This window comes from Streptomyces sp. NPDC004542 (genome assembly GCF_040610035.1).
Taxonomy (GTDB): domain Bacteria; phylum Actinomycetota; class Actinomycetes; order Streptomycetales; family Streptomycetaceae; genus Streptomyces.
This window is the reverse complement of sequence record NZ_JBEXLP010000011.1, coordinates 1-113,643: the sequence shown is the minus strand read 5'-3', so window position 1 is coordinate 113,643 and position 113,643 is coordinate 1. Positions and strand designations below refer to the sequence as shown.

The window sequence follows — 113,643 nt, the reverse complement described above, 5'->3', positions numbered from 1 at the left end:
AGGTCGCGTACCTGGAGCTGGTAACGGGCGGTCGTGCGGTAGGTGCCGCCGTGGTCGTCGCCCGTGCGCTGGAGGAATCCGGAGTCGGTGAGGAATCCGACGGCCTTGGCCACGATGCCCGTGGTCGAGGCGGCGGGCCTGCGGGCGTCCTTGGTGGCGCCGGTCGCGCTGCGTCTGGCCCAGATCCGCCAGGCGGCCTCCAGTCCGGGCGCGTCGGTGGCCGGGTCGGTGTTCTCGCCCTGCTCCTCGGCGCGCTCCTCAAGGCGCCGGCACGCCTGCCGCACGAAGGCGTCGACGCCGTTGACGGTGACGCGTCCGATGTAGCCGTCGTCGGCCAGGTCCTCCGGGCGCGGGAAGGCCAGTGCCGCGACGGCGAGGTGGGCCAGCCCGTGCAGGAACCGGTCCCCGGAGTCGGCGGACGTGCGACGCGCGTAGTCGCCCATGCGGACGGCGAACACCGAGTCCTCGGCGGCCGTCACGGCCATCCCCGCACGCGGGGAGACCTCGAGCACCACGAGTCCGAGTCCGGCGGCGACGGCGTCCGCGAGCCGCGCGAACGCCGGGTCCTCGCGGTAGCGGCGCAGCAGTTCGGTGTACTCCTGGTCGCGGGCGGGCTGGAGCTTGGGCTGCAGCCCGAAGGCGACGAGCCGGGCCGCGTCGGCGGCGTCGGCGGGGGTGACGGCGGAGCCCGCCGGCACGGCGGCCGGCTCGGGTTCACTCCGGTCGACGTGCTCGGTCACGGCTTGGGCTCCTTGTCGCTCGCTCGGTCACTCATGCTGCTTCCGTCCGGTCCGCGGCCATCCCCGCCGCGTCCAGCAGGGCGGTGCCGACGATGAGATCGGCCCCGCCGAACTCGGGATCGTCCAGCTCGGTCCCGTCGTCCACGGCGAACAGCAGCTTCTCCTCGCCCTGCCGGTAGGCGGTCCCCACCGGCGGGCTGGCCGCGTGCACCGCCAGCAGCGCCACCAGATAGGGCAGGTCGGGGTCCTGCCGCCGGGCTTCGGCCAGCAGCCCGGACAGCCGTCGGGGGGCGTCCGCCGGAAGGTCCAGCAGCTCCGTCGCCGCGGCCAGCTGCTCCTCGCTGAACCGGCTGTCGTCCGGCGTGGCGATCAGGTCGGGTTCGGGCATCTCGGCGCCCAGGTGTTCGCGCTCCACCGGCGGGGTGAGCAGTATGCCGACGAGATCGGCGACCCGGACCGACACCGGTGTGCGCAGCCCCGTCCCGTGCGCGAAGAAGGCGTCCGTGACCCGGATCGCCTGTTCCACGGGAAGCGGGAGGACGGGCGCGAGGAGGTGCCCGTAGAGGTCGGTGCCCGAGGTGGTCAGGGGGGTGGCGAAGGCCTGCCGGTCCTGCTCGGCACGGAAGAGGGGGCCGGCCTCCAGCAGCCGCGACTGGAGTTGGGTGTGCCGCCGGATGCAGTCCTTGACGATGTCGACGAGTTCGGCGGCGCGCCGCTTGTGCTCGGGGTCCTCGGTCTCGTCACGTGCCTTGCGGATGTTGGTGAGGATCGCGTTCTCGTGGCGGTACCGGTCGGCCACGTGGTCCAGGGCCTCGGTGATCATGTCGGGCACGGTTTTGAGCCAGTCCACGGCGCGGACGTTGCGCCGGGTCGCCTCCAGGGCACGGCGCAGGGTCTCCGAGTACTGCACGGTACGGTACCGGGCCTGCTCGGCGGCGAGCTGGGCGTCGGCGAGGCGGCCGCGGTTGATGAGCACCTCGAGCTTGACCTCGGCGGCGATCTGGGCGCTGGTGACATCGGTGTCGAGGGCGCCGACGAGGACGTTGACGGCTTCGTCGGTCGTCCGGAGGTAGACCGTGCCGCCGGGGCCGGGGACCTCCTCGATCAGCTTGAAGTCGTAGTCACGGCGCACGTACGTGCCGTCCGGCGCGAACGTGCCGTACACCGCGCGGAAACCGCGGTCGACGCTGCCGACGTTGATGAGGTTCTCCAGGACCCAGCGGGCGACTCGCTCGTGCTCGGCGACGGGCCGCCGCGGGGCCTGGGCGGCGATGCGCGGGATGAGCCGGGCCACGACCTGCTCGTGGTCGGCGCCCGTGTCGAAGTCCATGTTCAGCGTGACGAGGTCGATGGCCGCGAGAGCCACCTCGGCCATGCCGTACACCGAGTACTCCCCCGCCAGGCTGGCCTTGCGCGCGTCGAGGTCGTGCAGCGGTGCGGTGCAGGCGAGCGCCCGCAGCCGCCGCGCCAGCCCCTCGTCCGCGGCCGGGCCCGGCGCCGGGCGCGGCCCCGCGTTGAACTGGGGCGGAGCGCTGTCCGTCGATGCAGGCGAAGTCACGGTGCACAGACTAGGTCCTCGGTCTGACAACGACCCAAACGACGCAGAAGCGACGGCCGTCACACAGGCGCGAGGCGGCGTCAGGAGGCGGAGCCGGTCGCTGTCCCGCCCGTCCCGCCGGCCCCCGCCGTCTGTCCGTCCCGCCCGTCCCGCCCGTCCTGGCCGACCCGGCGCCGGTAGACCTCCACGATCCGCTCCAGCGAGTCGGCGAAGTACGTGTGGAGCAGCTTCTCCGCCTCCCCGCGGTCCCCGGCCTGCAGCGCCTGGAGGATCTGGCGGTTACGGGCGAGGTAGGGCTCGTGCAGCGCCCGCGGATCGTCGACGACGTGGAAGGCCAGGCGCAGTTCGGCGAAGACGCTGCGCATCAGCTCGTCGGTGCGTTCGCTGCCGGCCAGGGCGACGAGTTCCCGGTGGAAGTGGAAGTTGGCCGTCCCCAGTCCTTTCCAGTCATCTGCGACGGCCGCCTGCTGTCCCTCGGTGATCGCCGCGGCCAGTGCGTCCAGCGCGTAGGGCGGCTCGCCCAGCCCCCGGACGACGGCGCACTCGACGAGGGCGCGGATGCGGTAGATGTCCTCGACGTCCTCGACCGTCAGGACCCGGACGAACACGCCCCGGTTGAGCTCGTGGACGAGTAGGCGCTCGTGGGTGAGCAGCCGGAACGCCTCGCGCAGCGTGTTGCGGGAGACGCCGAGCGCCCCGCCGATGCTGTCCTCCGACAGCCGGGTGCCGGGTGGGAAGTAGCCCTCGGCGATGCGGCCTCTGAGGATGTCCGAGACCCGCTCGGCGGTGCTGGTGCGCCCCAGGAGCGCGCGGTCGTCGGCCAGTCCCGTCAGCTGCTCTGCCATGCCCGGAATTCAACCGCAGACACAAGGACGAGACAACACGGGTATTGAAGGATCGTTGAACGATCCTCTACGGTGCTCGGCACGGCTCGCTTCTCCGCACTCTCCGTCCTCCCTCTGCGAGGTGCCCATGAGCACGACCCCTCCGCCACGGTCCGCGACTCCCGGCGTGCAGTCGGCGCAAGGTGAACACACCTCCGCCAACGGCCCGTTGGGCTGGCTGCACGCGCTCGGACCACGTGGTCGCCGCGCCTTCACCGGCGCTTTCGGCGGATACGCCCTGGATTCCTACGACTACTTCACACTGCCGCTGAGCATGGTGGCGCTGGCGGCGTACTTCGGCCTCGACAGCGGCCAGACCGGTCTGTTCACCACCGTCACGCTGGTGGTCTCCGCCATCGGCGGTGCCGTGGCGGGCGTGGTGGCGGACCGGGTCGGCCGGGTCCGGGCCCTGATGATCACGGTGATCACCTACGCGGTGTTCACCGTGGCCTGCGGGTTCGCGCCCACCTACGAGACGCTGCTGGTCTTCCGGGCTCTCCAGGGCCTCGGCTTCGGTGGTGAGTGGGCGGTCGGCGCGATCCTGGTCGCCGAGTACGCGAGCGCCCGGCACCGGGGGCGCACGCTGGGCGCGGTCCAGAGCTCGTGGGCCGTCGGCTGGGCGCTGGCGGCGATCGTCTACACGCTGGTGTTCTCCTTCGCGGACGACGACCTGGCCTGGCGCGTGATGTTCTGGACCGGCGCGCTGCCCGCGCTGCTCGTGGTGTGGCTGCGCCGCCGCGTGCACGACGCCCCGCGGGCGAGCGCCGCCCGCGAACAGAGCCCGCAGCGCGGTTCCTTCGCGGCCATCTTCCGGCCCGGCACCGCCGATGCTCCGGGACTGCTGCGCACGACGGTCTTCGCGGGCCTGCTGTCCACGGGCGTGCAGGGCGGCTACTACACGCTCGCGACCTGGGTGCCGACATACCTGAAGAGCGAGCGTGGCCTTTCGGTCGTGGGCACCGGCGGCTACCTGACGTTCCTGATCTCCGGAGCCTTCCTCGGCTACCTGACCGGCGGCTACCTCACCGACCGGCTCGGCCGGCGCCGCAACATCTGGCTCTTCGCCCTGCTGTCGGCCGTCTGCATCCTGGCGTACGCGAACATCCCCAGCGGCGCCAACACCCTGCTGCTGGTGCTCGGATTCCCGCTCGGCTTCTGCATGTCGGCCATCTTCAGCGGCTTCGGCTCCTACCTGAGCGAGCTGTACCCGACGGCGGTGCGCGGCACCGGACAGGGCTTCACCTACAACACCGGCCGCGCGGTGGGCGCGGTCTTCCCGACCCTGGTGGGCTTCCTGGCCGACAGTTGGGGCGTGGGCGGCGCACTGGTCTTCGGCGCGGTCGGGTACGGCATCGCGGCGCTGGCCCTGCTGGGACTGCCGGAGACGCTCGGATCGGAGCTGCAGTGACCACGGCGAACCGCACCGGGGACCGTCCCCTGACCCTCGTCCAGGAGCACGCGCACGCGTGGAGCCCGAAGTCCGCGCGGGAGCGCTTCCGGGAAGGCCTGGCGGGCCCCACGGCCGGGGTCGCGGCCGGGCACACCCAGGCCAACCTGATCTCGGTGCCCGCCGACTGGGCCTACGAGATGCTGCTGTTCTGCCAGCGCAACCCCAAGCCCTGCCCGGTGCTCGACGTCACGGACGCCGGTTCGTGCACCACCGTCCTCGCCGAGGGCGCGGACCTGCGCACCGACCTGCCGCGCTACCGGGTGTGGGTGGACGGCGAACTGGCGGACGAACCGACGGACGTGCGCGCCCACTGGCGGGACGACCTGGTCTCGTTCCTGATCGGGTGCAGCTTCACCTTCGAGTGGGCGCTGGCGGGGGCCGGCGTGCCGATCCGCCACGTCGAGCAGGGCCGCAACGTGCCGATGTACGTCACCGGCCGCCAGTGCCGTCCGGCGGGACGGCTGCGCGGTCCGATGGTGGTGTCCATGCGCCCAGTGCCGCCGGAGCACCTGACGGCCGCGATCCGGGAGAGCAGCCTGCTCCCGGCCGTGCACGGCAGCCCCGTGCACTGCGGCGACCCGGCGGCGCTCGGCATCGACGACCTCGGCCGGCCCGACTTCGGCGATCCGGTGACCGCCGAGCCCGACGACATCCCGGTGTTCTGGGCCTGCGGGGTGACCCCGCAGGCCGCCGTGATGGCCTCGCGCCCGCCGTTCGCCATCACGCACGCGCCGGGCCAGATGTTCCTCACCGACGCCCGGGACGAGCAGTACCGCGTGCTCTGACCGCAACGCACGCAGCCGCACGCAAGCATGCGAAGCATCAAAAACACCGAAGAACACCTCAGAACACCAAGCACACCAACACCAAGCACACCAAGCACACGGAAGAAGATCCATGACCTCGATCGATCTGAACGCCGACCTCGGCGAGGGCTTCGGCCGCTGGCGGCTCACCGACGACGAGCGGCTGCTGTCCGTCGTCACCAGCGCCAACGTGGCCTGCGGCTTCCACGCCGGGGACGCGGCCACCATGCGCCGGGTGTGCGAGCTGGCGGCCGAGCGCGGCGTGACGATCGGCGCGCAGGTCTCCTACCGGGACCTGGCGGGGTTCGGGCGGCGCGCGATGGACGTGCCGTCCGCCGAACTCGCGGCCGAGGTCGCCTACCAGATCGGCGCCCTGGAGGTGTTCGCGCGCGCAGCGGGCGCGCGCGTGGCGTACGTGAAGCCGCACGGTGCCCTCTACAACCGGGTGGTGCACGACGAGGAGCAGGCCGGGGCGGTGATCGAGGGGGTGCTCCTGGCGGACGGCTCGCTGCCGGTCCTCGGCCTGCCCGGCTCCCGCCTGCTGGAGCTGGCCGGCAAGGCGGGTCTGCCGGCCGTCGCGGAGGCGTTCGCGGACCGGGCGTACACGGAGGAGGGCACGCTCGTGCCGCGCGGCCGGGACGGAGCGGTGCTCAGCGATCCGGAGGCGGTCGTGGAGCGCTCGGTGGAACTCGCGCGCTCCGGCACGGTCACCGCGCAGTCCGGCGCGCGCATCGAGGTACGCGCCCGCTCGCTGTGCCTGCACGGGGACACACCCGGCGCGGTCGAGCTGGCCCGTCGGGTGCGCGAGCGGCTGGTGGCGGCGGACGTGAGCGTGGAGGCCTTCGCATGAGGGCGCTGCCCGTCGGCGACCGCGGACTGCTGGTCGAGCTGGGCTCGGGCGAGGAGGCCCAGGCGCTGCACGCGGAACTGCTGCGGCGCCGCGCGGAAGGGCTGCTGTCCGTCGGCGAGATCGTGCCCGCCGCCCGCACCGTCCTCCTCGACGACCTCGACGACCCGCACCGCCTGGCCGCCGAGCTGACCGCCGCCGAGGTGCCGCCCGTCGTCCCACGCGCGCGTGAGGTCGTCGAGCTACCGGTCCGCTACGACGGCCCGGACCTCGCCGACGTCGCCGCCCACTGGGGCGTTCCGGTACCGGAGGTGGGCCGTATCCACGCGGCCACCGAGTTCACCGTCGCCTTCTGCGGGTTCGCCCCCGGCTTCGGCTACCTCACCGGACTCCCGGCGGGCCACGACGTGCCGCGCCGGGCCACTCCGCGCACCTCCGTCCCGGCCGGCGCCGTCGCTCTGGCCGGTTCGTACACCGGCGTGTACCCGCGGTCGTCGCCGGGCGGCTGGCAGCTGATCGGCACGACCGGCGCCGTCCTGTGGGACCACACGCGCGTGCCGGCCGCGCTGCTGTCACCGGGCGCCCGCGTCCGCTTCGTACCGGTGGAGGACGCATGACCGACCGGGCGCTCGTGGTGGTCCGGGCCGGAGCGCTGACCACCGTGCAGGACCGCGGGCGGCCCGGGTACGCCCATCTCGGCGTCCCCCGGTCCGGGGCGCTCGACCCGCCCGCGGCGGCGCTCGCCAACCGGCTGGTCGGCAACGCCCCCGACGCGGCCGTCCTGGAGACGACGCTCACCGGCTGCGCCCTGCGGCCGCGCTCGGCGGTCACGGTGGCGGTCACGGGCGCGCCGTGCCCCGTGCGGGTGGGCGGGCGGCCGGCCGCCTGGGGCGCGCCGGTGGTGGTGCCCGCCGGGGAGGTGCTGGAGGTCGGGGCGGCCGAGCGGGGCGTACGGGCCTACGTGGGTGTCTGTGGCGGCGTCGCCGTCGAGCCGGTGCTCGGCAGCCGTTCCACGGACCTGCTGTCCGGTCTCGGACCGGCGCCGCTCGCGGACGGGGCGGTGCTGCCGCTGGCGAGTCCCTCCGCTCCGCACGCGCGTGTGGACGTCGCCCCGCAGCCCGGCCCGCCGGCCGAGCTCGTGCTGCGGGTGACGTTCGGGCCGCGCGACGACTGGTTCACGCCCGGTGCCCGCCGCGACCTCACCGCGCGGACGTTCCGGGTGTCGTCGGCGAGCAACCGCATCGGGCTGCGCACGGAGGGACCCGCGCTGGAGCGGGCGCGTCCCGGCGAACTGCCCAGCGAGGGCATGGTCCTCGGCGCGGTACAGGTCCCCCCGAACGGCCGGCCCGTGGTGTTCCTGGCCGACCACCCGACCACCGGGGGCTATCCGGTGATCGCGGTGGTCCGTGCCGCGGATCTGCCGGCGGCGGCGCAGGCGCTGCCCGGCACACCGGTCCGCTTCGTGGCCGTCCACCGCCGTTGAGCCCTGAGGCCGCTCGTCGCGCCCTGAATTCCGGTGCGCCCCTGGTGTGGCCCATGGACCTCTCAAGCGGCCTCCTGGCGGTCCGCGACCGACAGGGCGGCGAGTGCCGCGGACACGGCGTGCGCGGTGCGCAGGTCGAGGCGGGCGCTGGTGCCGCGGGCGCGGTGGCGCATCTCGTCCGCGGCCAGCCGCAGCAGTTGCGGCAGCAGGTCGGTGCACCGGCGGGCCACCCAGCCCGTCCCGGCCGTGGCGAGCCACCACAAACTCGCCGACCGGGTGGGCGCGGGGAACTCCGGCTCCGCCGAGGGCGCGGGTCCGCTCGCCGTGCCCGCCTCCGTGAGGAGGGCGTGGAAGCGCAGGGCGAACTGCCGGTGGCCGCGCTCGCCGGGGTGCAGCCGGTCCGCGCTCCACAGCGCGCGGTCGGTGAGCCAGGCGCCTTCCGAGGCGTGCAGGTGGACGGCGCCGTGCCGGTCGGAGAGCGCGTGCACCACCGCGTTGACCGCGCGTTGCCGCCGGGCGAGCGGGCGGGCCAGCGCGCTCGGCAGGCCCAGCGTCGCACCGGGGTCGGGCAGGCAGGCGGTGAGCAGGACGGCGCCGCGGCCGGTGAAGGCCGCGTAGATCTCGTCCAGCCGGGCGGCCACCGCGTGGATGTCGAAGGTGCACCGCAGCGTGTCGTTGACGCCGATGACAACCGACACCAGGTCCGGACGCAGCTCCAGTCCGGCCGGGGTCTGCCGCTCCAGTACGTCACGCGTCTGGGCCCCGCTGACCGCGAGGTTGGTGAACTCCACCTGTTCCTCGGCCAGCCCGCCGGCCAGCAGCGCGGCCCAGCCGCGCCATCCGTCGGCGACGGGATCGCCCACGCCCTCGGTGAGCGAGTCCCCCAGGGCCACGAAACGGACCGGTCTCATACGACGCCCTCCACGACGCCGCGACCGCACAGCACCGTGGTGTCGTGCGCCGACAGGAACGCCTCCACCGCCGCGCCCCATCCGAAGCACTCGGCACGCGCGCGTGCCGCCTCCCGCCGCTCCGGCTCGGAGCGCGCGAGGAGCATCTCCACCGCGTCCGCGAAGGCCTCCCCGCGGCCGGCAGCCGTGGCCCCCGCGGAGCCGATCACCTCGGGCAGCGCGGACGACGCGCTGGCCACCACGGGTGTACCGCACGCCATGGCCTCCAGGGCGGCGAGCCCGAAGGTCTCGGCCGGCCCGGGCGCCAGGCACACGTCGGCGCAGGCCTGGAGCGCCCCCAGCAGGCTCCGGTCCGAGACGTGCCCCAGGAAGGTCGCCGGCAGCCCGCGTTCCCGCGCCCGCTGCTCCAGCCGCCCCCGCAGCGGCCCGTCCCCGGCCACCACGAGCACCGCCCGCCGGCCACGGCGCAGCAGCGTCTCCAAGGCGTCGAGCGCCGTGCCGGGCCGCTTCTCCACCGACAGCCGGGAGCACATCACCAGCAGGGCCTCGTCCCCGCGCGCGTGCCGCGCACGCAGCCCCATGTCCCGCAGGGAGGGGTGACAGGCCATCAGGTCGACGCCGAGCGGGGCGCGTACGACGTTGCGCGCGCCGATCCGGACGAACTCCCGCTCGGCGAACTCGGTGGTGCACACGACGCGCGAGTACACGTGCGCGGTGCGCAGGTTGAGGGCGTCGGCGGCCCGCCGGGAGAGGTTCTCCGGCAGGCCCCAGGTGCGCAGCACGCCGTCGGCGGTCTCGTGGGAGACCATCACGGCGGGGACCCGGGCCCGCCGTGCCCACCTGCCGGTCCAGCGCAGTGTCGTACGGTCGGACACCTCCAGGCGGTCCGGGGCGAGGTGCTCCAGGAGGGCGGCCACGCGCCGTTTGTCGGTGAGCACCCGGTAGCCGCCGGTGCCGGGCAGCAGCGGGCCGGGCAGCGTGATCACGCGGCCCTGCTCGGTCTCGCGGTCGGTGTGGCGCTCGCCGGGGACGACGAGGACGGGTTCGTGGCCCGCCGCCCGGAAGCCCTTGCCGAGTTCGCGCAGGGCGGTGCGCAGACCGCCCGAGGCGGGGGCGACGAAGTTGGCGAGCCGCACGATCCGCAGCGGCCGGGTGCCGGCTTCGGTGGTCATGCCGCGACCACCGTCCTCCGGGCGCCGAGCACGTCCTCGTAGTGCGCGATCAGCTGGTCGCCGACGGCCGCCCAGGTCCGCCCCTCGACCATGACCCGCCCCGCCGCCCCGTGGGCGGCGCGCAGCGCCGGGTCGGCGGCCAGGGCCGCCACCGCGTCCCGTACGGCGTCGGCGTCGCAGGGAGGCACCAGCAGGCCGGTGCGGCCGTGCGCGACCAGGTCGAGCGGTCCGCCGACGGCGGGCGCCACGACCGGCACGCCGCTGGCCATGGCCTCCTGGACGGTCTGGCAGAAGGTCTCGAAGGGACCGGTGTGCGCGAACACGTCCAGCGAGGCGAAGATCCTGGCGAGTTCGTCGCCGGTCCGGCGGCCCAGGAAGACCGCGCCCGGCAGGCTCTCGGTCAGGGGCGGCCGGCTGGGCCCGTCGCCCACGACGACGACCCGTACGCCCGCCAGGCCGCAGACGCCGGCCAGGAGCTCGACCCGCTTCTCGGGGGCGAGCCGGCCGACGTAGCCGACGATCACCTCGCCGTTCGGGGCGAGTTCACGGCGCAGTGCCTCGTCGCGCCGGTCCGGGCGGAAGCGGACGGTGTCGACGCCGCGCGGCCAGAGCCGTACCCGGGGCACCCCGTGCGCCTCCAGATCGTGCAGGGCGGCGCTGGAGGGGGCCAGGGTGCGGTCGGCGGCGGAGTGCACGGAGCGGATGCGGCGCCAGGCGGCCGCCTCGCCCGCGCCCATGTAGGTGCGGGCGTAGCCGGCCAGGTCGGTCTGGTAGACGGCGACGGCCGGGACGCCCAGCCGGGCGGCGGCGGCCATGCCGCGGACGCCGAGGACGAAGGGGCTGGCGAGGTGGACCAGGTCGGCGCGGTGCTCGGTGACGGCAGCGGCGAGGCGCCGGCTGGGGAGGGCGACGCGTACCTGGGGGTAGCCGGGGAGCGGGAGGGAGGGGACATGGACGACGGGGCACGGCGCCGCGAGGGCGTCGGCCTTGACGCCGGGCGCGGGGGCCGGCGCGACGACGAGCGGGAGGTGACCGCGATCTACGAGGTGCCGGGCGGTCTGGAGCGCGCAGTGGGCCACGCCGTTCACATCGGGGGGAAAGGATTCGGTCACGATGACGACACGCATACCGGTGTTGTCGCCGCGCTGGACGTGGCCGCGTCAACGTGGATCTTTCCGGCCGAGGAACGTCGTGTGAGCGTTGCACCGCACACCCGAGCAGGCCGGGCCGTGTCCATGCCCTCCTGACCCGTGGGTCACCCGGTGTTCACGCGGTGAGCCCTTCCGGTCCGATCCGGCTGCGTACGGCGGTCTGGACCTCGGCCTCCTCGGCCGGATCGGCGGCGAGCCGGCGCAGTTGCTCGACCACGCGGGCATCGGCGGTCTCGGCGTGCCGGGCGGCGATTTCGCGGGTGGTCTCCTCGCAGTCCCAGAGGCATTCGACGGCGAACCCGGCGGGGAAGGAGGGATCGGTGGCGGCGAGCGCGCGGGCGGCGCGGCCGCGCAGATGGGAGGAAGCGGTCTCTCGGTAGATGTGGCGCAGGACCGGTGCGGCGCAGGCGATGCCGAGGCGTCCGGCGCCGTCGACGAGCGTCCACAGGGTCGGCGCGTCGGGGCCCTCGCCCCGCACGGCCTCACGGAGGGCCCCCAGGACGAGGTCGCTGTCCTGGGCACCGCCGCGGCAGGCGAGCATGCGTCCGGCGGCGGCGCCGAGGGCGTCGGGCCGGTGGGCCCACCCTCGCGCGCGGTCGACGGCGGCGATGCTGCGCATCCGTTCGAAGGCGGCCACGGCGGCCTCGACGACGGGGGTGGTGCCGTCGGCGACGGCGGCCTCGACGAGGTCGAGGGCGCCCGGGTCGTTGCTGTCGGCGAAGTAGCGCAGGGCGGTGCACCGGGCTCCCTCGGTGCCGTCCTTGGCGGCCCGCAGGATCTCCGGCCGGTCCTCGGGGCCGGCGACGGCGACCAGGCAGCGGGCGGCCGGGACGTGCAGGGCCGCGCCGCGCTCGACGCCCTGCTGGGCCCATTCGAGGACGGCCCGCACGCTCCAGTCCGGGCGGGGCCCGCCGGGCCGCATCTGCCGCTGCCAGCGGTCGAAGCAGCCGGCCTCCTGGGCGGCACGCACGCGCGTGGCGATCGATTCGCGCGGGTCCTCGGCCCACAACCGCCACGGCCGGGGCTCGAAGGCGTCGCGCACGGCGACGGCCAGCTCGGCCTCGCCCTCGGGGTCGGCGGGGAAACGCGCCAGGACGGGTGCGGCGAGGGCGCGCAGGGCGGCGTCGTCGTCGCGGAGCGCGAGCTCGTCGAGGGCCCAGGCCCAGTTGGAGCCGTGAGCGGCGTACCTGCGCAGCAGTTCGAGCGCGTCCCGCCTGCCGTACGAGGCGAGGTGGCCGAGTACGGCGAGCGCCAGTCCGGTACGGGACTCGTCGGTGTCGAAGGCGTCCTCGGGGTCGAACAGGTGCGCCTCGACGGCGTCGAGTTCGCCGTTCAGGTCGAGGTACAGGCGGGCGTAGTAGAGGGAGCGGTTCTCCACCTGCCAGTCGTGGCGGGGATCGCGCAGCACGCAGTGGTCCAGGGCCGCGAGCGCCTCGGCGCGCGGGGCGGTGAGCGCGTGCAGCGTGCCGTCGCCACGGCCCCGCTGGAGCAGGCCGAGCAGCGTACCGCTGGGCGCTATGACCGGATCGAACATGGGAAACAGCCTCACATCAAGCGTCGACGCAACCGGGGAACACGCATTACCTGGCCGCGTGACACAACGTCGGGGCGCCCGCCGTCTCTTGCTTGCTGTAGACCATCTCTCTCTGCCTCTCGTCTGTGGCCCATGCGGACCGCATCACGGCCCGCGCGGTGCGGCAACACCTGCCCAGCCATCGCGTCCGTGAATCACGACGTCATGATGACCCGCGGGTTTCTCCTGCCGCGACCGTATTTCCGGCGGCCCTTTACCGCCTCCCCCGTTTTCCGTGTCGTCGCTGGTAGGGACGTTCGGATCAATGTGCGCCGAACAATTCCAGGAGTTCTGCCCTGCCGAACATCCGGGCGGTGTCGACGGCCGACGGGGTTCCCGCACCGGGATCCGCGCCGCCTTCCACAAGTGCTTCGATCACGTCCGCCTCACCCTTGAAGACGGCTCCCGCGAGCGGAGTCTGGCCCCGGTCGTTCACCTGGTCGGGCGTGGCGCCCCGGGCGAGCAGCGCCCGCACCGCCTCCGCGTGGCCGTGGTACGCGGCGAGCATGACCAGCGAGTCACCGCGGTCGTTGGTGAGGTCGGCCGGAACCCCCGCGTCGACGTACGCCGCGAGCGCCTCGGTCCGCCCCTGCCGGGCCAGATCGAAGATCTTGGTCGCCAACTCCACGACCTCGGGGTCGGGGTCGGGGGCTTCACTCATCGGCCTGACCGCCTCTCTTGGAACGTGTGACTTCGGGGACTTCCGGGGACCGGAGGACGTACCGGCAGCGGTGCGACCCGCCGCCGTACGAGTGAATCGCCAGCGTACTGGCTCCGGGGGCACATGACCCGATCTGCCCGAGGTAAGGATCATCCCGGCGGCACCAGGCACCCCGCCGGGCACAGGAGTCCCGCTCGACCGGCCCCGTACCACTGGACCGACCGGGCGAAATACGCAGCAATTCACCCAGTTGCACCTTTTATCCTATGGATACATGCTGTGATCCTGGAAGAACTCAGGGTGACTGTCCCCCTCGACACCAGGAGACCTCAAATGATCCTCTCCATCTCAGGCGTCTTCCTGCTCGGCGTCATCGTCTTCCTCTTCTTCAGGAAGGACGGGCTCAAGGGCTCGCACGCCTGCACGTCGGCGCTGTTCGGCTTCTACCTGGCGAGCACGGGCATCGCCCCCAGTATCAAGGCCGGTGGCGAAAGCCTGGCGGGGCTACTGGGCGGCATCAAGTTCTGAGTGTCCCGACGCCGCCCCTCCCGCCCCTCCCGCCCGTACGCACCCTCAGGAGACAGCAGTGGCCCGGCGCCCCCTTCCCCGCATTCTGAGCACCGGCGGAGCGCAGCTCGCCAGGAGCCGGGAGCTGGCCCGGACGGCGGCCGACAGCGCCACCGACGTCCTCCACCCGCTGATCACCGTCACGCGTGGCCTGCGCCGGCTCGCCTCGGCCGGCCGGCGCAGGTGGGCGGACACGCCCAAGGACAGGCGCGGGCCACTGCTGTTCCTGGCGGCCTCGACGGTCATGGTCGTGGCCCTGATGCCGTACGGACCGCTGCTCGCCGCCGTCACGCTGATGGCGGCTGCGGCCTGGCACGGCCGGGACCGCACACCGGCCGCCCCGGCGGGGCCCGACGAGTCCCAGGCCCAGCGCCTGACGTCGCTCTACGAGGCCCTCGTCCCCCACTTCTCCGCCGCCGAGGATCCGGCTCCGCTGTACGCGCACGGCGGGGACTGGGAGAAGGCCTTCGCCGCGCACGAGTTCGACGACACGGGACGCGTCGGGCACCTGCTGATCCGGTACCCGGCGTACTTCCCGGACGGCGAGAGCGAGGCCCGTGCGCGGATCGAGACGCTGCTCGCCGCGAAGGCCGGGCGGGGCCGCGAGTACCGCTTCGTGTGGGACCAGGAGGGCAACGAACTCACCGTCACCGTCCTCGCCCCACTGCCCGCCGACATCGCCGCCCAGCGGTTCGTCACCGCGCCCGGCGAGACGGTCCTCGGCTTCACCGACCCCACCGAGGTGCAGCGCACCCTGCCCCTCTCCTTCGGCACCTTCGGCGAGGAACAGCGCGACGTTCCTCCCGTCGTGTGGCGCACCGGACCGCGCTCGACCGCGCCGCACCTGCTGGCCATGGGCCGGCCGGGCAGCGGCACCTCGACCCTGCTGCGGTCGGTCGCGCTCCAGGCCCTCCAGCACGGTGACGTACTCATCGTCGACGGGGGCGGCACCGGCGAGTACGCCTGCCTGACCGGGCGCGACGGGGTGCTCGCGGTGGAGTGCGGACCGGCCGGGGCGCTGGCCAGTCTGGAGTGGGCCGCGCACGAGACCGAGCGGCGGCTCATCGCCGTCAACCGGGCGCGCCAGGCGGGTCATCCGCCCCCGGACGACACCAAGCGGCCGCTGTGGATCCTGCTCGACCGGCCGAGCGCCCTCTCCCATGTGGCCGCGGCGGAGGGCCGCAACGACCCGCAGGCGCTGCTCCAGGTGCCGCTGCGGCACGGCCGGGCGGCCCAGGTGACCGTGGCCGTGGCCGAGCAGTTCGACAGCGCCGACACGCTGAACGAGGGGGTGCGGCAGCACACGCGCGCGCGTGTCGTGCTGGGGCCCGCGACGAGGGAGCAGCTGGTCGACGTGCTGGGTGTGCCGCCGCACACCACTTCGCCGGCCGAGGTGCCGCCGGGGCGGGGGTACGCCCGGCTGGGCCATGGGCCGGTGCATCGGCTGCAGGTGCCCTCGACGCCCGATCCGTACGACGACGACACCAGTGAGGCCGATCGGCAGACGGTGCTGGCGTTGCTGCCGCCGCGGACCACACCGGCGGACGCGGGGGCGACGGATCCGGCGCCGGAGCCGGTGGAGGCCGCGCCGGTGCCCGCCGAGGCCGCGGTGGCCGAGAGTTCGTCGTGAGTGTGAGTTCGTCGTGCGGAGGAAGGCTCCCTAGGCCACGAAGGTGCGCGGTGACTCCGTTCCGCTGCCCGCGCCCGTCTCCACCAGGCGTGCGGCCGCCGCCAGCCGGGCCGCCGCCTCCTCCGCCACCGCTCCGCCGACCGTGAAGGGGAGCCGTACATAGCCCTCGAAGGCGCCGTCGACCCCGAAACGGGGGCCCGACGGCACGCGTACGCCGACCCGCTCCCCCGCCTCCGCGAGCCGTGAGCCCGACAGGCCGCCCGCGCGGACCCACAGGGTCAGGCCGCCCTTGGGGACCTGGAACTCCCAGGTGGGCAGTTCACGGCGGACCGCGCTGACGAGGGCGTCACGGTTCTCGCGGGCCTGGTCGCGCCGGAGGTCGACCGCCTGCTCCCACCCGCCGGTGGTGAACAGCCAGTTGACGGCGAGCTGCTCCAGGACGGGTGTGCCCAGGTCGGCGTAGGCGCGCGCGGCGACCAGGCTGCGGATCACGTCGGGGGCCGCCCGCACCCAGCCGATGCGCATCCCGGCCCAGAAGGCCTTGCTCGCCGAGCCGACCGTGATCACCGTGGAGCCGGCCGGGTCGAAACCGCACACCGGGCGCGGCATCGCGGAGCCGTCGAGGTCCTCGTCGAGCCGCAGGTCGGTCATCGTCTCGTCCGCGACGAGCACCGTGCCCGCCGAGCGGGCCGCGTCCACCAGCCGGCGCCGCTGGTCCTCGTCGGCGAGCGCGCCGGTGGGGTTGTGGAAGTCGGCGACGACGTAGGCCAGGCGGGGCGCGGCGTCCCGCAGGACCTGGCGCCAGCGGTCCATGTCCCATCCGCTGAGCCCCTCGCCCATCGCCACCGGTACGAGCCGGGCGCCCGCCTCCCGCATCAGCTGGAGGATGTTGGCGTACGAGGGCGACTCCACGGCGATGCGCTCGCCGCGTCCCGCGAAGAGGTGGCAGATCGCGTCGATGGCGCCCATCGCGCCGGTCGTCACCATGATCTGCTCGGGCATGGTCGGGATCCCGCGCGCGGTGTACCGCTCGGCGAGCACCGAGCGCAGCGCGGGCAGGCCCGCCGGATAGTCGCCGTGCGTGTGGGCGTACGGCGGCAGTTCCTCCAGGGCGCCCTGGACCGCCCGGGTGAGCCACGGCTCGGGGGCCGGCAGGGCCGCGCAGCCCAGGTCGATGATCGAGCCGAGCGCCTCGGGCGGCAGGGGCTCGAGACCGCGGGCGGGCAGCGGGTTGCCCGCCGGGACCGCCGTCCAGCTGCCCGCGCCGCGCCGGGACTCCAGGAAGCCCTCGGTGCGCAGTGCCTCGTAGGCGGCGGCGACCGTGGTGCGGCTGACGGAGAGGGCGAGCGCCAGTTCGCGCTCGGCGGGCAGGCGGGCGGCCACCGGCACCCTGCCTTCCAGGACCAGCAACCGGATGCCGTCGGCGAGCGCCCGGTAGGCGGGCGGACGGCGGGTGCCGGGGCCGGCCGGGCGGTCCTGCTGGGAGGTGAGCAGCCGCGCGAGCTGCGCGGCGCCCACCGCCGAGGTCCACTGCGCCATGAAGATCAGTCCACCTTCCCCAGATTGGCCATGGATGGCTTGTCTTTCCACGCCACAGAGTGTCACGCGTCAGGCCACTACCACCATCCGGGGGACCCTTTGTCCACGAAGCACACCGCGCGGCGGTCGGTCCAGCTGTACGCGGGGCTCGGGCTGTACGGCGCGAGTTCCGCGCTCCTGGTGGAGGCCGGTCTCGGTCTCGAGCCGTGGAACGTCCTGCACCAGGGTCTGGCGGAACTCACGGGCCTGGGCATGGGTGTCGTGCTCACGATCGTGGGTGCGGCGGTGCTGCTGCTGTGGGTCCCGCTGCGCCAGCGCCCCGGTCTCGGCACCGTCTCCAATGTCCTGGTGATCGGCGCCGCGATGGACGCCACGCTCTCCGCGCTGCCCGCCGCGCACGCCCTGGCCGTGCGGATCCCCCTCCTGGTGGCCGGCATCGTGCTCAACGGCGCGGCGACCGGCCTCTACATCGCCGCGGACTTCGGCCCGGGTCCGCGCGACGGTCTGATGACCGGGCTGCACCGGCGCACGGGCCGCTCGATCCGGCTGATCCGCACCGCTGTGGAGATCACCGTCGTGGCCACCGGGTTCGCCCTGGGCGGCACCGTCGGGGTGGGCACCCTCCTGTACGCGCTGTCGATCGGTCCGCTGGCCCAGCTGTTCCTGCGTCTCTTCGCCGTCCCCTCGGCATCCGGCGGCAGCACGGTGGTTGCCACCGGGTCACCCGAGAGGGTGATACTGCGCGGGTGACGACGCTCATCCGCCACCCCTACCTGGACCATCCCGGCCCGATTGCCTTCGCCCACCGGGGCGGGGCCGCCGACGGCCTGGAGAACACCGTGGCGCAGTTCCGCCGCGCGGTCGGCCTCGGCTACCGGTACATCGAGACCGACGTGCACGCCACGGCGGACGGGAAGCTGGTCGCCTTCCACGACGCCTCGCTGGACCGGGTCACGGACGGCTCGGGACGGATCGGCGACCTGCCCTGGGAGGACGTCCGGCACGCGCGCGTGGCGGGCCGCGAGCCGGTGCCGCTCTTCGAGGAACTGCTGGAGACCTTCCCGGACGTCCGCTGGAACGTCGACTGCAAGGCGGAGGCCGCCCTGCGGCCCCTGCTGGCGCTGGTCGAGCGGACAGACGCCTGGGACCGCGTCTGCGTCGGCTCCTTCTCGGAGGCGCGGGTGCTGCGCGCCCAGCGGCTGGCCGGGGCACGCCTGGCCACGTCGTTCGGTACGCGCGGGGTGCTCAGCCTCCGGCTGCGCTCCTGGGGGCTGCCCGCGGCGGTGCGCCGGTCCGCGGTCGCCGCGCAGGTGCCGGAGTCCCAGTCGGGTGTCCCGGTGGTCGACCACCGCTTCGTGCGTCTCGCCCACGCGCGCGGGCTGCAGGTGCACGTGTGGACGGTCAACGAACCGGAGCGGATGCACCGGCTCCTCGACCTCGGGGTCGATGGCATCATGACCGATCACATCGACACGTTGCGCGAGGTCATGCAGGACCGGGGCGTCTGGGTCTGAGCGGTCCGGGGCCCCGGCGCGTGAATCCCGGAGCCGGGACCCCGGCACGGCACTTCGGCGGGGAAGCGAGGGCACGGGTGGGCACCGGCACCGTGCAGGCCCAGGGGTCCGGCGAGGCTGCCGGACGGCGCCGCGAGCAGCGCGGCTGGTACTTCTACGACTGGGCGTGCTCGGTCTACTCGACGAGCGTGCTGACCGTGTTCCTGGGCCCCTACCTGACGTCGGTCGCCGAGTCGGCGGCGGACGCCGACGGCTTCGTCCACCCGTTGGGCCTGCCCGTGCGGGCCGGGTCCTTCTTCGCCTACTCGGTGTCCCTGTCGGTGATCCTGGCGGTGGTGGTGATGCCCCTCGTGGGCGGCACGGCCGACCGCACCGGCCGCAAGAAGCCGCTTCTGGGAGCGGCCGCCTACGTGGGCGCGGCGGCGACCACCGCCATGTTCTTCCTGGACGGCCGCCGTTACCTGCTGGGCGGCGTCCTGCTGATCGTCGCGAACGCGGCGCAGTCCGTCGCGATGATGCTCTACAACTCCTACCTGCCGCAGATCGCGCCGCCCGAGGAACGCGACGCCGTCTCCTCCCGCGGCTGGGCCTTCGGGTACGCGGCGGGCTCCCTGGTGCTGATCGGCGACCTGGTGCTGTACTCCGCGCACGACGCCTTCGGCCTCTCCGAGACGGCGGCGGTCCGCGTCTGTCTGGCGGCGGCCGGTCTGTGGTGGGGCGCCTTCACGCTCGTACCGCTGCGGCGGCTGCGCGACCGAGGCGCCGCGGCGGTGCGGGAGGCCACCGCCCCGGGGCTGCGGCAGCTGGCGGCCACCGTCCGGGACATGCGCCGCCACCCGCTGACGCTCGCCTTCCTGCTGGCCTATCTCGTCTACAACGACGGCATCCAGACGGTGATCTCCCAGGCCTCGGTCTACGGATCACAGGAGCTGGGGCTCGGACAGTCGACGCTCATCGGGGCCGTGCTCCTGGTGCAGGTGCTGGCCGTCGCGGGGGCTCTGGCGATGGGCCGGCTGGCCCGGACGTACGGGGCGAGGCGGACGATCCTCGGATCACTCGTCGCCTGGACGCTCACCCTGGCGGCCGGGTACTTCCTGCCCGCGGGGGCGCCGGGGTGGTTCTTCGTGCTCGCCGCCGGCATCGGGCTGGTCCTCGGCGGCAGCCAGGCGCTCTCCCGGTCGCTGTTCTCCCATCTGGTCCCGCCCGGCAAGGAGGCCGAGTACTTCTCCGCGTACGAGATGAGCGACCGCGGGATGAGCTGGCTCGGCCCGCTGCTGTTCGGGGTCACGTACCAGCTGACCGGCAGCTACCGCTCGGCGATCGTCTCGCTCGTGGCCTTCTTCGTCATCGGGTTCGCGCTGCTCGCGCGGGTCCCGGTGCGGCGGGCGATCGGCGAGGCGGGGAATCCGGTTCCGGAGAAGATTTAGCGCTCAACACGAAAGGGAGGTAGTGTACGCGTTTGGCCTGCCAGGCGTACCGTTACTGCGCGTCAAAGAAGCCGAAACGCTGGGTGACATCTGCCTGCAGATGTGACAAACCGGGCGCTGGTGGGTACAACAAGGGGCGGCTACGACGGCGATGCATGACCCGGAACGGGACACGGAACGGGAATCTTTACCGCCGACCGGACGTTGACCGGATGACGACGACAGCGACACCTGTCCTGTGGGCGACAAGCCCGGGAGGCACGATTCATGAGTGAGCGAGCTCTTCGCGGTACGCGCCTCGTGGTGACCAGCTACGAGACGGACCGCGGCATCGACCTGGCGCCGCGCCAGGCCGTGGAGTACGCATGCGAGAAGGGGCACCGCTTCGAGATGCCCTTCTCGGTGGAGGCGGAGATCCCGCCGGAGTGGGAGTGCAAGGTCTGCGGAGCCCAGGCACTCCTGGTGGACGGCGACGGCCCTGAGGAGAAGAAGGCCAAGCCCGCGCGTACGCACTGGGACATGCTGATGGAGCGGCGCACCCGCGAGGAGCTCGAAGAGGTCCTCGAGGAGCGTCTGGCGGTACTGCGCTCCGGGGCGATGAACATCGCGGTTCACCCCAGGGACAGCCGTAAGTCGGCGTAGCCCCGAAAGGGACGCGGCGAACTATCAGCGCACGTGACACAACCGCGGGCGCCGTACGTGAGGTGTACGTACGGCGCCCGCGGTTTTCGTGCCGCCCGCCCGGGAGCGTTCAGCGGGTCAGCGGAGGGCGCTGCTCACGGGAGGCGTCCGCGGGCTCGTCCCTGATCACCTCGCCCTGCACGACCTTCCCGTCGGGCCGGTGGATCCGCGCCTGCTGGAAGGCGTCGCCCAGACTGCCGGGCACGGCCAAACGGAGCCTGCGGTCGAAGGTGCGCTCGGCGTAGCCGCTCAGGGCCCTCTGGACCGGCGGGATCAGCAGCAGCAGGCCCACGGCGTCCGAGATCAGGCCGGGGATGATCAGCAGCAGGCCGCCGAGCATCATCAGGCCGTTGCCGGAGTTCTTCGAGGGGGAGCCGCCCCGCTGCAACGCCTCGCCCAGGTTCTGGAAGGCACGGCGGCCGGCCCGCTTGATGACCACCGAACCGGCGACGAAGCCCGCCGCCAGCAACAGCAGCACCGCGAAGCCGCTCGCCGCGCCCGCGACCACGCTCAGCAGCCAGATCTCCAGCACCAGCCAGAGGGCGATCCCCAGCGGCAGGAACGTACGCAGGCGGGAGCGGCGGGGCCGGATGGCGGGTTGCTGGGAGGTCGGAACGCCAGTCGTCATGCCACCAGTGTGCCCGGACCCGGCTCAGTTCGGGATAAGGGGGTGATCAGCGGTGATCAACGGGCCTGGCCGCCCTTGCCCGTGACCTTGCCCAGCCTGTCCCCCACGCCCCACGCCGTGACCCGCCACAGCGCCTCGACCACGATGTCACGGCTCATCTTGGAGTCGCCGTGCTCCCGCTCCACGAAGGTGATGGGCACCTCGACCACGTGGTAGCCGGCCTTGACCGCGCGCCGGGCCAGGTCGACCTGGAAGCAGTAGCCCTGCGAGGCCACCTCCTCCAGACCCAGGCCCTCCAGGGTCTCGCGGCGGAAGGCGCGGAAGCCGCCGGTCACGTCGCGGATCGGCACGTCGAGCATGATCCGCGAGTAGGTGGAGCCGCCGCGGGAGAGGAACTCCCGGGACTTCGGCCAGTTCACCACCCGGCCGCCGGGCACCCAGCGGGAGCCGAGCACGAGATCCGCGCCCTTGAGGGCGGTGAGCAGACGGGGAAGTTCCTCGGGCTGGTGGGAGCCGTCGGCGTCCATCTCGATCAGAACGCCGTAGCCGTTGTCCAGGCCCCAGCGGAAGCCGGCGAGGTAGGCGGCCCCGAGGCCTTCCTTGCCCTTGCGGTGCAGCACCTGGACGTGGTCGTCCGCGGCGGCGAGTTCGTCGGCGAGCTTGCCCGTGCCGTCGGGGCTGTTGTCGTCCGCCACGAGCACGTGCGCCTCGGGGACGGCCTTGCGCACCCGGCCGACGATGGACTTGACGTTCTCCGCCTCGTTGTAGGTCGGGATGATCACCAAGGCCGTGCCGAGCGGGCCGAACCGCCTCCCCCGCTCTTGTGCCGCGAGGGTCCCGTCGCCGTCGTTCACTGCTGCCCCTTCACATGTCGTACGCAGGGTCCACCATAGTGGCCGCGGCCTGCGCCGACGCGGCGGCTCGTGCGTAAGGCGGTGTCGATTCCCCAAGAACGGGGTAAGAATGTGCTTTTCATTCCGCGTGCGGCAGCGGATGGGGGCCCGGCGCCCTTCGGGCCGACCTGGGACCCGCTGGCTGCGGATCGACCGAAAGCCGTTGTCTACTGAGCGGCCGGGCCCCACCCGGGTCACACCTTCCCGACCCGGTCGGAAGCGTTCCCGTGTCGGCGCGGGCGCTGAGCCTGGCTCCCAGCGACGGTGCCCCGGTGCGGCACACCGTCCCTGACCCAGCGGCGCTGCGACGCGTGCGCGAAATGCTCCCCGGTCGGGCGTCCGGTGGTGGACTCGGCCGAACCTACCGGCCCGCCGCAGCCGACTGTCAACAGCCGTCCGACCTGCGGGAACAGGAACAATCCGCTGGTCAGAGGCGAGGATGCGCAGGTCGCGCGACGGGGCCGCGGCGGCCGATCGCCGCCCCGCCACCCCGGTAGATCACTCGCCCGGCCGTACGAACACCGTCCGTCCGCCCACGACGGTCCTCAGGCAGACGGGCAGGTCGTGGCCGGGGGTCAGGTCCGGCAGCCCCGGGGTGCCGGAGCGGGGGTCGGTCGACCAGCGCGCCACCCGGTCGTCGGGGGCCTGGACGACGAGCGCGTCGGTACGCCAGACGGCGTAGTCGGCGGGCGCGCCGGGCACCAGGACGCCCGCGTCGTCCCGGCCGACGGCCCGCCAGCCGCCCCGCGTGTGCGCGGTGAACGCGGCGCGCACGGAGATCCGGTGTTCGGGCGTGCGGTGGAAGGCGGCGGCGCGGACGGTGCCCCAGGGGTCGAGAGGGGTGACCGGGCTGTCGGAGCCGAAGGCGAGCGGTACGCCGGCCCGCAGCAGGGCGGCGAACGGGTTCAGGGTCCGGGCCCGCCGCGCGCCGAGCCGCCGGGCGTACATGCCGTCCTCGCCGCCCCACAACGCGTCGAACGCGGGCTGGACGGACGCGGTCAGCCCCAGTTCGGCGAAGGCGGCGACGGTCTCGGGGGTGAGCATCTCGGCGTGCTCGACGCGGTGCCGGCCGGCCCGGACGCGGGCGAGGCCCATCTTCTCGGCGGCGGCCCGGACACCCTCGACCACGGTGGTGACGGCGGCGTCCCCGATGGCGTGGAAGCCCGCCTGGAGTCCGGCGTCGGTGCAGGCGGCGACGTGCTCGGCGACGGCGGCCGCGTCGAAGTAGGCGGTGCCGGCGTGGTCGGCGTCGGCGTACGGATGGTGCAGGCACGCGGTGTGCGAGCCGAGCGCGCCGTCGACGAACAGGTCGCCCGCGGCGCCGAGCGCGCCCAGCTCGCGCGCCTTGGTGACGCCCTCGGCCTCGCGCTCGGCCCAGTAGCCGGTGACCCGTGGGCCCGGCTGCTCGGCGGCGAGCCGCAGCAGGCCGGTGAAGTCCTCCTCGGAGGAGATCTGCGGCCCGCCGCACTCGTGCACGGAGCCGATGCCGAGGGAGGCGGCGTGCGCGAGGGCGGCCCGCTGGGCCTCGGCGCGCTGGGCGGGGGTGACGGCGGCGAACGCGGCGGAGCGGACGGCGTGGTGGTCGTCGCGGGTGAGCGGGGCGTCGGCGCGGGACACCTCGCCCGGGACCAGGTCGAGCAGCGCGCTGGTGACGACCGCCGAGTGGACGTCGATGCGGGAGAGGTACAGCGGGCGTCCCCCGGCGGCCGCGTCGAGCTCCGCGCGGGTCGGCGGGCGGCCGCCGGGCCAGCGGGCCGCGTCCCAGCCGTGGCCGAGCAGCACGCGGTCCTCCGGGCGGGCGGCGGCGAAGTCCCGCAGCCGCTCCAGGGCCGCCTCCAGAGAGGTCACGCCGGACAGGTCGAGGCCGGTCAGCGCGAGTCCGGTGGCGGTGGTGTGCACATGCGCGTCGGTGAACGCCGGGGTGACCAGGGCGCCGTCGAGGTCGATCACTTCGTCGACCCCGTCCGCGAAGGCGTCGGCGGCGCCCTCCGAGCCGACCCACGCGACCTGGCCGCGCTCGACGACCATCGCGGTGGCGAAGGGGTCGGCGGGGCTGTGCACCTCTCCGCGGCGCAGGAGGACGGTCGTGGGGCCGGCGGCGGGGCGTTCGCTCATGACCGACAGTCTCTCGCGCGGGATCCGGTGCGGCGCGGGCGGGGCCGCCGACGCCGCACCGGCGTCTCAGATCTTCGGCGGCCGGGCCTCGTACGGCGTCGACAGCACCACCGTCGTGCGGGTGGACACCCCGGCCAGGGTCCGCAGTCGGGCGAGCAGTTCCTCCAGCTCGTGCGGGGTGGCCACCCGGACCTTGAGGATGTAGTTCTCGTCGCCCGCGACGCTGTGGCAGGCCTCGATCTCCGGGACGCCGGCGAGCCGGTCCGCGATGTCGTCGGGGGCGCTGGGATCGAACGGTTTGACCGAGATGAAGGCGGTCATGGGCAGCCCGACGGCCTCCGGGTCGACGACCGCGGCGTAGCCCCGGATGACGCCACGCTGCTCCAGCCGGCGCACCCGCTGGTGCACGGCCGACGTGGACAGACCCGTGGCCTTGCCCAGGTCTGTGTAGCTCATCCGCCCGTCCTTGACGAGCAGCTGCACGATGTGACGGTCCAGCTCCTCCATGGCGCCAAAACCTACAGTGCGCTCGATCTCCTCGGATACCTGAGCAACCCAGGTCATACCCGGTTCGTGACCTGCCCGGGAGTCTGCTGTGAGCCGGGCTGGGGGACAAACGCACCGCACCGGGCACCTGCGGGTGGCATGTGACGAACGCCACAGCCGTCGGGCAGGCTCCGTGATGGTCTCGTGATTACCGCCGTGGGCGGACGGGAAATGCTTGCTGTGGTCGAGGCCGCAGTGCCTTCACGGCCCAGCCCGAGGGGGAGAATCCCATGCAGAGTCTTAAGCGCCCTGGTCGTAGCATGCCCAAGCGGCAGCAGCCGGTCGTCGAGTCCACGCCGGAGGGCGTCGAACCCGACGCCTTCGACGACGCCGACGTCGAGGAACTCGACGCCTACGACACCTTCGAGATGTACCGGGTGATCTGCCCGGACTGCGCGCAGCCCATCGCCCTGCTGGCGGACGAGGAGGTCCTGCCGGAGCACGCGCTGTGCGCCTCGCCGTGGAACCCGTTCGGCCTCACGGTGTGTGCCGGTACGGGCCGTGCGGCGGCCGACGCCCGCCCCGCGGACGAGTCCTTCCGGCCCCAGGAGCAGGACACCGCGCTCCTGCTGACGCTGCCGCAGGGGCTGAACTGGCGGACGCAGCCCTTCTCGCACGTCGGCGGCCCGGGTTCACGCCCGATGCGCGTGCCGGCGATGCGCCGGGCCGCCTGAGCCACCCCGCCACGTCCCCGTTGCTGCCGCACCACGGCCCGCAGGCCGCCGTGGCACGGGATCGGTGTGTCCGGGTCCGCCGGGAGCGGCGGCTCGCTCCCGGCCGAGGGCCGTGGGCGTGAGGAACGCCGCAGGGGACGTTTCCGGTCCGTGCGTCCCCGCGCGGGCCGGGAACTTCGCCTCCTGGGGCGGTACTTGGCCGTGCCGTCGGGCCAGGAGCCGCACCGTGGCCGCCGGGGGCGCCTCCGGGCGGTCGCGGCGGACCGGCCCCGGGGTGGGACGGCCGGAACGCACGCCCGATTCCCACGCAGGGTGACCTGTTCGCCGCTGCGGACGTTGCCCTGGTATGACCCCCACACAATCGGCGACCGGGCGTCAGTACCGCGTGTTCGTTCCCCCGCCCGTGGGATCGGCCCCGCCGTCCCCGGCGCAGGACCCGCCCATCTACCGTGATCTGGTGCGCGCCTGGGCGGACCGGGGCCGTACCCTGCCGGGCCGTCACGACCCGGAGTGGGTCAGGCTGGCGGCCCCGCCGGTCGCCCTCGGAAAGCTCAGCGGCCTTCCGGCCCCGCGACGTGACGGGCGATGACCATCCGCTGGATCTGGTTGGTGCCCTCGACGATCTGCAGGACCTTGGCCTCGCGCATGTAGCGCTCCACCGGGAAGTCCGCGGTGTAGCCGTATCCGCCAAGGATCTGCACGGCGTCGGTGGTCACCCGCATGGCGGTGTCGGTGCAGTGCAGCTTGGCCATGGCCGCCTGCTTGGCGAACGGCCGGCCGGCATCCCGCAGCCGGGCCGCCGCCAGGTACAGGGCGCGGCCCGCCTCCACCTGGGTGGCCATGTCGGCGAGCATGAAGCGCAGGCCCTGGAAGTCGGCGATCGGGCGGCCGAACTGCCGGCGTTCGGTGGCGTAGGCGACCGCCTCGTCCAGCGCCGCCTGGGCCAGACCGATGGCGCAGGCCGCGATGCCCAGGCGGCCTGAGTCGAGCGCGGACAGGGCGATCGCGAAGCCCTGGCCCTTCTCGCCGATGCGGCGCTCGTCACAGACGCGGACGCCGTCGAAGTGGACCTGGGCGGTGGGCGAGCCCCTCAGGCCCATCTTCTTCTCCGGCGCCGCGGCGCTCAGGCCCTCCGCGTCACCGGGCACCAGGAACGCGGTGATCCCGCGCGGGCCCTCCTCGCCGGTGCGCGCCATGACCGTGTAGAAGTCGGCGATGCCGCCGTGCGTGATCCACGCCTTGGTGCCGGTGATCACCCAGCCGTCACCGTCCCGGACCGCCTTGGTCCGCAGCGAGGCCGCGTCCGAGCCCGACGACGGCTCGGAGAGGCAGTACGCGCCGAGCAGCCCGCCGCCGAGGATCGCGGGCAGGTGCTCGACCTGCTGCTGCTTGGTGCCGCGGGCGGCGAGGGCGTAGGAGGCCAGGGTGTGCACGCTGACGCCGAGGCCCACGGTGAGACGGGCCGCCGCGAGCTCCTCGAGGACCTGGAGGTAGACCTCGTACGGCTGGTCACCGCCGCCGTACTCGGAGTCGTACGGCAGACCCAGCAGGCCCGATTGCGACAACAGGGTGAATGTCTCGCGCGGGAAGCGCCCGGCGTCCTCCTCCTCGGCCGCCTTGGGCGCGATCTCGCGCTGCGCGATCTCGCGGACGAGCGAGATCAGCTCCCGGGCCTCGTCCGTGGGCATGTGCCGGTCCACCGGCTGCGGGGCGCGGTCGGGCATGGCGACGCTCTCCTCCCTGTCGGGCGCATCGGCGGACGTGCGCCTCGGGTGGGGCGGCGCCGCCTGGTGTCTGTCCGGCCGATGCGCGCGCTCCCGGGTCTCGGAAGTCGCTGACCAGCGGCTGTGGGCTGTGAGTATGCCCGATCAGCGACCTCTCGTCACCAGTTAACGACCGCTCACTTCGAGAAGCCACCCCAGGCTGCCCGGCCCGGGAAGTCCGGCTCAAACCAGGGGGCGGCGATCCGGCCCCGATGGCCGGCCCGACACGGGCCTCAGGCGTCCCGGTGAGCCTCAGGCGTCCCGGCGGGCCGGTGCGGGCGCCGGGTAGGCGGGGTCCAGTTCCTCGATGGCGCGCATGGCGCCGCCCAGGGTCTTCACCAGGAGCGTACACATGGTCTCGCGGGACAGGTCGGGGCGGTCGATCCAGTCCAGGGTGGCACCCTCGACGCTGCACACCCAGGCGAGCAGGCCCATACGGGCCAGCGGCGCGACGTCCCCGCGGCCGTAGGCCCCCTCCGCGATCGTGGTCACGATCGCCTCGCGCACGCCGTCCCTGATCGCCTGCACCTCGGTGTCGAAGCCGACGCCGCCGCTGACGATGGTGCGGTAGGCGGCCTGGTGGTGCTCGGCGTAGCGCAGATAGCTGTCCATGGTGCGGTGCACGCGGTCCACGGCCGGCAGGTCGAGACCGCTGCCGGCGTGGGTGACCAGACCGGCGACGGAGTCCTGGATGATCGCGAGGTAATAGCCGCGCTTGGACCGGAAGTAGTAGTAGATCAGGCCCTTGGCGACGCGCGCCTGCCGGGCGATGTCGTCCATGGACAGCGCGTCGTAGGACGTGTCGGCGAACAACTTCCGGCCGATGGCGATGAGTTCGGCACGACGAGCGGCGGAACGCTCGGTACCGCGCACCCCGGGACGGGCGGCGGCACCCTGTTGCCTCATATTCAATTCGGACCCTGGTCTCAGCGGGCTGCGGGACATCGGCAGTATGTCAGAACAACATCGCGCGCTTGGCTGAACGGCCCTTCCCCCGAAGGGACTTCAGGTCACAGCAGGCCGAGCCGGGTCACGAGCACGGCGATCACCGCGACCAGGACCCAGCCCATGACGTGCTCGAGGATCTCGGGGCCGTCGCCCTGAGGGCCGCCCGTGCGGGTCCGGGGGCCGGCGGCGGTGGCGGGGTGTGCGCTCATGGTGTGTCTCGCTGAGGTCTGTCGTGCCGGATGGACGGACTCCCCCCCTCCGTTCCGTCCACCTTGCCACCGGCGGCGGCCTTCGCGGCGGAGACGTTGGTCACAGGCAGTCGCTCAGCGCACCCCGACCTCCGCGAGCGCCCTGCGCTGCCGGGGGGTCGGACGGTCGGGGAAGTACAGGTAGCAGACGCCGCCCGTACCGGAGACGACCTTGCCGCTCGCGTTGTACCGCTTGGTCCTCAGCCAGATGTTCTCGAACTCCCTCCGCGGGTACACGCGCCGCACCGCCGCGTCGTCCGGTGAGGCCGGGTCGTTGGCGATCACGTCCCCCTCGGCGGTGAAGCCGATCACGGTCATCAGGTGGCCCGAGGTGCCGTAACCGGCCCCCGTGAGTTCACCCTTGAGGAAGGACTGGGAGGTTACGGCCGGGATGCCGGCCGCGATCAGCGTCTCGAGGTCGGTGAGCGAACCGAGCCGGGTGACCACGCCCTGCAGACCCGGGAAGGTGGCGGCGTAGGCGGCGTTGAACGGCCAGTTGCCGCAGCCGGCGTACTGGTGGTCGTAGGTGGAACGGGCCGCGTGGCACACCTGCGGGTCGGCGTAGGACGGATCCACCCAGGACAGTTGTTCGGGGGTGAGCCGGCCGCCCCAGTACTCGATGATCATCTGCGAGGAGGTGGGGCTGCACCAGGCCTCGCCGCCGTTGTCGTACTCCGGGTACTGGCCCCTGTGGATCTCCTGCGAGTAGCGCGGGACGATCAGTTCCCCGGCCGGGCCGGGCGTGGAGGCCGGGACGGTGAAGCGGTCGGGGATGTCGGAGCCCATGGCGCCCAGCCGCCGGACGACGGGGGTGAGCCGGGTACCGGGCTTGCGGTAGAGGGTCAGTCGCAGGCGGCAGGAGAGCAGGCGCAGGCCGGTGGTGGCGTCGTCGATGGCGAAGGTGTCGGTCCAGATGGTGCTCCTGCCGTCGCTCTGGCCGTCCACGGAGGTCCGCTTGATGTCCTGGTCGCCGGCCGCCCAGCGGCCCATCACGTACCAGGGGGTGTCGCCGCCGTCGGAGTACGTGCCCCGCAGTTCGGCCTGGAGCCAGGTGCCCGCCGGGGTGTGGGCGTTCCAGGAGGCGATCGTCTCGGTGGCGGGGACGGAGAGCCGGTGCACCGGCGAGGTCCAGGTGGCGTACTCCCAGGTGGCCGTCGTGCCGGTGTGCGGGTCCGGGTAGTCGGTGGTGCCGACGGTGTCACCGATCACGAGCGCGGGGCGGGGTCCCGGTACCGCGCGGGTGCCCTCCGTCACGCCGCCGCGCCAGTCGGAGTACGAGGTCCAGGCGCGGTAGTCGACGGGACGGTCCGGGGCGCGGCCGCCCGGAATGGGGCCGGGATCCTCGGGGCCGGCGCCCGCGGCGGCCGCGGGGCCGGCTCCGGGGACCACGGCGGCGGCGACGGCCGCGGCCAGGACGGTTCTGCGGGACGGCTGTTCGGCTGTGCTCATGGGCGGAAGACCCCCAGGCGTCTGGTTTCGGGCGGTCCGATGCACGGCTGTGCGCCCACTATGGAGCAGGGGGCATGCCCCTGCCAGCACTTCGGCCCACGCCACGCCCAAGAACATTGGTCTCTGCCACCGGCGGTCCCGCGGCACGGACGCGGCCCCGGCACGCGCCCGTGAAGTGCGCGTGCCGGGGCCGCTGGTGCGGGGGTCAGACGAGGTCCATCGCCGCGACCTCGTCCGGGCGGCCGTAGCTGACCGGGCCCTGGAAGCGGCGGCGGGCGGTGGCGAACCACCACACCGTGGCCACCAGCAGGACGACGGCCAGTGCGATCGGCGCGTAGTTGAAGGAGTCGACGGTGATCGGGGAGGCCTGCGGCAGCATGAACAGCACGCTGCTGAGCAGGATCCAGACCACGGCCAGCCAGCCGATCGGGCGGCCCCAGCGGCCCAGGTGCCAGGGCCCCGGCTGGAACTCGTCGCCGAGCCGCAGCCGCAGGAAGACGGGCACGGCGTAGGCGAGGAACAGCCCGACGACGTTGACACTGACGATCGCCGTGAACGCCGTGTGCGACCACCAGCCCGGCAGCACCAGCACCAGCGAGCAGCCCACCGCCAGCCACACCGCCTTGACCGGTGTGCGGGTGCGCGGCGAGACCGAGTGCCACCAGCGGGAGCCGGGCATGGCCCCGTCCCGGGAGAAGGCGAAGATCTGCCGGGTGTTGCTGGTGAGGTTGGCGAGGCCGCAGAACAGCATCGCGCCGATCACCACCAGCAGCAGGGCCTTCGCCCACCCCATGCCGAGACCGTCGATGAGGATCTGGACGGGCGGCGCGGACGAACCCGCCACCTTCGCGTAGTCGCCGATGCTGTAGACCAGTGCCAGCATCAGGATCAGCCCGGTGAGCGCCGAATACCCGATCGAACGGGTGATCCCCTTGGGTGCGTTCACCGTCGCGTGGACGGTTTCCTCCGACATGTGGAAGCTGCCGTCGAAGCCCGTGAAGGTCCAACTGGTCACCAGCAGGCCAAGCATCCCGCCGTAAAGACCGTGGGTGAAGCCGGTGTTGTTCACGAAATGCGTCACGAAGGACGCCGACTGGTGGTGGTCGGGCATCACGATCAGTGTGGACACGATCACCACGAGTCCGATCAGCAGCCACCACACGGAAATCCGGTTGAGGATCGCGACCAGTTGTACGGTGTAGGTGTTCGCCAGCCCCTGCACCACGATGATCAGGGCGGTGATCAGGATGGTCTGGTGGACGGTGGGCTCGTAGGAGTCCCACTGCAGGGCGACGAAGGCCTGGATGAAGGTCGCCGCCGCATAGCCCGTGGCCGCGGTGCCGCCGATCTGACCCACGAAGTTCAGCCACCCCGTGAACCAGGACCAGGCGCCCTTGTGGCGTTTGGCGAGTTTACCGGCGGAGAAATACAGCGCCCCGCTCGTCGGATAGGCCGAGGCCACCTCGGCCATGGCCGCTCCGATGAAGAGCACCATGACGGAGACGCCGATCCAGCCGAAGACCAGGATGCGCGGTCCGCCCGCGTTCATACCAAAACCGAAGGACGAGAAAATACCCGAGATGATATTAATGATGGTGAAAGAGATCGCGAAATTGTCGAACGCCTTGAAACGGCGGGTGAGTTTCCGCGGATAACCCATCGCGTGCAGGGTCGCGTCGTCGTCGAGCGCGACCGGGTCCTCTCCCCCGCGGGCTCTCGCCCGTGGAGCCGATATCCGTTCCGACACAGATCGACCTTTCTCTGGGTAGGGGACGAGCAGGACGCCGGGCGGTCAGACGGGCCCCGGCGCCGGCAGGCCGCAGGCGCGCCGGGCCCGGGAGAGCTGCTCCGCCGGGTCACCGAAGGCGCTCCAGGGCATGCGGGAGGCGTAGGGGCCCATCGCCGTGAAGACCGCACGGGCCTCGAACTCGCGCCGGCCCATGACCAGCGCGTGTGCGAGGTAGGCCAGGTCGAGCACCGGGGTGTGGCGGTAACCGGCCACAGCGGGCAGCCAGTTGTGGTAGATCGCGAGTGCCGTGGAGCGCCACTGGGGCTGCTCCCACACACGGTCGGCGAGCAGCTGGGTCGGGTTGTAGCTCTCCACCAGGGCGACCAGCGGCAGCAGCCGCAGCGGGGAGTCGGCGGGCGCCCGCTGGCTGAGGAAAGCGGCGACGTCCCAGGCGGCGTTGACCGAGCCGCCGTACCGCGTGAAGAAGAACGACAGGAAGCGGTGATGGGCCTCGCGGTGCCACGGGTCGAGGGAGAGCACGTGCGCGAACAGCCGCCAGGGGCCGGGCGGCGCGGTGAGCAGCCCCTGCGGCGCGAGGTCGCGCAGCCGGTGCAGCCGGGCCATGGCCAGCTTGGCGGCCCAGGGCGTGGGGTCGGCCGGGGCCAGGGCGGCGGCCCGGTCGCAGGCGGCCAGCGCGATCCGTTCCAGGGCCTCGGCCCGCTCGTCGCGGGCGTCGGCGGCCCTCAGTGCCCGCTGCACGGCCACCCGCGCCCACATCAGCGCGGCTTCGGGCGTCGGTTCCTCGGCCAGCCAGCGTTCCACCAGGTCGGTGCCGGCGGCCTCGGAGGCCAGGACGAGGGAGCGGTGGGCGCGCAGACCGAAGTCCTCGCCCGTCTCCGCCAGGGCTTCGTGGGCGCTTCGGTAACGTCCGGCGCGCACGTCGACGCATACGCTCGCGAGCACGCGGTCGTCGGCCGCCGGGTGCCACACATACTGCCCCTCGAATAACTCCGCGGCCATCTACCCCTGTCCGTCCCCGCACGACGCGTCGCAGTGGTGCAGGAGGCACCTTACTCAGCGGCGGGCACAGCGGGAACGCCGAATTCGACATATCGGTCAGCGGATTCGGGCACTAATCGGCGGGATTGACTGGCCGCCAGCCGGTGGTTCAAAGCGTGACTTTTTTGCGGGCCGCCGGTACGGCCGCTATGCGCCGCTACTACAATGTTTCCGGAAAACCCCCCACACCGCACCACACCTCAGGAATCGCCATTCACGAACTCGCCTCCCGGCTGCGCGCCCTGCCCCCCTCCTGCGGACCGGTCCGCCTCATCGGTGTCGACGGACACGCCGGTTCCGGCAAGTCCACCTTCGCGGGACGGCTGGCCGCCGCGCTGGACGGGGCACCGGTGCTGCAGCTGGACGACATCGCCAGCCACGAGGAGCTCTTCGACTGGACCGGGCGCCTGCTCACCCAGGTGATCGAGCCGCTCGGCCGCGGCGAGACCGCGCGCTACACGCCGTACGACTGGCGCGCCCGGCGGTTCGGCCCACCCCGCGCACTGCCGCCCGCGCCGGTGCTCCTCGTCGAAGGGGTCGGCGCCGGCCGCCGCACCCTGCGCCCCTACCTCGCGCGACTGCTGTGGATGGAACTGCCCCGGGAGGACTCCTGGAGGAGGGGACGGCTGCGGGACGGGGCGGAGCAGCGGGACTTCTGGACCCGGTGGACCGGAGCGGAACGCGCGCACTTCGCCGCCGACCCCTCACGACCGCACGCCGACCTGCTGGTGCTGCAGTCACCGGAGGGGTACGAGGTGCTCCCGGGGCCCGCCGGGTCCCCTGGACCGGACCAGGATGTCACCCAGGGTGACGGACCGTCCGCGGTGTGGTGAAGTGGTGAAGGCTCGTGTCTGAGAACGTGTTGGGGTGCTCCAACTCGGCTTGACCGTTGGGCCGTACAGGTCTTACGTTCTCAATGTGCGGCCGTTCGAAGCCGCCCGCCTACGCGAAGCCCCCGGTTGTTCCCCCGTGATCGGGGGCTTCGTTCTGCCCGCGGCCCGGTTCACGGACGCCACACGCCGTCATCCGCTCACCCAGGGTCACCTTTTTCGTGTGCGCCCCGTCTGCTCCCACCTCGTCGAACGTCTCGTGCCGCACCCTTCGGCGGAGGGACGCCACGCGGGTACGATGCCCTCGGTGCGACCATGGAACTGCCGCTTCGCGCACCTGCAACTCCGGTCCGCGGTACAGCGGTTCGACCAAGGATGCCGCCGGGCGAGGGTCCGGTGGTGAACCTACGGGGGCACGGTTCGTGGGGGACGTGATGGACTTCGGCACGCAGGGCCCCGAGGCCCCGGCCGACCTCGCCTGGCTGCGAGGTGTGGACGCCTACACCATGGGTGCCTATCCGCAGGCGGAGGAGGAGTTCCGCACCGCCGTGCGGATGGATCCCGGGATGGCCGACGGCTGGCTCGGGCTGCACGCGCTGCGCGTCGACACGACGACCGCCCTGCTCAGGATGTTCCGGCACCGGGACCGCTTCGGGGAGCAGCGCGCCCGGCACCGCCGGACCCTCAACTCCTGGTACTGGCTGGGCTGGTGGGTGCAACCGGTGCTGGAGAGCCCGCGCGACCTGCTGCTCGCGCACGCCTCGCACTGGCTGGACGGCCGCCACGTCCCGGAGCTGGACCGGGCCCTCGCCGGGCTGCCCCGGGTGGACGCCGACCCGCAGGTCCGCTTCCTGCACGCCTGCCGCGCCTATCTGGTCAAGGACTGGGAACAGCTGGTCCGGCACACCGACCCGCTGCTCGACGACCCCCTGCTCGGCATCGAGGCGGGCCTGTTCGGCGGCATGGCCCGGGTCCGCCTGGAGATGTACGGACAGGCCGAACCGCTGCTGTCGGCGGCCCTCATGCGCTGCCGCAGCGAACAGCCGCAGCGCAAGGAGCTCAGGTACTGGCTGGCCCGGGCGCACGAGGGCACCGGCCGCAGCGCCGCCGCACTCCCCCTGTACCGAGCGGTGCACCGCGTGGACCCTGCCTTCATGGACACCTCCGCGCGGCTCGCCGCCATCGCGGAGGGCGACGGGTACGACGACGCGGCGGACCTCGCGGCGATCACGCTCACCGGACTCGGCCAGGACACCGTCGACGGCCCCGACGTGCTCGATCCGCTCTTCGGGACCGAGGGCCGCGACCTGCGGCTGACGGAGGCCGACCTGCCGCCGGCCGGTGCGATGCCGTCGGTGTCCGATCCGGCGGTGCGCGCCCGGACCGCCGCGCCGTCCTCGCCGCTGCCCTCCGGGCCCACCGACCCCGCGCTGCTGGAGGAGGCGCTCGCCGAGCTGGAGCGCATGGTGGGCCTGGAGCCCGTGAAACGCCAGGTCAAGGCGCTGTCGGCGCAGTTGAACATGGCCCGGCTGCGGGCCGGGCAGGGTCTGCCGGTCCAGCCACCGAAACGGCACTTCGTCTTCTCCGGCCCCTCGGGCACCGGCAAGACCACCGTCGCCCGCATCCTCGGCCGCGTCTTCTACGCCCTCGGCCTGCTCGGCGGCGACCATCTCGTGGAGGCGCAGCGGGCCGATCTGGTCGGGGAGTACCTGGGCCAGACGGCCGTGAAGGCCAACGAACTGATCGACTCCGCGATCGGCGGGGTGCTGTTCGTCGACGAGGCGTACTCGCTGTCCAACTCGGGGTACGGCAAGGGCGACGCGTACGGCGACGAGGCCCTGCAGGTGCTGCTCAAGCGGGCCGAGGACAACCGCGACCACCTGGTGGTGATCCTGGCCGGCTACCCGGAGGGCATGGACCGGCTGCTGGCCGCCAACCCGGGACTGTCCTCCCGGTTCACCACCCGCGTCGACTTCCCCTCCTACCGGCCCCTGGAACTCACCTCGATCGGCGAGGTGCTCGCCGCGGAGAACGGTGACGTCTGGGACGAGGAGGCGCTGGACGAGCTGCGGTCGATCGCCGGGCATGTCGTGGAGCAGGGCTGGATCGACGAGCTGGGGAACGGGCGGTTCCTGCGGACGCTGTACGAGAAGAGCTGCGCGTACCGGGATCTGCGGTTGTCCACGTACCCGGGGATGCTGACCCGGGACGACCTGGCCACGTTGCGGCTGCCCGACCTGATGCAGGCGTACGGGGAGGTGCTGTCGGGGCGGGGGCCGCAGGATCCGTCGGCCATGTGACCGGCCGGCGGACCCCCGCCCCGACAGCACCGGGCCCCGTCAGCCGGCCAGTGCCTCTTCCGGCTCCCCGTTCACCCTCGGCTCGCTCACCCTGGGCTGCGGCGCCTCCCGGTGGGCCGGGTCGCGTACCTCGCCGACCAGCAGCTCCAGCACGTCCTCCAGCGCGACGAGGCCGAGCACCTTGCCGGAGGCGTCCGCCACCTGGGCCAGGTGAGTGGCCGCGCGCCGCATCACCGTGAGCGCGTCGTCGAGCGGCAGCTCGGCCCGCAGGGTCGTCATCGGGTGCCAGACGTGCTGCGGCACGGCCCGGTCCGACTCCTCCAGGTCGAGTACGTCCTTCACGTGCAGGTAGCCCATGAAGGCGCCGGTCTCCGCCGCGACCGGGAAGCGGGAGTACCCGGTGCGCGCGGTCAGTTCGACGATCTCCCCCGGAGTGACCGAAGGTGTCACCGTCACCAGCGACTCGCGCCCCAGCAGCACGTCGGTCACCGGGCGCGAGCCCAGTTCCAGCGCGTCCTCCAGGCGCTCCTGTTCCTCGGGGTCGAGGAGGCCCGCCTGACCGGAGTCCTCCAGCAGGCGGTTGAGCTGCTCGCTGGTGACGACGGCCTCGACCTCGTCCTTGGGCTCGACCCGGAAGAGCCGCAGGATGCCCTGGGCGCAGGCGCCGAGGGCCACGGTGATGGGCCGGCACAGCCGGGCGAAGGCGACCAGACCGGGACTGAGCCACAGGGCGGCCTTCTCCGGGGCGGCCATCGCGAGGTTCTTCGGGACCATCTCGCCGATGACGAGGTGGAAGAAGACCACGGCGGCCAGGGCGATGACGTACCCGAGCGGGTGGATCACCCCCTCCGGCAGCTGGATCCACTCGAACACCGGCTCGAGCAGGTGCGCCACCGTCGGCTCGGCGACCGCGCCCAGGGTCAGCGAGCAGACCGTGATGCCGAACTGGGCCGCGGCCATCATCTGCGGCAGCCGCTCCAGGCCGTACAGCACCTGGCGGGCCCGGGCGGTACCGAGCGGTTCGATCTGGCTGCGGCGGACGGAGACGAGTGCGAACTCGGCACCGACGAAGAAGCCGTTGGCGAGCACGAGCAGCCCGGCGAAGACCAGTTGCAGGACGCTCATCGGGCGGCCTCCATGACGTTCCCCACGGGGGCCGTGCGCACCAGGCGGACCCGTTCGGCCCGGTAGTGGCCGACGCGGCGCACGGAGAGCCGCCAGCCGGGCAGTTCCGCCTTGTCGCCGGGGGCCGGGATGCGCCCGAGCAGGTCGGCGACCAGGCCGGCGACGGTCTCGTAGGGGCCCTCGGGCACGTCGAGACCTATGCGCTGGAGGATGTCCACGCGGCAGCTGCCGTCGACGTCCCAGGCCGGTTTGCCGTCCTCGGGCGGCGCGGCGGCGAGCTGCGGCACCAGCTGGCCGTCGTGCTCGTCGCGCACCTCACCGACCAGTTCCTCGACGATGTCCTCCAGGGTGACCACGCCCGCGGTGCCGCCGTACTCGTCGACGACGACCGCGATGGGCTGCTCGCTGCGCAGCCGGGTCAGCAGGGGCTGGACGGGCAGCGTCTCGGGAACGAGCAGGGCCCGGCGGGCGATGCTGCCGACGGGGGTGCGCAGCCGGTCGTGCACGGGGACGGCCAGCGCGTCCTTGAGGTGGGCCATGCCGACGATCTCGTCGATCTTCTCGCGGTAGACGGGGAAGCGGGACAGGCCGGTGGCGCGGGTCAGGTTGACCACGTCCTCGGCGGTGGCCGAGGACTGCAGGGCGCTGACCTTCACCCGCGGGGTCATAACGTGCTGCGCGGTCAGCTCGCCCAGCGACAGGGTGCGGACGAACAGATCGGCGGTGTCCTGCTCCAGGGCGCCGGCCTGGGCGGAGTGGCGGGCGAGGGAGACGAGCTCGCCGGGGGTGCGGGCGGACGCCAGCTCCGCGGCGGGTTCGACGCCCAGGGCCCGTACGAGCCGGTTGGCGACCGTGTTGAGGGCTGCGATCACCGGGTGGAACAGGCGGGAGAAGTGGTGCTGCGGGCCGGCCACGAACCGCGCGACCTGCAACGGCTTGGACACCGCCCAGTTCTTGGGGACGAGTTCGCCGACCACCATCTGGATCGCCGAGGCGAGCAGCATGCCGGCGACCACGGCGACACCGGGGACGGCGCCCTCGGGGATGCCGGCCGCCGCGAACGGGCCGTGCAGCAGCTCGGCCAGGGCCGGTTCGGCGAGCATGCCGACGACGAGGGAGGTGATGGTGATGCCGAGCTGGGTGCCGGAGAGCTGGAAGGACAGCTCCTTGAGCGACTCGACGACCGTACGGGCGCGTTTGTCGCCCTCGGCGGCGGCCTTCTCGGCGTCCGGGCGCTCGACCGTCACCAGACCGAACTCGGCGGCGACGAAGAAGCCGTTGGCGAGGATCAGCAGGAACGCCGCTCCGAGGAGCAGCAGGGGGATGGTCATGATGCCGCCGCCTCCCCGTTGGGTCGGGAGGGGGCGGCGCAGGTACTACAGGACGATCCGTCCATCGCCGGAGGGGGTCACTCCTCGGGTAGCAGGAACCCCTGGGTGCCGGGCGGCACGCAGGGGTGGGGCGCAGCGAAAAACGCCTCCGCCACCAGATTAATCAAGACACGGGCCACTACGGCAGGGTCGGCGGCCCCGAGTCAGTCCCGGTCTTCCGCGTCCCGGGCCGTCGCGCGGGCCTCGGCGAGCGCCCGGAGGGTGTGTGCGTCGGCGATGGCGCGCCGTTTGGCGATGCCCGGCTGGATGCCGAGCGCGGGCAGGCTGGTGCCGTCGCTGAGGTCGATGAACACCCAGGGATCGCCCGGACGGAGGTTCACCTGAACGATTTCCGCCCAGTCCAGGTGGCGTCTGCCGGCGATGTTGACCACGGTGACGCCGGTGTCGTCGGCGACGACCTTCACCCGGGCGAGCTGGGCCAGCACGCCGAAGATGAGGGCGCCGGTGAGGATGAAGCTGAGCCGCTCCCCCGGGCCGAGCTGCTCCAGCAGCAGCGCGATCCCCGAGATCACCACGAAGATCGCGACACCGGCGGTGAGCAGGATCACGCGGGTGTGCCCCGGCCGGAAGGTGACGGGAAGGTCGGACATCTCTGCTCGCCCCTGCTTGCCTCTCACGCCGCTCAGAGGCGGCAGGCGTGGATCGCGGTGGTCAGGATGGCCCGGGCGCCGAGCTCGTACAGGTCGTCCATGATCCGCTGGGCCTCCTTGGCCGGGACCATGGCGCGGACGGCGACCCAGCCCTCGTTGTGCAGCGGGGAGACGGTCGGGGACTCCAGACCCGGTGTGAGCGCGACGGCCTTCTCGAGCTGCTCGACGCGGCAGTCGTAGTCCATCATCACGTAGGTCCGCGCCACCAGGACGCCCTGGAGTCGGCGCAGGAACTGCTGCACCTTGGGCTCTTCGGTGTCGGCGCCGGCCCGGCGGACGACGATCGCCTCGGACTTCATGATCGGCTCGCCGAAGACCTCCAGGCCCGCGTTGCGCAGGCTGGTTCCCGTCTCGACGACGTCCGCGATGACCTCGGCCACGCCCAGCTCGATCGCGGTCTCCACGGCACCGTCGAGGTGGACGACGGAGGCGTCGACTCCGCTGTCCGCGAGGTGCTTGGCGACGATGCCCTCGTAGGAGGTGGCGACCGTCTTGCCCTGGAGGTCCTCGATGCCGCCGGCGGTGCCCGGCTTGGAGGCGAAGCGGAAGGTCGAGCGGGCGAAGCCGAGCGGGAGGATCTCCTCGGCGTTGGCGCCGGAGTCGATGAGCAGGTCGCGGCCGGTGATGCCGATGTCGAGGCGGCCGGAGGAGACGTAGATCGCGATGTCACGGGGGCGGAGGTAGAAGAACTCGACCTCGTTCTCCGGGTCGACGATGCGCAGTTCCTTGGACTCGCGGCGCTGCTGGTAGCCGGCCTCATGCAGCATCTCCGCCGCAGGGCCGGACAGTGAACCCTTGTTGGGGACGGCGATGCGCAGCATGGGGTCGGCTTCCTTTGCTCGTTCGGATTCGGAACTGTGTGCGGTGCGGCTCAGAGGTGGGCGTAGACGTCGTCCAGGGAGATGCCGCGGGCGACCATCATCACCTGGACGTGGTAGAGCAGCTGCGAGATCTCCTCGGCGGCCGCCTCCTTGCCCTCGTACTCGGCGGCCATCCAGACCTCGGCGGCCTCCTCGACGACCTTCTTGCCGATGGCATGGACGCCCTTGTCCACCAGTTCCGCGGTGCGGGAGGTGGCGGGGTCACCGTGGGCGGCCTTGTGCTGGAGCTCGGTGAAGAGCTCCTCGAACGTCTTCTTGGACATGGTGGCGCCCACTCTACGCGGTGTGCCGCACGACCTAGTGCCACGGTTCAGATACTGAGCGAAGCGTGACCGCGGTCGCCACCGCGGCGGTCACGGCCTCGTGCCCCTTGTCCTCGTTCGAGCCCTCCAGTCCGGCCCGGTCCAGCGCCTGTTCCTCGGTGTCGCAGGTCAGCACCCCGAAGCCGACGGGGACACCGGTCTCCACGGAGACCTGGGTGAGGCCCTGGGTGACGCCCTGGCACACGTAGTCGAAGTGGGGGGTGCCGCCGCGGATGACGACACCGAGGGCGACGACCGCGTCGTAGCCGCGACCGGCCAGGACCTTGGCGGCCACCGGGAGCTCGAAGCTGCCGGGGACCCGGATCAGCGTGGGCTCGTCGATGCCCAGCTCACCGAGGGCGCGCAGGGCGCCGTCGACCAGACCGTCCATCACCTTGTCGTGCCACTGCGCCGCGATGACCGCGACCCTGAGGTCGCTCGCGTTGCGTACGGACAGTTCCGGTGCACCCTTGCCGCTCACGTCTCTCCTCCGTGCTTTCTCTTACTGGTTGTTGCAGGTGGCCGCGGACGCGGCCGCGGGGGCCGGCACGGCGGGCGTGTCCAGCCAGGGCAGGTCGTGCCCCATCCGGTCCCGCTTGGTGCGCAGGTAGCGGAGGTTGTGTTCGCCCGCCTGCACGGGCATCGGCTCACGGCCGGTGACCTTCAGACCGTGGCGCAGCAGCGCCTCGGTCTTCTCGGGGTTGTTGGTCATCAGGCGCAGGCTGCGGACGCCGAGGTCCGTCAGGATCCGCGCGCCGGCGCCGTAGTCGCGGGCGTCGGCGGGCAGACCCAGTTCGAGGTTGGCGTCGAGAGTGTCGTGCCCCTGCTCCTGGAGCTCGTACGCCCGCAGCTTGGACAGCAGTCCGATGCCGCGGCCCTCGTGTCCGCGCAGGTAGACCACGACTCCCCGGCCCTCGGCCTGGATCCGCTCGAGCGAGGCGTCCAGCTGCGGGCCGCAGTCGCAGCGCAGGGAGCCGAACACGTCGCCGGTGAGGCATTCGGAGTGGACCCGCACCAGGACGTCCTCGCCGTCGCCGACGTCACCGTGGACCAGGGCGACGTGCTCGACGCCGTCGGCGGCGGAGCGGTAGCCGTAGGCGGTGAAGGTGCCGTGGACGGTGGGCAGCCGGGTCTCGGCCTCGCGCCGGACGGTGGGTTCGGCGGTGCGGCGGTAGGTGATCAGGTCCTCGATGGAGATGATCGTCAGGCCGTGCTTGCGGGCGAACGGGATCAGCTCGGGCAGCCGGAGCATACGGCCGTCCTCGCCGGCGATCTCGACGATGGCGCCGGCCGGGCGCAGGCCCGCGAGCCGGGCGAGGTCGACGGCGGCCTCGGTGTGGCCGCCCCGGACCAGGACGCCGCCGGGCCGGGCGCGCAGCGGGAAGACGTGGCCGGGGCGGACGAAGTCGGTGGGCCCGGCGGCGGCGCTCGCCAGCAGCTGGAGCGTGGTCGCCCGGTCCGAGGCGGAGATGCCGGTGGTCACGCCGTGCGCGGCGGAGGCGTCCACGGAGACGGTGAACGCCGTCTTCATCGACTCGGTGTTGTCGTCGACCATCTGGGGCAGCCGCAGCCGGTCGAGCTCCTCGCCCTCCATGGGGGCGCAGATCAGGCCCCGGCACTCGCTCATCATGAAGGCGACGATCTCGGGCGTCGCCTTCTCGGCGGCGACGACGAGGTCGCCCTCGTTCTCCCGGTCCTCGTCGTCGACGACCACGACCGGACGCCCGGCCGCGATGTCGGCGATGGCCTGTTCGACCGGGTCGAGCGCGAAGTCCTCGAAGCCGTCCGTGCTGTGGAGGATGGATGCCGCGGTCATGCGGGGGCTCCTTCCAGAGCGGGCCGCGAGCCCTGGCGGGAGCGCAGCCACCAGTCGCGCATGCCCCACAGGACGAGCGCGCCGTAGATGACGTAGACGAAGCCGGAGAAGGCGTAGCCGTTGGCGAAGTTCAGGGGGACGCCGACGAGGTCGACGAGCAGCCAGGCGAACCAGAACTCGACCATGCCGCGGGCCTGGGCGTACATGGCGACGACGGTGCCGACGAAGATGTAGGCGTCCGGCCAGGGGTCCCAGGACAGGGACGGGTACGCCTTGAAGAGCAGGGCGACGGCGACCGTGCCGGCCGCGGCGGCGCCGAGCATGACGGCGCGTTCGGTCCAGGTGGCGAACCGCGGGACGATGTGGCCGTCGCCGCCGTCCTCGGTCCGGCCCCTGTCGCGGCTCCACTGCCACCAGCCGTACAGGGCGACCGTCATGACGACGGCCTGCTTGCCGGCGCTGCCGGTCAGGTGGCCGAAGAAGGCGCCGAAGAGGACGAGACCGGACAGGAACTGGACCGGCCAGGTCCACAGCGAGCGTCGCCAGCCGAGTGCCAGGGTGATCAGGCCGAGGATGTTGCCGATCATGTCCGACCACAGGATGTGCTGGCCGAGGAGGGTGAACGCCTGCGAGTTCAGCCCGTTCACCGCGCACCCCCCTGACCCGCCGCCAGCAGCCGCTCGACGTACTTGGCGACGATGTCGACCTCGAGGTTGACCGGGTCGCCGGGCTCCTTGAAGCCGAGGGTGGTCAGGGCGAGGGTGGTGGGGATGAGGCTGACGGTGAAGTAGTCGGGACCGGCGTCGACCACGGTGAGGCTGATGCCGTCGACGGTGACGGAGCCCTTCTCCACGACGTAGCGCGTAAGGTCCGCGGGGAGCGCGATCTTGATGATCTCCCAGTGGTCGGAGGGCTTGCGCTCCAGGATCTGCCCGGTGCCGTCGACGTGCCCCTGCACGATGTGGCCGCCGAGGCGGGCGCCCACCGCGGTGGGCCGTTCGAGGTTCACGCGGGAGCCGGCCGAGAGGGCGCCGAGGCTGGACCGGTTGAGGGTCTCGGCCATGACGTCGGCGGTGAACTCGTCGCCCTCGTGGTCGACGACGGTGAGGCAGACGCCGTTCACGGCGATGGAGTCGCCGTGCTTCGCTCCCTCGGTGACCACGGGGCCACGCAGCCTGAAGCGGGAGGCGTCGCCGAGGTCCTCTACGGCGGTGACCTCACCCAGCTCTTCGACGATTCCGGTGAACACTTCCCGGGTCCTCCTGCCTCATTCGGGCACGGACTCCGGGGCTGTCGATGACGACAGAATGAACGGTCGAGCACACCGGTGACGCCTACGCCGGACGGGGCCCGTCCGTGACGGACGGGACCGGACGGCGGCGCGCACACGTGCATGCCCGCCCGCCGCGCACTGCCTCCCATCCGGACTTTAACCGTCGGTCCAGGAATTTCACCTGGTCAACCGGCCGCTGGAAGCGACCGGGTCGCGGACTGTAACCGCCGGTTCGGACTTTCACCGACCCCGGAGTGCGCTGCTTCTGGTACAGGGCCAGTGTGCCACGCCCGATCGTCACCCATGCGGGCGATCGGTGTGGAGTGGCTCACAGACCGCCGGCCCGTGCCGGTGGTCCGTACCTATTGACGCTCTGGTCTAGTCCTTTTATGGTGCGGTCGGGCCCGGCGGTGGTGACGACGGCCCTTGCCCGCCGCCGGGCCCCGCTTTGACAGGGTGACCGCCCACTTCGGCCCGGACCCGTCGCGAGCGGTACGTCGGCCTCCGACTGGTGGAGCCGGTGGCCACCGCCGACGGCACGTGGGGACCGGTTGAGTCCGCGGAGCGGCGGGACGACGTGTCGATGGCGCGGCGGGAGGAACCGGTCGCCCCCGCAGGGACGCAGGGCGCCCGCGTGCCGTGCGGGGCCCGGCGGGCTAGAAGCGTCCTGAAGATCTTGAAATCGCGCCCGGCTTGCACCGGTTCACGGCGATCGACATTTACCGGCAATCCGGGGCGAGCCGGGCGGCCGGAGCAAGATCTTCATCGGGCTTCTCGCGCCCGGGCGGTGCGAACAGTTCGTCCTGGGCCCGTTCCCGGGCCGTCAGCAGGGCCCCGCGGAGCACCGCCGTACCGCCCAGGCCGCTCGCCCGTACCTCGGTGGGCATGGGCGACATCCGGCCGACGCGTTCCGCCACGCGCGCGGCCAGCGCCTCGCCCCCGGCCTGGCCGACCTCGCCGCCCAGGACCGCGCAGCCCGGGTCCAGCACGGCGACGACGGAGGCGACGCCGAGGGCGACGCGGCCGGCGAGGAGATCGAGGAAACGGGCGGCCGCGCCCCCGGCGCCGTCCCGGCCGGCGGCCGCTGCCGCCTCCCGCACCGCGCGGGCCGCCCCGGCCTCCTCCTCGCCGGCCCACGGCAGCCCGCACTCCCCCGCCAGCCGGGCGACGGCCGCCGCCCCGACCAGGGAGTGGAAACCGCCCGAGCAGTCGGTCGCCGAGGGCAGCGAGGCCGTACCCGGTACCGGGAGGAAGCCGATCTCGCCCGTGCCGCCGGAGGCGCCGCGGCGCAGGGTGCCGTCCAGGACGACGGCCGCGCCGGGCGAGTGGCCCAGCCACAGCAGGACGAAGGTGTCCCGGTCCTGCGCGGCGCCCTCCCGCTGCTCGGCCAGCGCGGCGAGGTTGGTCTCGTTCTCGACGCTGACCCGGGCCTGGGGAAACCGCTCCTGGAGCGCGGCGACCAGGCGGCGGTGCCAGCCGGGCAGGCCCGAGGAGTTCCGCAGCTCACCCGTGCCGGGGTCGATCAGGCCGGGCGCGCCGATACCGACGGTGTGCAGCCGGTCGGCCCCGGCCTCCTTCACCGCCCGCTCCACCAGTGCCACCGCCTGTTCGACGGCCTGCTCCTCGGCGCATCCAGGCCCGGCGTCCCCGCCGATCGGCACGGAGGCCTCGGCGAGCACCTCGCCGAGCAGGTCGGACACCAGCACGGAGACACTGTCGGTGCGGACGTCGAGCGCCGCCAGGTGGGCCCGGTCGGCGACGATCCCGTACAGCCGGGCGTTCGGGCCCCGGCGCTGTTCACCCGACTCCCCGACCACGGTGATCAGCCCGGAGACCGTGAGGCGTTCGACGAGGTCGGCGACGGTCGGCCGGGACAGTCCGGTCAGCTGCTTCAACTGCCCCGCCGTCAGCGGGCCTTCCTGCTGCAGCAGCCGCAGGGCGAGCCGGTCGTTGATGGCCCGGGCGGTGCTCGGTGATGCGGGCATGACCGGAATCCTCCCAGATCCGCGGGCCCGGACGGCGGGAAAACCCGCTATCTATCAGGTAGGGACCCTGATAGTTTACGGCGGTGCAGCGGCGATGCGGCGGCGGGGTGCGTCCGGCCAGGGAGGGACAGCAACATGAGTGACGTGGTCACCGAGCGGAACGACCGGCGAACGGTCAGGCGCGCCCGGTACGCCGTGGCGGCCGTCTTCGCCGTGCACGGCGCCGTCACCGGCTCCTTCGCGACCCGCGTGCCCTGGATCCAGGACCACGCCTCGCTGAGCACGGGGCAGCTCGGCTTCGCCCTGGCCTTCACCGCGTTCGGCGCCTCCTGCGCCATGCCGCTGGCCGGCCGGATCAGCCACCGCTTCGGCAGCCGTACGGCGCTGCGCGGCCTGATCGCGCTGTGGACGCTGGCCCTGGTGCTGCCGTCCCTCGCGCCGAACCTGTACACGCTGTGCCTGGCGATGTTCGTCTACGGCGCAACCGCCGGCACGGCCGACGTCGCGATGAACGCGCTCGGTGTCGAGGTCGAGCGCCTGCTGAACCGGTCGATCATGTCCGGGCTGCACGGCCTGTGGAGCGCGGGCGCGCTGATCGGCTCGGCCGCCGGTACCCTCGCCGCGCACCTCGGCTCGGACGCCCGCCTGCACTTCGCGCTCGCGGCGGGCGTGCTCACCCTGCTCGGCGTGCTGGCCTGCGGCTGGGTGCTGGACGTACAGCCCGCCGAGGACGAGGAGCCCCCGCCGAGGTTCGCGCTGCCGCCCAGGTCGGCGCTGCTGATCGGCGCGGTGGGCTTCTGCGCGGTGTTCGCGGAGGGCGCGAGCCTCGACTGGTCGGCGGTGTTCCTGCGCGACCGGCTGGACAGCTCGGCCGGACTGGCGGCGGCGTCGACCACCGGGTTCATGCTGACCATGGCGGTGGCCCGGATCGCCGGGGACGCGGTGGTGAACCGCTTCGGGGCGGTCCGCACGGTCCGCGTCGGTGGTGTGCTCGCCGCTCTCGGCGGCCTGCTGATCGTCGTCGCGCGGCATCCGGCGGTGGCCATGTCCGGCTTCGCGCTGATGGGGCTCGGGATCGCGGTCGTCGTCCCGCTGTGCTTCGCGGCGGCCGGCCACAGCGGCCCGAACCCCAGTCAGGCCATCGCGGGCGTGGCGACCATCACGTACACGTCGGGCCTCATCGCACCCAGCCTGATCGGCGGGGTGGCGCAGGCGACCAGTCTGACCGTGTCGTTCGTCCTGGTGACGGTGCTGGCCTGCGGCCTCGTGCTCTTCGCGGGGGTACTGGGCGGCGGCCGGCGGGAGGCGCGGGAGGTCAGTCCGCGGGCCGCAGCAGTTCCCGGCCGGCAGCCCTGAAGCCGTCGGTCCACGCGGTGGGGCGCAGGGTGGCCGCGTCCAGCCGGACCAGGACCCGGGTCCCGTGTGCGTAGGTGACCGTCCCGTCGGCCGAGCAGAAGCGGAAGCCGTAGGTCAGGCCGGTGGTGCCGAGCCGTTCCAGCCAGAGGTGGACGGCGTAGGCGCCCGGGCCGGTCACCGGCGCCTCGTAGGTGATCCGCAGCTCCTTGACGGCGTTGCAGGCGTCCCCCGCGGCCGCCCAGTCCCCGTCGTAGCGGACGCCGTGGGCCTGCCACAGCTCGCTCCAGGCGCGCTCGACCAGCAGCGGGTACCGGGCGTTGTGCAGCAGGCCGAGCGCGTCCAGGTCGTCGAAGTGGACGGTGACGGGGATCAGCCGGCCGTACGAGCGGGCGGGTACGGGCGGGGCTTCGGCGGTCACGGGCGGGACTCCTGAGCGTGGTGGCGACGGGTGGTGCGGGCACCGGGACCCCTATTCTAAGCGAGCGCTCAGCCACCCGTCCGGGCAGGTCACCGGCACCGCGACCGGATGTGGACGCAGGGTCACGAGGAGGGCCGCGGGGCGTGGCAGCGCCGGCCACCCGTGACAATGGTCCGGAACGACTTCACGCACTAGGAAAGCGAAGCATCACCATGGACCTCGGCGTCCGCTGGAAGCTGCACGGTGACGGGCGCACGCCCCTGCCCGGAGCGGTGGTACGCCCCGACGAACGGCTGTCCTGGCCCCGCACGGTGGGCCTAGGCGCCCAGCACGTGGTCGCGATGTTCGGGGCGTCCTTCGTCGCCCCCGTTCTGATGGGCCTCGACCCCAACCTGGCGATCATGATGTCCGGCGTGGCGACCGTGATCTTCCTGCTCGCCACGCGCGGCCGGGTCCCGAGCTACCTCGGCTGCTCGCTGTCCTTCGTGGGCGTGGCCGCGGTGATCCGGGCGCAGGGGGGCACGAGCGCGACCGTGACCGGCGCGGTCTTCGTCGTGGGCGCGGTGCTCTTCCTGGCGGGGCTCGCGGTGCAGCGCTTCGGGGCGCGGATCATCCACGCCGCGATGCCGCCGGTCGTCACCGGCGCGGTCGTCATGCTGATCGGCTTCAATCTCGCCCCGGTGACCGCCTCCACCTACTGGCCGCAGGACCAGTGGACCGCCCTGCTGGTGATGCTCTTCACCGGTCTGGCCGTCGTCGGTCTGCGCGGCTTCTGGTCCCGCGTGGCGATCTTCCTGGGCCTGGTCTTCGGGTACGGCCTGTCCTGGGCCTGCGACCGGATCTTCGGCAGGATCCACTCGGTGGACGCGAGCGGCAAGGTCACCGACCACTGGCGCCTGGACCTCTCGGGTGTCGGGAAGGCCGACTGGATCGGGCTGCCGTCCTTCCACGGGCCCTCCTTCCAGTGGTCGGCGGTCCTCGTCGCCCTGCCGGTCGTCATCGCCCTGGTCGCGGAGAACGCCGGGCACGTCAAGGCGGTCGGCGAGATGACCGGCCACCGGCTGGACGACAAGCTGGGTACGGCGATCTCGGCCGACGGCGTCGCGTCGATGCTGTCCACCGCCGTGGGCGGCCCGCCCAACACCACCTACTCCGAGAACATCGGTGTGATGGCCGCGACCCGCGTGTACTCGACGGCCGCGTACTGGGCCGCCGCCGGCTTCGCGGTGCTCTTCGGCGTGTGCCCGAAGTTCGGCGCGGTGGTCGCCGCCGTTCCGGGCGGTGTGCTCGGCGGCATCACCGTCATCCTGTACGGCATGATCGGCCTGCTGGGCGCCCAGATCTGGACCAACGCCGGGGTCGACCTGCGCAATCCGCTCAACCTCGTCCCGGCCGCCGCGGGCATCATCATCGGTGTCGGCAACGTGACGATGAAGTTCACCGACACCTTCTCGCTCAGCGGCATCGCCCTCGGCACGCTGGTCACCATCACCGGCTACCACGCCCTGCGCGCCCTCGCCCCCGCGCATCTGAAGCCGCAGGAACCGCTGCTGGACGAGGGCACGTCGTCCTACGACGAGGAAGGGGCCCGCACCGAGTCGGAGGGGTGACGAGCCCCGGCCTGCGCGAGCCCCGAGGCCCTGCGCGGCGGCAGGCGGGGGCGGTGATGCGGTGCTGGATGAGGGTCGGCACCGGCGGCGCGGTACGCGTGGCCGAGGGGACTCCCCCCGGACGCGCCGGCGTTCCCCCGTTCCGGGGAAGCGCCCGGCCCGTCGGCACCCTTGTCGGCCCGGGGCTGGGACCCTTCCCCCATGGCGCCGTTGAAAGACCTCACTCCCTCCGTCGAGACCGTCGTCTCCCGTATGCGCGCGCTGGACGAGGACCTGCCCGCGCGCGACGGGGTCGCGGTGTTCAACCGCGTCTACCTGGCCGTCACCGAGGAGGTGGAGCGGCGCCTGCACGCCGGGGCGTTCACGGACGCACGGGCCGCGACCGCCCTGGACGTGCGGTTCGCCGAGCGGTATCTCGACGCGGTCGACGCGGTGGCCGACGACCGCCGTCCGCCGGCCTGCTGGCGGCCGCTGTTCCAGCTCCGCCGCCACCCCGGCGTACGGCCGCTGCAGTTCGCCCTCGCCGGCATCAACGCGCACGTCGGGCACGACCTGGCGCTCGCCGTCGTGGACGCCTGTCGTGCCCTCGGCTGCGAACCGGCCGAACTGGAGGACGAGTTCGACCGCGTGGGCGAGCTCCTCGTGACGCTGGAGGAGCGCATCCGCGAGGACCTGATGCCTGGTCCCGACCTGCTCCAGATCGCCGACCCGCTCACCCATCTGGTGGGCTCCTGGAGCCTGGAGCGCGCCCGGGACGCCACCTGGTCGGCCGCGCGGGCGCTGTGGGCGCTGCGCCGGTTCGACGACCTGGCCGAGGAGTTCACCGACCGTCTGGACGCGGCCGTCGGCTTCGCGGGCCGCATGCTGCTCACGCCCCTCGCGGACTGACACGGGTCGGAAGGAGTCACACGGCACATGGTTACCCGGCTCGGCCTCGGCCTTCCGCAGAACCGGCAGTACGACCTCGGCAGGGACGTGCCCGACGTGGCACGCGCCGCCGAGCACATCGGGTACGACAGCCTGTGGGTGTACGAACGGGCACTGTTCGCCGAGCCCGCCACCCAGGGCCTTTACAACGTCCCCGGCCTGCCCTGGCCCGACTCCTACCGGCACGTGGCCGATCCGCTGGTCACCCTCACCCTCGCGGCGGCGGCCACCGAGCGGGTCCTGCTGGGCACGAGCGTGCTGGTCGCGCCGCTGCGCATGCCCTTCCAGCTGGCCAGGACCCTGGCCTCCTTGGACGCGGCGAGCGGCGGCAGGGTCGTCGCCGGCCTGGGCTCCGGCTGGTCCCTGGACGAGTACGCGGCCTCCGGTGTCCGGCCCTTCGAGGAGCGCGGCCGGGTACTGGACGAGGTGATCGAGGTGTGCCGGGCGGTCTGGGGCCCGGACCCGGTCTGCTGCGCGGGCGACCTCACGAAGATCGCCTCGGCCGTGGTCGGCCCCAAGCCCGCCCGGCCGATCCCGATCCTGCTGGCCGCGGCCAACCGGAAGGCGCAGCGCCGCCTGGTCGACCACGCCGACGGCTGGCTGCCGCTGGCGACGGGCGTCAGGCGTACCGCCGACCAGTGGGACGAACTGCGGGATCTGGCGGCGGAGCGCGGCCGCGAGGAGCCGATCCGGACGGTCCTCAGGGTCAACGCGGTGCACACGCCCGAGCCGTACGACGGCGACGACCGCCGCCCGTTCCAGGGCAGCGCCGACCAGATCGTCGAGGACCTCCACGGGTACGCCGCGCTCGGCCTGGAGGAGATCCTGATCGACCTGCAGACCACTCCGCGGGACGCCCGGGAACTCGAGGACGTCGCCGCGGAGGTCTATGCGAAGGCGCGCGCGGCCGGGGTGTGACCGCCGGTCAGTCCTCGGGGAGTTCGACGGGCGCGATCTCGTCGTAGACGTCGCCGGGACCGGGGTTGCCCGGGTCGGTGGCGCCGCCGAGGTGGTGCATGACGCCCCAGACCGCGTTCAGCGCGGTCTGGACGGCGCCCTCGGCCCAGCCGGCCGTCCAGGAGATGTCGTCCCCGGCGAGGAAGATGCCCCGCTTGTCCTCGGGCAGCCGGTCCTGCATGAAGTGGGTGAACAGGCGCCGCTGGTAGCGGTAGTGACCCGGCAGGTTGGCCTTGAACGCGCCCATGAAGTAGGGCTCGTTCTCCCAGGAGACGGTCACCGGATTGCCGATGATGTGCTTCCTGATGTCGACCTTCGGGTAGATCTCGCCGAGCGACTTCAGCATGACCTCCATCCGCTCGCTCGCGGACAGCGGCAGCCACTTCAGGCTGTCGTCGCACCACGTGTAGGAGAGGCAGATCACGGCGGGCTTGTCCGGGCCTTCGTCGAGGAGGTAGGTGCCGCGGGTCATGCGGTCGGTGAGCGTCATCGACATGACGTCCCGGCCGGTCTGCTCGTCCTTGTCCAGCCAGAACGGCCGGTCGACCGGGACGAAGAGCTTGGAGCTCTCCATGTAGTGGGTGCGCTCGATCGCCGTCCAGTGGTCGATCGGGAAGAGCGAGTCGTCGCACGCGATCTTCGACAGCAGCATCCAGGACTGGGCGGTGAAGACGGCCGCCCGGTACGTGCGGATGTCGCCGCCCGCGTCCGTCACGGTGATCCGGTTGCCCGCGGTGCGGTGCAGCCGGATCACGGCCGGCCGCGGCTCGCCGTTCGCGTGCAGGGACTTGAGCGAGGTGCCGTACGGCCAGTGGACGATCTTCTCCGGCTCGCGCTCCCACAGCCGCAGCGGCAGCTGCTGGGAGCCGCCGACGATGCCGCGGTGGTGGTCGTCGGCCTCGGTGTAGACGACGCGCAGGATCTCCAGGATGGAGTTGGGGAAGTCGGTGTCCCAGCCGCCGGTGCCGAAGCCGACCTGGCCGAAGATCTCACGGTGGCGGAAGGACTTGAAGGCCTCGGAGTCGCAGAGGAATCCGTAGAAGGTCTGGTTGTCGAGCTTCGCGACGAGCTTCGCCCAGATCTCGCGGATGCGCGGAACGTCCCGCTCGCGCAGGGCCCGGTTCATGTCGGAGAAGTCGGCGCCCTCCTCGAGGCACTTGCCCCAGGCGGCGGCGACGTCGCGGTAGACCTGCGGCAGGTCGTCGATCGTCTCGGCGTAGTGCGACTCGCCCTTGAGGTCGACGACGGTCGAGGGCGTCGCCTCCGCGAGCGGGTTGGGGAAGGGGCGGGTCTCGAGCCCGACCAGGTCGATGTAGTGCTGGAGGGCGGTGGAGGACGGCGGGAAGCGCATCGCGCCCATCTCCGCGGTCAGCGACGGGTCGCAGCCCTCGAAGCCGACCGTCCGCAGCCGGCCGCCGAGCCGGTCGGCCTCGTGGACGACGGGCTTGAGGCCCATCTTCATCAGCTCGTAGGCGGCCACGATGCCGGACAGGCCGCCGCCGATGACCGCCACCTCGGTGCCGTGTTCGGTCGCCGGGATCTGGCCGAGGCCCGCCGGGTGGGCCAGGAACTCGTCGTAGGCGTAGGGGAAGTCCGGGCCGAACATGGTGATCGGCGGCTGCTGCTCGTCTGCGTGCTCGACGGCGTTGGGCACGGTGGACGTCATGGGGTACGGACTCCTTGCGCGAGGTGGAACGGGTGGGGGAGCTTTTCCGGCGGCTCAGACGAGTGACCCGTACAGACCGGGGCGCCGGTCCGCCAGGTACGGGTTCGCCTTGCGGGAGGCGGCCAGGAAGGCGGGGTCGACGTCGGCGACCACCAGTTCCTCGCCGCGGCCGGCGCGGGTGCGGGCGATGCCGTCGGGGCCGGCGAGGGCGGAGAGCCCGAAGAACTCGAACTCGCCCTCCGCGCCGACCCGGTTGACGTACGCGACGTACATCTGGTTCTCCCAGGCACGCACCGGCACCATGGACTCGGCGACGAACTGGAACGGGTGCATGTTCGCCGTCGGCACGACGAGCAGATCCGTGCCGGCCAGGGCGTGGGCGCGCGCGTTCTCCGGGAACTCGACGTCGTAGCAGATCATGATGCCGACGGTCAGGCCGCCCAGCCGGGCCTGGACGAGCGACTGCTCGCCCGGGGTGAAGTGGTCGCGCTCGGCGCACCCGAAGAGGTGGGTCTTGCGGTAGTTCGCGAGCCGGGTGCCGTCGGCGGAGATCAGCTGGGCGGAGTTGTGGACCGTGTCGCCGTCCCGCTCGGGGTAGCCGTAGGCGATCGCCAGGCCGTGCCGGGTGGCGATCGCGGCGACCGCACCGGCGGAGTCACCGTCGGCGGGCTCGGCGAGGCGGCCGACGGCGTCGCCGATCGCGTACCCGGTGAGGAACATCTCCGGCGCGGCCAGCAGCGCGGCCCCCGCGGCGGCGGCACGGCCCGCGGCCTCGTCGAGGACCTCGAGGTTCTCGGCGGTCAGGCCGGGGCGGCCGGAGCTCTGGAGCAGGGCGGTGCGCATGCGTGGTCCTCACCGGGGCGTAAGGGGGTTCTGGGGTCGGTTAGACGGTACGGTCGGCGGACTCGGCCGGACAAGAAGAAGCCGTTGCGCGCCGGTGAGCGGTTCGTTGCGCGCATGACGGCCCGGACGGCGATTCGTTGCGCGTGCCGACGCCGGGGCGGCCCGGCTCGCCGGGGCACGCCGGGCGCACCAGGTCGACGGGAGGGCTCGTCCGGCTCAGGTGGTCGGCTCGGCCACGGCGCGCCGCAAGGCGGAGGAACACCCGAGAGCTCCGCCCCGGCCCCGCCGACGCCGCCCACGGCCGGACCCGGGCACCCGCGGTGTCGACGCGAGGGCTCGTCCGCGACAGAACCGCTCAAGCCACGACGCCCGGTGCGGCCACAAGGCGGAAGAACACCGCGCGAGCCCGCCCCGTCCGAACGCGCCCCCGGCCGCCGGGGCCGACCGGGTCGCTCGCGGCGGGGCGCGCCCGGGTCAGGTCGGGGATCCCGACGAGAAGCGCCTCAGCAGCGGCGACAGCACCAGTACGGACTTGGTCCGTTCCACGAACGGCTCGCCCGCGATGCGCTCCAGCACCCGCTCGAAGTGGCGCATGTCGGAGGCGAAGACCTGGACGATCGCGTCCGCGTCCCCGGTGACGGTGGACGCGGCGACGACCTCCTGGTAGCGCTCAAGTCCCCGCTGGATCGTCTCCGGCGAGGTGTTGCGCCTGCAGTAGATCTCGATGAACCCCTCGGTCTCCCAGCCGAGCGCCGCCGGGTCCACCCGGACGGTGAACCCGGTGATGGCTCCGGTGGCGCGCAGCCGGTCCACGCGCCGCTTCACGGCGGGCGCGGACAGGCCGACCATCTGCCCGATGTCCGCGTAGGAGCGGCGGGCGTCCTCGGCGAGGGCGTGCACGATGCGTTCGTCGAGTTCGTTCAGCACAGTGGGTCGATCACTTCTCGGATGATGCGGGGGGTGCGAGCCGGGACCGGCGGTAGCCGTACCCGAAGTAGAACACGAGCCCGACCGCCATCCAGACTCCGAAGACCACCCAGGTGACGGCCGACAGGCTGCCCATCATCCACACGCACAGGACGAGGCCCAGCACCGGCAGCGCCGGCGACAGCGGCACCCGGAAGGTGCGGGGCATCTGCGGACGGGTCCGGCGCAGCACCACGACGGCGATGTTGACCAGCGCGAAGGCGAACAGCGTCCCGATGCTGGTGGCGTCGGCCAGCTGTCCGAGTGGAACGGCGGCGGCGAGGACACCGCAGAACAGGGAGACGATCACCGTGTTGGCGCGGGGCGCGCCGGTCTTCGGGTGGACCTTGGCGAAGACCTTGGGCACGAGGCCGTCCCGGGACATCGCGAAGAGGATGCGGGTCTGGCCGTACAGCACGGTCAGCACGACGCTCGCGATGGCGATGACCGCGCAGGCGGCGAGCAGGGTGCCCCAGAAGGTCTGCCCGGTCACCTCGCGCATGATCTGGGCGAGCGCGGCCTCGGAGTCGTCGAACCGCCGCCACGGCTTCGCGCCGACGGCCACGGCCGCGACCAGCACGTACAGGGCGGTCACGATGCCGAGGGAGAGCATGATGGCGCGCGGCAGGTCGCGCTGCGCGTCCTTCGCCTCCTCACCGGCGGTGGAGGCGGCGTCGAAGCCGATGTACGAGAAGAACAGCGTGGCGCCGGCCGCGCTCACGCCGGTCATGCCCAGCGGCATGAAGTTCGCGTAGTTGCCCGAGCGGAAGCCCTGGACGCCGATGGCGCAGAACAGCACCAGCGCGGCGATCTTCACGCACACCATGACGGTGTTGGCGCGGGCGGACTCCTTGGCGCCGCCGATCAGGAACGCCATGGCGAGGAGCACGACGATCAGCGCGGGCAGGTTGAAGACGCCGCCGTCGCCGGGCGGGGCCGACAGGGCGTCCGGGACGGTGACGCCGATGGTGCCGGCGAGCAGTTCGTTGAGGTACTCGCCCCAGCCGACGGCCACGGCGGCGACCGACACGCCGTACTCCAGGACCAGGCACCAGCCGCAGACCCAGGCGATCAGCTCGCCCATCGTTGCGTATGCGTACGAGTACGAGGAGCCGGAGACCGGGATGGTGCCCGCCAGCTCGGCGTAGGACAGGGCCGAGAAGAGCGCCGTGATCCCGGCGATCACGAAGGACAGCGTGACGGCCGGACCGGCCTTCGGCACGGCCTCGCCGAGGACGACGAAGATGCCGGTGCCGAGGGTGGCACCGATGCTGATCATGGTCAGCTGCCACAGTCCGAGGGAGCGCCTGAGGCTGCCTCCCTCGCCCTGTCCACCCTCCGCGACCAGGCGTTCCACGGGCTTGCGACGCAGCAGGCGAGCGACGGCGCCCGGGGACGCGGGGGCGGTGGCTCTGCTGTCGTGCGGGGGTGCGCCTTGGTCGAGCACGCGTGGGCTCCTTCATCGCTGCCGGTCAGGGGGCGGGGACCGGCGGCATCCCTGCGTGGGCAGGGACCCGCCGAGCGGGGTCCCCGCCACACCACGTACAGGTGAGCACCCTATGAGTCGGCCCTTCACGGGCGTAATGCAGCGACCTTGCGCATGCCCGCAAGATCTTTGCGTTCATCGCGGCGGGGTGCCCATTCGTTGCGCACGGGCTGTCGGCCGTTGCACGGGGACCGCGCGGAAGGGAGCCGGCGGTCAGCTCCAGCTGGCGTGCAGCGGCTTGCCCTCGGCGTAGCCGGCGGCGCTCTGGATGCCGACGACCGCGTTCTCGGCGAACTCCTCCAGACAGGCGGCACCGGCGTAGGTGCAGGCGGAGCGGACCCCGGCGATGACCGAGTCGATCAGGTCCTCGACGCCCGGCCGGGCCGGGTCGAGGAACATGCGGGAGGTGGAGATGCCCTCCTCGAACAGGGCCTTGCGGGCGCGGTCGTACGCCGACTCCTCGGAGGTGCGGTTGCGCACCGCGCGTGCGGAGGCCATGCCGAACGACTCCTTGTACGGGCGGCCGTTCGCGTCGTGCTGAAGGTCGCCCGGCGACTCGTAGGTGCCCGCGAACCACGAGCCGATCATCACGTTGGACGCGCCGGCCGCCAGGGCCATCGCCACGTCGCGCGGGTGCCGGACACCGCCGTCGGCCCAGACGTGCTTGCCGTACTTCCTCGCCTCGGCCGCGCACTCCAGGACGGCGGAGAACTGCGGCCGGCCCACGCCGGTCATCATGCGCGTGGTGCACATGGCACCGGGGCCGACGCCGACCTTGACGATGTCGGCGCCCGCCTCGACGAGGTCACGCACACCCTCGGCGGCCACGATGTTGCCGGCCACGATCGGCACCTGCGGGCCGAGGTCGCGGACCACCTTGATCGCGCTGATCATCGACTCCTGGTGGCCGTGCGCGGTGTCGATGACGAGCGTGTCCACGCCCGCGTCCAGCAGCTGCTCGGCCTTGCCCGCCACGTCGCCGTTGATGCCGACGGCGGCGGCCACGCGCAGCCTGCCCCGCGCGTCGGTCGCGGGGGTGTACAGGGTCGCGCGCAGGGCGCCCTTGCGGGTGAGGATGCCGGCCAGCCTGCCGTCCTTGTCGACCGCCGGGGCGTAGCGGCGGTTGGCCCCGTCGAGCCGGTTGAAGGCCTCGCGCGGGTCGATGTCGGCGTCGAGCAGCAGCAGGTCCTTGGACATGACCACTTCGAGCTGGGTGAAGCGGTCGACGCCGGCCAGGTCCCGGTCGGTGACGACGCCGATGGGCCGGTGGCCGTCGTCGACGACGACGCCCGCGTTGTGCGCGCGCTTGGGCAGCAGGGACAGCGCGTCGGCGACGGTCTGGTGCGGGGCCAGCACGATCGGGGTGTCGAGGACCAGGTGGCGGCTCTTCACCCAGGAGATGACGTCGGTGACGACGTCGATCGGGATGTCCTGCGGGACGACGACCAGGCCGCCGCGGCGGGCGACCGTCTCGGCCATGCGGCGGCCGGCGATCGCGGTCATGTTGGCGACGACGAGCGGGATGGTGGTGCCCGTGCCGTCCGGGGCTCCGAGGTCCACGGCCTGACGCGAGCCCACCGCGGAGCGGTTCGGCACCATGAACACGTCGTCGTACGTCAGGTCGTACGCGGGCCGGATGTCATTGAGGAAACGCACGTGCTGCACATCCCAGTCGATCAGAGGTGGCCCCCGGACAGGTCAGCCAGGGGGAAAGAGCACGTACCTCATTGTCCCACGAGGCCCGCCGTGTCATCCCCCGACAGAACGTCCAGGCTGGTCAGAGGGTCGCTGGGAGGAAGCTACAAGCGCCGGTGCGACAGCACCGCGCATCACTTGCCGCCCACATGGATACCGATCACGCGTACGGAAATGATCCCCCCAGGGAATCGGTACGCACGCGCCGCTGGGGGGCCACAAGTGCGGAGTCACGAGTGCGGGTCGAGCAACGAGTTGAGCGGCACGGTGCACGGCGCGAGCATCCAGGCGGGCGCGGTCTACGGCGGCATCCGCATCGACTCCGACGCCAACGCCGTCAGACAGACGCCCTGGCAGTTTCCGCCCTCCGTGCGCATGGTCGACCGGTCCCGGGAACTGTCGGCACTCGAACGGCACCGGTCCCGCACCACCCGGGAGGCTCGGCCCACGCTGGCCGCGGTGAGCGGTCTGGGGGGAGTCGGCAAGACCACCCTCGCGTTGACCTGGCTGCACACACTGCGCCCCCATTTTCCGGGTGGCCAGCTGTACGCGGACCTCGGCGCCCAGTCCCCCGGCGGACCGGCCCACCCGGAGGAGGTACTCGGGCGCTTCCTGCGGGCCCTGGGGCTGCCGGCGCAGCAGGTTCCCGCGACGCTCGCCGAACGGACGGCGCTGTACCGGTCCCTCACCGCCGACCGGCGACTGGTGGTGCTGCTGGACGACGCCGCGACCGCGGCCCAGGTACGGCCCCTGCTTCCTGCGGGTGGCAACGTCACGGCGGTGACCAGCCGCAGCCGACTGCCGGGGCTGACCGTCGACGGCTGCTTCCCCGTCCATGTGGAGCCGCTCGCTCCCGAGGCGGCGGTGGAGCTGCTGGCGGACACCCTGTCCGACGACCGGGTGGCGGCCCAGCCCGAAGCCGCGCGCACGCTCGTCGAGCTGTGTGCCGGACTGCCGCTGGCCGTCCGGGTCGCCGGAGCGCGGCTGGCGGCGCGGCCGGAGCGCCGTATCACCATGATGGTGCGCGCCCTCACGAAGGAGCGCGACCGGCTGGAGGCGCTGGCGATCGACGGCGACCACGATGTGCGAGCGGCACTGGACCTGTCGTACCGGGCGCTCCCGTCTGCCGCTGCCCGGCTCTACCGGTTGCTGGGGCTGCACCCCGGCACCGAGTTCGGCAGCGCGGTGGCGGCGGCGCTGTGCGGCGACGACGGAACCGAAGGGGACACGGTGGCGTCACTGGAGGTGCTGCACGACGCGAGCCTGCTCCTCGACGCCGGAGACGAACGCCATCGCCTCCACGATCTCGTGCGCCTGCACGCCCTCACGAAGGCGCGGGAGTGCGACCCACCGCTGGAGCGGGCGAAGGCGCTGCGCCGCATCGCCGACCACTACCTGGCGAGCGCCACGCGGGCCGAGGAGATCATCGACCCCCAGCACCGCACCATGGCCAGGGACTACGGCGCAGGCCCGGTCGTCACCGCGGATGTCGGCAGCGATCCCCCGGCAGCCCTGGACTGGCTGGAGCGGGAACTGCCCGTGCTGATGGCGGTGCTCCGCCAGGCTCGCACTGCGGGCTTCCCGACCGTCGCCTGGCAGCTGGCCGACTCGCTGTGGCCCCTGTTCCTCAGGCGCAAGTTCTACGACGACTGGCACGCCGCCCATGAGGAGGGACTCGCGGCAGCGCAGGACCTGGGCGACACGGCGGCCCAGTGCCGGATGCTCACCTCCGGCGGAGTGGGACGGCTCGGATCGGGGGACCATGACCGCGCCCTGGACATGTTCGAACGCGCGGCGCGGTGCTTCCTGGACGCCGGAGACCGGCTCGGGCATGCCCGCACGCTGAACTACCGGGGGCTCGCCCTGCAGCGGCTCGGACGGCTGCGGGAGGCCGCGGAGCAGTTCCGCCGCGCCGCGGAGGAGCTGCCTGAGCACGGCGACCGACGGGCCGGGGCACTGGCCCGGCTGAATCTCGCCGATGTGGCTCTCGCCACCGGGCACGCCGAGTCGGCGCTCCACCACGCCGGTGCCGCGCACAGCACGCTTCGCCAGGAGGGAGACCCGTACAACACCGCGCGCGCGAGTCTCCTCCTGGGCCGCGCGTCCCTGGCCCTGGACCGGCTCGATCAGGCGGACGAACAGCTGTCGTCAGCCCTGGCGACCCTGCGCGGGATGACGGCGCGCTATGAGATGGCGCGCGCCGTCGGTGGTCTGGCCGAGGTCGCCGAGCGGCGCGGCGAGACGCACGCCGCCCGTGACCGGTACCGGGAGGCACTGGAGCTCTACGCCTGCGCGGGCCGGTCCCGATCACAGGAAGCGGAATCCGCGCGCGGTCGGCTCGAGCGGCTGGAGAGCGGCGGGTCCGAGAGCTGAGTCCGCAGGACGTAGGGCGACGCCGAGGCGAACTCCGCGGCGGGCAGCCCGGCCACCAGCCAGGAATGGGCCAGCGAGGCGAGGGCCGCCCACATGTCGTCGGAGTCTTCCGGGGGCGCGGTCCGGGCCTCGAGTTCGAGCACGGTCCCGTCCGGACTGAACCGGAGCCAGCAGCGGGAGCCGTGGTGCACCGCCACCACCAGGGCTCCCGGATGGGAACTCGCCGTCTCGGCGGCCCTCGGCGCTCCTGTGCCGTGCTCGATCAGCACATCGCCGAGCAGGGCCGGACATCCCCGCGCGGGAAGCCTGACCCGGACGTGCTCGTCCACGGTCACCGCCCCGCGGGCCGGACCCCGCAGTACGGTGCGGACTCTGCGTGCCGGGTCATGTCGCCTCGTGCCGCACGACATCGCCGACACCACGGCCACGAGCGTCACCATGGCGCGCCCACGCTGCCGGGTTCGTCGTACCGGACCAGGACCGGGAGCCGTGCCGGTTCCGTCGTCGTCCGGACGGCGGGGGCCCGCAGCCGGAGCTTGCGGTAGAGCAGCGCGCGCATCTTGCGGGAGAACCGCCCGGGTTCCGAGGAGATGCGTGACGCCACCCGCGCGTACCGGTGCGCACGGCAGGCCGCCGAGCTCCGCTTGAGCTGCGGGCTCAGCGCGCGGTCCCCGTGCAGACGGGGTGCGAAGGACATGAGTTCGGCGAGCGGCGAGCCCGGATCGACGTCTGCGTCGGACCGGCCCGCCATGAGGACGGGTACGCCGGTCATCGCGCCGTAGAGGGTGACCGAACCATGGTCTCCCACGATGTAGTCGGCGGCGACGACCGTCCCCGTCCAGTCTCCGCACGGACTGACCAGGGTCAGGCCCGACCGCCCCAGTCCGGCGAGCCAGGACCGGACCTGCCAGGCGCCGTGAGCGTTCCAGACATGGGGATGCAGGAGTGCGGCGATGCGGAACTCGTCCCGGGGCAGTTCCCCGACCAGCCGCTCCAGGATCTCCCACCCCTGTCCCAGGAGCGAGTCGGGTCCCCAGGTGGAGCAGACGAGCACCAGCCGCTGCCCGGCCCTGACGCCCAGGGCGTCCCGGTACAACGCCCGGAGGGGGAGGCTGGCCGTGATGCGGTCGAAGCACGGGTCGCCCACCACCTCGGCCACCGGCAGGGCCTCGGGGCATTCCCGGCCCAGTCTGGTCAGCTCCTCGTGGTGGGCCAGCACGATCGCTTCGGGCACCACCGCGCCGTCCCGCACCAACCGCTGCCTGCTGAGGCCGTACACGCCCCGCTGCGCCACCGGCCGGCCGGGCCGCCCGGCCGGGGTGAGCTTGTTGTGGCCGGCCCCGTGCGGGAGCACGATCACGGGGCTGTGCAGTTCGTGCACGCTGCCGTGGCTCGCGGCCAGAGCGAGGTCGAAGTGCGTGTGGACCGCCTGGCTCCACGGCATCACCAGGCCGCCCAGCCGGTCCAGGAACTCGGCCACCCCGTTGCCGAACACGTCGGGTGCCTGGGTGAAGAAGATCTGCACCCTGATGTCGCCGTCCAGCAGCCGTATCGTGTCGAGCAGCCGCTGCCCGGCGATCACGGTGTGCACCACGGCCAGGACTCGCCTGCGAGTCCGGCGAGTGGCCCAGCGCTCGACGTCCGGCCGCACCGGCACGTGCCTCCAGTGCGGCTCCGGCACTGTCACGCTCATAGTCGTCGTCCCCCGGTTCTCTTCCAAGGCCCTCTCGGCCGCGCTCATGAGCGGCCGTCGACGATGGCGTGCCCCGGGGACTGGATGAGGGACTTGCAGGAATCCTGCACTCCCGTGAACCACCGGTCTGTGCGCCCCTCGCGCTTCGGTGCGCCTCTGTCCCGATCCCGGGATGTCCCAGAACAGTGGATTGAGTTCCGCACACCTGTACGGCTACGGAAATCCCGAAAGTGGTAGGAACCAGACACACCCATCGGGGGTAAGGGTGGAACTTCTCGCTCTGGGGCCTCTTGAGCTCTGGCACGGCGGGCAGCAGTACGAACTCGGGTCCCTGCAAGAGCGCCGGATACTGACGGTGCTGATCCACGCCCGCTGTGAACCGGTCCCGCTGGACACGCTGACGGACCGGGTCTGGAACGGGGAGCCACCGCCGACGGCCCTGGGCACACTGCACAGCTACCTCTCCCGGCTGCGGGGACGATTACGGCGGTCGGTGGGCGAAGAACTCGCCCGGGTGGACCGGCCCGCGCCACGGCTGTACCAGCTGCGAGCCGACCCGGAGGACATCGATCTGCTGCGGTTCCAGCGGTTGCGGAAGGACGCGGCGGCCGCGACCGCACGAGGGGAACGCGAGCTCGCCGTCGGATTGTTGCGGACCGCCGAATCGCTGTGGCGCGGCGAACCGTTGAGCGAGTTCACCGGCAACGAGTGGGCGCTGTCGGCGCGTGCCCGGCTGACCGAGGACCATCGCCGGGTCCGCGAGGAACGCATCGGCCTGGAAATGGAGTTGGGACGGCACGCCGACCTCGTCGGCGAACTCCAGGAGCTCGCGTCGCAGAACCCCTTCGCCCAGAAGGTGGTCGGCGCACTGATGCTGACCCTGTACCGCTCGGGGCGGCACGACGAAGCCCTCGCCGTCTACCGGGACACGCGCGAGAAGCTGCACGAGAGTCAGGGCATCGAGCCCGGCGCAGAACTCCAGGAACTCCATCTCCGCATGCTCGAACAGGACCGCACCCTCATGCGCACCCAGACCGCGGCCGCCGCCGGGGCGCCCGCCGCCGAGGCCCGCAACTGCCTGCCCCGGGACACCCGCGACTTCACCGGACGCACCGGCGAACTGCGCATCCTGCTGGCCTCGGCTCCGGCGCCCGGGGACGCCCCCGCGAGCGCGCTGCCCGTCACCGTCGTGCACGGCATGCCCGGCATCGGCAAGACGGCACTGGCCGTGCACGCCGCACACCGTCTGTGCGCCGCCTATCCGGACGGCCAGTTCTACATCGACCTGCGCGGCTACAGCAGTGAGCAGCCGCTGGACCCGGCCGAGGCCCTCGCCCTCCTGCTCCACTCGGCCGGCTGGTCCGGCGAGCTGCCGCCCACGCCGGACGAGAGGGCGGCCAGATGGCGGGAGTGGACCGCGCGGCACCGCGCGCTCGTGGTGCTCGACAACGCCAGGGACGCCGCGCAGGTCACCCCCTTGCTGCCCGGCACACCCGCCTGCCGGGCCATCGTGACCACCCGGAGCCGGCTGGCCGGGCTCGACGGTGCCGCGTCGCTGCGCGTCGACGCCCTGTCCGGCGCGGAGGCGGCCGCTCTCTTCACCCGGATAGCCGGGGCGTCGAGGACAGCGGCCGAGCCCGAAGCACTCGAGCGGCTCGTGGACGTGTGCGGGTGCCATCCCCTCGCCCTGCAACTCCTGGCGAGCCGTTTCCGCCACCGGGAGTCATGGGTCCTCCAGGACCTCCTCGACCAGCTGGCGGACGCGGCCGGCCCGCTCGACGAGTTCGACGGCCGGATCGCCGCGGCCTTCCACTTCTCGTACGCCGGGCTCGGCGGCCCCGCGCGACGACTGCTGCGGCGTCTCGCGCTGCACCCCGGACCCGACATCGCCCTCGGAGCGACGGCCGCACTGGCCGGCCCGGACTTCGAAGGCGAGCCGGGACTGCTGGAGAGGTGCGTCGAGGAGCTGCTGGACGCCAGTCTCCTGGAGGAGCCGGTACGCGGACGTTACCGGCTGCACGACCTGACCCGCGCCTTCGGCCTGCGGACCGAAGAGCCGGCCGGCCGGCACCCGGCCGCACACGAAGCGGTCGGCCGCCTCCTCGCCCATCACCTCACCGCCGCCCACCGGGCCGACCGTGCGGCCCATCCGCACCGTCGGCCGATTCCCCTCCGCCCGGAGCAGCAGTCCCCCTACGCGCCGGAGTTCTCCGACGCGGACGAGGCTTCGGTGTGGCTCACCGTGGAACGCGCCAACCTCCTGGCCGCCGCCCGTACGGCGGCAGCCCGCCATCCGGACCATGCCGCCCTGTTCCCGGCCGTCCTGGCGAGATCCCTCAAGCTGTGGGGGACGTGGGACGTCGCGGACGAGGTCTTCGACGCCGGCCTCCTCGCCCTCCGTGCGTCCGGCGACCGGTCCACGCTGGCCCGTACCCTGACGGCCCGCGCGGACCTGCTGGCACAGCGCGATCACGCAGAGGCCCTGCGGTGCGCGACCGAGGCCCTGTCGATCTGCCAGGCCCTGGACGATACGGGTGGCCGGGCCGACGCCCTCCTGCAGTCGGGCCGCGCCCATCTGGCGGCCGGCCAGGGCGGAGCGGCGGAGCGTGCGCTGGAACAGTCGCTGGCGCTGTACCGCGAGGTCGGCGACCGGTCCGGAGAAGCCGACTGCCTGAACGTGCAGGGAGCGGTGCTGTATTACGCGGGGAGGTACGAGGAGGCCCTCGGCCGGGTCCAGCTCATGGAGGGCATCTACGCGGCGCTGCCCGACCCGTACGGGCTGGCCCAGGCCTTGAACAACCGTGGCGAGCTGGCGTGTCTGCAGGGGCGCTACGACGACGCACGCGACTGCTACGAACGCTCCGCGGCCCTGATGCGGGAGCACGGCGGCCCCCAGGACCTCGCCACCCTGGCCACCAACCTCGGCGCGGTGCACCAGGCGACAGGCCGCACGGACCACGCGCTGGACTGCTACCGAAGAGCCCTTGCCGCCCACCGGAGCAGTGGCGACATCCTGGGCGAGGCCGACGCCCTGATCAGGCTCGGCATGGCTCACGCCCAATCAGGGTGCAGGGGCGAGGCGCTGCTGCACCTCACCATGGCGGAACAGGTCGCCACCAGCATCGGCAATCCGTACGAGAGGCTGCGCGCACTGATCGGCGCGGCGGACGTCCAGCGGGAGGCGGGGCGGCTCGACATCGCGTTCCGGGGCTACGAGGAGGCGCTCGGGGTGGCCCGGGGCGCCGAATTCCCCCTGGGCTCCGCCCAGGCGCTCGCGGGCCTCGCACGCACGGCCCTCCTGCGCCCCCGAGGCAGTTCGCAGGCCCATCGGTACGGTGAGCAGGCCGTCGCCCTGTACAGAGGCCTCGGCGCCGACGCGGAGGCGGAGCGACTGCTCCAGTTGCTGGCGGGACACGAGTCGACCGGCTCCTGAGCGGGTTTCCAGGAGCCGACGACGGCCTATGGCGGGGTCACCACATCCAGCGGTACAGCTCGATCAGGTCGGCGTCCGTGCCGTTAAGAGGGGGAATGCTCACCTTGCACCTTTCTGAGTACGCGTACCCGGCAGATGATCACACCGGCGCGCCGACGTTATCGAACAAGCACGGGTCCCTTGGCCTTTTTACGGAAGGAACGCTGTGGAAGCGGAACTGGCGGCACTCGTGGGAACCGGGGCGACTACGATGGTCGGCCTCATGGCCACCGACGCATGGGAGCAGGTGAAGCAGCGGCTGGTACGGCTCTTCGCCCGCGCCGAGGAAGCGGCCGCGGTGGGCAGGGACCTGGACGAGTCCCGCGACGCCCTGGCAGCGGCGGCCGGAACCCCCGACGAGGAGGACCTGGTCTCCGACGTGACGGCGATGGTCCGGCTCCGGCTGCGCCGTCTGCTGCGGCAGGATCCCGCCGCGGCCGACGAACTCCGCCGCCTTCTGCAGGAACTCACCCCGTCGGCGGAGGACGGGGAAACGGGTGCGGTGCACAACAGCATCACCGGGGGCACGCAGTACGGTCCGGTGATCCAGGGGCGGTCCTTCTCGAATCTGACCTTCCACGCCTCCGGGACGGCGACTTCGGATCAGTGACGTTGCGGCCCGGCCGGGCGGTCCCGGTCACGGACGCGGCGGTGCGACCCGCTGCGTCCGTGACCGGGCGGCGACGGGCGTGACCACGCGTTCCGTCATCCCGGCACCGCCCGTGCGATGGCGATCGCCGCTCTCAGGATCCGTCGGGATCGGCCCGGTTGAGGGCGGACTTCGGTGCCGGGCCCGCGGTCATCAGGTAGTCCGCCGCGGAGGTGTCCGTCACCAGGCTGGTGACGAGCCCCGAGCGCAGCACCGCGTCGATCGCCGCCGCCTTGCGCTGCCCGCCCGCGATCGCCACGACCTCGGGGATCCGGCGGAGCTGGTCGGCCTTGACCGTGATGCACCGCTCCCCCAGGTCCCGGCCGACGCGGCGGCCCTCGGCGTCGAAGAGGTGCGCGGACATCTCGGCGGCGACACCGAGCGAGGCGTAGTGGGCCCGCTCCTCGTCGCTGAGCATGTCGTGCACCGTCGAGATGCCCGGCTCCCAGGAGCCGATGGAGACGCAGGCGACCGTGACCTTGTCGAAGTACTCGAAGGCGCGGGCGATCCCGGTCTGGTGGCGCAGCGCCGCCGCGGTGGCCGCGTCCGGCAGCAGCATCGGCGCGTAGATGGGGTGCGCGTCGCCGCCCGAGACCTGGGCGGCGCGGCGGACCGCCTCGACGGAGCCGCGCTCGGCGGTCCCGGCGTCGTACACGCCCGTCAGCTGCACCACCGTGCAGGGCGGCAGCCGGTCGAGCGCCGCTGCCATGTGGATGGTGGAGCGGCCCCAGGCCAGCCCGAGGACATCCCCCTCGTCGACGAGCTCACCAAGCAGGTCGGCGGCCACCTCCCCCAGGTTCTCGGGGTCGGGGGTCTCCTCGGCCTCGGCCGGGGACTCGACGACGACGGCGTGCCTGAGGCCGTAGCGGGCGCGGAGCGCGTCGGAGCGCTCGGCGTCCAGTTCGGCCGGGACTCGGATCTCGATGCGTACGAGATCCCGTTCGAGGGCGGTCTCCAGTACCCGGGCCACCTTGAAGCGGCTGACGCCGAACTCCTCCGCGATCTGGATCTTGGACTTGCCCTCGAGGTAGAAGCGGCGGGCCATGGCCGCCGCCTGCACCAGCTCAGCGGGTCCCATCCGCATGGCTGACCGGCCCGCCGACATACCCGACACGGCGTTCTCCTCACTGCTGTTCACACTCTGGATTCGCCGTTCATCCTCGCAGATTCGGCGGGCTTGACATGCCCTGAGGGGCGCCGTTCACGTAGCTGTGGCCCAGGGGCCGTCTAGTGGTCGCAGGCCCAGGACGCCTTGGCGGTCGCCACCTCCGCCTGGGTGCGTAGTGCACGTACCGCTTCTGCGGGGTCCTTGGCCCCGTAGACGGCCGAACCGGCCACGAAGACGTCCGCTCCGGCGTCCGCGCACCGCTCGATCGTCGAGGCCGAGACGCCCCCGTCCACCTGCAGCCACAGCTCCAGTCCGTGCTTGTCGATCAGCTCGCGGGTGCGGCGGATCTTGGGAAGCATGATGTCCAGGAACGCCTGACCGCCGAAGCCCGGCTCGACGGTCATGATCAGCAGCATGTCGAGTTCGGGCAGCAGGTCCTCGTACGGCTCGATGGGCGTCGCGGGCTTGAGCGCCATGGAGGCACGGGCGCCCTTGGCCCGGATCTCGCGGGCGAGCCGGACCGGCGCGGCGGCCGCCTCGACGTGGAAGGTGACGGAGGAGGCTCCCGCTTCCACGTACTGCGGCGCCCAGCGGTCCGCGTCCGCGATCATCAGATGGCAGTCCAGCGGCGTGTCCGTCGCGCGGGCCAGGGACTCCACGACCGGCACGCCGAGCGTGAGGTTCGGGACGAAATGGTTGTCCATGACGTCGACGTGGAGCCAGTCGGCTCCCTGGACCGCCCTGGCCTCGTCCGCGAGGCGGGCGAAGTCGGCGGACAGGATGCTGGGGTTGATCTGCACGGCCATGCACCAAGCCTGCCATGTTCCTGCACGGTTGTTCGCGCCGGTACGGACCTGGAACGCCCGCCGGGAGACCGGGGCGGCCCCCGGGGGGCCGCCCCGGTCTCCCGGACCAGTCCGGCCGGCACTCGAAACGGCTGGTCCCGGCCCTGAGACCGGCCGCGGCGGCGCTCGCCGCGGCACGGTTGCTCGCACCAGATCCGGCCCGGGCGAACCGCGGCCGCCGACCGACCGGGCCGACCGGGCCGACCGGGCCCACCGGTGAACGCGTCAGCCACTTGCGACGACGCACGTGCCGAACAGCCCGGCGGCAAGGGCCGCCGGCCGCACCGTCGGGGGAACGTGCCGGCCGGCCCCGCGACCCAGCACGACCCCGCAGCGGCGGCCGCGCGGGTCAGCCGGTCCGGCGGATGAGGGCCAGGTACATCGCGTCGGTGCCGTGCAGATGCGGCCACAGCTGGATGTCGGGGCCCTCGCCGAGTGACGGGACGCCCGGCAGGAGGGGGCGGGCGTCGAGGAGCTCGGTGTCCGGGTACTGCTTGAGCACGTCCTCGACGACGGCCCGGGTCTCGGCCAGGTGCGGCGAGCAGGTGGCGTAGCCGACGACGCCGCCGGTGCGCACCGCGTCCAGCGCGCCGCGCAGCAGGGCGCGTTGCAGCGGCGCGAAGCTCTCCAGGTCCGCCGGGCGGCGCCGCCAGCGGGCCTCGGGCCGCCGGCGCAGGGCACCGAGGCCGGTGCACGGCACGTCCACCAGTACCCGGTCGAAGCTGCCGGGCCGCCACGGCGGCCGGGTCCCGTCGGCGGCGATCACCTGGTACGGCCCGGGGTTGCCGGCCAGCGCCCTGGCCACCAGTCCGGCGCGGTGCGGCTGCTTCTCGGAGGCGAGCAGCGTCGCGCCGCGTCCGGCGGCGAGCGCGCCGAGCAGCGCGGCCTTGCCGCCGGGCCCGGCGCATGCGTCGAGCCACCTCTCGTCCGGCCCCTCCAGCGGCGCGTTCGCCAGCGCGAGGGCGACGAGCTGGCTGCCCTCGTCCTGCACCCCGGCCCGGCCCTCCCGCACCGCCTCGACGGCACCCGGTTCCCCGCCCTCGGTGAGCCGCACGGCGTAGGGCGACCAGCGGCCGGGCACGGCGGCCTCCTCGCGGAGCAGCTCCTCGGTGGTGGCCCTCCCGGGCCGGGCGACCAGGGTGACCTCGGGCCGCTCGTTGTCGGCCGCCAGCAGGTCCTCGATCCCGGCGCGCCCGCCGCCGAGCGAGTCCCACAGCGCGGAGACCACCCAGCGGGGGTGGGAGTGCACGACGGCGAGGTGGTCCTCGGGGTCCTCGTCGTAGGGCGGCGCGATCCTGGCGAGCCAGCCGTCGAGGTCGTCCTGCGCCACCTTCCGCAGCACCGCGTTGACGAACTTCGCCCGTCCGTCGCCGAGGACGACCCGGGCCAGCTCGACGGAGGCGGACACGGCGGCGTGCGTCGGGATCCGCGTCCCGAGCAGCTGGTGCGCGCCGAGGCCGAGCACGTCGAGGACGGGCGGGTCGACCTCCCTGAGCGGCCGGTCGACACAGGCGGCGATGACGGCGTCGTACGTTCCCTGCCGGCGCAGCGTCCCGTACACCAGCTCTGTGGCCAGTGCCGCGTCCCGGGCGTCGAAGTCGCCCTTCTCCCGCGCCTTGCGCAGCAGCGGCGGCAGCACCAGGTTGGCGTACGCGTCCCGCTCGTCCACGGCACGCAGCGCCTCGAAAGCGAGGATGCGGACCGGGTCCTTCTTGGGCCGGCGGTGGGGCTTGGCGGGCTTGGCGGGCTTACGGGGCCGACTGGGCTGGTCGCTCACGAAAAAGGTGCTCCGGGTGTGGGATGGGGTGCGGTGTCCAGCCTACGTCCGGCCGGCACCCGCGCGGACGGGCCGGGCGCCTCAGCCGCCCAGCACCTCCGCGTCCGCGATGCGCACGCCGCGCGCCCAGTCCGCCGCGCGCATCGGCTTCTTGCCCTGGGCCTGCACCCACAGCAGCTCGACGGCGTACGAACCGGTGCCGGCGTGCACGCTGTTCTTGCCGACCGCCAGCCGCCCCGGGGCGAGATCCGTCCGCTCCGGCACGGGCGCGACCTGGATGAGCTTGAGCCGCTCGCCGCGGAACGTGGTCCACGCGCCGGGCGCCGGGGTGCAGCCGCGCACGACCCGGTCCACGCGGAGGGCGGGGGCCGCCCAGTCGACCTGCGCGTCCTCGACGGTGATCTTGGGGGCGACGGTGATCCCCTCGGCGGGCTGCGGTACGGCCTTCAGCGTGCCGTCCTCGATGCCGTCCATGGTGGCCGCCAGCAGTCCGGCGCCCGCGAACGCCAGCCGGGTGAGCAGGTCACCGCTGGTGTCGGTGGGCCGGACCTCCTCGGTGACCGTCCCGTAGACCGGGCCCGAGTCCAGCCCCTCCTCGATGAGGAAGGTGGAGGCTCCGGTGATCTCGTCCCCCGCCATGACGGCGTGCTGCACGGGGGCCGCCCCGCGCCAGGCGGGCAGCAGCGAGAAGTGCAGGTTGACCCAGCCGTGCGCGGGAATGTCGAGGGCCGCCCTGGGCAGCAGGGCGCCGTAGGCGACGACGGGGCAGCAGTCGGGCGCGATCTGCCTGAGCCGCTCCAGGAACTCCGGGTCCCGCGGCCGGCCCGGCTTCAGCGCCTCGATCCCGGCCTCCGCAGCGCGTTCGGCCACGGGGGAGGCGACCAGCCGGCGTCCCCGTCCGGCCGGCGCGTCGGGGCGCGTGACGACGGCGGCCACCTCGTGCCGCCCGGAGGCGAGAAGAGCGTCCAGGGCGGGAACGGCGACCTCGGGTGTACCGGCGAAGACGAGCTTCATGGGTGGCGACGGGCCTCTCGGACGGTGATCGACGGGCAACGCACAAGTCTATGCCGTGCCCGAGCCGCGCACGGAAAGCCGCCGGCGGCTCCCGGCCCGCACGGCGGACCCGGGCCTCCCGGCGGCCGGAGACGGGTGGTGCGCGGGGGGCGGCACGGCGTACGGCCGAGCCCACACGCCCCCACCCCGTTACCAGCGGAGCGCACACGCGTTGGTCAAGACAGAGTTGACCACATCGGGCCGCCGTCGCGGCCCAATTCCTTTCAACGCCGGTTCGAGAGGCTTGTTCATGGCCGACCACGCAACCCACGACGCCCAGGCCCGGGCCAGCCTGCACTTGCTGGTGCGGGACATCGAGCGGGTCCGCCGGCAGGTGGACGCGCTGCGCACGCTCACCGCCCAGCTGGGCAACGTCTACCGCCCACGCCGCTCCGGCCCCTCCACGGGCTTCGTCGTCTACGGACGCGCCCCCGCCCCGACCGTCCGGCTCGCCCAGGAACTCCGGGACAGCGTCGAAACCCTGGTCACGGCCGCCGTGGACTTCGACCGCTCACTCGGATTCTCCTGGGACGCGGTGGGCTCCGCGCTCGGTGTCACCAAGCAGGCGGTCCACCGCCGTTACGGCGCCCGCCGCGCCGCGGCCCAGGCCGCCGCGGACGCCGAACGCTCGACGGAGCCGTCGGGCACCCGCACGATCAGCGCGGACTCCGCTCTCCCCACGGTGCCGATGGTCCCGGCGGCCCGTTCGATGCCGACCCAGCCGACCGCGGGCAGCCCGACGCTCCGCGACGAGGCCAGGACGACGGCCTTCCCCGGACCGCGCAACGGCTGACGCCCGGCGCCGGTTCGCCGGACCCTGCCCTCCCGGCACACGCATCCGGGAGGGCGGCCGCATGCCGGGTCCCTCTCACCCGCGGCCGCCCCCTCACCCGATGTCCGGCGGATCGATCCGCACCCGTACCGGTGCCTCCCCGCTCCCCCGTGCCATCCGCGCGGCCTGCGCCGCCTTCAGCGCGGACGCGAGAGCGGCTCCACTGCCCGGCGGCACGCGGACCAGCGCGCGCTCCCAGTGCTCCCCGACCGGCGGTGCCCCCGGCCGCCGGGGTCGCCCGGGAAGGCCGTCCGGCATCGGGACGGGCCCCAACACCTCGGCGTCCGGCGGCAGTTCGACCGTACCGAGGAACTCCGCGACGGCCTGGGCCGTCCCCGTCACGGCCGCCATCCGCGACACCGGCGGGAATCCCAGCTCGGCCCGCTCCGCCAGTTCCCGGACCGCGTGCCCGACGGGATCCCAGCGCACCAGCGCCTGCACGGGCCGCAGCGTGGGCTCGGCGACGACGACCACGGTCCCGCCCTCCCCCTGCGGCCGCACCAGCGCGGCGGCCCCGATCCAGCGCCGCAGGGCATCCTCACCGGCGCGCAGGTCGGGCCGGCCGAGCATGGCCCAGCCGTCCAGCAGCAGGGCCGCCGCGTAGCCGCCCTCGGCGACCGGCTCGGCCCCCGGGGTGCTCACCACCAGCGCGGGCGCGGCCGGCACCGTGTCCAGCACGTGCTCACGGCCCGAGGTCCGCACGGGCACGGCGGGAAAGGCCCGGCCCAGTTCCTCCGCGGTCCGCCGCGCCCCGACCACCTGGGCGCGCAGCCGGAAGCCGCCGCACTCCGGACAGTGCCAGGCGGCCTCCTCGCGTCCGCACCAGTCGCAGCGCAGAGCCCCGGCCTCCTGCCCCTCGAGCGGCCCGGAGCAGTGCCGGCAGCGCGCGGGCGCCCGGCAGCGCGCACAGGCCATGCGCGGTACATATCCCCGCCGGGGCACCTGCACCAGGACCGGCCCGTGCCTGAGTCCCTCCCGGACGGCCTGCCAGGCGAGCGTCGGCAGCCGGGCGGCGCGGGCGGCCTCGTCGCGCGCCAGCTCGCCGTCCCCCACGGTGCGCACCAGGGGCGCGGTCCGCCGTACCTGCTCGCGCCCCGCGACCAGGGGACGGGCCCAGCCGCTCTCCACGAGCTGCGCCCCTTCCACGGTGCAGCCCCAACCGCCCAGCAGGAAGCCGCACTTGTCCAGCGCCGCACGCAGCAGCAGCACGTCACGGGCATGTGGCTGCGGGGCGTGCTGCTCGCTGTGACTGCCGTCCCCGTCGTCCCAGACGGCGACGAGCCCCAGATCCCGCACCGGCGCGAACATCGCGGCCCGCGTCCCGACCACGGCCCGCACCGACCCCCGTCGGACGGCGAGCCACTGCGCGTACCGCTTCTCGGGCCCCGCGTCGGCGGTGAGCAGCGCGTGCCGGCCCTCGCCGAGCAGTGCGGTCAGCGCGGCGTCGACCCGGGCGGCGGCCCGCCCGTCCGGGACGACGACGAGTGCGCCGCGCCCCGAGGCGAGCGTCGCGGCGACGGCTCGGGCCAGCTCCTCGCTCCAGCCGGGTCCGGGCAGCGCGTTCCACACGGCGCGCGGCGCGGCCCCGGCGGCCAGTGACCGGACGAAGGCGGCCCCACGCTCGTACCTGGCCCACGACCCCGCGTCGGGCACCGGAGGCGGCGGCAGCGGTGCGGGCGACGGCCGCTGTTCGGCCCGCGCGCTGCGCGGTGGCACGGCCAGCTGGAGCACGTCGGCGAGGCTGCCCGCGTACCGGTCGGCGACCGCCCGCGCGAGTCCCAGCAGTTCCTCGCTCAGCACGGGTTCGGGCGAGACGACCTGGGCCAGCGCCGCCAGCGGCCCGGAGTAGTCCGACTCGGCCCGCCGCTCGACGAGGAACCCGTCGATGAGTCCCCCGCCCTCACGGCGTCCTTCCCGCACCCGGCCCCGCCCGGCCCCGAACCGCACCCGCACCCGCACCCCGGGCCGCGCCTGCTCGTCCAGTTCCTCGGGCACGGCGTAGTCGAAGTACCGGTCGAGATGGAGCACACCCTTGTCGACCAGCACCCGCGCCACCGGTAGCTCCTTGGCCAGCGCGGCCCCCCGCCAGGTCCTCGGCTTGGCCCGTGGCGCCTTCGCCCTGCCCTGCCGGACACCCTCCCGGATGAGCGCGAGCTGCTCCGCCGCCGGGGCCCCTTCGGTCCCGCCGCCCCCCTGCCCGTTCTCGCTGCTCACGCTTGCATTCTTACCAAACTCCACTGACAACCGGCGCGGGCCGTGATCGTCCCCGTGACACGCCGGGGCCCGGCCTCCCGAAGGGAAGCCGGGCCCCGGCGGGGAACCGTGATGGATCTACAGGCCCACGGCCTCGCGCAGCGCGTCCACGCGGTCCGTCCGCTCCCAGGTGAAGTCGGGGAGCTCACGACCGAAGTGGCCGTACGCCGCGGTCTGGGCGTAGATCGGGCGGAGCAGGTCGAGGTCGCGGATGATGGCGGCCGGGCGCAGGTCGAAGACCTCGTCGATCGCCTTCTCGATCTTCTCCGTCTCGACCTTGTGGGTGCCGAAGGTCTCGACGAACAGGCCGACCGGCTCGGCCTTGCCGATGGCGTAGGCCACCTGGACCTCGCAGCGGGAGGCCAGGCCGGCGGCGACGACGTTCTTCGCGACCCAGCGCATCGCGTACGCCGCCGAGCGGTCCACCTTGGACGGGTCCTTGCCGGAGAAGGCGCCGCCGCCGTGGCGGGCCATGCCGCCGTAGGTGTCGATGATGATCTTGCGGCCGGTCAGGCCGGCGTCGCCCATGGGACCGCCGATCTCGAAGCGGCCGGTGGGGTTGACCAGCAGGCGGTAGCCCTCGGTGTCGAGCTTGATGCCCTCGTCGAGGAGCGCCTTCAGCTCGGGCTCGACGACGAACTCGCGGATGTCGGGCGCGAGCAGCGACTCCAGGTCGATGTCGCTCGCGTGCTGCGAGGAGACGACGACCGTGTCGAGGCGGACGGCCTTGTCACCGTCGTACTCGATGGTGACCTGCGTCTTGCCGTCCGGGCGCAGGTAGGGGATGGTGCCGTTCTTGCGGACGTCCGACAGGCGCTTCGACAGACGGTGCGCCAGGAAGATCGGCAGCGGCATCAGGGTGGGCGTCTCGTCGGACGCGTAGCCGAACATCAGCCCCTGGTCGCCGGCGCCCTGCTTGTCGAGTTCGTCGTCGTCGCCCTCGACCCGGGTCTCGTACGCGGTGTCCACGCCCTGGGCGATGTCCGGGGACTGCGCGCCGATCGAGACGGAGACGCCGCAGGAGGCGCCGTCGAAGCCCTTCTTCGAGGAGTCGTAACCGATCTCGAGGATCTTGTTGCGGACCAGGGTCGCGATGTCCGCGTAGGTCTTGGTGGTGACCTCGCCGGCCACGTGCACCAGACCGGTCGTGATCAGCGTCTCCACGGCGACCCGGGACGTCGGGTCCTCACGCAGGAGCGCGTCGAGAATGGTGTCGCTGATCTGGTCAGCGATCTTGTCGGGGTGACCTTCGGTCACGGACTCCGAAGTGAACAGGCGACGGGACACAACGCTCCCTGGGGTTGCAGCGGCTGCTGGCTGATCATTGTCGGACGACGCGGGGAGCTGCGCCCGGCATCGTCCGGGAACAGTTTATCGGTCGCCCTCCGCCGACGGACCACCTGTCTCGCCTCTCGGGCGCCCTGTGACCTGCGGCACGGGCATTGTGCCCAATGCGCGGCGGCCTTGGCCAGGGCCGCCACGCGACAATGTCGTCCTGGATGTCGTCCTGGATGTCGTCCTCGGCGATGCCGCCGAACGGCTGGCACGAGGCCCGCGGCGTCAGCCCAGCCGCCCCTTCACGAGGTCCCAGACAATGTCGGCGAGGGCCTCCTTGGGGCCGTGCGGGACGGGCGTCTCGCTGCCGTCGGCACCCAGTACGACCGCCTCGTTCTCCTCGGAGCCGAAGGTCTTGCGCTCACCCACCTCGTTCACCACGAGGAAGTCACAGCCCTTGCGCACCAGCTTCTTCCGGCCGTTGGCGAGGACGTCGTCCGTCTCGGCGGCGAAGCCGACGACCACCTGTCCGGGCCGGAGCCGTTCGGCCGATATCTCCGCCAGGACGTCCGGATTGCGCACGAGAGCAACCGGCTCCGGGTCCTGGTCGTCCTTCTTCTTGATCTTCCCGGCCGCGTAGGCCGCGGGACGGAAGTCGGCCACGGCGGCCGCCATGACCACGGCGTCGGCGTCGGCGGCCGCCTTCAGCACCGCCTCCCGCAGCTGCAGCGCCGTGCCCACGGGCACGACGTCCACACCCGCCGGGTCCGGCAGCCCGGTGTTGGCCGCGACCAGTGTCACCCGTGCGCCCCGCGCCGCGGCCGTGCGGGCGAGGGCGTAGCCCTGTTTGCCGGAGGAGCGGTTGCCCAGGAAGCGGACCGGGTCGAGGGGCTCGCGGGTGCCGCCGGCGCTGACGACGACGTGCCGGCCGGCGAGGTCCGGCTCCCTCACTCCCCGGGCGAGGACCCGGCGGCAGACCTCGAAGATCTCGGCGGGGTCGGGCAGCCGTCCCTTGCCGGTGTCGACACCGGTCAGGCGGCCGACCGCCGGTTCGATGACGACGGCGCCCCGGCGGCGCAGCGTCGCCACGTTCTCCTGCGTCGCCGCGTGCTCCCACATCTCGGTGTGCATGGCGGGGGCGAAGACGACCGGGCAGCGCGCGGTGAGCAGCGTATTGGTCAGCAGGTCGTCGGCGAGGCCGTGGGCGGCCTTGGCGAGCATGTCGGCGGTGGCGGGGGCGACGACCACCAGGTCGGCGTGCTGGCCGATGCGGACGTGCGGCACCTCGTGGACGTCGTCCCAGACCTCGGTGGAGACGGGGTTGCCGGAGAGGGCGGACCAGGTGGCGGCGCCGACGAAGTGCAGCGCGGAGGCCGTGGGGACCACGCGGACGTCGTGCCCGGACTCGGTCAGCCTGCGCAGCAGCTCGCACGCCTTGTAGGCGGCGATGCCGCCGCTGACACCCAGAACGACCTTCGGCTTGTCCACCGTCTCTCCCCGGCTAGGCACCCTACGCGACCATCACACACCACAGGCCCGGCAGTCGGCCTGCCGGGCCTGTGGAAAAGCCATCTGCATGATGCAGGTACTACTGCTCGTACCGCCTGCTGCTACTGCGCCGGGCCCTCGATGGCCTCGGAGGTCAGCAGACCCGCGTTGATCTCGCGCAGGGCGATGGAGAGCGGCTTCTCGTGGACGTGGGTGTCCACCAGCGGACCGACGTACTCGAGGAGGCCCTCGCCGAGCTGCGAGTAGTACGCGTTGATCTGGCGGGCCCGCTTGGCCGCGTAGATCACGAGGCTGTACTTCGAGTCGGTGGCCTCGAGGAGCTCGTCGATCGGCGGGTTGATGATGCCCTCGGGCGCGGTGATGGAAGAGGACACGCTCTACCTTCCGATGGATGGGAAAGAATCAGTCGAGGGTGATCTACACGATCACACGACGTCCATCAAGGCTAGCAGCTCGCGCGCCACGTCCTCGACGGAGGTGTTGACCAGGGTCTCGTCGAACTCCGGCTCGGCCGCCAGCTCGACCCTGGCCGCGTCCAGGCGCCGCTCGATCACCTCGGGCGGCTCGGTGCCCCGGCCGGTGAGCCTGCGCACGAGCTCCTCCCAGGAGGGAGGGGCCAGGAACACCAGTTGCGCCTCGGGCATGGACTCCCGGACCTGCCGGGCGCCCTGGAGGTCGATCTCCAGGAGAACCGGCACCTTGGCCTCCAGGTGCTCCAGCACGGCCTGGCGGGGCGTGCCGTAGCGGTTGCCGGCGAACTCGGCCCACTCCAGCAGCTCACCGTTGGCGATCAGCTTGTCCATCTCGTCGTCCGTGACGAAGAAGTAGTGGACCCCGTTCTTCTCACCCGGGCGCGGCTTGCGGGTGGTCGCCGACACCGAGAGCCAGACCTCGGGGTGTTCCTTGCGCATATGAGCGACGACCGTGCTCTTGCCGACCCCGGAGGGGCCGGAGAGCACGGTCAGCCGCGGACGTACGTCCGGGGGCTCGGGGGTCGTCCCCCGGAATGTTGCAGCCATGCAGCGATTATTCCAGCAATCCCGGGTCGCCCGGGACGCCGGTCCCGGACTGCCCGGCGCTCAGGAGCCGGTGCTCCCGAACTCGCGCTCCAGGGAGGCGATCTGGTTGGAACCGAGGCCACGCACGCGGCGGCTCTCGGAGATCCCGAGTCGCTCCATGATCTGCTTGGCGCGGACCTTGCCCACGCCCGGGAGGGACTCGAGCAGGGCGGAGACCTTCATCTTGCCGATGACGTCGTTCTCCTGGCCCTGCTTGATGACCTCGTGAAGAGAGGCGCCGGAGTGCTTGAGTCGATTCTTGACCTCGGCCCGCTCCCGGCGAGCCGCGGCGGCCTTTTCGAGCGCGGCTGCGCGCTGTTCAGGGGTAAGGGGCGGAAGAGCCACGCCTACGTCACCTCGGATGTCGAACTGTCGGATACGGACCGGTGAGGAACCTAGTCGCCCCACACCTGGGGAGCCACGAGCAACACGCTTGCCCGCTGTCCCCCACCGCTTGGAAAGCGCGGGAGGGGCTCCCACTGCTCGGAGACTAGCGGTCAAGTCCGCCAGAGTCAGCGAGAACAGCGGAAAAGTCCTGGTCAGCCTCCGCCAGGCCAGACATTTCAGACATAATGCCCTCGATTTGAGGATGTCTTCACACTCAAGTCGTCCCGCGGCTCTCGGCCGGAGCACTCGTCGGAGGACCGGGCCCCCGGTCAGGCACCCGCCACGGCGGCCCGGATCTCCTGCGCGAACCGGTCCGCGGCCGCGCGCAGCGCCCCGGCCTCGGGACCGTGACGGAGAACACCCCGGCTGACGTTCGGCACGACGTTGCGCACCGCCGCCCCGAACACCCGCGGGAGATCGGCCGGCGTCGCCCCCTGGGCCCCTACGCCCGGCGCGAGGAGCGGGCCGTTGATGTCGAGGTCGTACGACGACAGGTCGCCCAGCGTGGCGCCCACGACCGCGCCGAAGGACCCCAGCGGCTCCTCCCCCGCGTTCTCCGCCGCCAGGTGGGCCAGCATCGTCGCGGCGACGTCGCGTCCGTCGGCGCGGACGGCGTGCTGCACCTCGTGCCCCTCGGGGTTGGAGGTGAGCGCCAGCACGAACAGGCCGGTGCCGCTCTCCCGCGCCATTGCCACGGCCGGGCTCAGGGAGCCGTAGCCGAGGTAGGGCGAGACGGTCAGGGCGTCCGAGAACAGCGGGGCGTCCTCGTGCAGGAACGCCTCGGCGTACCCGGCCATGGTCGAGCCGATGTCGCCGCGCTTGGCGTCCATCACGACCAGGGCGCCGGCCGCGCGCGCCTGGCGCACCGACGCCTCCAGGACGGCGATGCCGCGCGAGCCGAAGCGCTCGAAGAAGGCGCTCTGCGGCTTCAGTACGGCGACCCGGTCGGCCACCGCCTCCACGACCGTGCGGCTGAACCGCTCCAGGCCCGCGACGTCGTCGTTCAGGCCCCACTCGGCGAGCAGGGAGGCGTGCGGGTCGATCCCGACGCACAGCGGGCCGCGCTCGTCCATGGCACGGCGCAGGCGTGCGCCGAAGGGCTCGTGAGACGTCATGCGGGCTTCCTCACGTCGGCGCCGACCGCGTCGGCGAGGGTGGCGTACGGGCTGGAGCGCAGGCGTGCCGCCAGCCCCTTGTGGATCGCGCGGCCCCAGAAAGGCCCCTCGTAGACGAAGGCGCTGTAGCCCTGCACCAGCGTGGCTCCGGCCAGGATGCGCTGCCAGGCGTCCTCGGCGTTCTCGATGCCGCCGACGCCGACCAGGGTGATGCGGTCGCCCACGCGCGTGTAGAGGCGGCGCAGCACCTCCAGGGAGCGCGCCTTCAACGGCGCGCCGGACAGCCCGCCGGCCTCCTTCACCAGCGAGGGTTCCGAGGTCAGACCGAGCCCCTCGCGCGCGATGGTGGTGTTCGTGGCGATGATCCCGTCGAGCCGGAGCTCGACGGCCAGGTCGGCGACCGCGTCGACGTCCTCGTCGGCGAGATCCGGTGCGATCTTCACCAGCAGCGGCACACGGCGCCCCGGCACGACCCGGTCGGCGGCCTCGCGCACGGCGCTGAGCAGCGGCCGCAGTGCCTCGGTGGCCTGCAGGTTGCGCAGGCCCGGCGTGTTCGGGGAGGAGACGTTGACGACCAGGTAGTCCGCGTACGGGGCGAGCCGCTCGGCCGACTTCACGTAGTCGCCGACCGCCTCCGTCTCCGGGACCACTTTGGTCTTGCCGATGTTCACGCCCACCACCGTCCTGAAGACGGGTTCCCGGGTGGCGAGGCGCGCGGCGACCGCCAGCGAGCCGTCGTTGTTGAAGCCCATGCGGTTGATCAGCGCGCGGTCCGCGACAAGCCGGAACAGCCGCTTCTTGGGGTTGCCGGGCTGGGGCTCACCGGTGACGGTCCCGATCTCGACGTGGTCGAAACCGAGCATGGCCATGCCGTCGATGGCGACCGCGTTCTTGTCGAAGCCGGCGGCGAGACCGAAAGGGCCGTGCATGCGCAGCCCGAAGGCCTCGGTGCGCAGTTCCCTGTGGCGGGGCGCGAGGGCCGCGGCGACGAAGGTGCGCAGCACCGGGATGCGGACGGCCAGCCGGATCCAACGGAAGGCCAGGTGGTGGGCCTTCTCGGCGTCCATCCGTTTGAAAACCAGACGGAAGAAGAGCTTGTACATGTCCAGATGTCCTCGTGAAGCCTCATGACGAGGGGGACACCGTTTCCGGTGTCCCCCTCGTCGGCTGCTAGTCGCGGGCCGCGGTCAGGTGTTCCGCGTGTTCCTGCAGCGATCGGACGCCCACCCCGCCGTGGTTCAGGGCGTCGATGCCCTGGACCGCCGCGGCGAGCGCCTGGACCGTCGTCAGGCAGGGCACGGACCGGGCCACGGCCGCCGTACGGATCTCGTAGCCGTCGAGGCGGCCGCCGGTGCCGTACGGGGTGTTGACGATGAGGTCGACCTCGCCGTCGTGGATGAGCTGGACGATGGTCCGCTCGCCGTTCGGGCCGGTGCCCTCGGACTGCTTGCGCACGACCGTGGCGTTGATGCCGTTGCGCTTGAGGACCTCGGCCGTGCCGGAGGTGGCGAGCAGCTCGAAGCCGTGGGCGACCAGCTCCCGCGCCGGGAAGATCATCGAGCGCTTGTCGCGGTTGGCGACCGAGATGAAGGCGCGGCCCTTGGTGGGCAGCGGGCCGTACGCCCCGGCCTGCGACTTGGCGTACGCGGTGCCGAAGACGGAGTCGATGCCCATGACCTCGCCGGTGGAACGCATCTCCGGGCCGAGGACCGTGTCGACGCCCCGGCCCTGGATGTCGCGGAAGCGGGACCACGGCATGACCGCCTCCTTGACGGAGATCGGCGCGTCCAGGGGCAGCTCGCCGCCGTCGCCCTGCCGGGGCAGCAGTCCTTCCGCGCGCAGCTCGGCGACGGTCGCGCCCAGCGAGATCCGGGCGGCGGCCTTGGCCAGCGGCACCGCGGTCGCCTTCGAGGTGAAGGGGACGGTACGGGAGGCGCGCGGGTTGGCCTCCAGGACGTAGAGGATGTCGCCCGCCATCGCGAACTGGATGTTGATCAGGCCGCGGACGCCCACCCCGCGCGCGATGGCCTCGGTGGAGGCGCGCAGCCGCTTGATGTCGAAGCCGCCCAGCGTGATCGGGGGCAGGGCGCACGCCGAGTCGCCGGAGTGGATGCCGGCCTCCTCGATGTGCTCCATGACACCGCCGAGGTAGAGCTCCTCGCCGTCGTACAGGGCGTCGACGTCGATCTCGATGGCGTCGTCGAGGAAGCGGTCGACCAGCACCGGCCGGGAGGGGCTGATCTCGGTCGACTCGGCGATGTAGGTGGCCAGCCGGGTCTCGTCGTAGACGATCTCCATGCCGCGCCCGCCGAGCACGTAACTGGGCCGGACCAGGACCGGGTAGCCGATCTCGTCGGCGATGGCCTTGGCCTCGTCGAAGGTGGTGGCCGTGCCGTGCTTGGGGGCGGGCAGGCCGGCCTCCGCGAGGACCCGGCCGAAGGCACCGCGGTCCTCGGCGGCGTGGATGGCCTCCGGGGAGGTGCCCACGATCGGCACGCCGTTGTCCTTCAGCGCCTGGGACAGGCCCAGCGGGGTCTGTCCGCCCAGCTGCACGACGACGCCCGCGACCGGACCGGCCTGCTGCTCGGCGTGCACGATCTCCAGCACGTCCTCGAGCGTCAGCGGCTCGAAGTACAGGCGGTCGGAGGTGTCGTAGTCGGTGGAGACGGTCTCCGGGTTGCAGTTGACCATCACGGTCTCGTACCCGGCGTCGTGCAGTGCGAAGGAGGCGTGCACGCAGGAGTAGTCGAACTCGATGCCCTGGCCGATGCGGTTGGGGCCGGAGCCGAGGATGATGACGGCCGGCTTCTCCCGGGGCGCGACCTCGGTCTCCTCGTCGTAGGAGGAGTAGAAGTACGGCGTCCGCGCGGCGAACTCGGCGGCGCAGGTGTCCACGGTCTTGTAGACCGGGCGGACGCCGAGCGCGTGCCGGACCTCGCGCACGACGTCCTCGCGCAGCCCGCGGATCTCGCCGATCTGCTGGTCGGAGAAGCCGTGCCGCTTGGCCTCGGCGAGGAGCTCGGCGGTGATCTCCGGCGCCTCGGCCAGCTCGTCCGCGATCTCCTTCAGCAGGAAGAGCTGGTCGACGAACCACGGGTCGATCTTCGTGTACTCGAAGACCTCCTCGGGCGTGGCGCCCGCGCGGATGGCCTGCATGACGGTGTTGATGCGGCCGTCGGTGGGACGCACGGCCTGGGCCAGCAGGGCGGCCTTGTCACCGGTCTCGCCGACGAAGGTGAACTGGCTGCCCTTCTTCTCCAGCGAGCGCAGCGCCTTCTGGAAGGCCTCGGTGAAGTTGCGGCCGATGGCCATGGCCTCGCCGACCGACTTCATGGTGGTGGTCAGGGTGGGGTCGGCCTGCGGGAACTTCTCGAAGGCGAACCGCGGGGCCTTGACCACCACGTAGTCGAGGGTCGGCTCGAAGGAGGCCGGGGTCTCCTGCGTGATGTCGTTCGGGATCTCGTCGAGGGTGTAGCCGACGGCGAGCTTGGCGGCGATCTTGGCGATCGGGAAGCCGGTCGCCTTGGAGGCGAGGGCCGAGGAGCGGGACACCCGCGGGTTCATCTCGATGACGATGACGCGGCCGTCCTCGGGGTTCACCGCGAACTGGATGTTGCAGCCGCCGGTGTCGACCCCGACCTCGCGGATGATCGCGATGCCGACGTCGCGCAGGGTCTGGTACTCGCGGTCGGTCAGCGTCATCGCGGGCGCGACGGTGATCGAGTCGCCGGTGTGCACGCCCATCGGGTCGAAGTTCTCGATGGAGCAGACGACCACGACATTGTCGTGCTTGTCGCGCATCAGCTCCAGCTCGTACTCCTTCCAGCCGAGGATGGACTCCTCCAGGAGCACCTCGGTGGTCGGCGAGAGGGTGAGGCCCTGGCCGGCGATGCGGCGCAGCTCCTCCTCGTCGTGCGCGAAGCCGGAGCCGGCGCCGCCCATGGTGAAGGAGGGGCGGACGACGACCGGGTAGCCGCCGAGCGTCTCGACGCCGGCGAGGACGTCGTCCATGGAGTGGCAGATCACGGAGCGGGCGGACTCGCCGTGCCCGATCTTCTTGCGGACCTCCTCCACGACCTCCTTGAACAGGTCGCGGTCCTCGCCCTTGTGGATGGCCTCGACGTTGGCGCCGATCAGCTCGACGCCGTACTTGTCCAGGACGCCGTTCTCGTGCAGGGAGATGGCGGTGTTGAGCGCCGTCTGGCCGCCCAGGGTGGGCAGCAGGGCGTCCGGCCGCTCCTTGGCGATGATCTTCTCGACGAATTCCGGGGTGATCGGCTCGACGTACGTGGCGTCGGCGATCTCCGGGTCGGTCATGATCGTCGCCGGGTTGGAGTTGACGAGGACGACGCGCAGGCCTTCGGCCTTGAGCACGCGGCACGCCTGGGTGCCGGAGTAGTCGAACTCGGCGGCCTGGCCGATGACGATCGGGCCGGAGCCGATGACCAGGACGGACTGGATATCGGTGCGCTTAGGCACGCTGGCCCTCCATCAGGTAAACGAAGCGGTCGAACAGGTAGGCGGCGTCGTGCGGGCCGGCTGCCGCTTCGGGGTGGTACTGGACGCTGAAGGCCGGGCGGTCGAGGAGCTGCAGGCCCTCCACCACGTTGTCGTTGAGGCACACGTGGGAGACCTCGACACGGCCGTAGGGGGTCTCGGTCGCCTTCTCGAGCGGGGCGTCGACGGCGAAACCGTGGTTGTGCGCGGTGACCTCGACCTTGCCGGTCGTGCGGTCCTGCACGGGCTGGTTGATGCCGCGGTGGCCGTACTTCAGCTTGTAGGTGCCGAAGCCGAGGGCGCGGCCCAGGATCTGGTTGCCGAAGCAGATGCCGAAGAGCGGGGTGCCGCGCTCCAGGACGGACCGCATGACGGAGACCGGGTGGTCGGCGGTGGCCGGGTCGCCCGGGCCGTTGGAGAAGAACACGCCGTCGGGGTTCACCGCGTAGACGTCCTCGACGGTGGCCGTGGCCGGCAGCACGTGCACCTCGATGCCGCGCTCGGCCATGCGGTGCGGGGTCATGCCCTTGATGCCGAGGTCGACGGCCGCCACGGTGAACTTCTTCTCGCCGATCGCCGGGACGACGTACGTCTCCTTGGTGGCGACCTCGGCGGAGAGGTTCGCGCCCTCCATCTCGGGAGCCTGGCGCACCTCGGCGAGCATGGTGCCCTCGTCGGGCAGCGCGTTGCCGGAGAAGATGCCGACGCGCATGGCGCCGCGCTCGCGCAGGTGCCGTGTCAGCGCGCGGGTGTCGATGCCGGAGATGCCGACGACGCCCTGGTGGCGCAGCTCGTCGTCCAGGGAGCGGCGGGAGCGCCAGTTGGACGGCACGCGCGCAGGGTCGCGCACGACGTAACCGGCCACCCAGATGCGCCGGGACTCGGGGTCCTCGTCGTTGACGCCGGTGTTGCCGACGTGCGGGGCGGTCATCACCACGACCTGGCGGTGGTAGGAGGGGTCGGTGAGGGTCTCCTGGTAGCCGGTCATGCCGGTGGAGAACACGGCCTCGCCGAAGGTGGACCCCACGGCCCCGTAGGCGCGGCCGTGGAAGAACCGGCCGTCCTCCAGGACGAGTACGGCGGGAGCCGTCTTGTGCCTCTGGGAGGCGGTTCCCCTGGTGGAGGTCGTCATCGTTCGGCGCCTTCCGTGTCGGTTGTCTTGGTCTTGGAGTTGATGGCGTCGACCCACTCGTGGTGCTCGGCCGCACGGTCCGAGCGGAACCCCGAGTCGATCAGCCGGTCGCCGTGCTGCCAGGTGACGATCAGCAGTCCGCCCTCGGTGAGGACCTTGCCGGCGATGCCCTTGTCGAGCCGGGCCTCCCGCAGCGCGGCGGCGGGGACGAAGAAGTCGGCCGCCCCGGGGCGTACGACGTCCAGTCCCGCGTCCGTCAGGGTGAGCTCGGCCCGGCTGCGGGTGCCCAGGCCGTGCGCCACGATGCGGTCCAGCCACTGACCGGCGGTGGTGGAGCCGTGGTAGCGGCCGGTCATGCTCAGTCTCGCCGGGCCGGGGTCGTCCGGCGCGGTGGGCAGCTCCGGGAGGTCGCCCTGGAGGGTGCCGCGCCACTTCCAGCCCTCGCGCATCAGCCAGTAGACGAGCGCGACGAAGAGGGCGAGTCCGACGAGCCAGCCGATGCGGGCGGTCCAATCGGTCACTTCGGCCGATTTCCTGTCGGCCGCCAGTCCGGTCGCGAGTCCGGCCGCGAGCCAAGTTGCAGGTGTCACGTGAGCTTCCCGTCGACGAGCGTGGCCTTGCCCCGCAGCCACGTGTGGGTGACACGGCCCGGCAGCTCACGTCCCTCGTAGGGGGTGTTCCGGCTGCGCGAGGCGAAGCCCGCGGGGTCCACCAGGCCACGGTAGGCCGTGTCGACGAGGGTGAGGTTGGCGGGCTCACCTGCCGAGACGGGACGTCCGTGGCCGTCGGCCTGTCCGATCCGTGCGGGCTTGACGGACATCCGGTCGGCGACGCCGGCCCAGTCCAGCAGGCCCGTGTCCACCATGGTCTCCTGGACCACCGACAACGCGGTCTCCAGGCCGACCATGCCCATGGCGGCCGCGGCCCACTCGCAGTCCTTGTCCTCGTGCGGGTGCGGGGCGTGGTCGGTGGCGACGATGTCGATCGTGCCGTCGGCGAGCGCCTCGCGCAGGGCCAGCACGTCGCGGTCGGTGCGCAGCGGCGGGTTGACCTTGTAGACCGGGTTGTAGGAGCGCACCATCTCCTCGGTGAGGAGCAGGTGGTGCGGGGTGACCTCGGCGGTGACCTGGATGCCGCGGGACTTGGCCCAGCGGACGATCTCGACGCTTCCGGCGGTCGACAGGTGGCAGATGTGGACGCGGGATCCGACGTGCTCGGCGAGCAGCACGTCCCGGGCGATGACCGACTCCTCGGCGACGGCCGGCCAGCCGCCCAGGCCCAGCTCGGCGGAGACGACGCCCTCGTTCATCTGGGCGCCCTCGGTGAGCCGGGGCTCCTGCGCGTGCTGGGCGACGACGCCGCCGAAGGCCTTCACGTACTCGAGCGCCCGGCGCATGATCACCGCGTCGTCCACGCACTTGCCGTCGTCGGAGAAGACGGTGACCCCGGCGGCCGAGTCGTGCATCGCGCCCAGCTCGGCGAGCTTCCTGCCCTCCAGGCCGACGGTGACGGCGCCGATGGGCTGCACGTCGCAGTAGCCGTGCTCCCGGCCGAGCCGGTAGACCTGCTCGACCACGCCGGCGGTGTCGGCGACCGGGAAGGTGTTGGCCATGGCGAACACGGCCGTGTACCCGCCGGAGGCGGCCGCGCGCGTGCCGGTGAGGACGGTCTCGGAGTCCTCGCGGCCCGGTTCGCGCAGATGGGTGTGCAGGTCGACCAGGCCCGGCAGCAGCACCTTGCCGCCGGCCTCCACGACCTCGGCGCCCTCGGCGCTCAGGCCGGCACCGACCTCGGCGATGACCTCGCCGTCGATCAGCACGTCCTGCGGCTCGCCGCCGAGCACCTTCGCACCACGGATCAGGATCTTGCTCATGTGTCGTGCTTCTCCTCGGGGGTGCGGGATTCAGGCGGGGGTGGTGGCGGGCGACGGGTGGGCCACGGCGGGTTCGTTGCCGCCGAGCAGCAGGTACAGGACGGCCATTCGGATGGAGACGCCGTTGGCGACCTGCTCGACGACGGTGCAGCGCCCGGAGTCGGCGACCTCCGCGGTGATCTCCATGCCGCGGACCATCGGGCCGGGGTGCATCACGATGGCGTGCTCGGGCATCCGTGCCATGCGGTCGCCGTCGAGGCCGTAGCGCCGCGAGTACTCGCGCTCGGTGGGGAAGAAGGCGGCGTTCATCCGCTCGCGCTGGACGCGGAGCATCATCACCGCGTCGGACTTCGGCAGCGTGCTGTCGAGGTCGTACGACACCTCGCACGGCCAGTTCCCGACGCCGACCGGCACCAGCGTGGGCGGGGCGACCAGGGTGACCTCGGCGCCGAGGGTGTGCAGCAGGTCGACGTTGGAGCGGGCGACCCGGCTGTGCAGGACGTCGCCGACGATGGTGATGCGCCTGCCGGACAGGTCCTGGCCGATCCCGGCGTCCCGGCCGACCAGCCGGCGGCGCATGGTGAAGGCGTCCAGCAGGGCCTGCGTGGGGTGCTGGTGGGTGCCGTCGCCGGCGTTGATGACGGCGGCGTCGATCCAGCCGGAGTTGGCCAGGCGGTAGGGGGCTCCGGAGGCGCCGTGGCGGATGACGACGGCGTCGACCCCCATGGCCTCCAGGGTCTGGGCGGTGTCCTTCAGGGACTCGCCCTTGGACACCGACGACCCCTTCGCGGAGAAGTTGATCACGTCTGCGGAGAGGCGCTTCTCGGCGGCCTCGAAGGAGATCCGGGTCCGGGTGGAGTCCTCGAAGAAGAGGTTGACGATCGTGCGGCCGCGCAGGGTCGGCAGCTTCTTGATGGGCCGGTCGGCGACCCGGGCCATCTCCTCGGCGGTGTCGAGGATCAGGACGGCGTCGTCGCGGGTGAGGTCGGCGGCCGAGATGAGATGACGCTGCATCTGTCAGGCTCCGTAAGGCAGTTCGTATTCGGGAGATTCCGGGCAGACAGGGGCACGGGGAAGGGACGTACGGCCGACGCGGCCGCACGCGTGCGTGCTACTGCCGGGCGGCCGGCTTCACACCGAGCAGCACGGTGTCGCGACCGTCCTCCTCGGCGAGCTGGACCTTGACCGTCTCCCGCAGCGACGTGGGGAGGTTCTTGCCGACGTAGTCGGCGCGGATGGGCAGTTCGCGGTGGCCGCGGTCGACGAGGACCGCGAGCTGCACCGCGCGCGGACGCCCGATGTCGTTCAGGGCGTCGAGGGCGGCACGGATGGTGCGGCCGGAGAAGAGCACGTCGTCGACGAGGACGACGAGACGGCCGTCGATGCCGTCACCGGGGATCTCGGTGCGGGCCAGCGCACGCGGCGGGTGCATGCGCAGGTCGTCGCGGTACATGGTGATGTCGAGCGACCCCACGGGCACCTTGCGGTCGGTGATCTGCTCGAGCTTGGCGGCCAGCCGCTGGGCGAGGAAGACGCCCCGGGTCGGGATGCCGAGGAGCACCACGTCGTCGGCGCCCTTGGCGCGCTCGACGATCTCGTGGGCGATGCGGGTCAGGACGCGTGCGATGTCGGGGCCCTCGAGAACGGGGCGCGCGTCGGCCTGCGGGTCTTGCCGGTCTTGCTTGTCCATAAGAAACGGACCTCCTTCTCCGCCTCACGGGACGGACCTTAAAGGACGTCGGAATTGCGCCATCCACCGTATCAGGTCGCTCGTACGCCCCCGATCACCCCCTTGGCGCAACACATCGCCGCTACCACGGAAGAGCCGCTGCGGACCATTCGGCTTGACGCAGGAGAGTAACGCTGCGTAACCTCACAGTGAGTTACCAGCCGCGCGGCCCGGAAACGCAGCCAGCCGCGTCGACACAGTGTCCGGGGAGCTATATGTCCAGCGAATACGCCAAACAGCTCGGGGCCAAGCTCCGGGCCATCCGCACCCAGCAGGGCCTTTCCCTCCACGGTGTCGAGGAGAAGTCCCAGGGTCGCTGGAAGGCCGTGGTGGTCGGTTCCTACGAGCGCGGCGACCGTGCCGTGACCGTGCAGCGCCTTGCCGAGCTGGCCGATTTCTATGGCGTTCCCGTGCAGGAGCTGCTGCCGGGCACCACGCCGGGCGGCGCCGCCGAGCCGCCGCCGAAGCTGGTTCTGGACCTGGAGCGGCTGGCCACCGTGCCGGCCGAGAAGGCGGGCCCGCTGCAGCGGTACGCCGCGACCATCCAGTCCCAGCGCGGTGACTACAACGGCAAGGTGCTGTCGATCCGGCAGGACGACCTGCGCACACTCGCCGTCATCTACGACCAGTCGCCCTCGGTCCTCACCGAGCAGCTGATCAGCTGGGGCGTGCTGGACGCGGACGCGCGTCGCGCCGTGGCGACCCACGAGGAGAGCTGAGCGCTCCTCCGGTCAGCAGAAACGTGCCGCCGGGGTGCAGGAACCTGAGGGGTTCCGGCACCCCGGCGATCTTCGTACGCCTTGAAGGGCAGCGCGCCGCGGAGGGGCGCGGGGAACCGCGCGGCCGGCCACGGACAACCCGCGCCCACCCGGTCACCGCGGCCTCGCGGGGCCCGTTCCGGCTAGGAACGGCGCAGCGTCGGTTTCAGCTCCTTGAGCCGGCCGAGCAGGCCGTTGACGAACGAGGGCGACTCGTCCGTGGAGAACTCCTTCGCGAGCTGCACCATCTCGTCCAGGACGACGGCGTCCGGGGTCTCGTCCATCCAGATCAGCTCGTAGGCACCCAGCCGCAGGATGTTCCGGTCGACGACCGGCATCCGGTCGAGCGTCCAGCCGACCGAGTACTGGGCGAGCAGCTCGTCGATGCGCTTCGCGTGCTCGGCGTACCCCTCGACCAGCTGCATCGTGTACTCGCTCACCGGCGGCTGCCGGGTGTCGTCCCGGGAGAGCCGGATCCAGTCCGCGAGGACCGTCAGGACGTCCGCGCCGCGCTGGTCGCCCTCGAAGAGGATCTGGAAGGCGCGCTTGCGGGCCGTGTTGCGGGCAGCCACGGTTAGCTGTTCACCCGGCCGAGGTAGTCGCTCGTACGGGTGTCGACCTTGATCTTCTCACCGGTGGTGATGAAGAGCGGGACCTGGATCTGGTGGCCGGTCTCCAGGGTGGCGGGCTTGGTGCCACCGGTGGAGCGGTCGCCCTGGACGCCCGGCTCGGTCTCGGAGACGGTCAGCTCGACGGCGGCCGGGAGCTCGACGAAGAGCACCTCGCCCTCGTGCTGCGCCACCGTGGCCGTGAAGCCCTCGACGAGGAAGTTGGCGGCGTCACCGACCGCCTTGCGGTCGACCATGAGCTGGTCGTAGGTCTCCATGTCCATGAAGACGAAGTACTCGCCGTCCATGTACGAGAACTGCATGTCGCGCTTGTCGACAGTGGCCGTCTCGACCTTGACGCCGGCGTTGAAGGTCTTGTCGACGACCTTGCCGGAGAGCACGTTCTTGAGCTTGGTGCGCACGAAGGCCGGGCCCTTGCCGGGCTTGACGTGCTGGAACTCGACGACGGACCAGAGCTGGCCGCCTTCGAGCTTGAGCACAAGGCCGTTCTTGAGGTCGTTCGTGGAAGCCACGGTTGCGGAATCTCCTGGACTGACGTACGACCCCGGGGCAGGCGCACAGCGCGAGGCTAGAGCGCGAGCAGCTCCTTGGTCGTGATGGTGAGTAGCTCGGGTCCGCCGTCCGCCTCGGGGCGTACGACGAGCGTGTCATCGATCCGGACGCCGCCCCGGCCCGGGAGGTGGACCCCCGGTTCGACGGTGACCGGCACGCAAGCGTCCAGTTTACCCATGGCCGAGGGAGCCAACTGCGGGTCCTCGTCGATTTCGAGTCCCACGCCGTGTCCGATGAGCGGCGGCAGGCCCTGCGCGTACCCGGCGGAGTCCAGCACCTGGCGCGCGGCGCCGTCCACCTCGCGGCAGGCCGCGCCGGGTGCCAGGCTCTCCCGTCCGGCGCGCTGCGCGGTGAAGACGAGGTCGTACAGCTCGATCTGCCAGTCGGCCGGCGAGGTGCCGATGACGAACGTCCGGCCGATCTCGCAGCGGTATCCGCGGTAGGCGGCCCCCAGGCAGACGGACAGGAAGTCGCCTTCCTCGACCCGGCGGTCGGTGGGGCGGTGCCCGCGCCGGCCGGCGTTCGGGCCGGTGGCGACCGAGGTCGCGAAGGCGGGCCCGTCCGCGCCGTGGTCGACCAGGCGCCGTTCCAGCTCCAGGGCGAGGTGCCGTTCGGTGCGGCCGACCAGGATGGACTCCAGCAGTTCGCCGAGGGCCTGGTCGGCGATCTCGGCGCCGATGCGGAGGCAGGAGATCTCCTCCTCGTCCTTCACCACCCTCAGCTGCTCCACGGCCGCGCCGAGGCCGGTGAGACGGAGGCGGGGTGCGACGCAGGAGACGGCTCTGTACCGGGTGACGGTGAGGTGGTGCTCCTCCACGGCGAGGGTGTCGGCCCCCTGGGCCGCGGCGAGGCCGGCCGCCGCGACCGCGGTGTCACCGCCGGGCGAGGGCAGGATCTCCAGCCGCAGGTGGTCGTCCGGCCGCCCCTCGGTGGGGCGGTCGTCGGGCGGGGCGGCGCAGACGAGGAGGTCCTCGCGCTTGCCGAGGAGCAGGACTGCGCCCTGGGGGGCGGCGCCCGCCAGGTAGCGCACATTGGCGGGGCGGGAGATGAGCGCTGCCGCGGTACCGGCCGCGTTGCAGCATTCCCTCAGCCGGGATCGGCGGGTCGCGTACACCTCTGACATGACACGAGCGTAGGAGTTCTGACCGGTTTGTGCCGTCCGGCAGGGGCCGAGTGGGGTCCGGTCAGCCCGCGGTCACCAGCTCGGCGGGCTCGTCATGGCCCGCGCGAGCACGTCGTCCAGGACACGGGCGGTGCTCGGGACGTCCAGCTGGGAGTTGTCGATGATCGGCAGGCCCGAGCCGTACCAGCCGGCCATCCGGCCGTGGATGCGGGCCACCTCCTCGTCGGTGAGGCGGCGGTTGCCGCTGCGCTCGGCGTTGCGCTCCAGGACGATGTCCAGGCCCGGAAGGAGGACGACGGGCAGCAGGCCGGGGCCGACGTGCCGCTTCCAGCCGCCGAGGCCGACGACCGGGCGGTCCGGGAACACGGCGTCGTCGAGGATGCAGGAGATGCCGTTGGCCAGGAAGTTCCGCGCGGCGAAGCCGCAGGTGCGGCGGGCCAGGCGGTACTGGGCCTCGGAGTGGTCGTTCCAGCCGGACTGGGGGTCCGCGAAGCCCGAGCGGACCCACTCGCGCACGTCGTCGAGGCTGATGTGCGCGGTGGGGACCCGGCGGTGGTCCGCCCAGTACTTGGCGACGCTCGTCTTGCCGGCGCCGGCGGGGCCGATGAGCAGCACGGCCAGGGTCGTGGCGGACGCGTCGGGGGCGGCGGCGGGCGGCACGCTGGGCACGGCGACCGGGCCGCCGGGCGGCAGCGGCACATGGCCGGTGGTGTCGGGGACCGGGGGGACGGGCGGGTGCTGCGGGGCCGGAGGCTGCGGGGCCGGGGGCTGCGCGGGCGCGGGCGGCACCGGCCCCGGCGAGGTGCCGGTGAAGCCCGCTGCCGGGGGCGACGGGGGTGGCGGGGGCACGAGGGCGGGGCCCTGATGGGCTCCCGGGTGAGGTGGGCCCGGGTGGTGTGCGGCCGGCGCCCAGCCGGCGGCCGGTCCCTGCCCCGGCTGGTGGGGCGGCGGCAGCTCAGACCCCACTGCGTGCTGCATCCGGTGCCACTCCGTCTCGTCCGTACCGGCAATTGACGCAGGCAGCGGGGCCGTCCCCGCTCCCTACCGAACGGTACCGTCCCCGGCCGTCGTTTGGTGAAACGGCCGGGGACGCCGCGAAGTGCCCGCCGCGGAAGGCGAATCGGACGGAAGGAGCAGGTGAGGACGTATCAGGCCGGGGCCTACTGCCCCACTTCGCCGTAGGCGGCCAGCAGTACCGCCGGGTCCGGTCCCTCCAGGACCGTCGGCTTGGCGAGACCGTCGAGCACGATGAAGCGCAGCAGGTCGCCGCGGGACTTCTTGTCCACCTTCATCGCCTCCAGCAGCTTGGGCCACTGGTCGTGGCGGTAGTGCAGCGGCAGCCCGACCGACTCCAGGACGCTGCGGTGGCGGTCGGCGGTCGCGTCGTCCAGCCGGCCCGCCAGACGGCCGAGTTCGGCGGCGAAGTGCATGCCGACCGAGACCGCGGCGCCGTGCCGCCACTTGTAGCGCTCGTTCTTCTCGATCGCGTGGCCGAGCGTGTGACCGTAGTTGAGGATCTCGCGCAGGCCGGACTCCTTCAGGTCGGAGGAGACGACCTGAGCCTTCACCCGGATCGACCGCTCGATCAGCTCGGCCGTGTGCGGTCCGGCGGGGGTGCGCGCGGCCTCGGGGTCGGCCTCGATGAGCTCGAGGATCTCCGGGTCGGCGATGAAACCCGCCTTGATGATCTCGGCGAGCCCGGAGACGTAGTCGTTGACCGGCAGCGACTCCAGCGCGGCCAGGTCGCACAGCACACCGGCCGGCGGGTGGAAGGCACCCACCAGGTTCTTGCCCTCGGCGGTGTTGATGCCGGTCTTGCCGCCGACCGCCGCGTCCACCATGGCCAGCACGGTGGTGGGGACGGCGATCCAGCGCACGCCGCGCAGCCAGGTCGCGGCCACGAATCCGGCCAGGTCGGTGGTGGCACCACCGCCGACGCCCACGATGACGTCGGAACGGGTGAAACCGGACTGGCCGAGCGCCTTCCAGCAGTAGGCGGCGACCTCGGCGGTCTTGGCCTCCTCGGCGTTCGGCACCTGGATGGCGACGGCCTCGTAGCCCTGCTCGGCGAGGTCGGCGCGCAGCGCGTCACCGGTCTCGGCCAGCGCCTCGGGGTGGATCACGGCGACGCGCTTGGCCTTGTGCCCGATCAACCCGGCCAGTTCGCCCAGGAGTTGCCGGCCGACGAGCACCTCGTACGGCTCGGTGCCCGCGGTGCCGGCGACCTGGATGCGGGTGACTGCCTCGCTCATGCTTCCTTCAACTCCAGTGCGTCCAGGGCCGCTTGGGTGACCGCTTCCGGCGTGCGGCCGTCCGTCGGCACGACCGCCGTGGCGATCTCCTCGTACAGGTGCCGCCGCGCCTCCATCAGCTCGCGCCACTGCTTGCGCGGATTGACGGCGAGCAGCGGGCGGGCCGCGTTCAGGCCGGTGCGCTTGACCGCCTCCTCGACGTCCATCGAGAGGTACACCACGCGGTGCCCGGCGAGCAGGCCGCGGGTGTCCGCGTCGAGGATCGCGCCGCCGCCGAGCGCGAGGACGCCCTCGTGCTCGGCGAGCGCCCGGTGCACGGCGGCCTTCTCGACCGCCCGGAAGACCGCCTCGCCCTCGTCGACGAAGATCTCGGCGATCGTGCGGCCCTCAGCGGCCACGATGTCGTCGTCGGTGTCCCGGTAGCGGGCCCCGAGCCGCTCGGCGAGCAGCTGCCCGACGGTGGACTTGCCCACACCCATCGGGCCGACCAGGACGACCAGCGGCCCACTCATCGGATGTGCAGGTTGTCGAGGTACGACCGCACGTTGCGCCGGGTCTCGGCCACGCTGTCGCCGCCGAACTTCTCCGCCACCGCGTCCGCGAGGACGAGGGCCACCATCGCCTCGGCGACGATGCCGGCGGCGGGGACCGCGGAGACGTCGGAACGCTGGTGGTGCGCCTGGGTCGCCTCGCCGGTGGCGACGTCCACGGTCTGCAGCGCGCGCGGCACGGTGGCGATGGGCTTCATCGCGGCCCGCACCCGCAGCAGCTCACCCGTGGTCAGGCCGCCCTCGGTGCCACCGGAGCGGCCGGAGACGCGCCGGATGCCCTCCGGCGTGCCCACGATCTCGTCGTGCGCCTTGGAGCCGGGCACCCGGGCCAGCTCGAAGCCGTCGCCGATCTCGACGCCCTTGATCGCCTGGATGCCCATGAGGGCGCCGGCCAGCCGGGCGTCCAGCTTGCGGTCCCAGTGCACGTGCGAGCCCAGGCCGACCGGGACGCCGTAGGCGAGCACCTCGACCACACCACCGAGGGTGTCGCCGTCCTTGTGGGCCTGGTCGATCTCCGCGACCATCGCCTTCGACGCGTCGGCGTCCAGGCAGCGCACCGGGTCGGCGTCCAGCTTCGCCACGTCGGCCGGCGTGGGGTACACGCCCGCCGGAGCCTTCGCCGAGGCCAGCTCCACGACGTGGCTGACGATCTCGATACCGGCGGTCTCCTTCAGGTACGACCGGGCGACCGCACCGAGTGCGACACGGGCCGCGGTCTCCCGGGCCGAGGCGCGCTCCAGGATCGGACGGGCCTCGTCGAAGCCGTACTTCTGCATGCCGGCGAGGTCGGCGTGGCCGGGGCGGGGACGGGTCAGCGGCGCGTTGCGGGCCAGGCCCGCCAGCACCTCGGGGTCGACCGGGTCGGCCGCCATGACCTGCTCCCACTTGGGCCACTCGGTGTTGCCCACCATGATCGCGACCGGGGAGCCGAGGGTGAGGCCGTGCCGGACACCGCCCAGGAAGGTGACCTCGTCCCGCTCGAACTTCATGCGCGCACCGCGTCCATAGCCGAGGCGCCGCCGCGCGAGGTGGTCCGCCACCATCTCCGTGGTGACCGGCACGCCGGCGGGAAGGCCCTCCAGCGTGGCGACGAGTGCGGGACCGTGGGACTCCCCCGCGGTCAGCCAGCGCAACCTGCTCAACGGTGCTCCTCAGTGCTCGCGCCCGGTACTGCCCTGCGTACGCGCGTCCTCGCGGACGGCAACGGCCCGACCGGGTGCGCGGCCCCGGCCCGCCATCTCCGATCCTCCCACGTCCGGGGCCGGACCCGGCTCCCGGTCCAGAAGGCGGACGCGGCGGCGGACGTCAGTGTCCGGCGAGCGCCTTCTCCCCGGCCCGGCGCATGGCCTCCACCGGGGCCGGCGTGCGACCGGTCATCCGCTCCACCTGGAGCACCGCCTGGTGCACCAGCAGGTCCAGCCCGCTGACGACGGCTCCGCCGGACATGGACCAGCGCGCCGCGAGCTCGGTGGGCCAGGGGTCGTAGAGCACGTCGAACAGGGTCGCGGGCCGCTCCGGTACAGCGGCGGCGAGCGCGTCGGTGGTGCCCGCGGGCGTCGTGGCGATCACCAGCGGGGCGCGCAGGGCCTCGGCCGCGCCGGCCCAGTCGGCGGTGCGGACCTCGACGTCGAGCCGCTCGCCCCAGTGGCGCATCTCGGCGGCGCGGGCCTCGCTGCGGACGTAGGCGACGACCTCGCCGGTGCAGACCCGGGACAGGGCGGCCAGGGCGGAGGAGGCGGTGGCGCCGGCACCGAGGATCGCGGCGGAGTCGACCTGTGCGATGCCGTGCTCGCGCAGGGCCGCGACCATGCCCGGGATGTCGGTGTTGTCCCCGAGGCGGCGGCCGTCCTCGGTGAAGACGACGGTGTTGACCGTGTCCACGGAGGCCGCCGTCTCGCTGATCTCGTCGAGCAGCGGGATGACCGCCCGCTTCAGCGGCATGGTCAGCGACAGCCCCGCCCATGCGGGCCCGAGCCCGTCGAGGAACCCGGCCAGCCCGGCCTCGTCGACCTCGAAACGGTCGTACGACCAGTCGGCCAGGCCGAGTTCGTCGTAGGCCGCCCGGTGCAGCACCGGGGAGAGGGAGTGGGCGATGGGCTTGCCGAGCACGGCGGCCCGGTTGCGGACGTGGGGTGCTCCTGCAGCCATGGCGCCACTCTATCGATCACCAGCGGCGACGGCCGACCCGAGGCCGGGCCGCCGCCGGCCGGCGGAGTGCCGGATCAGGCGTGGTCGGACCTGCTCACGCAGGTGCTGGTCCAGATGTCCGGATTGCTGTGCTCGCCGACGCAGGCCTTGAGGGTGATCGGGTTGCCCTCGGCGATCCAGCTGTTGCCGTAGGTCTCGCAGGTGTGCGCCCCGCCGGTGTTCCGGTAGTCGTAGAGGTGGTCACCGTCGATGTGGAACCTGGCGACGGCGGAGTGGCCGTCCGCCTTCTCGTCGCACAGGACGACCTTGTCGCCGTCGGAGAGCCGGCCGGCGCAGGCTCCCCCTTCGGACGAGCAGATGACGCCGTCGGCGTACGCCGGTCCCGCGGCGAAGGCGAAGGGCGCGACACCCATCGCCGCGACGGCCCCCGACGAGCCCGCGTCATGACATGCCCCCCTGATCAACGGATGGATCCCGCGACTTCCCAGTGCGGGTGAAGATCGCAGGTGGAGGCCGGCAGCATGATGATCAAGGGCGACACCTCTGCGACACCTTCCCGGCACCACGGATCCACCGACGCCCATCGGGGGGACCGGGCGGCTCCCGCGCGGCCTCGGTGTCCGTCAGCCGCCCTTGCGCTGCGCGTTGAACTCCGCGACCAGCTTCTCGTGTTCGGCCAGCGTCTTGGTGAACTTGCTGGTCTTGCCGTCCAGCGAGATGAAGTAGTACCAGCCGTCGTCCGTCGGGTCGAGCGCGCCCCTGAGGGCCTCCTCGCCCGGGTTGTCGATGGGGCCCGGCGGCAGGCCCTTGGTGAAGTACGTGTTGTACGGGTTGTTGTACCTGCGCAGTTCGGCGATGCTCAGGTCGATCTTGCTCTGGTTCTTCACGTAGTTGTACGTGGAGTCGAACTCGAGCATGCCGTTGGTCTGCGGGTTGCCGGGCACGAGGCGGTTGTAGACGACCTCGGCCATCTTGCGGAAGTCGTCGTGGCTGGTGCCCTCGGCCTGCACGAGGCTCGCCACGGTCAGCAGCTGCCAGGGGCCGTCGAGCCCCAGGGACTTCGCCTTCTTCACGAGGCCGAGTTCCTGGTACGTCTCGTTGGCCCGGGAGACCATGCTCTTGAGGACGGCCTCGGGCTTCTGGCCCTTCGCGACCGGGTAGCTGGACGGATAGAGGAATCCTTCCAGCGGGTCCTTGAGGTTCGGGTGGCTCAGCGCCCAGTCGGGCAGGCCCAGTTTGCGGTAGTCGCTCTTCGCCACCTTCGCCGTGGTGCCCTTCGGCACCTGGAGGCGTTCGTCGATCTTCTCGTAGACGGCCAGGTTGCGCATGCCCTCGGCGATGATCAGGTTGCTGCGGCTCTTCGGGCTCAGCATGAGTTCGACCGCGCTCGCGGCCGACATGTGCTTCTGCAGCGTGTAGACGCCGTCCTGCACACCCTTGCCGTTGGGGTTCGCGCCCAGCGCGGAGACGAACGCGTCGACGCTCTGGACGACGCCCGCTTCCTTCAGCTTCTGCCCGATCACATAGCCGCCGGCGCCCTTGGGGATGACGACCGTGACCTGCTCACCGTTCCCGTCGCCCGTGTAGTCCGGCGCCGCGCCGAAACGGTCCTGGTAGAAGTGGTAGCCGAAGTAGCCGACACCCGCCAGACCGCCGCCGAACACCACGCACACCACCAGGCAGGCGAAGCCGTTGCGTCCCTTCTTCTTCTTGGGGCCCTTCCCGCCCGCGCCGCGCGCGCGCCGGCTCCGGGGGGCGTCGTCGTCCTCGTCGTCCTCGCCCTCGTCCTGCTGGTCGTCTCCCGCGAAGAAGGCGTGCTCGCCCTGGTCGGGCCCGGGATCCCAGCCGGTCTCCGGCTCCGCCTCCCCGGGTTCCGGTTCGGGGTGCCGCTGACCCGGGGGCTCCGGCGGGGGGTACGCGTCGGGCGTGTTGTAGAAGTCGGGCTGCTCGGCGCCGTACGCCACCGGCTGCTGGCCGTAGGGGTCGCCCGGATCGGCGGCGTAGGGCACGTGGCCGTGGGTGCCGGTGGCGTCCCAGCCGCCGCCCTGGTGGTACTGGTCCTGGGAATGACCGGCGTGATGGGCGTACTGCTGGTCGTACTGCTGCTGGCCCTGCGTGCCGTAGTGCTGCCGGCCCTGCCCGTCGTGGTAGTGGTGACCCTGCCCGTCGTGGTACTGGTACTGCTGCTGGTCGTACCCGCTGTGCTGGTTCCGGCCCCAGTCGCCGTACTGCGGCTCCGGCGAATGCTGCTGCGGCTGGCCGCCGTAGGCAGACTGCGGGCCCGCATGGGCCTGCTGCTGCCCTTCCCATCCGCCGTCCCCGAACAACGGGTCCTCCGGATGCCACGGTTCGGAGCCTGGGCCCCGGCCATACTCAGTCATCTATCCCCTAGAGCCGCGAGGCGGACGGTCACACGGCTCGTGGGGCCCCGCTTCCGTTCCGCCTCTTGCTGTGCGGCGGCTGTTCGAAAACCGTCGCATCGCGCGGAACGTTACCGTATCGCGATCAGATGACCACTTCGACGCCCTCACCGGGTGCATTACCTGACACCCGTTCGGATTCCAAGGCCTGCTGCAAGATGATCACGGCGGCCGCCTGGTCGACGACGGAACGGCCCTTCTTCGATTTCACCCCTGCCGCACGCAGTCCCTGACTGGCCGTCACCGTCGTCATGCGCTCGTCCACCAGGCGTACCGGCACGGGTGTGATGCCCCGGGCGAGCTCCTGCGCGAAGGCGCGAACCTTCGCCGCGGCCGGCCCCTCGCCCCCCTTGAGGGAGCGCGGGAGACCGACGACGACCTCGATCGGCTCGTACTCCTCGACCAGTTGCCGCAGCCGGCGGTGTGCCGCCGGGACGTCCCGCCCGGGGACGGTCTCCACGGGCGTGGCGAGGATCCCGTCGGGGTCGCAGGAGGCGACCCCGATACGGGCGTCCCCGACGTCGATCGCGAGTCGGCGTCCTCGGCGCATGACCCGGCCCTCACCGCCTGCCGTGTACTCGGGGTTCCCGGCGCTCACTTGGCCGTTTCCGCCACGAGCCGCTCGACGGCCTCGACGGCCTCGCCGACGGCGGCCGGGTTCTGGCCACCGCCCTGGGCGACGTCCGGCTTGCCGCCACCGCCGCCGCCGAGGGTCTTGGCGGCGGTGCGGACCAGGTCACCGGCCTTGAGGCCGCGTTCGCGGGCGGCCTCGTTGGTGGCGATGACCGTGAGCGGCTTGCCGTTGTTCACCGTGAACAGGGCGACCACGGCGGCCCGTCCGCCCTGGATGCGGCCGCGCACGTCGAGGACCAGCCTGCGCAGGTCGTCGGGGGTCGTACCGTCCGGGACCCGGCCGGTGACCAGGGCCACGCCGCGGACGTCCCTGGCGGACTCGGCGAGACCGGCGGCGGCCTGGAGCACCTTCTCGGCGCGGAACTTCTCGATCTCCTTCTCGGCGTCCTTCAGCTTGCCGAGCATGGCGGAGACCTTCTCCGGCAGCTCCTCGGGGCGGCCCTTGATCAGCTCCTGGAGCTGGGCGACGACCGTGTGCTCACGGGCGAGGAAGTGGTAGGCGTCCACGCCGACGAGGGCCTCGATACGGCGGACACCCGAGCCGATCGAGGACTCGCCGAGCAGCTTCACGAGGCCCAGCTGGGCGGTGTTGTGCACATGCGTGCCGCCGCACAGCTCCTTGGAGAAGTCGCCGATGGTCACCACGCGGACGCGCTCGCCGTACTTCTCGCCGAACTCGGCGATGGCACCCTGCTTCTTGGCCTCGTCGATGCCCATGATCTCGGCGTGCACGTCGAGTTCCCGGGCGAGCACCTCGTTGATCTTCTGCTCGACGTCGGTCATCACGGCCGTCGGAACGGCGGACGGCGAGCCGAAGTCGAAGCGGAAGCGGCCGGGCTGGTTCTCCGAACCGGCCTGGGCGGCGGTCGGGCCGAGGGCGTCGCGCAGGGCCTGGTGGGTGAGGTGCGTGGCGGAGTGGGCGCGGGCGATGGCCGTGCGGCGACGGCGGTCGATCGAGGCGTGGGCCTTGGCGCCGACGGTGACCTCGCCGACCTGGACGACGCCCTTGTGGACGTACACGCCCGGCACCGGCTTCTGGCAGTCGCGGACCTCGATGACGGCACCGGAGTCCACCTTGATCCGGCCGGTGTCGCCGATCTGGCCACCACCCTCGGCGTAGAACGGGGTGCGGTCGAGGACGATCTCGACCTCGTCGCCCTCGGTCGCGGCCGGGGAGGAGACGCCGTCGACGAGGATGCCGACGATCGTGGTCTCGCCCTCGGTGTCGGTGTAGCCGATGAAGTCCGTCTCGCCGGCGGTGTCGGCGATCTCGCGGTAGGCGCCCAGGTCGGCGTGGCCGGTCTTCTTGGCCTGGGCGTCGGCCTTGGCGCGCTCCCGCTGCTCCTTCATCAGCCGGCGGAACCCCTCCTCGTCCACCGAGAGGCCCTGTTCGGCGGCCATCTCCAGGGTGAGGTCGATCGGGAAGCCCCAGGTGTCGTGGAGCAGGAAGGCCTTGTCCCCGGCCAGGACGGTGCCGCCGGAGGCCTTGGTCTCGGTGACGGCGGTGTCGAGGATGTTGGTGCCGGCCTTGAGCGTCTTGAGGAAGGCGTTCTCCTCGGCGACGGCGACCTTCTCGATGCGCTCGCGGTCGGTGACGAGCTCCGGGTACTGCCGGCCCATCATGGCGATCACGGTGTCGATCAGTTCCATGACGACCGGACCGGTGGCGCCGAGCAGGCGCATGTTGCGGATGGCGCGGCGCATGATGCGGCGCAGGACGTAGCCACGGCCCTCGTTGCCGGGGGTGACGCCGTCGCCGATGAGCATCACGGAGGTGCGCATGTGGTCGGTGACCACGCGCAGCGAGACGTCCGAGTCGTGGGCGTCGCCGTAGTGGACGCCGGTCAGCTCGGTGGCCTTCTTGATGACGGCCATGGAGGTGTCGATCTCGTACATGTTCTGCACGCCCTGCAGAATCATGGCGAGGCGCTCCAGGCCGAGCCCGGTGTCGATGTTCTTGCTCGGCAGCTCGCCGAGGATCTCGAAGTTGTCCTTGCCGATGCCCTCGCCGCGCTCGTACTGCATGAAGACGAGGTTCCAGATCTCCACGTACCGCTCGTCGTTGACGGCGGGACCGCCCTCGACGCCGAACTCGGGGCCGCGGTCGTAGTTGATCTCGGAGCAGGGGCCGCAGGGGCCGGGGACGCCCATGGACCAGTAGTTGTCCTTCATGCCCAGGCGCTGGATGCGCTCCTTGGGCACGCCGACGACCTCGTGCCAGATGCGCTCGGCCTCGTCGTCGTCCTTGTAGACGGTGATCCACAGCCGGTCCGGCTCCAGGCCGTAACCGCCCTTGTCCTGGGGGGTGGTGAGCAGCTCCCAGGCGTACGTGATGGCGCCTTCCTTGAAGTAGTCGCCGAAGGAGAAGTTGCCGCACATCTGGAAGAACGTGCCGTGCCGCGTGGTCTTGCCGACCTCTTCGATGTCAGGCGTGCGCACGCACTTCTGCACACTGGTGGCGCGGGCGAAGGGCGGCTTGACCTCACCCAGGAAGTAGGGCTTGAAGGGCACCATGCCGGCCGGGACGAGGAGCAGAGTCGGGTCGTCCGCGATGAGCGACGCCGAAGGGACGACGGTGTGCCCGCGCTCCTCGAAGAAGCTCAGCCAGCGGCGGCGAATCTCGGCCGACTCCATCAGTGGTCCTCATTCCGGTTGTACGAGTACGTCGTGTTCTCGATGTACTGCGGGTTGCTGCGGTTGTTCTCGATGGCGGTGTGCCGCCGGGGCGCGGGGAGTCCGGGATCCGCGTCGATGCCCAGCGCGTCCGACAGTTCGGCCTCCCGCTGTGCCATGTTGTCGCGGACGTCGAGCGCGAAGCCGACCGCGCGGTCCTTCAGGCGCTGCCCGGTCTCGAGTGCCTTGGTGGCCGCGGTGGCGGCGAGGCTCTCGGGGGTCAGCTGCCTCAGCTTGCGGTTGACCTTGGTGGTGGCCCACACCCCGGCGGCGACGCCGGTGCTGAACCAGAACGTACGGCGGAACATCGCTCGGTCTCAGTCCTTACTTCCGCTTGCGTCGTGCGGCGGGAACCGTGCGGCCCACGATCACGGTACGCCGGGGCGACCCGGCGGGCGCGTCCTCCTTGCGGCCGCCCAGGGCCCGGCGCACGCCGTAGCCGAAGGCGGCGACCTTCACCAGGGGGCCGCCGAACGTGGAGGCGACGGTGGTCGAGAGCGCGGAGGCGTTCGACGTGACCTCCTGGACGTCGGAGGCGATCGCGTCGACCCGGTCGATCTGGGTCTGCGCGGAGCGCACCGCCGCGGAGGCGTCGGCCAGCAGCGGGACGGCCTGGTCGGTCACGTCCGCCACGAGCTTGGTGGTCGCCTTGAGCGTCTGGGCCAGCCTCGCCAGCGCGACGGCGAGGAAGGAGACCAGGATCGCCCAGAAGACGGCCACCAGGATTCCGGCCACTTCTCCACCGGACACTGTGCGCACCCGCTCCCTGAAACGTGCGTGGACATCGGGAAAGTCGTGCACCGAGCCTATCGCGCCGGGGGTCGGGCTCCGTACCGGATTACCCGCCGGGGCGGGGCGAGCGCGAAAGCCCGCCGCCCCTCCGCCCGGAAGGGCGGGGAGACGGCGGGCTGACGCTGAGGTGCTACGGCCGGCCGGTGATCAGCGGGCGTAGTACTCGACGACGAGCTGCTCGTCGCAGATGACCGGGACTTCCTTGCGGTTCGGCTCGCGGTCCAGGCGGAACGCCAGGGCGCGGAGGTTCACCTGCAGGTAGCGGGGGGTCTCGCCGTCGGGGGCGAAGCCACCCTCACGGGCGATCTGGAAGAGCGTCTTGTCCTTGGAGCGGTCGCGGACCTGGACGACGTCGTCCGGACGCACGCGGAAGGACGGCTTGTCCACCTTCTGGCCGTTGACCTGGATGTGGCCGTGGACGACCATCTGACGGGCCTGGTAGATGGTGCGGGCGATGCCCGAACGCAGGACCAGCGCGTCGAGACGGCGCTCGAGCTCGACGATCAGGGCCTCACCGGTCTTGCCCTGAACCTTGGAGGCGCGCTCGTAGGCGCGGACCAGCTGGCGCTCGGAGATGTCGTACTGAGCGCGCAGACGCTGCTTCTCGAGCAGACGGACCTTGTAGTCCGAGTTCTGCTTGCGGCCACGGCCGTGCTCACCCGGCGGGTAGGGGCGGGCCTCGAAGTACTTGACGGCCTTCGGGGTCAGCGCGATGCCGAGCGCACGCGACTTCTTGACCTTGGGGCGGGACTGGTTGGCCACTGTCTCTGTCTTCTTTCGTAAGGTTCCGGCTCGTCAGGGTTGAGGGAGGTCGCATCCGCAGCCGGGGAATCCCTCCTCGTCCTGACGGACGGGGTGGGCAGCCGCTCCCCTGGTCTGGGCACATACGTGCAGCACGCGAGTGGCCCACCGACCGTTCCCGGGAGTTCGGGTGGTGGTGGGCTGCCCGCGACACCGTTCGACGGTGCGCGACGCTCCTGGAGCCGGTCCGCGGGGGACCTGGACTCCGGCTGGCTGTCCCGCTCTGACTGCACGGGACTCAGCACTTCGGGGCAGTCTACAGGGTGCTCAGGACCGCTTGCGACCGAGGTGCTTGCGGGTCCATTCGACGGCGTCCGCGTACCTCGCCTCGGCGCCGTGCCTGCTCGGCGTGTAGTACGCGCGGTCCTTCAGGGCGTCCGGCGCGTACTGCTGCTGCGCGATGCCCTCGGGGAGGTCGTGCGGGTACACGTAGCCCTGCGCGTGGCCGAGCTTGGCCGCGCCCTGGTAGTGCCCGTCGCGCAGGTGCGGCGGCACCGGGCCGGCCAGGCCCCTGCGTACGTCGTCCAGGGCGGCGCCTATGGCGGTGGTCGCGGCGTTGGACTTGGGGGCCAGGGCGAGGGCGATGGTGGCGTGGCTGAGGGTGAGGGCGGCCTCGGGGAAGCCGATCATGGCGACGGCCTGGGCGGCGGCGACCGCGATCGGCAGGGCGTTCGGGTCCGCGAGACCGATGTCCTCGCTGGCGGAGATCATCAGGCGGCGGGCGATGAAGCGGGGGTCCTCGCCGGCCTCGATCATCCGGGCCAGGTAGTGCAGCGCGGCGTCGACGTCCGATCCCCGGATGGACTTGATGAGGGCGCTGGCGACGTCGTAGTGCTGGTCGCCGTCCCGGTCGTACTTCACCGCCGCCCGGTCGACGGTCTCCTCCAGCGTCGCCAGGGCGATGTCCGTGCCGCCCTTGTCGAGCGCGGCGCCGGCGGCGGCCTCCAGGGCGGTCAGGGCGCGGCGGGCGTCACCGCCGGCGATGCGCAGCAGGTGGTCCTCGGTGTCCTCGGGGAGGGTGACGGCACCCCCCAGGCCGCGCTCGTCGGTGAGGGCCCGCCGGACGAGGCCGCGCAGGTCGTCGTCGGTGAGGGGTTCGAGGGTGAGCAGGAGGGAACGGGACAGCAGCGGGGAGATCACCGAGAAGTACGGGTTCTCCGTGGTGGCCGCGATCAGGGTCACCCACCGGTTCTCGACCGCGGGGAGCAGGGAGTCCTGCTGGGCCTTGCTGAAGCGGTGGATCTCGTCCAGGAAGAGGACGGTCTCCCTGCCGAACCCGCCGGTGGCCCGCCGTGCTCCGTCGATGACGGCACGGACCTCCTTGACGCCCGCGGTGATGGCCGACAGCTCCACGAAGCGTTTGTCGGTGGCCTTGGAAACGACGTACGCGAGGGTCGTCTTGCCGGTGCCGGGCGGCCCCCAGAGGATCACCGAGGACGGTCCGGCGGGGCCGCCCGCGCGCTCGCCGACCAACCGGCGCAGGGGCGAGCCGGGCCCCAGCAGGTGCTGCTGGCCCACCACCTCGTCGAGGGTGCGCGGGCGCATGCGCACCGCCAGGGGGCTGGCGGCGGGGTCCTTCTCCTGGCGTTCTTCTGCTGCGGCGGTGAACAGGTCGGGTTCCACGCAAGAAACCCTAAGTCACCGCACTGACAATCCCCGGGGCCGTCAGCTGGTCCAGAAGTCCCACCAGCGGGTCAGGACCAGCATGCCGATGATGCCGACGTGGGCCACCGGCAGTACCCAGGTGAACTCGTCGAAGAAGCCCTTCAGCCAGCGCGGGGCGGGCAGGAAGGCGTTGCGGACGTTGAACGACGTCACGTACCAGAACATCGTGATCGTGGCGACCCAGGCCAGCGAGCACCACAGGCACAGGGCGTTGATCCGGTACAGCGACTGGAACTGCAGCCAGGTGCAGAAGGCCACGCCGAAGAACGTGCCGAAGTTGAAGGTGAGCCAGTACCAGCGCGGGAAGCGGGCCCGGGCGAGCAGGCTCATGCCGACGCAGATGACGATGCCGTAGCAGACCAGGCCGAGCATCGGGTTGGGGAACCCGAAGGCGGCGGCCTGCTTGCTCTCCATGACGCTGCCGCAGGAGACGACCGGGTTGAGGCTGCAGCCGGGGGTGAAGGTCTTGCCCGCGACCTTGGCCTCGAGGATCTTGAACTTGTCGATCGTGATGACCCACGCCGCGAGCAGTCCGGCCGCGCCGGTGATCACCAGCAGCAGGGCGAACGCACGGCTGCCGCCCGCACTGCGCGGCGCGGTGTCCGGCCCGGGCTCCGTGGAGACGTCCTTGACTGTCGTCTTGCTCATCACGCCGATCCGTCGCTAGAGGGTGGGACCTTCTTCGGGCACGGTCATTGTGCCGCACTCGGGCCCCTGTCCACCGTTCGCTGGACATAAGGAGGTACGCACGGTCGTGCCGGAGCGCTGTGTTCCAGCCGATCCCAGGGGTCACGACAGCACACGCGAACGAATGCGCGGTGCACGTACGGGGGCAGCGCAAGCAATACGGAGACGTGACCGCGGTGGACGGCATCGATCTGGGCATCCGGCACGGGACGGTGAGTCGACGGTGAAGACGCGTCTGCCGCGGGTCTTCGGCGAGTCGGGGGTGGCTGACAGGACTGCGGCGGTCACCATCGCTGTGCGGTACGGACTGTTGTGACGTTCGGCCCGACCGATCGTTGATCTGGGGGCTCCGACTGCATGGTCCCCGCGGACGCGGGGGTGATCCGGGCGCCATGAACGACGCGAACCGAAGCGGAGCGTGCTCCCCTCCGACGCGGGGCTGGGCCGGACGGCACTCGACCGTCCGGCCCTCGGTTCACGCGAGCCGCGACTCCAGTTCCGCCACGATCTCGTTCACACCGACCGCCGTCTGCTCACCCGACTCCATGTCCTTGAGCTGGACGACGCCCTCAGCGAGATCGCGCTCACCGAGCACGACGGCATAGCGCGCGCCGGAGCGGTTGGCCGCCTTCATCGCCGCCTTCAGCCCCTTGGCACCGTAGGAGAAGTCCGCCGCGACGCCGACCTTGCGCAGCTCGGTGACCTTCCCGAACAGCACCCGCCGCGCCTCCTCCCCCAGCGGCACCGCGAAGACGCTGGTCGTCGAGGGAAGGGCGAGCTCGACACCCTCCGCCTCCAGGGCCAGCACCGTACGGTCGACGCCGAGGGCCCATCCCACCGACGGCAGCGCGGGACCGCCGATCATCTCGGACAGCCCGTCGTAGCGGCCGCCGCCGCCCACCGCGGACTGGGAGCCCAGACCGTCGTGCACGAACTCGAAGGTCGTCCGCGTGTAGTAGTCCAGGCCGCGCACCAGCTTCGGGTCGTCCTCGAAGGCCACGCCCGCCGCGGTGATCAGCTCGCGCACCTCCTCGTGGTACGCCTTGCACGCGTCGCACAGGTAGTCACGCAGCAGCGGCGCCTCGCCGAGCTGCTTCTGCACCGACTCGCGCTTGTCGTCCAGCACCCGCAGCGGGTTGATCTCGGCGCGCCGCAGCGTGTCCTCGTCCAGGTCCAGCCCGCGCAGGAAGTCCTGGAGCGCGGCCCGGTACACCGGCCGGCACTCCTTGTCGCCGAGCGAGTTCAGCAGGATCCGGAAGTTCCTGAGCCCCAGCGAGCGGTACGCCTGGTCGGCCAGGATGATCAGCTCGGCGTCCAGCGCCGGGTCCTCGGCCCCGATGGCCTCGGCGCCGACCTGCGAGAAGTGCCGGTAGCGGCCCTTCTGCGGGCGCTCGTAGCGGTAGTAGGAGCCGGAGTACCAGAGCTTGACCGGCAGGTTGCCCGCCTTGTGCAGGTTGGCCTCCAGCGCGGCCCGCAGCACGGAGGCCGTGCCTTCGGGCCGCAGGGCCAGCCGGTCGCCGCCCTTGGTCTCGAAGGCGTACATCTCCTTGGTCACGATGTCGGTCGACTCGCCGACACCGCGCGCGAAGAGCTCGACGTTCTCGAAGCCGGGCGTCTCGATGTACCCGTAGCCGGAGTTGCGCAGCGGCGCGGCGATGGCCTCGCGGACGGCCAGGTACTTCGCGGAGTCCGGCGGGATCAGGTCGTAGGTGCCCTTGGGGGCCTTGAAGGTGCTCACGGGAAGTCTCTCGTCACATTCCTCGTCGGGGAGCGGAGGATCCGTCCGCTCCCGGGCCGGCGGCCACCTGCCGCAGATACGGGTTGGTGGCGCGCTCCTGGCCGATGGTCGTCTGGGGGCCGTGGCCGGACAGCACCACGGTCGAGTCGCCGAGCGGCAGGCACACGCGGGCCAGCGAGTCGAGCATCTCGGCCATGTCACCGCCGGGCAGGTCGGTGCGTCCGATGGAGCCGGCGAAGAGCAGGTCCCCGGAGAAGAACACCGACGGGATGTCGGCCGCCTCCGGCATCCGGAACGTCACCGACCCCTTGGTATGGCCGGGCGCGTGCGCCACGGAGAACTCCAGACCGGCGAGCGCGAGCCGGGCGCCGTCGGTCAGCTCCTTCACGTCGTCCGGCTCCCCGACCGTCAGCTCGCCCATGAGCGGCATCCCGATGGAACGGCCGAGCGCCTTCTCGGGGTCGCTCATCATGTACCGGTCCTCGGGGTGGATCCACGCCGGTACGTCGTGCGCGCCGCACACCGGGACGACCGAGGCCACGTGGTCGATGTGCCCGTGGGTGAGGACGACCGCGACGGGCTTGAGCCGATGCTTCTTCAGCGTCTCCTCGACTCCGTCGGCGGCCTGGTGGCCGGGGTCGATGATCACGCACTCCTCACCGGCGGCGGGGGCGACGAGATAACAGTTCGTCCCCCAGGCCCCGGCGGGGAACCCGGCAATGAGCACGATCGTCCTTCGTTTGTGTCGATTACGGACGGCTGCAGCCGCTGTCGAAGCCTACCGGCGCTGCCGTTTCCTCAGCGAACCCATATACGGTACGGGGCTACACGCGCCTGTCGGCTCGCAGGACGCACGCGTACCGGTCGGCAACACGACACGCATGAGGAGAGAACCCGGTGGTCAGCCAGGAGCAGCGGCGGCGTCAGCTCGCCCGGGAGAAGTTCTTGCGGCAGCAGCAGCGGCGCACCAGCGCGCGACGCAGGGCACGCATGCGCAACTCCGTGATCGCGTCGGTGCTCGGCGTGGTCGTGATCGGCAGCGTCGCGCTGTACACGACCGGGGTGCTGAAGAACGACGACAAGGCGGACAACGCCGGTTCGGACGTCACGCCCAGCGCCTCGGCCACCCCGAGCAAGGCTCCGGACCCGTGCGAGAAGGCCGCCAAGGGCTCCGTACAGAAGCTGAGCTGGAAGAAGGAGCCGGCGATGAGCATCGACACGTCGGCGAAGTACACGATGAAGCTGGCGACGACGTGCGGTGACATCGGCGTCGCGCTCAAGACGTCGGCGGCCCCGCACACCGTGAACTCGTTCGACTTCCTCGCGGGCAAGGGCTACTTCGACCACACCAAGTGCCACCGGCTCACCACCAACGGCATCTACGTGCTGCAGTGCGGCGACCCGACGGGTACGGGCAGCGGTGGTCCGGGGTACACGATTCCCGACGAGAACCTCAAGGACAAAAGCCTGAAGGGCAACGTCTACCCGGCGGGCACGGTGGCGATGGCGAACACCGGACAGAAGCACACGGGCGGAAGCCAGTTCTTCCTCGTCTACCAGGACAGTCAGCTGCCGCCCAGCTACACACCGTTCGGTACCGTCGACGCCGCGGGCATGAAGGTGCTGAAGAAGATCGCCGCCGCGGGAGAGAGCACGGGCCAGGGTGACGGCGCTCCGAACGCGACGGTCGTGATCGACAAGGCGACGGTCACGAAGTCCTGACGGCCGTGGCGGCGGCCAGCGGAATTTCGGTCGCGCTGGATGCGGACAGGCCGCCCGCTGGTCGCCTATGTTGGCCGTGACGAAACTGTGGACGATGCCCGGGGGAGCTGAGGCCCCCCGCAGGCATCATGTGGAGGAGGCGCTGTGAGCAGCGACCCGTGGGGCCGCGTCGACGAGACGGGGACCGTGTACGTGCGTACGGCCGACGGCGAGCAGGTCGTCGGTTCCTGGGCGGCCGGCTCCCCCGAGGAGGCGCTTGCCTACTTCGAGCGCAAGTACGAGGGCCTGGTTGTCGAGATCGGCCTCCTCGAGAAGCGCGTACAGACCACCGACCTGTCGGCGAAGGACGCGCAGATCGCCATCGACCACATCCGGGAACAGGTCGACGCGCACCACGCGGTCGGTGACCTGGAGGCGCTGCGGGCGCGCCTGGACAAGCTCGTGGCGTCGGTCGAGGCCCGGCGCGAGGAGCGCAAGGCGCAGCGGGCCAAGCAGTCCGACGAGGCCCGCAAGGCCAAGGAGGATCTGGTCACCGAGGCGGAGCGGCTGGCGCAGTCCGACCAGTGGCGGGCCGCCGGTGAGCGGCTGCGTGCCCTGGTGGACACCTGGAAGGGCCTGCCCCGTCTGGACCGCAAGTCGGACGACGAGCTGTGGCACCGCTTCTCGCACGCCCGCTCGGCGTTCTCCAAGCGTCGCAAGGCGCACTTCGCGCAGCTGGACGCGCAGCGCGAGGAGGCCCGCAAGACCAAGGAGAAGCTGGTCGCCGAGGCCGAGGCGCTGTCCGGTTCGACGGACTGGGGGCCGACGGCGGCCCGCTACCGCGAGCTGATGGCGGACTGGAAAGCCGCGGGCCGCGCCCAGCGCGAGCACGAGGACGACCTGTGGAACCGCTTCCGCGGGGCCCAGGACGTGTTCTTCGCCGCCCGCAGCTCGGTGTTCGCCGAGCGGGACGCGGAGCAGGCGGAGAACCTGAAGCTGAAGGAGGAGCTGGCCGAGGAGGCCGAGAAGCTCCTGCCGATCACGGACCTCAAGGCCGCGCGGGCCGCCTTCCGCTCGATCAACGAGCGCTGGGAGGCCGTCGGGCACGTGCCGCGCGACGCCCGTCCCAAGGTCGAGGGCCGGATGCACACCGTCGACCGGGCGATCCAGGAGGCCGAGGAGGCCGAGTGGCGCCGGACGAACCCGGAGGCACGCGCGCGTGCCGAGGGCCTCACCGGCCAGCTGCAGGCCGCCGTGGACAAGCTGAGGGGCCAGATCGACCAGGCCCGCGCCCAGGGCAACACCGCCAGGGCCGACAAGCTCGAGAAGGAGCTGGAGGGCCGCCAGGCGCTCCTGGACCAGGCGCTGAAGGGCCTGCAGGAGTTCGGCGGCTGAACAACTGCGCACGCGCGCGTGAGGGCCCCGTACGGCGACGTACGGGGCCCTCACGGCTTGTGCCGGTGTCGTCCCGGGGTCAGGCGGTCATGACCGGCTGCGCGCCGAGGTCACGCGGTAGACGTCGTACACGCCCTCCACGCCCCGCACCGCCTTCAGGACGTGCCCGAGGTGCTTGGGGTCGCCCATCTCGAAGGTGAACCGGGAGGTGGCCACTCGGTCGCGGGACGTCTGGACGGCCGCGGAGAGGATGTTCACGTGCTGGTCGGACAGGACGCGGGTGACGTCCGAGAGCAGCCGGGAACGGTCCAGGGCCTCGACCTGGATGGCGACCAGGAAGACCGAGGACTGGGTGGGCGCCCACTCGACGTCGAGGATGCGCTCCGGCTCACGGGAGAGTGACTCCACGTTGACGCAGTCGCTGCGGTGAACCGATACACCGCTACCGCGCGTGACGAAACCGATGATGGGATCGCCGGGGACGGGCGTACAGCAGCGGGCCAGCTTGACCCACACGTCCTCGACGCCCTTGACGACGACGCCCGGGTCGGCGCTGGAGCGGCGCTTGCGGCCACGGCCGCGGGTCGGCGGGACCGCCTCGTCGATCTCCTCGGTGGCCGCCTCCTCGCCGCCGAGCGCGGAGACGAGCTTCTGCACCACGTTCTGCGCGGAGACGTGGCCCTCACCGATCGCCGCGTACAGCGCGGAGATGTCCGGGTAGCGCATCTCGTGCGCGAGGGTGACGAGCGAGTCGCCGGTGAGGATGCGCTGGATCGGCAGGTTCTGCTTGCGCATGGCGCGGACGATGGCGTCCTTGCCCTGCTCGATCGCCTCGTCGCGCCGCTCCTTGGAGAACCAGGCCCGGATCTTGTTGCGGGCGCGCGGCGACTTCACGAAGCCGAGCCAGTCGCGGGAGGGGCCCGCGCCGGCCGCCTTGGAGGTGAAGACCTCGACCAGGTCGCCGTTGTCCAGGGTGGATTCCAGCGGCACGAGCCGGCCGTTGACCCGCGCCCCTATGGTGCGGTGGCCGACCTCGGTGTGCACCGCGTACGCGAAGTCGACCGGGGTGGCCCCGGCCGGGAGCGCGATGACGTCGCCCTTGGGGGTGAAGACGAAGACCTCGTTGCGGGAGAGGTCGAAGCGCAGCGACTCCAGGAACTCGCCCGGGTCCTCCGTCTCCTTCTGCCAGTCCAGCAGCTGACGCAGCCAGGCCATGTCGTTGAGGTGGTCGTCCTTCTTACCGGCCTTGGGCACGTCGGTGCGGACCTTGGAGGCACCGGCCACAGCCTCCTGCTTGTACTTCCAGTGCGCGGCGATGCCGTACTCGGCGCGGCGGTGCATGTCGAAGGTCCGGATCTGGAGTTCGACCGGCTTGCCGTTGGGCCCGATGACCGTCGTGTGCAGCGACTGGTACATGTTGAACTTGGGCATCGCGATGTAGTCCTTGAACCGGCCGGGCACCGGATTCCAGCGCGCGTGCACCGTGCCCAGGGCCGCGTAGCAGTCGCGCACCGTGTCGACGAGGACGCGGATGCCCACCAGGTCGTAGATCTCGGCGAAGTCGCGGCCCCGCACGATCATCTTCTGGTAGACGCTGTAGTAGTGCTTCGGGCGGCCGGTGACGGTCGCCTTGATGCGGGCGGCGCGCAGGTCGGCCTGGACCTCGTCGGTCACTATCGCCAGGTACTCGTCGCGCTTCGGCGCACGCTCGGCGACGAGCCGCACGATCTCGTCGTACATCTTGGGGTAGAGGATCGCGAACGCGAGGTCCTCCAGCTCCCATTTGATGGTGTTCATGCCCAGCCGGTGGGCGAGCGGCGCGTAGATCTCCAGCGTCTCGCGCGCCTTCTTCTCCTGCTTCTCGCGCTTGAGATAGCGCATGGTGCGCATGTTGTGCAGGCGGTCGGCGAGCTTGATGACCAGGACGCGCGGGTCCTTGGCCATGGCGACGACCATCTTGCGCACGGTCTCGGCCTGCGCGGCCTCGCCGAACTTGACCTTGTCCAGCTTGGTGACGCCGTCGACGAGGAGGGCGACGGTGTCGCCGAAGTCGCGGCGGAGCTGGTCGAGCCCGTACTCGGTGTCCTCGACGGTGTCGTGCAGCAGGCCGGCCATCAGGGTGGCCGGGTCCATGCCCAGCTCGGCCAGGATGGTGGTGACCGCCAGCGGGTGCGTGATGTACGGGTCGCCGCTCTTGCGCTTCTGGCCGCGGTGCCAGCGCTCCGCGACCTGGTAGGCGCGCTCGATCTGACGCAGGGTGGCGTTCTCGATCTTGGGATCGTTGCTGCGGACTATGCGCAGCAGGGGCTCCAGGACCGGGTTGTAGGGGTTGGCACGCTGGACGCCCAGTCGGGCGAGGCGGGCCCGGACGCGGTTGGAGGAGCCGGAGCGCGCGGGCTGCCCGGTGGACGCACGGGCCGCCGGGGAGTGCGCCGCGCGCTCGGGCGGGGCCGGCTTGGGGCGCACGGTCTCGGCCGACTTCTCGACGGGCGCGGACTGGGCGTGCTCGACCGGCCCGCGGGTGTCGTTCTTCGCGTGGGGCGCGTTCGGCGCGGGCTTGGCCGCGGGCGCCGAGGCGGACTCGGGCTTGGCGGCGGTCAGTGGCTGGGCCTCGTCTGGCAAGAGGGCTCCTCGTGCGCGATCCGGGTCCCCCGGTCAGGCTCCGGAGACCCCATGGTAGCGATCCTGCGCTCCGGCATCGCCTTCAGGCCGATGTGAGGACCGTCTACCTGGCAAACACCGGCCGCCGCCACGGGATTCCACCAGGGCGGTCCCACCCGCACCCGACGGCGAAGGCCGCACGGTGGTGCGGGTGGGAACCAGGACCGGCCAAGGCGCGTAGCCGGGGCCGCCCGTGAGGACGGCCCGGCCTGTCACACCCGCAGCAGCGCCTCCAGCGGAGCACCCCGCAGCGCCGCCTCCAGCCGCGGACGACCCTCGAGGAAGCACAGCTCCATCAGCACCGCCACGCCCGCGATGTCGGCCCCCGCCCGGTGGATGAGCTGGATGGCCGCCTCGGCGGTGCCCCCCGTGGCGAGGACGTCGTCCACGATGAGGATGCGGTCACCGGAGACCAGGTCCTCCGCGTGCACCTCGATCTCGGCCGACCCGTACTCCAGGTCGTACGCCTGCCGGAGGGTGGCCCCGGGCAGCTTGCCCGCCTTGCGCACGGGGATGAAGCCCAGCCCCGCCCGCACGGCCACCGGGGCGCCCAGGATGAAGCCGCGCGCCTCCAGACCGACGATCTTGGTCGCACCGGTGCGCTCGGCGATCTCCGCGAGCGCGTCGGTCAGCGTGGTGAACGCCGCCGGGTCGGCCAGCAGCGGGGTGATGTCCTTGAACATCACGCCCTGCTCGGGGTAGTCCTCGACG

Annotated in this window: 101 protein-coding genes, 2 pseudogenes and 1 riboswitch (1 of these 104 only partly in view); of the genes and pseudogenes, 27 read left to right on the top strand and 76 right to left on the bottom strand. The window is 72.2% G+C overall.

The window, feature by feature from the left end; genetic code table 11:
• The 3 genes from ABZX30_RS09720 to ABZX30_RS09710 all read right to left on the bottom strand — a co-directional run.
• Window positions 1-740: the 5' portion of a hypothetical protein gene (locus ABZX30_RS09720; protein ID WP_355931023.1), read on the bottom strand. It extends 139 nt beyond the left edge of the window; 740 of the gene's 879 nt are visible here — the first part of the coding sequence; its start codon is at window positions 738-740; its stop codon lies beyond the left edge, outside the window.
• A gap of 31 nt (window positions 741-771) precedes the next feature.
• The gene (locus tag ABZX30_RS09715; RefSeq protein ID WP_355931021.1) at window positions 772-2,298 is read right to left on the bottom strand and encodes a hypothetical protein; all 1,527 of its coding nucleotides are present in this window, start codon (window positions 2,296-2,298) and stop codon (window positions 772-774) included.
• Between the two features lie 80 nt (window positions 2,299-2,378).
• Complete coding sequence (locus tag ABZX30_RS09710) at window positions 2,379-3,143, bottom strand: GntR family transcriptional regulator (RefSeq protein WP_355931019.1); 765 nt, start codon at window positions 3,141-3,143, stop codon at window positions 2,379-2,381.
• Between the two features lie 127 nt (window positions 3,144-3,270).
• Here ABZX30_RS09710 and ABZX30_RS09705 point away from each other — a divergent pair, with 127 nt between their 5' ends.
• The 5 genes from ABZX30_RS09705 to ABZX30_RS09685 all read left to right on the top strand — a co-directional run bounded on the left by ABZX30_RS09705 (window position 3,271) and on the right by ABZX30_RS09685 (window position 7,768).
• Complete coding sequence (locus ABZX30_RS09705; protein ID WP_355931017.1) at window positions 3,271-4,590, top strand: MFS transporter; 1,320 nt, start codon at window positions 3,271-3,273, stop codon at window positions 4,588-4,590.
• Window positions 4,587-5,417: a putative hydro-lyase gene (locus ABZX30_RS09700; RefSeq protein WP_355931014.1), complete on the top strand. Its 831-nt coding sequence runs from the start codon at window positions 4,587-4,589 to the stop codon at window positions 5,415-5,417. Before ABZX30_RS09705 ends, ABZX30_RS09700 begins: the two co-directional genes overlap by 4 nt.
• A gap of 112 nt (window positions 5,418-5,529) precedes the next feature.
• A complete protein-coding gene (locus ABZX30_RS09695; RefSeq protein ID WP_355931012.1) occupies window positions 5,530-6,288 on the top strand; it encodes a 5-oxoprolinase subunit PxpA in 759 nt (252 codons plus the stop codon).
• A complete protein-coding gene (locus ABZX30_RS09690) occupies window positions 6,285-6,902 on the top strand; it encodes an allophanate hydrolase subunit 1 (protein WP_355931011.1) in 618 nt (205 codons plus the stop codon). Before ABZX30_RS09695 ends, ABZX30_RS09690 begins: the two co-directional genes overlap by 4 nt.
• Window positions 6,899-7,768 carry a biotin-dependent carboxyltransferase family protein gene (locus ABZX30_RS09685; RefSeq protein ID WP_355931008.1) on the top strand — a complete coding sequence of 290 codons (870 nt, stop codon included), beginning with the start codon at window positions 6,899-6,901 and terminating at the stop codon, window positions 7,766-7,768. Before ABZX30_RS09690 ends, ABZX30_RS09685 begins: the two co-directional genes overlap by 4 nt.
• Window positions 7,769-7,830: 62 nt before the next feature.
• Here ABZX30_RS09685 and ABZX30_RS09680 read toward each other — a convergent pair whose 3' ends face one another.
• The 5 genes from ABZX30_RS09680 to ABZX30_RS09660 all read right to left on the bottom strand — a co-directional run bounded on the left by ABZX30_RS09680 (window position 7,831) and on the right by ABZX30_RS09660 (window position 13,236).
• Window positions 7,831-8,679 (bottom strand): SGNH/GDSL hydrolase family protein, encoded by an 849-nt coding sequence (locus tag ABZX30_RS09680; protein WP_355931005.1) that lies wholly within the window; start codon window positions 8,677-8,679, stop codon window positions 7,831-7,833.
• Window positions 8,676-9,851, bottom strand: a complete 1,176-nt coding sequence (locus tag ABZX30_RS09675; protein ID WP_355931003.1) for a glycosyltransferase — start codon at window positions 9,849-9,851, stop codon at window positions 8,676-8,678. Before ABZX30_RS09675 ends, ABZX30_RS09680 begins: the two co-directional genes overlap by 4 nt.
• The gene (locus tag ABZX30_RS09670) at window positions 9,848-10,978 is read right to left on the bottom strand and encodes a glycosyltransferase family 1 protein (protein WP_355931001.1); all 1,131 of its coding nucleotides are present in this window, start codon (window positions 10,976-10,978) and stop codon (window positions 9,848-9,850) included. The genes ABZX30_RS09675 and ABZX30_RS09670 overlap by 4 nt, the downstream gene beginning before the upstream one ends.
• A gap of 139 nt (window positions 10,979-11,117) precedes the next feature.
• A complete protein-coding gene (locus ABZX30_RS09665; RefSeq protein ID WP_355930998.1) occupies window positions 11,118-12,536 on the bottom strand; it encodes a HEAT repeat domain-containing protein in 1,419 nt (472 codons plus the stop codon).
• Between the two features lie 301 nt (window positions 12,537-12,837).
• On the bottom strand, window positions 12,838-13,236 hold the full coding sequence (locus ABZX30_RS09660; protein ID WP_355930996.1) for an ankyrin repeat domain-containing protein: 399 nt from the start codon (window positions 13,234-13,236) through the stop codon (window positions 12,838-12,840).
• 333 nt (window positions 13,237-13,569) lie between these two features.
• Between ABZX30_RS09660 and ABZX30_RS09655 the strand changes: the two genes are divergently transcribed.
• Together ABZX30_RS09655 and ABZX30_RS09650 are read left to right on the top strand one after the other, a co-directional pair.
• Window positions 13,570-13,764, top strand: coding sequence for a hypothetical protein (locus ABZX30_RS09655; protein ID WP_132853520.1), 195 nt, complete (start codon window positions 13,570-13,572; stop codon window positions 13,762-13,764).
• Window positions 13,765-13,822: 58 nt separating this feature from the next.
• Window positions 13,823-15,433, top strand: coding sequence for a hypothetical protein (locus tag ABZX30_RS09650; protein ID WP_355930993.1), 1,611 nt, complete (start codon window positions 13,823-13,825; stop codon window positions 15,431-15,433).
• Between the two features lie 30 nt (window positions 15,434-15,463).
• Here ABZX30_RS09650 and ABZX30_RS09645 read toward each other — a convergent pair whose 3' ends face one another.
• Window positions 15,464-16,972, bottom strand: a complete 1,509-nt coding sequence (locus ABZX30_RS09645) for a PLP-dependent aminotransferase family protein (protein WP_355930991.1) — start codon at window positions 16,970-16,972, stop codon at window positions 15,464-15,466.
• 99 nt (window positions 16,973-17,071) lie between these two features.
• Here ABZX30_RS09645 and ABZX30_RS09640 point away from each other — a divergent pair, with 99 nt between their 5' ends.
• From ABZX30_RS09640 to ABZX30_RS09625, 4 genes are all read left to right on the top strand, one after another.
• Entirely contained in the window at window positions 17,072-17,722 is a 651-nt protein-coding gene (locus ABZX30_RS09640; RefSeq protein WP_355930988.1) for a hypothetical protein, read from the top strand.
• Complete coding sequence (locus ABZX30_RS09635; protein ID WP_355930985.1) at window positions 17,719-18,486, top strand: glycerophosphodiester phosphodiesterase; 768 nt, start codon at window positions 17,719-17,721, stop codon at window positions 18,484-18,486. Before ABZX30_RS09640 ends, ABZX30_RS09635 begins: the two co-directional genes overlap by 4 nt.
• Window positions 18,487-18,563: 77 nt before the next feature.
• Window positions 18,564-19,913, top strand: a complete 1,350-nt coding sequence (locus ABZX30_RS09630) for an MFS transporter (protein ID WP_355930982.1) — start codon at window positions 18,564-18,566, stop codon at window positions 19,911-19,913.
• A 267-nt stretch (window positions 19,914-20,180) separates the two neighbouring features.
• Entirely contained in the window at window positions 20,181-20,555 is a 375-nt protein-coding gene (locus ABZX30_RS09625; protein WP_003977404.1) for an RNA polymerase-binding protein RbpA, read from the top strand.
• A 109-nt stretch (window positions 20,556-20,664) separates the two neighbouring features.
• Here the strand turns inward: ABZX30_RS09625 and fxsA are convergent, their stop codons facing one another.
• The 4 genes from fxsA to ABZX30_RS09605 all read right to left on the bottom strand — a co-directional run bounded on the left by fxsA (window position 20,665) and on the right by ABZX30_RS09605 (window position 24,737).
• Window positions 20,665-21,222, bottom strand: a complete 558-nt coding sequence (gene fxsA, locus ABZX30_RS09620) for an FxsA family membrane protein (protein ID WP_355930980.1) — start codon at window positions 21,220-21,222, stop codon at window positions 20,665-20,667.
• Between the two features lie 56 nt (window positions 21,223-21,278).
• Window positions 21,279-22,076, bottom strand: a complete 798-nt coding sequence (locus ABZX30_RS09615) for a polyprenol monophosphomannose synthase (RefSeq protein ID WP_355930977.1) — start codon at window positions 22,074-22,076, stop codon at window positions 21,279-21,281.
• Between the two features lie 537 nt (window positions 22,077-22,613).
• Window positions 22,614-24,230, bottom strand: a complete 1,617-nt coding sequence (locus ABZX30_RS09610; RefSeq protein WP_355930975.1) for an amidohydrolase — start codon at window positions 24,228-24,230, stop codon at window positions 22,614-22,616.
• Window positions 24,231-24,296: 66 nt separating this feature from the next.
• Window positions 24,297-24,737: an Lrp/AsnC family transcriptional regulator gene (locus tag ABZX30_RS09605; protein WP_355930973.1), complete on the bottom strand. Its 441-nt coding sequence runs from the start codon at window positions 24,735-24,737 to the stop codon at window positions 24,297-24,299.
• A gap of 269 nt (window positions 24,738-25,006) precedes the next feature.
• Between ABZX30_RS09605 and ABZX30_RS09600 the strand changes: the two genes are divergently transcribed.
• Window positions 25,007-25,450 carry a hypothetical protein gene (locus ABZX30_RS09600; RefSeq protein ID WP_355930971.1) on the top strand — a complete coding sequence of 148 codons (444 nt, stop codon included), beginning with the start codon at window positions 25,007-25,009 and terminating at the stop codon, window positions 25,448-25,450.
• 551 nt (window positions 25,451-26,001) lie between these two features.
• Here ABZX30_RS09600 and ABZX30_RS09595 read toward each other — a convergent pair.
• From ABZX30_RS09595 to ABZX30_RS09570, 6 genes are all read right to left on the bottom strand, one after another.
• Complete coding sequence (locus ABZX30_RS09595) at window positions 26,002-27,174, bottom strand: acyl-CoA dehydrogenase family protein (RefSeq protein ID WP_355930968.1); 1,173 nt, start codon at window positions 27,172-27,174, stop codon at window positions 26,002-26,004.
• Window positions 27,175-27,465: 291 nt separating this feature from the next.
• Window positions 27,466-28,119, bottom strand: coding sequence for a helix-turn-helix domain-containing protein (locus ABZX30_RS09590; RefSeq protein ID WP_355930965.1), 654 nt, complete (start codon window positions 28,117-28,119; stop codon window positions 27,466-27,468).
• Between the two features lie 104 nt (window positions 28,120-28,223).
• Entirely contained in the window at window positions 28,224-28,370 is a 147-nt protein-coding gene (locus tag ABZX30_RS09585) for an SCO1431 family membrane protein (RefSeq protein ID WP_355930962.1), read from the bottom strand.
• Window positions 28,371-28,484: 114 nt separating this feature from the next.
• Window positions 28,485-29,858, bottom strand: a complete 1,374-nt coding sequence (locus tag ABZX30_RS09580) for a peptidase C39 family protein (RefSeq protein WP_355930959.1) — start codon at window positions 29,856-29,858, stop codon at window positions 28,485-28,487.
• A 205-nt stretch (window positions 29,859-30,063) separates the two neighbouring features.
• Complete coding sequence (locus ABZX30_RS09575) at window positions 30,064-31,605, bottom strand: amino acid permease (RefSeq protein WP_355930956.1); 1,542 nt, start codon at window positions 31,603-31,605, stop codon at window positions 30,064-30,066.
• 45 nt (window positions 31,606-31,650) lie between these two features.
• Window positions 31,651-32,607, bottom strand: coding sequence for a hypothetical protein (locus ABZX30_RS09570; RefSeq protein WP_355930954.1), 957 nt, complete (start codon window positions 32,605-32,607; stop codon window positions 31,651-31,653).
• A 251-nt stretch (window positions 32,608-32,858) separates the two neighbouring features.
• Here ABZX30_RS09570 and ABZX30_RS09565 point away from each other — a divergent pair, with 251 nt between their 5' ends.
• Both ABZX30_RS09565 and ABZX30_RS09560 read left to right on the top strand, forming a co-directional pair.
• On the top strand, window positions 32,859-33,479 hold the full coding sequence (locus tag ABZX30_RS09565) for a hypothetical protein (protein ID WP_355931058.1): 621 nt from the start codon (window positions 32,859-32,861) through the stop codon (window positions 33,477-33,479).
• A gap of 431 nt (window positions 33,480-33,910) precedes the next feature.
• Complete coding sequence (locus ABZX30_RS09560; RefSeq protein WP_355930951.1) at window positions 33,911-35,776, top strand: AAA family ATPase; 1,866 nt, start codon at window positions 33,911-33,913, stop codon at window positions 35,774-35,776.
• Window positions 35,777-35,815: 39 nt separating this feature from the next.
• On the opposite strand, the gene ABZX30_RS09555 is transcribed toward ABZX30_RS09560, so the two are convergent.
• The 10 genes from ABZX30_RS09555 to ABZX30_RS09510 all read right to left on the bottom strand — a co-directional run bounded on the left by ABZX30_RS09555 (window position 35,816) and on the right by ABZX30_RS09510 (window position 45,199).
• Entirely contained in the window at window positions 35,816-36,901 is a 1,086-nt protein-coding gene (locus ABZX30_RS09555) for a hemolysin family protein (RefSeq protein ID WP_355930949.1), read from the bottom strand.
• Window positions 36,898-38,232, bottom strand: a complete 1,335-nt coding sequence (locus tag ABZX30_RS09550) for a hemolysin family protein (protein WP_355930947.1) — start codon at window positions 38,230-38,232, stop codon at window positions 36,898-36,900. Before ABZX30_RS09550 ends, ABZX30_RS09555 begins: the two co-directional genes overlap by 4 nt.
• A 203-nt stretch (window positions 38,233-38,435) precedes the next feature.
• On the bottom strand, window positions 38,436-38,882 hold the full coding sequence (locus ABZX30_RS09545; protein WP_355930944.1) for a PH domain-containing protein: 447 nt from the start codon (window positions 38,880-38,882) through the stop codon (window positions 38,436-38,438).
• A gap of 32 nt (window positions 38,883-38,914) precedes the next feature.
• On the bottom strand, window positions 38,915-39,763 hold the full coding sequence (gene hisG, locus ABZX30_RS09540) for an ATP phosphoribosyltransferase (RefSeq protein ID WP_355930941.1): 849 nt from the start codon (window positions 39,761-39,763) through the stop codon (window positions 38,915-38,917).
• A gap of 50 nt (window positions 39,764-39,813) precedes the next feature.
• A complete protein-coding gene (locus tag ABZX30_RS09535; RefSeq protein ID WP_004990764.1) occupies window positions 39,814-40,086 on the bottom strand; it encodes a phosphoribosyl-ATP diphosphatase in 273 nt (90 codons plus the stop codon).
• Between the two features lie 34 nt (window positions 40,087-40,120).
• Window positions 40,121-40,606 (bottom strand): 6,7-dimethyl-8-ribityllumazine synthase, encoded by a 486-nt coding sequence (gene ribH / locus ABZX30_RS09530; protein ID WP_355930938.1) that lies wholly within the window; start codon window positions 40,604-40,606, stop codon window positions 40,121-40,123.
• 21 nt (window positions 40,607-40,627) lie between these two features.
• Window positions 40,628-41,941: a bifunctional 3,4-dihydroxy-2-butanone-4-phosphate synthase/GTP cyclohydrolase II gene (locus tag ABZX30_RS09525; RefSeq protein WP_355930936.1), complete on the bottom strand. Its 1,314-nt coding sequence runs from the start codon at window positions 41,939-41,941 to the stop codon at window positions 40,628-40,630.
• On the bottom strand, window positions 41,938-42,588 hold the full coding sequence (locus ABZX30_RS09520) for a nicotinamide mononucleotide transporter family protein (protein ID WP_355930933.1): 651 nt from the start codon (window positions 42,586-42,588) through the stop codon (window positions 41,938-41,940). The genes ABZX30_RS09525 and ABZX30_RS09520 overlap by 4 nt, the downstream gene beginning before the upstream one ends.
• Window positions 42,585-43,190 carry a riboflavin synthase gene (locus ABZX30_RS09515; protein WP_355930931.1) on the bottom strand — a complete coding sequence of 202 codons (606 nt, stop codon included), beginning with the start codon at window positions 43,188-43,190 and terminating at the stop codon, window positions 42,585-42,587. Before ABZX30_RS09515 ends, ABZX30_RS09520 begins: the two co-directional genes overlap by 4 nt.
• A gap of 155 nt (window positions 43,191-43,345) precedes the next feature.
• Window positions 43,346-43,476: riboswitch (FMN riboswitch) on the bottom strand.
• Between the two features lie 457 nt (window positions 43,477-43,933).
• Window positions 43,934-45,199 (bottom strand): ROK family transcriptional regulator, encoded by a 1,266-nt coding sequence (locus tag ABZX30_RS09510; RefSeq protein ID WP_355930928.1) that lies wholly within the window; start codon window positions 45,197-45,199, stop codon window positions 43,934-43,936.
• A gap of 135 nt (window positions 45,200-45,334) precedes the next feature.
• Here ABZX30_RS09510 and ABZX30_RS09505 point away from each other — a divergent pair, with 135 nt between their 5' ends.
• Window positions 45,335-46,555 (top strand): MFS transporter, encoded by a 1,221-nt coding sequence (locus tag ABZX30_RS09505; RefSeq protein WP_355930925.1) that lies wholly within the window; start codon window positions 45,335-45,337, stop codon window positions 46,553-46,555.
• Here ABZX30_RS09505 and ABZX30_RS09500 read toward each other — a convergent pair.
• The gene (locus tag ABZX30_RS09500; RefSeq protein WP_355930922.1) at window positions 46,515-46,973 is read right to left on the bottom strand and encodes an acyl-CoA thioesterase; all 459 of its coding nucleotides are present in this window, start codon (window positions 46,971-46,973) and stop codon (window positions 46,515-46,517) included. The two genes, ABZX30_RS09505 and ABZX30_RS09500, sit on opposite strands and share 41 nt — an antisense overlap.
• 212 nt (window positions 46,974-47,185) lie before the next feature.
• Between ABZX30_RS09500 and ABZX30_RS09495 the strand changes: the two genes are divergently transcribed.
• From ABZX30_RS09495 to ABZX30_RS09485, 3 genes are all read left to right on the top strand, one after another.
• Complete coding sequence (locus tag ABZX30_RS09495; RefSeq protein ID WP_355930921.1) at window positions 47,186-48,583, top strand: solute carrier family 23 protein; 1,398 nt, start codon at window positions 47,186-47,188, stop codon at window positions 48,581-48,583.
• Between the two features lie 201 nt (window positions 48,584-48,784).
• Window positions 48,785-49,471, top strand: a complete 687-nt coding sequence (locus tag ABZX30_RS09490; protein WP_355930918.1) for a DUF5995 family protein — start codon at window positions 48,785-48,787, stop codon at window positions 49,469-49,471.
• 27 nt (window positions 49,472-49,498) lie between these two features.
• Window positions 49,499-50,428: an LLM class F420-dependent oxidoreductase gene (locus ABZX30_RS09485; RefSeq protein ID WP_355930916.1), complete on the top strand. Its 930-nt coding sequence runs from the start codon at window positions 49,499-49,501 to the stop codon at window positions 50,426-50,428.
• A 7-nt stretch (window positions 50,429-50,435) separates the two neighbouring features.
• Here ABZX30_RS09485 and ABZX30_RS09480 read toward each other — a convergent pair whose 3' ends face one another.
• The 5 genes from ABZX30_RS09480 to ABZX30_RS09460 form a co-directional block, all read right to left on the bottom strand.
• Complete coding sequence (locus ABZX30_RS09480) at window positions 50,436-52,133, bottom strand: NAD(P)/FAD-dependent oxidoreductase (protein WP_355930914.1); 1,698 nt, start codon at window positions 52,131-52,133, stop codon at window positions 50,436-50,438.
• Window positions 52,134-52,187: 54 nt separating this feature from the next.
• Complete coding sequence (locus ABZX30_RS09475; protein WP_355930912.1) at window positions 52,188-52,976, bottom strand: carbon-nitrogen hydrolase family protein; 789 nt, start codon at window positions 52,974-52,976, stop codon at window positions 52,188-52,190.
• Between the two features lie 474 nt (window positions 52,977-53,450).
• Window positions 53,451-53,903, bottom strand: a complete 453-nt coding sequence (locus ABZX30_RS09470) for an Lrp/AsnC family transcriptional regulator (protein WP_355930910.1) — start codon at window positions 53,901-53,903, stop codon at window positions 53,451-53,453.
• A gap of 10 nt (window positions 53,904-53,913) precedes the next feature.
• A complete protein-coding gene (locus ABZX30_RS09465) occupies window positions 53,914-55,389 on the bottom strand; it encodes an amino acid permease (protein WP_355930908.1) in 1,476 nt (491 codons plus the stop codon).
• Between the two features lie 252 nt (window positions 55,390-55,641).
• Complete coding sequence (locus tag ABZX30_RS09460; RefSeq protein ID WP_355930907.1) at window positions 55,642-57,084, bottom strand: GuaB1 family IMP dehydrogenase-related protein; 1,443 nt, start codon at window positions 57,082-57,084, stop codon at window positions 55,642-55,644.
• A 261-nt stretch (window positions 57,085-57,345) separates the two neighbouring features.
• On the opposite strand from ABZX30_RS09460, the gene ABZX30_RS09455 reads away from it, so the two are divergent.
• Window positions 57,346-59,496: a tetratricopeptide repeat protein gene (locus tag ABZX30_RS09455; protein ID WP_355930904.1), complete on the top strand. Its 2,151-nt coding sequence runs from the start codon at window positions 57,346-57,348 to the stop codon at window positions 59,494-59,496.
• On the opposite strand, the gene ABZX30_RS09450 is transcribed toward ABZX30_RS09455, so the two are convergent.
• Window positions 59,406-59,936, bottom strand: coding sequence for a hypothetical protein (locus tag ABZX30_RS09450; protein ID WP_355930903.1), 531 nt, complete (start codon window positions 59,934-59,936; stop codon window positions 59,406-59,408). The genes ABZX30_RS09455 and ABZX30_RS09450 overlap by 91 nt on opposite strands.
• On the bottom strand, window positions 59,930-61,189 hold the full coding sequence (locus tag ABZX30_RS09445; RefSeq protein ID WP_355930901.1) for a hypothetical protein: 1,260 nt from the start codon (window positions 61,187-61,189) through the stop codon (window positions 59,930-59,932). The genes ABZX30_RS09450 and ABZX30_RS09445 overlap by 7 nt, the downstream gene beginning before the upstream one ends.
• 265 nt (window positions 61,190-61,454) lie before the next feature.
• Here ABZX30_RS09445 and ABZX30_RS09440 point away from each other — a divergent pair, with 265 nt between their 5' ends.
• Together ABZX30_RS09440 and ABZX30_RS09435 are read left to right on the top strand one after the other, a co-directional pair.
• Window positions 61,455-64,622 carry a BTAD domain-containing putative transcriptional regulator gene (locus tag ABZX30_RS09440; protein ID WP_355930898.1) on the top strand — a complete coding sequence of 1,056 codons (3,168 nt, stop codon included), beginning with the start codon at window positions 61,455-61,457 and terminating at the stop codon, window positions 64,620-64,622.
• Between the two features lie 262 nt (window positions 64,623-64,884).
• Complete coding sequence (locus tag ABZX30_RS09435; RefSeq protein ID WP_355930895.1) at window positions 64,885-65,271, top strand: hypothetical protein; 387 nt, start codon at window positions 64,885-64,887, stop codon at window positions 65,269-65,271.
• A gap of 133 nt (window positions 65,272-65,404) precedes the next feature.
• On the opposite strand, the gene ABZX30_RS09430 is transcribed toward ABZX30_RS09435, so the two are convergent.
• The 4 genes from ABZX30_RS09430 to fmt all read right to left on the bottom strand — a co-directional run bounded on the left by ABZX30_RS09430 (window position 65,405) and on the right by fmt (window position 70,054).
• A complete protein-coding gene (locus ABZX30_RS09430; protein WP_355930892.1) occupies window positions 65,405-66,448 on the bottom strand; it encodes a sugar-binding domain-containing protein in 1,044 nt (347 codons plus the stop codon).
• Window positions 66,449-66,537: 89 nt separating this feature from the next.
• Window positions 66,538-67,224, bottom strand: coding sequence for a ribulose-phosphate 3-epimerase (gene rpe, locus ABZX30_RS09425; RefSeq protein ID WP_355930890.1), 687 nt, complete (start codon window positions 67,222-67,224; stop codon window positions 66,538-66,540).
• Between the two features lie 388 nt (window positions 67,225-67,612).
• On the bottom strand, window positions 67,613-69,040 hold the full coding sequence (locus tag ABZX30_RS09420) for a transcription antitermination factor NusB (RefSeq protein ID WP_355930887.1): 1,428 nt from the start codon (window positions 69,038-69,040) through the stop codon (window positions 67,613-67,615).
• 81 nt (window positions 69,041-69,121) lie between these two features.
• Window positions 69,122-70,054 carry a methionyl-tRNA formyltransferase gene (gene fmt, locus ABZX30_RS09415; RefSeq protein WP_355930885.1) on the bottom strand — a complete coding sequence of 311 codons (933 nt, stop codon included), beginning with the start codon at window positions 70,052-70,054 and terminating at the stop codon, window positions 69,122-69,124.
• Window positions 70,055-70,343: 289 nt separating this feature from the next.
• On the opposite strand from fmt, the gene ABZX30_RS09410 reads away from it, so the two are divergent.
• The gene (locus ABZX30_RS09410) at window positions 70,344-70,886 is read left to right on the top strand and encodes a hypothetical protein (RefSeq protein WP_355930883.1); all 543 of its coding nucleotides are present in this window, start codon (window positions 70,344-70,346) and stop codon (window positions 70,884-70,886) included.
• A gap of 93 nt (window positions 70,887-70,979) precedes the next feature.
• On the opposite strand, the gene ABZX30_RS09405 is transcribed toward ABZX30_RS09410, so the two are convergent.
• The 14 genes from ABZX30_RS09405 to pyrR all read right to left on the bottom strand — a co-directional run bounded on the left by ABZX30_RS09405 (window position 70,980) and on the right by pyrR (window position 87,714).
• The gene (locus tag ABZX30_RS09405; RefSeq protein ID WP_355930880.1) at window positions 70,980-73,139 is read right to left on the bottom strand and encodes a primosomal protein N'; all 2,160 of its coding nucleotides are present in this window, start codon (window positions 73,137-73,139) and stop codon (window positions 70,980-70,982) included.
• Window positions 73,140-73,256: 117 nt separating this feature from the next.
• A complete protein-coding gene (gene metK / locus ABZX30_RS09400) occupies window positions 73,257-74,465 on the bottom strand; it encodes a methionine adenosyltransferase (protein ID WP_355930878.1) in 1,209 nt (402 codons plus the stop codon).
• 273 nt (window positions 74,466-74,738) lie between these two features.
• Entirely contained in the window at window positions 74,739-75,941 is a 1,203-nt protein-coding gene (coaBC, locus tag ABZX30_RS09395; protein ID WP_355930877.1) for a bifunctional phosphopantothenoylcysteine decarboxylase/phosphopantothenate--cysteine ligase CoaBC, read from the bottom strand.
• A 122-nt stretch (window positions 75,942-76,063) separates the two neighbouring features.
• Window positions 76,064-76,336, bottom strand: a complete 273-nt coding sequence (rpoZ, locus tag ABZX30_RS09390; protein ID WP_005319902.1) for a DNA-directed RNA polymerase subunit omega — start codon at window positions 76,334-76,336, stop codon at window positions 76,064-76,066.
• Window positions 76,337-76,387: 51 nt separating this feature from the next.
• Window positions 76,388-76,981, bottom strand: coding sequence for a guanylate kinase (gmk, locus tag ABZX30_RS09385; protein WP_355930874.1), 594 nt, complete (start codon window positions 76,979-76,981; stop codon window positions 76,388-76,390).
• Between the two features lie 60 nt (window positions 76,982-77,041).
• A complete protein-coding gene (locus ABZX30_RS09380; protein WP_003977346.1) occupies window positions 77,042-77,365 on the bottom strand; it encodes an integration host factor in 324 nt (107 codons plus the stop codon).
• 311 nt (window positions 77,366-77,676) lie between these two features.
• Window positions 77,677-78,522, bottom strand: coding sequence for an orotidine-5'-phosphate decarboxylase (pyrF, locus tag ABZX30_RS09375; RefSeq protein WP_355930872.1), 846 nt, complete (start codon window positions 78,520-78,522; stop codon window positions 77,677-77,679).
• Window positions 78,519-79,625 carry a quinone-dependent dihydroorotate dehydrogenase gene (locus tag ABZX30_RS09370; protein WP_355930869.1) on the bottom strand — a complete coding sequence of 369 codons (1,107 nt, stop codon included), beginning with the start codon at window positions 79,623-79,625 and terminating at the stop codon, window positions 78,519-78,521. The genes pyrF and ABZX30_RS09370 overlap by 4 nt, the downstream gene beginning before the upstream one ends.
• Before the next feature lie 67 nt (window positions 79,626-79,692).
• Entirely contained in the window at window positions 79,693-83,001 is a 3,309-nt protein-coding gene (gene carB / locus ABZX30_RS09365; RefSeq protein WP_355930867.1) for a carbamoyl-phosphate synthase large subunit, read from the bottom strand.
• Window positions 82,994-84,151, bottom strand: coding sequence for a glutamine-hydrolyzing carbamoyl-phosphate synthase small subunit (carA, locus tag ABZX30_RS09360; RefSeq protein ID WP_355930866.1), 1,158 nt, complete (start codon window positions 84,149-84,151; stop codon window positions 82,994-82,996). Before carA ends, carB begins: the two co-directional genes overlap by 8 nt.
• Complete coding sequence (locus ABZX30_RS09355; RefSeq protein ID WP_355930863.1) at window positions 84,148-84,741, bottom strand: hypothetical protein; 594 nt, start codon at window positions 84,739-84,741, stop codon at window positions 84,148-84,150. The genes carA and ABZX30_RS09355 overlap by 4 nt, the downstream gene beginning before the upstream one ends.
• Window positions 84,738-86,024 carry a dihydroorotase gene (locus ABZX30_RS09350; protein WP_355930860.1) on the bottom strand — a complete coding sequence of 429 codons (1,287 nt, stop codon included), beginning with the start codon at window positions 86,022-86,024 and terminating at the stop codon, window positions 84,738-84,740. The genes ABZX30_RS09355 and ABZX30_RS09350 overlap by 4 nt, the downstream gene beginning before the upstream one ends.
• A 30-nt stretch (window positions 86,025-86,054) precedes the next feature.
• Window positions 86,055-87,038 carry an aspartate carbamoyltransferase catalytic subunit gene (locus ABZX30_RS09345; RefSeq protein WP_355930857.1) on the bottom strand — a complete coding sequence of 328 codons (984 nt, stop codon included), beginning with the start codon at window positions 87,036-87,038 and terminating at the stop codon, window positions 86,055-86,057.
• Between the two features lie 97 nt (window positions 87,039-87,135).
• Window positions 87,136-87,714: a bifunctional pyr operon transcriptional regulator/uracil phosphoribosyltransferase PyrR gene (pyrR, locus tag ABZX30_RS09340; RefSeq protein WP_355930855.1), complete on the bottom strand. Its 579-nt coding sequence runs from the start codon at window positions 87,712-87,714 to the stop codon at window positions 87,136-87,138.
• Window positions 87,715-87,968: 254 nt separating this feature from the next.
• Between pyrR and bldD the strand changes: the two genes are divergently transcribed.
• A complete protein-coding gene (gene bldD / locus ABZX30_RS09335; RefSeq protein ID WP_086170636.1) occupies window positions 87,969-88,472 on the top strand; it encodes a transcriptional regulator BldD in 504 nt (167 codons plus the stop codon).
• 182 nt (window positions 88,473-88,654) lie between these two features.
• Here the strand turns inward: bldD and nusB are convergent, their stop codons facing one another.
• The 17 genes from nusB to ABZX30_RS09250 all read right to left on the bottom strand — a co-directional run bounded on the left by nusB (window position 88,655) and on the right by ABZX30_RS09250 (window position 105,398).
• Window positions 88,655-89,083, bottom strand: coding sequence for a transcription antitermination factor NusB (nusB, locus tag ABZX30_RS09330; protein ID WP_355930854.1), 429 nt, complete (start codon window positions 89,081-89,083; stop codon window positions 88,655-88,657).
• 2 nt (window positions 89,084-89,085) lie between these two features.
• Window positions 89,086-89,652 (bottom strand): elongation factor P, encoded by a 567-nt coding sequence (gene efp / locus ABZX30_RS09325; RefSeq protein ID WP_355930851.1) that lies wholly within the window; start codon window positions 89,650-89,652, stop codon window positions 89,086-89,088.
• Between the two features lie 56 nt (window positions 89,653-89,708).
• Window positions 89,709-90,815, bottom strand: coding sequence for an aminopeptidase P family protein (locus ABZX30_RS09320; RefSeq protein ID WP_355930848.1), 1,107 nt, complete (start codon window positions 90,813-90,815; stop codon window positions 89,709-89,711).
• Between the two features lie 72 nt (window positions 90,816-90,887).
• The gene (locus ABZX30_RS09315) at window positions 90,888-91,793 is read right to left on the bottom strand and encodes a Pro-rich N-terminal domain-containing protein (protein WP_355930847.1); all 906 of its coding nucleotides are present in this window, start codon (window positions 91,791-91,793) and stop codon (window positions 90,888-90,890) included.
• A gap of 182 nt (window positions 91,794-91,975) precedes the next feature.
• Complete coding sequence (gene aroB, locus ABZX30_RS09310) at window positions 91,976-93,067, bottom strand: 3-dehydroquinate synthase (RefSeq protein WP_355930844.1); 1,092 nt, start codon at window positions 93,065-93,067, stop codon at window positions 91,976-91,978.
• Window positions 93,064-93,579, bottom strand: a complete 516-nt coding sequence (locus tag ABZX30_RS09305) for a shikimate kinase (RefSeq protein WP_355930841.1) — start codon at window positions 93,577-93,579, stop codon at window positions 93,064-93,066. Before ABZX30_RS09305 ends, aroB begins: the two co-directional genes overlap by 4 nt.
• Window positions 93,576-94,760 (bottom strand): chorismate synthase, encoded by a 1,185-nt coding sequence (aroC, locus tag ABZX30_RS09300; RefSeq protein ID WP_355930839.1) that lies wholly within the window; start codon window positions 94,758-94,760, stop codon window positions 93,576-93,578. The genes ABZX30_RS09305 and aroC overlap by 4 nt, the downstream gene beginning before the upstream one ends.
• A 163-nt stretch (window positions 94,761-94,923) precedes the next feature.
• Window positions 94,924-95,766 (bottom strand): shikimate dehydrogenase, encoded by an 843-nt coding sequence (locus ABZX30_RS09295; protein WP_355930837.1) that lies wholly within the window; start codon window positions 95,764-95,766, stop codon window positions 94,924-94,926.
• Between the two features lie 74 nt (window positions 95,767-95,840).
• Entirely contained in the window at window positions 95,841-96,179 is a 339-nt protein-coding gene (locus ABZX30_RS09290) for a hypothetical protein (protein ID WP_355930834.1), read from the bottom strand.
• A gap of 210 nt (window positions 96,180-96,389) precedes the next feature.
• The gene (mltG, locus tag ABZX30_RS09285) at window positions 96,390-98,147 is read right to left on the bottom strand and encodes an endolytic transglycosylase MltG (protein ID WP_355930832.1); all 1,758 of its coding nucleotides are present in this window, start codon (window positions 98,145-98,147) and stop codon (window positions 96,390-96,392) included.
• Window positions 98,148-98,271: 124 nt separating this feature from the next.
• A complete protein-coding gene (ruvX, locus tag ABZX30_RS09280) occupies window positions 98,272-98,736 on the bottom strand; it encodes a Holliday junction resolvase RuvX (protein ID WP_355931056.1) in 465 nt (154 codons plus the stop codon).
• A 44-nt stretch (window positions 98,737-98,780) separates the two neighbouring features.
• Complete coding sequence (gene alaS, locus ABZX30_RS09275; RefSeq protein ID WP_355930829.1) at window positions 98,781-101,453, bottom strand: alanine--tRNA ligase; 2,673 nt, start codon at window positions 101,451-101,453, stop codon at window positions 98,781-98,783.
• On the bottom strand, window positions 101,453-101,800 hold the full coding sequence (locus ABZX30_RS09270; protein WP_355930826.1) for a hypothetical protein: 348 nt from the start codon (window positions 101,798-101,800) through the stop codon (window positions 101,453-101,455). The genes alaS and ABZX30_RS09270 overlap by 1 nt, the downstream gene beginning before the upstream one ends.
• 16 nt (window positions 101,801-101,816) lie before the next feature.
• Window positions 101,817-102,251 carry a DUF948 domain-containing protein gene (locus ABZX30_RS09265; protein ID WP_355930823.1) on the bottom strand — a complete coding sequence of 145 codons (435 nt, stop codon included), beginning with the start codon at window positions 102,249-102,251 and terminating at the stop codon, window positions 101,817-101,819.
• Between the two features lie 180 nt (window positions 102,252-102,431).
• On the bottom strand, window positions 102,432-103,046 hold the full coding sequence (gene rpsD / locus ABZX30_RS09260) for a 30S ribosomal protein S4 (protein ID WP_132853601.1): 615 nt from the start codon (window positions 103,044-103,046) through the stop codon (window positions 102,432-102,434).
• A 306-nt stretch (window positions 103,047-103,352) separates the two neighbouring features.
• A complete protein-coding gene (locus tag ABZX30_RS09255) occupies window positions 103,353-104,708 on the bottom strand; it encodes a replication-associated recombination protein A (protein ID WP_355930821.1) in 1,356 nt (451 codons plus the stop codon).
• Window positions 104,709-104,750: 42 nt separating this feature from the next.
• Window positions 104,751-105,398 carry a vitamin K epoxide reductase family protein gene (locus tag ABZX30_RS09250; RefSeq protein WP_355930818.1) on the bottom strand — a complete coding sequence of 216 codons (648 nt, stop codon included), beginning with the start codon at window positions 105,396-105,398 and terminating at the stop codon, window positions 104,751-104,753.
• A gap of 170 nt (window positions 105,399-105,568) precedes the next feature.
• Between ABZX30_RS09250 and ABZX30_RS09245 the strand changes: the two are divergent.
• Window positions 105,569-105,652, top strand: a pseudogene (locus ABZX30_RS09245) (ABC transporter ATP-binding protein); the annotation flags it as partial.
• A pseudogene (locus ABZX30_RS09240) lies at window positions 105,649-105,753 on the top strand (DNA-binding response regulator); the annotation flags it as partial. The pseudogenes ABZX30_RS09245 and ABZX30_RS09240, both read left to right, overlap by 4 nt.
• A gap of 159 nt (window positions 105,754-105,912) precedes the next feature.
• Here ABZX30_RS09240 and hisS read toward each other — a convergent pair.
• Window positions 105,913-107,175, bottom strand: a complete 1,263-nt coding sequence (gene hisS, locus ABZX30_RS09235; RefSeq protein ID WP_355930815.1) for a histidine--tRNA ligase — start codon at window positions 107,173-107,175, stop codon at window positions 105,913-105,915.
• A 13-nt stretch (window positions 107,176-107,188) separates the two neighbouring features.
• Window positions 107,189-107,902, bottom strand: coding sequence for an MBL fold metallo-hydrolase (locus ABZX30_RS09230; protein ID WP_355930812.1), 714 nt, complete (start codon window positions 107,900-107,902; stop codon window positions 107,189-107,191).
• A 170-nt stretch (window positions 107,903-108,072) separates the two neighbouring features.
• Here ABZX30_RS09230 and ABZX30_RS09225 point away from each other — a divergent pair, with 170 nt between their 5' ends.
• Together ABZX30_RS09225 and ABZX30_RS09220 are read left to right on the top strand one after the other, a co-directional pair.
• Window positions 108,073-108,897 carry a peptidylprolyl isomerase gene (locus ABZX30_RS09225; RefSeq protein ID WP_355930809.1) on the top strand — a complete coding sequence of 275 codons (825 nt, stop codon included), beginning with the start codon at window positions 108,073-108,075 and terminating at the stop codon, window positions 108,895-108,897.
• A 144-nt stretch (window positions 108,898-109,041) separates the two neighbouring features.
• The gene (locus ABZX30_RS09220) at window positions 109,042-110,271 is read left to right on the top strand and encodes a DUF349 domain-containing protein (RefSeq protein ID WP_355930806.1); all 1,230 of its coding nucleotides are present in this window, start codon (window positions 109,042-109,044) and stop codon (window positions 110,269-110,271) included.
• An 87-nt stretch (window positions 110,272-110,358) separates the two neighbouring features.
• On the opposite strand, the gene ABZX30_RS09215 is transcribed toward ABZX30_RS09220, so the two are convergent.
• Together ABZX30_RS09215 and ABZX30_RS09210 are read right to left on the bottom strand one after the other, a co-directional pair.
• Window positions 110,359-112,893 carry a bifunctional (p)ppGpp synthetase/guanosine-3',5'-bis(diphosphate) 3'-pyrophosphohydrolase gene (locus ABZX30_RS09215; protein WP_355930805.1) on the bottom strand — a complete coding sequence of 845 codons (2,535 nt, stop codon included), beginning with the start codon at window positions 112,891-112,893 and terminating at the stop codon, window positions 110,359-110,361.
• 251 nt (window positions 112,894-113,144) lie between these two features.
• A partial coding sequence (locus tag ABZX30_RS09210) for an adenine phosphoribosyltransferase (RefSeq protein WP_355930803.1) occupies window positions 113,145-113,643 on the bottom strand: 499 nt, incomplete at its 5' end.

What these genes read in the sequence shown, in the direction of transcription:
- ABZX30_RS09560 (WP_355930951.1), top strand. Translation starts at nt 33,911, where the DNA reads ATGGACTTCGGCACGCAGGGCCCCGAGGCCCCGGCCGACCTCGCCTGG.
- fmt (WP_355930885.1), bottom strand. Translation starts at nt 70,054, where the DNA reads ATGAAGCTCGTCTTCGCCGGTACACCCGAGGTCGCCGTTCCCGCCCTG.
- ABZX30_RS09370 (WP_355930869.1), bottom strand. Translation starts at nt 79,625, where the DNA reads ATGTACAAGCTCTTCTTCCGTCTGGTTTTCAAACGGATGGACGCCGAG.
- ABZX30_RS09545 (WP_355930944.1), bottom strand. Translation starts at nt 38,882, where the DNA reads ATGTCCGACCTTCCCGTCACCTTCCGGCCGGGGCACACCCGCGTGATC.
- ABZX30_RS09290 (WP_355930834.1), bottom strand. Translation starts at nt 96,179, where the DNA reads ATGGGTGTCGCGCCCTTCGCCTTCGCCGCGGGACCGGCGTACGCCGAC.
- bldD (WP_086170636.1), top strand. Translation starts at nt 87,969, where the DNA reads ATGTCCAGCGAATACGCCAAACAGCTCGGGGCCAAGCTCCGGGCCATC.
- ABZX30_RS09595 (WP_355930968.1), bottom strand. Translation starts at nt 27,174, where the DNA reads ATGCCCGACCGCGCCCCGCAGCCGGTGGACCGGCACATGCCCACGGAC.
- ABZX30_RS09590 (WP_355930965.1), bottom strand. Translation starts at nt 28,119, where the DNA reads ATGAGGCAACAGGGTGCCGCCGCCCGTCCCGGGGTGCGCGGTACCGAG.
- ABZX30_RS09480 (WP_355930914.1), bottom strand. Translation starts at nt 52,133, where the DNA reads ATGACGTCCACCGTGCCCAACGCCGTCGAGCACGCAGACGAGCAGCAG.
- ABZX30_RS09505 (WP_355930925.1), top strand. Translation starts at nt 45,335, where the DNA reads ATGAGTGACGTGGTCACCGAGCGGAACGACCGGCGAACGGTCAGGCGC.
- ABZX30_RS09675 (WP_355931003.1), bottom strand. Translation starts at nt 9,851, where the DNA reads ATGACCACCGAAGCCGGCACCCGGCCGCTGCGGATCGTGCGGCTCGCC.
- hisG (WP_355930941.1), bottom strand. Translation starts at nt 39,763, where the DNA reads ATGCTGCGCATCGCCGTCCCCAACAAGGGTTCACTGTCCGGCCCTGCG.
- alaS (WP_355930829.1), bottom strand. Translation starts at nt 101,453, where the DNA reads ATGGAGTCGGCCGAGATTCGCCGCCGCTGGCTGAGCTTCTTCGAGGAG.
- ABZX30_RS09510 (WP_355930928.1), bottom strand. Translation starts at nt 45,199, where the DNA reads ATGCCCGCATCACCGAGCACCGCCCGGGCCATCAACGACCGGCTCGCC.
- ruvX (WP_355931056.1), bottom strand. Translation starts at nt 98,736, where the DNA reads ATGCGCCGAGGACGCCGACTCGCGATCGACGTCGGGGACGCCCGTATC.
- ABZX30_RS09435 (WP_355930895.1), top strand. Translation starts at nt 64,885, where the DNA reads ATGGCCACCGACGCATGGGAGCAGGTGAAGCAGCGGCTGGTACGGCTC.
- ABZX30_RS09320 (WP_355930848.1), bottom strand. Translation starts at nt 90,815, where the DNA reads ATGTCAGAGGTGTACGCGACCCGCCGATCCCGGCTGAGGGAATGCTGC.
- ABZX30_RS09295 (WP_355930837.1), bottom strand. Translation starts at nt 95,766, where the DNA reads ATGGCTGCAGGAGCACCCCACGTCCGCAACCGGGCCGCCGTGCTCGGC.
- ABZX30_RS09475 (WP_355930912.1), bottom strand. Translation starts at nt 52,976, where the DNA reads ATGCGCACCGCCCTGCTCCAGAGCTCCGGCCGCCCCGGCCTGACCGCC.
- fxsA (WP_355930980.1), bottom strand. Translation starts at nt 21,222, where the DNA reads ATGACGACTGGCGTTCCGACCTCCCAGCAACCCGCCATCCGGCCCCGC.
- ABZX30_RS09305 (WP_355930841.1), bottom strand. Translation starts at nt 93,579, where the DNA reads ATGAGTGGGCCGCTGGTCGTCCTGGTCGGCCCGATGGGTGTGGGCAAG.
- ABZX30_RS09605 (WP_355930973.1), bottom strand. Translation starts at nt 24,737, where the DNA reads ATGGAGGAGCTGGACCGTCACATCGTGCAGCTGCTCGTCAAGGACGGG.
- ABZX30_RS09655 (WP_132853520.1), top strand. Translation starts at nt 13,570, where the DNA reads ATGATCCTCTCCATCTCAGGCGTCTTCCTGCTCGGCGTCATCGTCTTC.
- ABZX30_RS09550 (WP_355930947.1), bottom strand. Translation starts at nt 38,232, where the DNA reads ATGACCATCCCCCTGCTGCTCCTCGGAGCGGCGTTCCTGCTGATCCTC.
- ABZX30_RS09680 (WP_355931005.1), bottom strand. Translation starts at nt 8,679, where the DNA reads ATGAGACCGGTCCGTTTCGTGGCCCTGGGGGACTCGCTCACCGAGGGC.
- ABZX30_RS09660 (WP_355930996.1), bottom strand. Translation starts at nt 13,236, where the DNA reads ATGAGTGAAGCCCCCGACCCCGACCCCGAGGTCGTGGAGTTGGCGACC.
- rpe (WP_355930890.1), bottom strand. Translation starts at nt 67,224, where the DNA reads ATGGCCGTGCAGATCAACCCCAGCATCCTGTCCGCCGACTTCGCCCGC.
- ABZX30_RS09710 (WP_355931019.1), bottom strand. Translation starts at nt 3,143, where the DNA reads ATGGCAGAGCAGCTGACGGGACTGGCCGACGACCGCGCGCTCCTGGGG.
- ABZX30_RS09270 (WP_355930826.1), bottom strand. Translation starts at nt 101,800, where the DNA reads ATGTTCCGCCGTACGTTCTGGTTCAGCACCGGCGTCGCCGCCGGGGTG.
- pyrF (WP_355930872.1), bottom strand. Translation starts at nt 78,522, where the DNA reads ATGACGTCTCACGAGCCCTTCGGCGCACGCCTGCGCCGTGCCATGGAC.
- pyrR (WP_355930855.1), bottom strand. Translation starts at nt 87,714, where the DNA reads ATGGACAAGCAAGACCGGCAAGACCCGCAGGCCGACGCGCGCCCCGTT.
- ABZX30_RS09665 (WP_355930998.1), bottom strand. Translation starts at nt 12,536, where the DNA reads ATGTTCGATCCGGTCATAGCGCCCAGCGGTACGCTGCTCGGCCTGCTC.
- ABZX30_RS09625 (WP_003977404.1), top strand. Translation starts at nt 20,181, where the DNA reads ATGAGTGAGCGAGCTCTTCGCGGTACGCGCCTCGTGGTGACCAGCTAC.
- ABZX30_RS09570 (WP_355930954.1), bottom strand. Translation starts at nt 32,607, where the DNA reads ATGGCCGCGGAGTTATTCGAGGGGCAGTATGTGTGGCACCCGGCGGCC.
- ABZX30_RS09485 (WP_355930916.1), top strand. Translation starts at nt 49,499, where the DNA reads ATGGTTACCCGGCTCGGCCTCGGCCTTCCGCAGAACCGGCAGTACGAC.
- aroB (WP_355930844.1), bottom strand. Translation starts at nt 93,067, where the DNA reads ATGAGCGAGGCAGTCACCCGCATCCAGGTCGCCGGCACCGCGGGCACC.
- ABZX30_RS09555 (WP_355930949.1), bottom strand. Translation starts at nt 36,901, where the DNA reads ATGAGCGTCCTGCAACTGGTCTTCGCCGGGCTGCTCGTGCTCGCCAAC.
- carA (WP_355930866.1), bottom strand. Translation starts at nt 84,151, where the DNA reads ATGACGACCTCCACCAGGGGAACCGCCTCCCAGAGGCACAAGACGGCT.
- ABZX30_RS09580 (WP_355930959.1), bottom strand. Translation starts at nt 29,858, where the DNA reads ATGAGCACAGCCGAACAGCCGTCCCGCAGAACCGTCCTGGCCGCGGCC.
- ABZX30_RS09645 (WP_355930991.1), bottom strand. Translation starts at nt 16,972, where the DNA reads ATGGCGCAGTGGACCTCGGCGGTGGGCGCCGCGCAGCTCGCGCGGCTG.
- ABZX30_RS09535 (WP_004990764.1), bottom strand. Translation starts at nt 40,086, where the DNA reads ATGTCCAAGAAGACGTTCGAGGAGCTCTTCACCGAGCTCCAGCACAAG.
- ABZX30_RS09490 (WP_355930918.1), top strand. Translation starts at nt 48,785, where the DNA reads ATGGCGCCGTTGAAAGACCTCACTCCCTCCGTCGAGACCGTCGTCTCC.
- ABZX30_RS09445 (WP_355930901.1), bottom strand. Translation starts at nt 61,189, where the DNA reads ATGAGCGTGACAGTGCCGGAGCCGCACTGGAGGCACGTGCCGGTGCGG.
- ABZX30_RS09350 (WP_355930860.1), bottom strand. Translation starts at nt 86,024, where the DNA reads ATGAGCAAGATCCTGATCCGTGGTGCGAAGGTGCTCGGCGGCGAGCCG.
- ABZX30_RS09670 (WP_355931001.1), bottom strand. Translation starts at nt 10,978, where the DNA reads ATGCGTGTCGTCATCGTGACCGAATCCTTTCCCCCCGATGTGAACGGC.
- ABZX30_RS09695 (WP_355931012.1), top strand. Translation starts at nt 5,530, where the DNA reads ATGACCTCGATCGATCTGAACGCCGACCTCGGCGAGGGCTTCGGCCGC.
- ABZX30_RS09690 (WP_355931011.1), top strand. Translation starts at nt 6,285, where the DNA reads ATGAGGGCGCTGCCCGTCGGCGACCGCGGACTGCTGGTCGAGCTGGGC.
- ABZX30_RS09345 (WP_355930857.1), bottom strand. Translation starts at nt 87,038, where the DNA reads ATGCAGCGTCATCTCATCTCGGCCGCCGACCTCACCCGCGACGACGCC.
- ABZX30_RS09250 (WP_355930818.1), bottom strand. Translation starts at nt 105,398, where the DNA reads ATGAGCAAGACGACAGTCAAGGACGTCTCCACGGAGCCCGGGCCGGAC.
- ABZX30_RS09495 (WP_355930921.1), top strand. Translation starts at nt 47,186, where the DNA reads ATGGACCTCGGCGTCCGCTGGAAGCTGCACGGTGACGGGCGCACGCCC.
- ABZX30_RS09525 (WP_355930936.1), bottom strand. Translation starts at nt 41,941, where the DNA reads ATGACCGCGGCATCCATCCTCCACAGCACGGACGGCTTCGAGGACTTC.
- ABZX30_RS09610 (WP_355930975.1), bottom strand. Translation starts at nt 24,230, where the DNA reads ATGAGCGAACGCCCCGCCGCCGGCCCCACGACCGTCCTCCTGCGCCGC.
- ABZX30_RS09685 (WP_355931008.1), top strand. Translation starts at nt 6,899, where the DNA reads ATGACCGACCGGGCGCTCGTGGTGGTCCGGGCCGGAGCGCTGACCACC.
- ABZX30_RS09585 (WP_355930962.1), bottom strand. Translation starts at nt 28,370, where the DNA reads ATGAGCGCACACCCCGCCACCGCCGCCGGCCCCCGGACCCGCACGGGC.
- ABZX30_RS09450 (WP_355930903.1), bottom strand. Translation starts at nt 59,936, where the DNA reads ATGGTGACGCTCGTGGCCGTGGTGTCGGCGATGTCGTGCGGCACGAGG.
- ABZX30_RS09410 (WP_355930883.1), top strand. Translation starts at nt 70,344, where the DNA reads ATGGCCGACCACGCAACCCACGACGCCCAGGCCCGGGCCAGCCTGCAC.
- ABZX30_RS09600 (WP_355930971.1), top strand. Translation starts at nt 25,007, where the DNA reads ATGCAGAGTCTTAAGCGCCCTGGTCGTAGCATGCCCAAGCGGCAGCAG.
- gmk (WP_355930874.1), bottom strand. Translation starts at nt 76,981, where the DNA reads ATGGCTGCAACATTCCGGGGGACGACCCCCGAGCCCCCGGACGTACGT.
- ABZX30_RS09705 (WP_355931017.1), top strand. Translation starts at nt 3,271, where the DNA reads ATGAGCACGACCCCTCCGCCACGGTCCGCGACTCCCGGCGTGCAGTCG.
- mltG (WP_355930832.1), bottom strand. Translation starts at nt 98,147, where the DNA reads ATGACTGAGTATGGCCGGGGCCCAGGCTCCGAACCGTGGCATCCGGAG.
- ABZX30_RS09315 (WP_355930847.1), bottom strand. Translation starts at nt 91,793, where the DNA reads ATGCAGCACGCAGTGGGGTCTGAGCTGCCGCCGCCCCACCAGCCGGGG.